General features: G+C 66.0%; 106 protein-coding genes and 1 tRNA gene (2 of these 107 only partly in view). 29 read left to right on the top strand and 78 right to left on the bottom strand.

Annotated elements, in window-relative coordinates:
- Positions 1-1,131 carry the 5' portion of an NADP-dependent phosphogluconate dehydrogenase gene (gene gndA, locus EAW56_RS03415; RefSeq protein ID WP_122085053.1) on the bottom strand. Its footprint begins 339 nt before the window's first position, so only the first 1,131 of its 1,470 coding nucleotides appear in the window; it begins with the start codon at positions 1,129-1,131; the stop codon falls past the left edge of the window.
- Positions 1,132-1,178: 47 nt separating this feature from the next.
- Between gndA and EAW56_RS03410 the strand changes: the two genes are divergently transcribed.
- A complete protein-coding gene (locus tag EAW56_RS03410; RefSeq protein ID WP_122085050.1) occupies positions 1,179-1,631 on the top strand; it encodes a PaaI family thioesterase in 453 nt (150 codons plus the stop codon).
- 3 nt (positions 1,632-1,634) lie between these two features.
- Here the strand turns inward: EAW56_RS03410 and EAW56_RS03405 are convergent, their stop codons facing one another.
- From EAW56_RS03405 to EAW56_RS03385, 5 genes are all read right to left on the bottom strand, one after another.
- Positions 1,635-2,708 carry a magnesium and cobalt transport protein CorA gene (locus EAW56_RS03405; RefSeq protein WP_095276664.1) on the bottom strand — a complete coding sequence of 358 codons (1,074 nt, stop codon included), beginning with the start codon at positions 2,706-2,708 and terminating at the stop codon, positions 1,635-1,637.
- A 160-nt stretch (positions 2,709-2,868) separates the two neighbouring features.
- Positions 2,869-3,744 (bottom strand): pyruvate formate-lyase-activating protein, encoded by an 876-nt coding sequence (gene pflA / locus EAW56_RS03400; protein ID WP_095536129.1) that lies wholly within the window; start codon positions 3,742-3,744, stop codon positions 2,869-2,871.
- Positions 3,745-3,838: 94 nt separating this feature from the next.
- Positions 3,839-4,090, bottom strand: a complete 252-nt coding sequence (grcA2, locus tag EAW56_RS03395; RefSeq protein ID WP_095276659.1) for an autonomous glycyl radical cofactor GrcA2 — start codon at positions 4,088-4,090, stop codon at positions 3,839-3,841.
- A gap of 92 nt (positions 4,091-4,182) precedes the next feature.
- The gene (pflB, locus tag EAW56_RS03390; protein ID WP_095536130.1) at positions 4,183-6,294 is read right to left on the bottom strand and encodes a formate C-acetyltransferase; all 2,112 of its coding nucleotides are present in this window, start codon (positions 6,292-6,294) and stop codon (positions 4,183-4,185) included.
- A 302-nt stretch (positions 6,295-6,596) separates the two neighbouring features.
- On the bottom strand, positions 6,597-7,997 hold the full coding sequence (locus tag EAW56_RS03385; protein ID WP_095536131.1) for an NAD(P)/FAD-dependent oxidoreductase: 1,401 nt from the start codon (positions 7,995-7,997) through the stop codon (positions 6,597-6,599).
- A gap of 141 nt (positions 7,998-8,138) precedes the next feature.
- Between EAW56_RS03385 and EAW56_RS03380 the strand changes: the two genes are divergently transcribed.
- Positions 8,139-9,437: an SAM-dependent methyltransferase gene (locus EAW56_RS03380; RefSeq protein WP_244213338.1), complete on the top strand. Its 1,299-nt coding sequence runs from the start codon at positions 8,139-8,141 to the stop codon at positions 9,435-9,437.
- 112 nt (positions 9,438-9,549) lie between these two features.
- On the opposite strand, the gene EAW56_RS03375 is transcribed toward EAW56_RS03380, so the two are convergent.
- Positions 9,550-10,284 (bottom strand): YceI family protein, encoded by a 735-nt coding sequence (locus EAW56_RS03375; protein WP_095548205.1) that lies wholly within the window; start codon positions 10,282-10,284, stop codon positions 9,550-9,552.
- 5 nt (positions 10,285-10,289) lie between these two features.
- Positions 10,290-10,625 carry a hypothetical protein gene (locus tag EAW56_RS03370; protein WP_165765468.1) on the bottom strand — a complete coding sequence of 112 codons (336 nt, stop codon included), beginning with the start codon at positions 10,623-10,625 and terminating at the stop codon, positions 10,290-10,292.
- A 134-nt stretch (positions 10,626-10,759) separates the two neighbouring features.
- Here EAW56_RS03370 and EAW56_RS03365 point away from each other — a divergent pair, with 134 nt between their 5' ends.
- Positions 10,760-11,131 (top strand): RNA polymerase-binding protein RbpA, encoded by a 372-nt coding sequence (locus tag EAW56_RS03365; protein WP_095276641.1) that lies wholly within the window; start codon positions 10,760-10,762, stop codon positions 11,129-11,131.
- A 67-nt stretch (positions 11,132-11,198) separates the two neighbouring features.
- Here the strand turns inward: EAW56_RS03365 and EAW56_RS03360 are convergent, their stop codons facing one another.
- The 4 genes from EAW56_RS03360 to EAW56_RS12980 form a co-directional block, all read right to left on the bottom strand.
- Entirely contained in the window at positions 11,199-12,185 is a 987-nt protein-coding gene (locus EAW56_RS03360) for a polyprenol monophosphomannose synthase (protein ID WP_122085048.1), read from the bottom strand.
- Positions 12,186-12,280: 95 nt separating this feature from the next.
- On the bottom strand, positions 12,281-13,813 hold the full coding sequence (gene lnt, locus EAW56_RS03355) for an apolipoprotein N-acyltransferase (protein ID WP_208636480.1): 1,533 nt from the start codon (positions 13,811-13,813) through the stop codon (positions 12,281-12,283).
- Positions 13,814-14,398, bottom strand: coding sequence for an FxsA family protein (locus EAW56_RS03350; RefSeq protein WP_122085045.1), 585 nt, complete (start codon positions 14,396-14,398; stop codon positions 13,814-13,816). It lies immediately after the preceding gene.
- 9 nt (positions 14,399-14,407) lie between these two features.
- The gene (locus EAW56_RS12980; RefSeq protein ID WP_244213337.1) at positions 14,408-15,163 is read right to left on the bottom strand and encodes a lipase family protein; all 756 of its coding nucleotides are present in this window, start codon (positions 15,161-15,163) and stop codon (positions 14,408-14,410) included.
- 55 nt (positions 15,164-15,218) lie between these two features.
- On the opposite strand from EAW56_RS12980, the gene EAW56_RS12975 reads away from it, so the two are divergent.
- On the top strand, positions 15,219-15,416 hold the full coding sequence (locus EAW56_RS12975; protein ID WP_244213336.1) for a hypothetical protein: 198 nt from the start codon (positions 15,219-15,221) through the stop codon (positions 15,414-15,416).
- 197 nt (positions 15,417-15,613) lie between these two features.
- On the opposite strand, the gene EAW56_RS03340 is transcribed toward EAW56_RS12975, so the two are convergent.
- Both EAW56_RS03340 and EAW56_RS03335 read right to left on the bottom strand, forming a co-directional pair.
- A complete protein-coding gene (locus EAW56_RS03340; protein ID WP_095536136.1) occupies positions 15,614-16,390 on the bottom strand; it encodes an SDR family oxidoreductase in 777 nt (258 codons plus the stop codon).
- Between the two features lie 4 nt (positions 16,391-16,394).
- The gene (locus EAW56_RS03335) at positions 16,395-17,495 is read right to left on the bottom strand and encodes a M24 family metallopeptidase (RefSeq protein ID WP_095536137.1); all 1,101 of its coding nucleotides are present in this window, start codon (positions 17,493-17,495) and stop codon (positions 16,395-16,397) included.
- Positions 17,496-17,528: 33 nt separating this feature from the next.
- Between EAW56_RS03335 and EAW56_RS03330 the strand changes: the two genes are divergently transcribed.
- Positions 17,529-18,152: a trypsin-like peptidase domain-containing protein gene (locus EAW56_RS03330; protein ID WP_095536138.1), complete on the top strand. Its 624-nt coding sequence runs from the start codon at positions 17,529-17,531 to the stop codon at positions 18,150-18,152.
- On the opposite strand, the gene EAW56_RS03325 is transcribed toward EAW56_RS03330, so the two are convergent.
- The 7 genes from EAW56_RS03325 to dop all read right to left on the bottom strand — a co-directional run bounded on the left by EAW56_RS03325 (position 18,149) and on the right by dop (position 27,550).
- Positions 18,149-21,028 carry a DEAD/DEAH box helicase gene (locus EAW56_RS03325; protein WP_122085043.1) on the bottom strand — a complete coding sequence of 960 codons (2,880 nt, stop codon included), beginning with the start codon at positions 21,026-21,028 and terminating at the stop codon, positions 18,149-18,151. The two genes, EAW56_RS03330 and EAW56_RS03325, sit on opposite strands and share 4 nt — an antisense overlap.
- Before the next feature lie 5 nt (positions 21,029-21,033).
- Positions 21,034-22,014, bottom strand: a complete 981-nt coding sequence (tatC, locus tag EAW56_RS03320) for a twin-arginine translocase subunit TatC (RefSeq protein WP_122085095.1) — start codon at positions 22,012-22,014, stop codon at positions 21,034-21,036.
- 78 nt (positions 22,015-22,092) lie between these two features.
- Entirely contained in the window at positions 22,093-22,380 is a 288-nt protein-coding gene (gene tatA, locus EAW56_RS03315; protein WP_095553698.1) for a Sec-independent protein translocase subunit TatA, read from the bottom strand.
- An 83-nt stretch (positions 22,381-22,463) separates the two neighbouring features.
- Positions 22,464-24,419: a helix-turn-helix transcriptional regulator gene (locus EAW56_RS03310; protein ID WP_122085040.1), complete on the bottom strand. Its 1,956-nt coding sequence runs from the start codon at positions 24,417-24,419 to the stop codon at positions 22,464-22,466.
- Positions 24,420-24,451: 32 nt separating this feature from the next.
- Positions 24,452-25,843, bottom strand: a complete 1,392-nt coding sequence (gene pafA, locus EAW56_RS03305; RefSeq protein ID WP_122085038.1) for a Pup--protein ligase — start codon at positions 25,841-25,843, stop codon at positions 24,452-24,454.
- Positions 25,844-25,848: 5 nt separating this feature from the next.
- On the bottom strand, positions 25,849-26,037 hold the full coding sequence (locus EAW56_RS03300; protein WP_208636481.1) for a ubiquitin-like protein Pup: 189 nt from the start codon (positions 26,035-26,037) through the stop codon (positions 25,849-25,851).
- A gap of 1 nt (position 26,038) precedes the next feature.
- Positions 26,039-27,550, bottom strand: coding sequence for a depupylase/deamidase Dop (gene dop / locus EAW56_RS03295; protein WP_122085033.1), 1,512 nt, complete (start codon positions 27,548-27,550; stop codon positions 26,039-26,041).
- Between the two features lie 67 nt (positions 27,551-27,617).
- Here dop and EAW56_RS03290 point away from each other — a divergent pair, with 67 nt between their 5' ends.
- Positions 27,618-29,105: a peptide MFS transporter gene (locus EAW56_RS03290; RefSeq protein WP_122085031.1), complete on the top strand. Its 1,488-nt coding sequence runs from the start codon at positions 27,618-27,620 to the stop codon at positions 29,103-29,105.
- Positions 29,106-29,211: 106 nt separating this feature from the next.
- Here EAW56_RS03290 and pdxS read toward each other — a convergent pair whose 3' ends face one another.
- Positions 29,212-30,096, bottom strand: coding sequence for a pyridoxal 5'-phosphate synthase lyase subunit PdxS (pdxS, locus tag EAW56_RS03285; protein WP_122085028.1), 885 nt, complete (start codon positions 30,094-30,096; stop codon positions 29,212-29,214).
- A 79-nt stretch (positions 30,097-30,175) separates the two neighbouring features.
- On the opposite strand from pdxS, the gene pdxR reads away from it, so the two are divergent.
- Positions 30,176-31,540 carry a MocR-like pyridoxine biosynthesis transcription factor PdxR gene (gene pdxR / locus EAW56_RS03280; protein ID WP_122085025.1) on the top strand — a complete coding sequence of 455 codons (1,365 nt, stop codon included), beginning with the start codon at positions 30,176-30,178 and terminating at the stop codon, positions 31,538-31,540.
- 1 nt (position 31,541) lies between these two features.
- Here pdxR and EAW56_RS03275 read toward each other — a convergent pair whose 3' ends face one another.
- The 4 genes from EAW56_RS03275 to EAW56_RS03260 form a co-directional block, all read right to left on the bottom strand.
- On the bottom strand, positions 31,542-32,522 hold the full coding sequence (locus tag EAW56_RS03275; protein WP_122085023.1) for a bile acid:sodium symporter family protein: 981 nt from the start codon (positions 32,520-32,522) through the stop codon (positions 31,542-31,544).
- A 99-nt stretch (positions 32,523-32,621) separates the two neighbouring features.
- Positions 32,622-34,172, bottom strand: coding sequence for a proteasome ATPase (arc, locus tag EAW56_RS03270; protein ID WP_095553706.1), 1,551 nt, complete (start codon positions 34,170-34,172; stop codon positions 32,622-32,624).
- Positions 34,173-34,202: 30 nt separating this feature from the next.
- Positions 34,203-35,036, bottom strand: a complete 834-nt coding sequence (locus EAW56_RS03265) for a tRNA (adenine-N1)-methyltransferase (protein WP_095276590.1) — start codon at positions 35,034-35,036, stop codon at positions 34,203-34,205.
- A gap of 15 nt (positions 35,037-35,051) precedes the next feature.
- A complete protein-coding gene (locus tag EAW56_RS03260; protein WP_122085021.1) occupies positions 35,052-36,275 on the bottom strand; it encodes a M18 family aminopeptidase in 1,224 nt (407 codons plus the stop codon).
- Between the two features lie 26 nt (positions 36,276-36,301).
- On the opposite strand from EAW56_RS03260, the gene EAW56_RS03255 reads away from it, so the two are divergent.
- Positions 36,302-37,147 carry a RecB family exonuclease gene (locus EAW56_RS03255; RefSeq protein ID WP_415528367.1) on the top strand — a complete coding sequence of 282 codons (846 nt, stop codon included), beginning with the start codon at positions 36,302-36,304 and terminating at the stop codon, positions 37,145-37,147.
- Here the strand turns inward: EAW56_RS03255 and EAW56_RS03250 are convergent.
- From EAW56_RS03250 to EAW56_RS03210, 9 genes are all read right to left on the bottom strand, one after another.
- Positions 37,144-38,844 carry a formate--tetrahydrofolate ligase gene (locus EAW56_RS03250; RefSeq protein ID WP_122085016.1) on the bottom strand — a complete coding sequence of 567 codons (1,701 nt, stop codon included), beginning with the start codon at positions 38,842-38,844 and terminating at the stop codon, positions 37,144-37,146. The two genes, EAW56_RS03255 and EAW56_RS03250, sit on opposite strands and share 4 nt — an antisense overlap.
- A 52-nt stretch (positions 38,845-38,896) precedes the next feature.
- A complete protein-coding gene (locus tag EAW56_RS03245) occupies positions 38,897-40,204 on the bottom strand; it encodes an anaerobic C4-dicarboxylate transporter (protein WP_095536831.1) in 1,308 nt (435 codons plus the stop codon).
- 187 nt (positions 40,205-40,391) lie between these two features.
- Complete coding sequence (gene aspA / locus EAW56_RS03240) at positions 40,392-41,816, bottom strand: aspartate ammonia-lyase (RefSeq protein WP_095536228.1); 1,425 nt, start codon at positions 41,814-41,816, stop codon at positions 40,392-40,394.
- Between the two features lie 61 nt (positions 41,817-41,877).
- Positions 41,878-42,726, bottom strand: a complete 849-nt coding sequence (gene hisG, locus EAW56_RS03235) for an ATP phosphoribosyltransferase (RefSeq protein ID WP_095536152.1) — start codon at positions 42,724-42,726, stop codon at positions 41,878-41,880.
- Between the two features lie 33 nt (positions 42,727-42,759).
- Complete coding sequence (locus tag EAW56_RS03230; RefSeq protein WP_095545742.1) at positions 42,760-43,023, bottom strand: phosphoribosyl-ATP diphosphatase; 264 nt, start codon at positions 43,021-43,023, stop codon at positions 42,760-42,762.
- An 11-nt stretch (positions 43,024-43,034) separates the two neighbouring features.
- Complete coding sequence (locus EAW56_RS03225) at positions 43,035-43,748, bottom strand: HAD family hydrolase (protein WP_276289732.1); 714 nt, start codon at positions 43,746-43,748, stop codon at positions 43,035-43,037.
- Complete coding sequence (locus EAW56_RS03220; RefSeq protein WP_095536154.1) at positions 43,714-44,118, bottom strand: hypothetical protein; 405 nt, start codon at positions 44,116-44,118, stop codon at positions 43,714-43,716. Before EAW56_RS03220 ends, EAW56_RS03225 begins: the two co-directional genes overlap by 35 nt.
- Before the next feature lie 9 nt (positions 44,119-44,127).
- Complete coding sequence (gene mshC, locus EAW56_RS03215) at positions 44,128-45,348, bottom strand: cysteine--1-D-myo-inosityl 2-amino-2-deoxy-alpha-D-glucopyranoside ligase (protein WP_095536593.1); 1,221 nt, start codon at positions 45,346-45,348, stop codon at positions 44,128-44,130.
- A gap of 67 nt (positions 45,349-45,415) precedes the next feature.
- Positions 45,416-46,273 carry an undecaprenyl-diphosphate phosphatase gene (locus EAW56_RS03210; protein ID WP_095536156.1) on the bottom strand — a complete coding sequence of 286 codons (858 nt, stop codon included), beginning with the start codon at positions 46,271-46,273 and terminating at the stop codon, positions 45,416-45,418.
- Between the two features lie 85 nt (positions 46,274-46,358).
- On the opposite strand from EAW56_RS03210, the gene EAW56_RS03205 reads away from it, so the two are divergent.
- Together EAW56_RS03205 and EAW56_RS03200 are read left to right on the top strand one after the other, a co-directional pair.
- Positions 46,359-47,450 carry a hypothetical protein gene (locus EAW56_RS03205; protein WP_233126964.1) on the top strand — a complete coding sequence of 364 codons (1,092 nt, stop codon included), beginning with the start codon at positions 46,359-46,361 and terminating at the stop codon, positions 47,448-47,450.
- A gap of 23 nt (positions 47,451-47,473) precedes the next feature.
- Positions 47,474-48,604 (top strand): quinone-dependent dihydroorotate dehydrogenase, encoded by a 1,131-nt coding sequence (locus EAW56_RS03200; RefSeq protein ID WP_095536832.1) that lies wholly within the window; start codon positions 47,474-47,476, stop codon positions 48,602-48,604.
- Between the two features lie 12 nt (positions 48,605-48,616).
- Here the strand turns inward: EAW56_RS03200 and EAW56_RS03195 are convergent, their stop codons facing one another.
- Both EAW56_RS03195 and EAW56_RS03190 read right to left on the bottom strand, forming a co-directional pair.
- The gene (locus EAW56_RS03195; protein WP_095276562.1) at positions 48,617-48,973 is read right to left on the bottom strand and encodes a hypothetical protein; all 357 of its coding nucleotides are present in this window, start codon (positions 48,971-48,973) and stop codon (positions 48,617-48,619) included.
- Between the two features lie 11 nt (positions 48,974-48,984).
- Positions 48,985-49,521: a YbhB/YbcL family Raf kinase inhibitor-like protein gene (locus EAW56_RS03190; RefSeq protein WP_095276558.1), complete on the bottom strand. Its 537-nt coding sequence runs from the start codon at positions 49,519-49,521 to the stop codon at positions 48,985-48,987.
- A gap of 232 nt (positions 49,522-49,753) precedes the next feature.
- Here EAW56_RS03190 and EAW56_RS03185 point away from each other — a divergent pair.
- From EAW56_RS03185 to EAW56_RS03175, 3 genes are all read left to right on the top strand, one after another.
- Positions 49,754-49,839: transfer RNA gene (locus tag EAW56_RS03185), tRNA-Leu, on the top strand.
- A 59-nt stretch (positions 49,840-49,898) separates the two neighbouring features.
- A complete protein-coding gene (locus EAW56_RS03180; protein WP_244213335.1) occupies positions 49,899-50,600 on the top strand; it encodes a TVP38/TMEM64 family protein in 702 nt (233 codons plus the stop codon).
- 10 nt (positions 50,601-50,610) lie between these two features.
- Entirely contained in the window at positions 50,611-51,165 is a 555-nt protein-coding gene (locus EAW56_RS03175) for a MarR family transcriptional regulator (RefSeq protein ID WP_095536158.1), read from the top strand.
- A gap of 4 nt (positions 51,166-51,169) precedes the next feature.
- Here the strand turns inward: EAW56_RS03175 and EAW56_RS03170 are convergent, their stop codons facing one another.
- From EAW56_RS03170 to EAW56_RS03160, 3 genes are read right to left on the bottom strand one after another with little or no spacing between them, the layout of a single operon-like run.
- Positions 51,170-52,381, bottom strand: coding sequence for an SPFH domain-containing protein (locus EAW56_RS03170; RefSeq protein ID WP_095536159.1), 1,212 nt, complete (start codon positions 52,379-52,381; stop codon positions 51,170-51,172).
- Complete coding sequence (locus tag EAW56_RS03165; protein WP_095276546.1) at positions 52,382-52,810, bottom strand: NfeD family protein; 429 nt, start codon at positions 52,808-52,810, stop codon at positions 52,382-52,384.
- Between the two features lie 20 nt (positions 52,811-52,830).
- Positions 52,831-53,676 carry a DUF3097 domain-containing protein gene (locus EAW56_RS03160; RefSeq protein WP_122085012.1) on the bottom strand — a complete coding sequence of 282 codons (846 nt, stop codon included), beginning with the start codon at positions 53,674-53,676 and terminating at the stop codon, positions 52,831-52,833.
- A 52-nt stretch (positions 53,677-53,728) separates the two neighbouring features.
- Here EAW56_RS03160 and EAW56_RS03155 point away from each other — a divergent pair, with 52 nt between their 5' ends.
- Positions 53,729-54,514 (top strand): hypothetical protein, encoded by a 786-nt coding sequence (locus EAW56_RS03155; protein WP_122085010.1) that lies wholly within the window; start codon positions 53,729-53,731, stop codon positions 54,512-54,514.
- 3 nt (positions 54,515-54,517) lie between these two features.
- On the opposite strand, the gene EAW56_RS03150 is transcribed toward EAW56_RS03155, so the two are convergent.
- From EAW56_RS03150 to EAW56_RS03140, 3 genes are all read right to left on the bottom strand, one after another.
- Complete coding sequence (locus tag EAW56_RS03150; RefSeq protein ID WP_122085008.1) at positions 54,518-55,564, bottom strand: ferrochelatase; 1,047 nt, start codon at positions 55,562-55,564, stop codon at positions 54,518-54,520.
- 51 nt (positions 55,565-55,615) lie between these two features.
- Positions 55,616-57,463, bottom strand: coding sequence for a DIP1281 family NlpC/P60 protein (locus EAW56_RS03145; RefSeq protein WP_095553712.1), 1,848 nt, complete (start codon positions 57,461-57,463; stop codon positions 55,616-55,618).
- 545 nt (positions 57,464-58,008) lie between these two features.
- Positions 58,009-58,461 (bottom strand): Rv1476 family membrane protein, encoded by a 453-nt coding sequence (locus EAW56_RS03140; RefSeq protein ID WP_147453244.1) that lies wholly within the window; start codon positions 58,459-58,461, stop codon positions 58,009-58,011.
- Between the two features lie 396 nt (positions 58,462-58,857).
- Here EAW56_RS03140 and acnA point away from each other — a divergent pair, with 396 nt between their 5' ends.
- From acnA to EAW56_RS03125, 3 genes are all read left to right on the top strand, one after another.
- Positions 58,858-61,638, top strand: coding sequence for an aconitate hydratase AcnA (gene acnA, locus EAW56_RS03135; protein WP_208636479.1), 2,781 nt, complete (start codon positions 58,858-58,860; stop codon positions 61,636-61,638).
- A gap of 115 nt (positions 61,639-61,753) precedes the next feature.
- The gene (locus EAW56_RS03130) at positions 61,754-62,320 is read left to right on the top strand and encodes a TetR/AcrR family transcriptional regulator (protein WP_095536166.1); all 567 of its coding nucleotides are present in this window, start codon (positions 61,754-61,756) and stop codon (positions 62,318-62,320) included.
- A gap of 24 nt (positions 62,321-62,344) precedes the next feature.
- Complete coding sequence (locus EAW56_RS03125) at positions 62,345-63,100, top strand: glutamine amidotransferase (protein WP_122085004.1); 756 nt, start codon at positions 62,345-62,347, stop codon at positions 63,098-63,100.
- Between the two features lie 30 nt (positions 63,101-63,130).
- On the opposite strand, the gene EAW56_RS03120 is transcribed toward EAW56_RS03125, so the two are convergent.
- Entirely contained in the window at positions 63,131-63,874 is a 744-nt protein-coding gene (locus EAW56_RS03120) for an NAD(P)H-binding protein (protein ID WP_122085001.1), read from the bottom strand.
- An 84-nt stretch (positions 63,875-63,958) separates the two neighbouring features.
- Here EAW56_RS03120 and EAW56_RS03115 point away from each other — a divergent pair, with 84 nt between their 5' ends.
- Both EAW56_RS03115 and EAW56_RS03110 read left to right on the top strand, forming a co-directional pair.
- Positions 63,959-64,228 carry an ACT domain-containing protein gene (locus EAW56_RS03115; protein ID WP_095545754.1) on the top strand — a complete coding sequence of 90 codons (270 nt, stop codon included), beginning with the start codon at positions 63,959-63,961 and terminating at the stop codon, positions 64,226-64,228.
- Between the two features lie 10 nt (positions 64,229-64,238).
- Complete coding sequence (locus EAW56_RS03110; RefSeq protein ID WP_122084998.1) at positions 64,239-65,609, top strand: PFL family protein; 1,371 nt, start codon at positions 64,239-64,241, stop codon at positions 65,607-65,609.
- Here EAW56_RS03110 and EAW56_RS03105 read toward each other — a convergent pair.
- The 9 genes from EAW56_RS03105 to EAW56_RS03065 form a co-directional block, all read right to left on the bottom strand.
- Entirely contained in the window at positions 65,606-65,854 is a 249-nt protein-coding gene (locus EAW56_RS03105; protein ID WP_240510573.1) for a PLDc N-terminal domain-containing protein, read from the bottom strand. The two genes, EAW56_RS03110 and EAW56_RS03105, sit on opposite strands and share 4 nt — an antisense overlap.
- A 32-nt stretch (positions 65,855-65,886) precedes the next feature.
- Positions 65,887-67,515, bottom strand: a complete 1,629-nt coding sequence (locus tag EAW56_RS03100) for an ABC-F family ATP-binding cassette domain-containing protein (RefSeq protein WP_095554897.1) — start codon at positions 67,513-67,515, stop codon at positions 65,887-65,889.
- A 108-nt stretch (positions 67,516-67,623) separates the two neighbouring features.
- Complete coding sequence (locus EAW56_RS03095) at positions 67,624-68,064, bottom strand: metal-sulfur cluster assembly factor (RefSeq protein ID WP_095536605.1); 441 nt, start codon at positions 68,062-68,064, stop codon at positions 67,624-67,626.
- 3 nt (positions 68,065-68,067) lie between these two features.
- Positions 68,068-68,520: a Fe-S cluster assembly sulfur transfer protein SufU gene (sufU, locus tag EAW56_RS03090; RefSeq protein WP_095536172.1), complete on the bottom strand. Its 453-nt coding sequence runs from the start codon at positions 68,518-68,520 to the stop codon at positions 68,068-68,070.
- A complete protein-coding gene (locus EAW56_RS03085; RefSeq protein WP_122084997.1) occupies positions 68,517-69,776 on the bottom strand; it encodes a cysteine desulfurase in 1,260 nt (419 codons plus the stop codon). The genes sufU and EAW56_RS03085 overlap by 4 nt, the downstream gene beginning before the upstream one ends.
- Positions 69,776-70,531 (bottom strand): Fe-S cluster assembly ATPase SufC, encoded by a 756-nt coding sequence (gene sufC / locus EAW56_RS03080; protein ID WP_095276490.1) that lies wholly within the window; start codon positions 70,529-70,531, stop codon positions 69,776-69,778. Before sufC ends, EAW56_RS03085 begins: the two co-directional genes overlap by 1 nt.
- Before the next feature lie 69 nt (positions 70,532-70,600).
- Positions 70,601-71,773 (bottom strand): Fe-S cluster assembly protein SufD, encoded by a 1,173-nt coding sequence (sufD, locus tag EAW56_RS03075; RefSeq protein WP_122084995.1) that lies wholly within the window; start codon positions 71,771-71,773, stop codon positions 70,601-70,603.
- Between the two features lie 5 nt (positions 71,774-71,778).
- On the bottom strand, positions 71,779-73,224 hold the full coding sequence (sufB, locus tag EAW56_RS03070; RefSeq protein ID WP_095276483.1) for a Fe-S cluster assembly protein SufB: 1,446 nt from the start codon (positions 73,222-73,224) through the stop codon (positions 71,779-71,781).
- Positions 73,211-73,951, bottom strand: coding sequence for a helix-turn-helix transcriptional regulator (locus tag EAW56_RS03065; RefSeq protein WP_122084993.1), 741 nt, complete (start codon positions 73,949-73,951; stop codon positions 73,211-73,213). The genes sufB and EAW56_RS03065 overlap by 14 nt, the downstream gene beginning before the upstream one ends.
- A 166-nt stretch (positions 73,952-74,117) precedes the next feature.
- Between EAW56_RS03065 and mptB the strand changes: the two genes are divergently transcribed.
- The 5 genes from mptB (at position 74,118) to EAW56_RS03040 (ending at position 79,740) form a co-directional block, all read left to right on the top strand.
- Positions 74,118-75,791: a polyprenol phosphomannose-dependent alpha 1,6 mannosyltransferase MptB gene (gene mptB / locus EAW56_RS03060; RefSeq protein WP_167457381.1), complete on the top strand. Its 1,674-nt coding sequence runs from the start codon at positions 74,118-74,120 to the stop codon at positions 75,789-75,791.
- 6 nt (positions 75,792-75,797) lie between these two features.
- Positions 75,798-76,742, top strand: coding sequence for an ABC transporter ATP-binding protein (locus EAW56_RS03055; RefSeq protein ID WP_240510571.1), 945 nt, complete (start codon positions 75,798-75,800; stop codon positions 76,740-76,742).
- A 151-nt stretch (positions 76,743-76,893) separates the two neighbouring features.
- Positions 76,894-77,595: an ABC transporter permease gene (locus tag EAW56_RS03050; protein WP_233126977.1), complete on the top strand. Its 702-nt coding sequence runs from the start codon at positions 76,894-76,896 to the stop codon at positions 77,593-77,595.
- Positions 77,596-77,741: 146 nt separating this feature from the next.
- Positions 77,742-78,740 (top strand): COX15/CtaA family protein, encoded by a 999-nt coding sequence (locus EAW56_RS03045; protein WP_415528350.1) that lies wholly within the window; start codon positions 77,742-77,744, stop codon positions 78,738-78,740.
- 40 nt (positions 78,741-78,780) lie between these two features.
- Complete coding sequence (locus EAW56_RS03040) at positions 78,781-79,740, top strand: zinc-binding dehydrogenase (protein WP_122084991.1); 960 nt, start codon at positions 78,781-78,783, stop codon at positions 79,738-79,740.
- On the opposite strand, the gene EAW56_RS03035 is transcribed toward EAW56_RS03040, so the two are convergent.
- A complete protein-coding gene (locus tag EAW56_RS03035) occupies positions 79,737-80,768 on the bottom strand; it encodes a heme o synthase (protein WP_369801164.1) in 1,032 nt (343 codons plus the stop codon). The genes EAW56_RS03040 and EAW56_RS03035 overlap by 4 nt on opposite strands.
- Positions 80,769-81,004: 236 nt before the next feature.
- On the opposite strand from EAW56_RS03035, the gene tkt reads away from it, so the two are divergent.
- The 5 genes from tkt to pgl all read left to right on the top strand — a co-directional run bounded on the left by tkt (position 81,005) and on the right by pgl (position 87,617).
- Positions 81,005-83,086 carry a transketolase gene (gene tkt / locus EAW56_RS03030; protein ID WP_122084989.1) on the top strand — a complete coding sequence of 694 codons (2,082 nt, stop codon included), beginning with the start codon at positions 81,005-81,007 and terminating at the stop codon, positions 83,084-83,086.
- 108 nt (positions 83,087-83,194) lie between these two features.
- Positions 83,195-84,286 (top strand): transaldolase, encoded by a 1,092-nt coding sequence (gene tal, locus EAW56_RS03025; RefSeq protein WP_122085090.1) that lies wholly within the window; start codon positions 83,195-83,197, stop codon positions 84,284-84,286.
- A 53-nt stretch (positions 84,287-84,339) separates the two neighbouring features.
- Complete coding sequence (gene zwf, locus EAW56_RS03020) at positions 84,340-85,887, top strand: glucose-6-phosphate dehydrogenase (protein ID WP_122084987.1); 1,548 nt, start codon at positions 84,340-84,342, stop codon at positions 85,885-85,887.
- 16 nt (positions 85,888-85,903) lie between these two features.
- The gene (locus EAW56_RS03015) at positions 85,904-86,860 is read left to right on the top strand and encodes a glucose-6-phosphate dehydrogenase assembly protein OpcA (RefSeq protein WP_122084985.1); all 957 of its coding nucleotides are present in this window, start codon (positions 85,904-85,906) and stop codon (positions 86,858-86,860) included.
- Between the two features lie 22 nt (positions 86,861-86,882).
- Entirely contained in the window at positions 86,883-87,617 is a 735-nt protein-coding gene (pgl, locus tag EAW56_RS03010; protein ID WP_239213893.1) for a 6-phosphogluconolactonase, read from the top strand.
- A 92-nt stretch (positions 87,618-87,709) separates the two neighbouring features.
- Here pgl and secG read toward each other — a convergent pair whose 3' ends face one another.
- From secG to EAW56_RS02890, 24 genes are all read right to left on the bottom strand, one after another.
- On the bottom strand, positions 87,710-87,946 hold the full coding sequence (secG, locus tag EAW56_RS03005; protein ID WP_095276455.1) for a preprotein translocase subunit SecG: 237 nt from the start codon (positions 87,944-87,946) through the stop codon (positions 87,710-87,712).
- A gap of 105 nt (positions 87,947-88,051) precedes the next feature.
- A complete protein-coding gene (gene tpiA / locus EAW56_RS03000) occupies positions 88,052-88,834 on the bottom strand; it encodes a triose-phosphate isomerase (RefSeq protein WP_095553725.1) in 783 nt (260 codons plus the stop codon).
- 26 nt (positions 88,835-88,860) lie between these two features.
- Positions 88,861-90,078: a phosphoglycerate kinase gene (locus EAW56_RS02995; protein ID WP_095276449.1), complete on the bottom strand. Its 1,218-nt coding sequence runs from the start codon at positions 90,076-90,078 to the stop codon at positions 88,861-88,863.
- Between the two features lie 106 nt (positions 90,079-90,184).
- On the bottom strand, positions 90,185-91,195 hold the full coding sequence (gene gap / locus EAW56_RS02990) for a type I glyceraldehyde-3-phosphate dehydrogenase (protein ID WP_095276446.1): 1,011 nt from the start codon (positions 91,193-91,195) through the stop codon (positions 90,185-90,187).
- A gap of 446 nt (positions 91,196-91,641) precedes the next feature.
- Positions 91,642-92,652 carry a DNA-binding protein WhiA gene (gene whiA / locus EAW56_RS02985; protein WP_095536616.1) on the bottom strand — a complete coding sequence of 337 codons (1,011 nt, stop codon included), beginning with the start codon at positions 92,650-92,652 and terminating at the stop codon, positions 91,642-91,644.
- 78 nt (positions 92,653-92,730) lie between these two features.
- A complete protein-coding gene (locus tag EAW56_RS02980; protein WP_095536186.1) occupies positions 92,731-93,705 on the bottom strand; it encodes a gluconeogenesis factor YvcK family protein in 975 nt (324 codons plus the stop codon).
- A gap of 93 nt (positions 93,706-93,798) precedes the next feature.
- Positions 93,799-94,680: an RNase adapter RapZ gene (rapZ, locus tag EAW56_RS02975; RefSeq protein WP_095276437.1), complete on the bottom strand. Its 882-nt coding sequence runs from the start codon at positions 94,678-94,680 to the stop codon at positions 93,799-93,801.
- Between the two features lie 65 nt (positions 94,681-94,745).
- The gene (gene uvrC / locus EAW56_RS02970; RefSeq protein ID WP_095536618.1) at positions 94,746-96,818 is read right to left on the bottom strand and encodes an excinuclease ABC subunit UvrC; all 2,073 of its coding nucleotides are present in this window, start codon (positions 96,816-96,818) and stop codon (positions 94,746-94,748) included.
- Between the two features lie 36 nt (positions 96,819-96,854).
- Positions 96,855-97,388, bottom strand: coding sequence for a PH domain-containing protein (locus EAW56_RS02965; protein WP_095276431.1), 534 nt, complete (start codon positions 97,386-97,388; stop codon positions 96,855-96,857).
- Positions 97,389-97,466: 78 nt separating this feature from the next.
- A complete protein-coding gene (ribH, locus tag EAW56_RS02960) occupies positions 97,467-97,952 on the bottom strand; it encodes a 6,7-dimethyl-8-ribityllumazine synthase (protein ID WP_095276428.1) in 486 nt (161 codons plus the stop codon).
- Between the two features lie 125 nt (positions 97,953-98,077).
- Positions 98,078-98,755 (bottom strand): ribulose-phosphate 3-epimerase, encoded by a 678-nt coding sequence (rpe, locus tag EAW56_RS02955; protein WP_095536190.1) that lies wholly within the window; start codon positions 98,753-98,755, stop codon positions 98,078-98,080.
- 10 nt (positions 98,756-98,765) lie between these two features.
- On the bottom strand, positions 98,766-100,271 hold the full coding sequence (locus EAW56_RS02950) for an RsmB/NOP family class I SAM-dependent RNA methyltransferase (protein ID WP_122084980.1): 1,506 nt from the start codon (positions 100,269-100,271) through the stop codon (positions 98,766-98,768).
- Positions 100,268-101,200: a methionyl-tRNA formyltransferase gene (gene fmt, locus EAW56_RS02945; RefSeq protein WP_095536623.1), complete on the bottom strand. Its 933-nt coding sequence runs from the start codon at positions 101,198-101,200 to the stop codon at positions 100,268-100,270. The genes EAW56_RS02950 and fmt overlap by 4 nt, the downstream gene beginning before the upstream one ends.
- Positions 101,201-101,309: 109 nt before the next feature.
- Positions 101,310-103,319 (bottom strand): primosomal protein N', encoded by a 2,010-nt coding sequence (locus tag EAW56_RS02940; protein ID WP_122084978.1) that lies wholly within the window; start codon positions 103,317-103,319, stop codon positions 101,310-101,312.
- Between the two features lie 19 nt (positions 103,320-103,338).
- Positions 103,339-104,553 carry a methionine adenosyltransferase gene (gene metK, locus EAW56_RS02935; RefSeq protein ID WP_415528340.1) on the bottom strand — a complete coding sequence of 405 codons (1,215 nt, stop codon included), beginning with the start codon at positions 104,551-104,553 and terminating at the stop codon, positions 103,339-103,341.
- Positions 104,554-104,694: 141 nt separating this feature from the next.
- Positions 104,695-105,921 (bottom strand): bifunctional phosphopantothenoylcysteine decarboxylase/phosphopantothenate--cysteine ligase CoaBC, encoded by a 1,227-nt coding sequence (gene coaBC, locus EAW56_RS02930; protein WP_122084976.1) that lies wholly within the window; start codon positions 105,919-105,921, stop codon positions 104,695-104,697.
- 100 nt (positions 105,922-106,021) lie between these two features.
- Positions 106,022-106,321, bottom strand: a complete 300-nt coding sequence (gene rpoZ, locus EAW56_RS02925; protein WP_144717015.1) for a DNA-directed RNA polymerase subunit omega — start codon at positions 106,319-106,321, stop codon at positions 106,022-106,024.
- Positions 106,322-106,337: 16 nt separating this feature from the next.
- The gene (gene gmk, locus EAW56_RS02920) at positions 106,338-106,931 is read right to left on the bottom strand and encodes a guanylate kinase (protein WP_095276404.1); all 594 of its coding nucleotides are present in this window, start codon (positions 106,929-106,931) and stop codon (positions 106,338-106,340) included.
- A 2-nt stretch (positions 106,932-106,933) separates the two neighbouring features.
- Positions 106,934-107,257 (bottom strand): integration host factor, actinobacterial type, encoded by a 324-nt coding sequence (gene mihF / locus EAW56_RS02915; RefSeq protein ID WP_095276401.1) that lies wholly within the window; start codon positions 107,255-107,257, stop codon positions 106,934-106,936.
- A 302-nt stretch (positions 107,258-107,559) separates the two neighbouring features.
- Entirely contained in the window at positions 107,560-108,402 is an 843-nt protein-coding gene (gene pyrF, locus EAW56_RS02910; protein ID WP_122084973.1) for an orotidine-5'-phosphate decarboxylase, read from the bottom strand.
- Positions 108,392-111,748 carry a carbamoyl-phosphate synthase large subunit gene (carB, locus tag EAW56_RS02905; protein WP_122084971.1) on the bottom strand — a complete coding sequence of 1,119 codons (3,357 nt, stop codon included), beginning with the start codon at positions 111,746-111,748 and terminating at the stop codon, positions 108,392-108,394. Before carB ends, pyrF begins: the two co-directional genes overlap by 11 nt.
- Before the next feature lie 33 nt (positions 111,749-111,781).
- A complete protein-coding gene (gene carA / locus EAW56_RS02900) occupies positions 111,782-112,975 on the bottom strand; it encodes a glutamine-hydrolyzing carbamoyl-phosphate synthase small subunit (protein WP_095536630.1) in 1,194 nt (397 codons plus the stop codon).
- Positions 112,976-112,984: 9 nt separating this feature from the next.
- Positions 112,985-114,301 (bottom strand): dihydroorotase, encoded by a 1,317-nt coding sequence (locus EAW56_RS02895; protein WP_095536631.1) that lies wholly within the window; start codon positions 114,299-114,301, stop codon positions 112,985-112,987.
- Positions 114,302-114,784: the 3' portion of an aspartate carbamoyltransferase catalytic subunit gene (locus EAW56_RS02890; protein ID WP_122084970.1), read on the bottom strand. Its footprint extends 438 nt past the window's final position; the window shows 483 of its 921 coding nt (coding positions 439-921); its start codon lies beyond the right edge, outside the window; the stop codon is at positions 114,302-114,304. It lies immediately after the preceding gene.

Genomic DNA, 114,784 nt, shown 5'->3' with positions numbered 1-114,784 from the left:
GCAGCCGCCGCGCCAGATGCGCGCGAGCGCGCCCGGCTCGAGATCCCAGCCGTACTCCTGCGAACCGGCGTTGATCTCGTCGAAACCCTGCGCGTACGCGACGAGCTTGGAGGCGTAGAGCGCGCGGCGCACGTCCTCGACGAAGGCGTCCTTGTCCACGCCGAGGTCATCGAGCGTGGTCACCTCGCCCGCGGGCAGCCCGATGCGCTGGGCAGCCTCGCGCTGGGCGATTGCCGACGACAACGCGCGCGCAAACACCGCCTCGCCGATCCCCGTGACCGGCACACCGAGGTCGAGCGCCTCCTTGACGGTCCAGCGGCCGGTGCCCTTTTGGCCGGCGGCGTCCAGGATGACGTCGATGAACGGCTTGCCCGTCTTCGCGTCGGTCTGACGCAGCACCTCGGCGGTGATCTCGATGAGGTAGGAGTCCAGGTCGCCCTCGTTCCAGGTGCTGAAGATGTCCGCGAGCTCGGCGGGCGTGAGGCCGGCGCCGTAGCGCAGGAGATGGTAGGCCTCGCCGATCACCTGCATGTCGGCGTACTCGATGCCGTTGTGGACCATCTTGACAAAGTGGCCGGCGCCGTCGGGGCCGATGTGGGTGACGCACGGGGTGCCGTCGACCTTCGCGGAAATGTCCTCGAGCAGGGGACCGAGCGTCTCCCAGGATTCCTTCGGGCCGCCGGGCATAATCGACGGGCCGCGCAGCGCTCCCTCTTCGCCACCGGAGATGCCGGCGCCGACGAAGTGGCGGCCGCGCGCGGCGACCTCCTTCTCGCGGCGGATCGTGTCGGTGAACAGAGAGTTGCCGCCGTCGATGATGATGTCGCCGTCGTCCATCGCGGATGCGAGCTGGTCGATCACCGCATCGGTCGCGGCGCCAGCCTGGACCATGATGATGGCCTTGCGCGGGCGCTCGAGGGAAGCCACGAAATCTTCGATGGTCTCCGAGGGGACGAAATTCCCTTCGGCGCCGTGCTCAGCCATGACGGCGCGCGTCTTTTCCGGCGAGCGGTTATAGATGGCCACCGTGTGGCCCTTGGAGGCGAAGTTGCGGGCGAGGTTGGAGCCCATGACGGCCATGCCAACGACGCCGATCTGGGCGAGTCCGGTAGCGGGGGATGCATCAGTCATGCGCTCGATTCTACGCGCCGCGTTCGGGCGGGCGGTAGAGTGTGCACATGGAGACGCACGATTACCGCAGCCGCTTTGCCAGAGAGCCGCTGGTCGAGCCGCTGAGCGCGGACGAGCTGCGCGACCTCAACGCGCACGACATCGGGTTCGGCCCGCACATCGGGATCGTCATCACCGCGTGTTCGGCGGAGCGCACCGAGGGCTACGTCGAAGTGGGGCCGCAGCACTTGCAGCTCACGGGTGTGGTGAATGGGGGCGTGTATGCGTCGATAGGCGAAACGATCGGCTCGATGGCGGCGATCGCGGCGGCGGGCCGCCCGGCGCTAGGGATGAGTAACTACACCGACCTGCTGGGCGGCGTTTCCGGCGGGCGGATCGAAGCGGTCGCGCGCCCGGTGCACACCGGCAAGCGCACGCACCTGTGGCGCGTGGAGCAGCGAAACGGCGACAAGCTGGTTGCGGTGACGAACCTTAAGCTCATGCTTGTCGACGCCACGTAACACCTACAGCCAGTTATTTCGCCTAAACCACCAGTACATGATGGCCATCGACGCAAACATGACGATGAGCACGACCGGATAGCCGTACGCCCAGCTCAGCTCGGGCATGTTCTCAAAGTTCATGCCGTAGATGCCGGCGATCATGGTCGGGGCGGCGGCCATACCGACGACGGCGGAGATGGTGCGCATGTCGCTGTTTTGCTGCATGCTGACTTTGGCCACGGAGGCGTCGAGAAGCGACGAGAGGCGCTCGTCGAAGCCGAAGAGGTGGTCGCTGGCGATGGTCGCGTTGTCGACGACGTCGCGGAAGTACGAGCGCAGCGTTTTGCGGAGCAAGTCCTTGTGGCTGACCAGGCTGTTTTTCAGCGCCGGCGCGAGCGGGTCAATAGCGTGCCGCATCTCCAAAACCTCACGCTTGTACATGTAGATCTTGTCGATGTTGATGTCGCGCCGCGGAGTGAACACCTCGTTTTCCAGGTCGTCGACGTCGATGCTCAGCGCCTGGGCGACGCGCAGGTGGTTGTCCACCGCGTAGTCGGAGACCTTCCACGCCACGGCCGCGGGGCCGAGGATGGCAAGCTCCTCGTCCTCCTCCAGCTGGCCGGTCAGGTCGGGGAGGGGCGCGTTGTGGCGGATCGTGATGGCGAAGTTGGGGCCGACCACGATCTGCACCTCGCCGGTGGAAATGATCTCGCGGGCGTCGGAGACCTCTTCGTCGTCGCGGTAGTAGACGGTGCGGATGACCAGGAAGAGCTGGTCGTCGTAGCGCTCCACTTTAGGGCGCTGGTGGGCGTCGATGACGTCGTCGACGATGAGGTCGTGCAGGTCGAAGAGCTCCGCGATGCGCTCCATCTGCGTCGTCGTGGGCTCCTTGAGCGACAGCCACACGAAGGCGTTGTCATGCTGGTTGACGCGCTCGAGCGCCTGCGCCACACGCGCGTTGCCGGGCTGGCGCTTGCCGTCGACGAAGATGCGGCAGAAATCAATCGAGCGTTCTATCGGCACCGGGACGTGTTGAGCAACTGGTGCGAAGTTCTTCTTCGGCCGTTGACGGGGAAGTGGAATCCGAGGCGGCATAGCAGCCTCCCTTCGTGTGACGAACCGGCCGGGCCGGTTGCAACGGGCAGATCGTGGCTTGGCCGAAGCGAAGCCCTTAAAAAATACTACGCCCTCCGCGCGAGCGCGAACTCGCGACGGAGGGGAAGACGTGGCGTCGATAAGCGACGAGCCCGGGGCGCTAGTGAACCTCGAGGCCGCGCGAGCGGAAGATGTCGCGGATGTGCTCGACGTGCTCGGGCGACGGCGGAGTGACGTCGTCGAGCTCGTACGGCATACCGATCTTCTTCCACTTGTCGGCGCCCATGTTGTGGAAGGGGAGGACCTCGACGCGCTCGACGTTGTTGGTCCAGCGGGCGACGATGTCGGCGACGTTGTTCACGTTCTCCTCGGAGTCCGTGTAGCCGGGCACGACGACGAAGCGGATCCAGACGCGCTTGCCCTTCTCACTGAGGCGGTCGCCGAAGTCGATGGTGGGCTGCAGCTGGCGCTTGGTCACGCGCTGGTACGTCTCTTCGTCGCCGGACTTCACGTCGAGGAGGAACAGGTCGATGTTATCCAGGTCCTCGTCGCGCAGACGCGCGCCCAGGTAGCCGGAGGTGTCGATCGTGGTGTGGATGCCCGCGGAGTGCACCATCTTCAGCAGGCGGCGCGTGAACGCGATCTGGAACAGCGGCTCGCCGCCGGAGAGGGTGAGGCCGCCTCCGGTGGCGTCGAAGATGCGCTTGTAGCGCTTCACGCGGTTCGCCACAGACTCGACGGATTCGAGGGTGCCTTCCTTCATCTCCATCGTGTCAGGGTTGTGGCAGTACAGGCAGCGCAGGGGGCAGCCGGACAGGAAGATGGTCATGCGGGTGCCGGGGCCGTCGACGGCGGTGACGAGCTCCCACGAGTGGACGAGCCCGATGCCGCCGGTGCGGCGCGCCTCGAGCAGCTCGGGTCGGGTGATTTCCATGTCGGCATCGGCGGTGCCGCCAAGGCCCGCGGCGACGCCTCTGATGCGTTCGCCCTGCTGGGGTTCGAGTGTGACTACGCCGGTTGTGCCATCTTGCGCCATGGCTGGCCTCCTGTGCTGTGTGCTTATCGACGCGCCCCACCGCCCACCCCGAAGGGCGAGTCAGTGGGGCGCTACGTCCTGGTTATGCCGCTGGTTATGCGCCGCGGTGGAAGGTGCGCGAGATCACGTCGCGCTGCTGCTCCTTGGTGAGCTTGACAAAGTTCACCGCGTAGCCGGAGACGCGAACCGTGAGGTTCGGGTAGTTCTCCGGGTGCTCCATTGCGTCCTCGAGGGTGTTCTGGTCCAGCACGTTGATGTTGGCGTGGTACAGACCGGAGTTCATGTTGTTGGCCTCGCGGGAGGACTTCATGGAAGCCATACGGTCTTCGAAGGTGTGGATAGACATTGTGGTGTGCTCCTTTTCGGGGAAGTGGTGATTAGTGGAGTATTGAGTTGTCCGCAACCGGCCGGCGGGTGGGCCGACCGGGCGGGCCCGGGTTATGCCGGGTGGATCTCTGCGTCCGCGTTGTCCATGATGAAGCCCGCGTCGAGGACGCCGACCAGGTTCTTGACCTGCTCGTCCTTGTTGCGACCGAGGCCGGACGGGGTGATCGTGTTGGTCAGCGAGATGCCGTCCAGCGCGTCGTTGTAGTCGAGCTTACCCACGGACAGCATGGAGGCGACCATGCCGTGGTTGTCGGCGCCGTTCTCCGGGTTTGCGCCCGGTGCGAACGGGGTGCCGGCCTTGTGCCCGGACGGGAACGAACCGGTGGCCTTGCCGTAGACCACGTTGGAAGTGATGGTCAGGACGGACTGGGTCGGGATCGCGTCGCGGTACATCGGGATCTCTTTGATCTTCTGCATCACGGTGTGGACCACGGTGGCAGCGATGTCGTCAGCGCGGTCGTCGTCGTTGCCGTAGAACGGGAACTCGCCCTCGGTCTTGTAGTCGACGACCAGGCCGGATTCGTCGCGAATCGGCGTGACCTTCGCGTACTTGATGGCGGACAGCGAGTCGGCGACGATGGACAGGCCGGCGATGCCGCAGCCCATGGTGCGAACGATGTCGGAGTCGTGCAGCGCCATCTCGACGGCCTCGTACGCGTACTTGTCGTGGCAGTAGTGGATGATGTTCAGGGCCTCGACGTAGGTGCCGACAACCCAATCCAGCATCTCCTCGTACTTCTGCCAGACCTCGTCGAAGTCCAGCGGGCCGTCGCCGGTGATCGGGGTGTGGCCCTCGGTGACCTGCTTGCCGGTGACCTCGTCGCGGCCGCCGTTGATGGCGTACAGGAGGGACTTCGCCGCGTTGACGCGGGCGCCGAAGAACTGCATCTGCTTGCCCACCGGCATCGGGGAGACGCAGCATGCGATGGCGGCGTCGTCGCCCCACTGGTCACGAATCTGCTTGTCAGACTCGTACTGGATGGAGGAGGTCTCGATGGAGATGGCGGAGCAGAACTCCTTGTAGCCCTCCGGAAGCGCCGGGTCCCAGAAGATGGTGATGTTCGGCTCCGGTGCCGGGCCCAGGTTGCGCAGAGTCTGCAGGAGGCGGAACGAGGTCTTGGTGACCTGGTGGCGGCCGTCGGAGGAGAAGCCAGCGTCGGACCAGGTTGCCCAGTACGGGTCGCCGGAGAAGATCTGGTCGTAGTCCTCGGTGCGCAGGAAGCGGACGATGCGGAGCTTGAGCACCAGGGCGTCAATAATCTCCTGTGCGTCTTCCTCGGTCAGCGTGCCGTTGGCCAGGTCGCGCTCGAAGTAGATGTCGAAGAAGGGGGAGAGGCGGCCGATGGACATTGCGGCACCGTCCTGGCTCTTCACGGAGGCGAGGTAGCCGAAGTAGGTCCACTGCACGGCCTCGTGAGCGTTGGTCGCCGGGCCGGAGATGTCGAAGCCGTAATCGGCTGCCATCATCTTCAGCTTCTTCAGCGCCTTGATCTGCTCAGCGTGCTCCTCGCGGTAGCGTGCCCAGTGCTCGGAGAAGCCCTTGTCCAGGGAAGCGTCCTTGGCGGCGAGCTTGTCCTCGATGAGCTTGTCCACGCCGTAGAGAGCGACGCGGCGGTAGTCACCGATGATGCGGCCGCGGCCGTATGCGTCGGGCAGACCGGTGACGATGTGGGAGGAGCGAGCTGCGCGGATGCGCGGGGTGTAGATGTCAAAGACAGCGTCGTTGTGGGTCTTGCGGTAGGAGGTGAAGATCTTCTTCACGTCCGGGTTGACCTCTTTGCCGGCCTCCTTGATGGCCTGCTCGACCATGCGCCAGCCACCGTTCGGCATCATCGCGCGCTTGGTCGGGACGTCGGTCTGCAGGCCGACGATCACGTTGTCGTCTTCAGAGATGTAGCCGGCGGGGAAGGCGTCGATGTCTGCCGGGGTCTCGGTGTCAACGTCGAAGACGCGACGCTCGCGCTCGACGGAGAGGTACTTCTTGTCCAGCGTGTCCCAAACGCGGAGGGTCTTTTCCGTCGGGCCGGCGAGGAACGATGCATCGCCGTCGAAGGGGGTGTAGTTGCGCTGGACGAAATCGCGAACATTGATCTCGTCGGTCCACGGGCCTTCGGCAAAGCCGTCCCATGCGGTGTTCTGCGATGCAGCAGTTGTAGCAGTCACTTTGAAAAACGATCCTTCTAGTCTCGAGGGTTTTCCACGATGGGGACGCGCTAGCACTTTCCCAGGTTCCCGTTCAACATCTGCCACCGGAAGTCGTTCCGGCCGATGATTTGAAGCGCTACCATCGTTGTGTCCCAATTATAAGGTGAGACCATTGCGAACCCGTTACTTTCAACCGTGTGACCTTGGCCACCGGGGGTGACTTACCCCCGCCGACACAGCAAAAGGCCCGGTCGTGTGGACCGGGCCTCGAATCGCGGGTGTAGGCGGGGGTACGCTACTGCACCCGACGGGGGGAGTGCTTAGTTTTCGCCGTTGGTATCGCGAACCTCTTCAAAGGTGTCCTCAGCGCCGTCAACGTTGGCGCGCAGCTTGTCCAGCGCGTTGCGGCCGTGCTGCTGCTGCAGCGTGGTGGCCAGATTGTAGCGGTTCGGGGTGAGCGCGTTGTTGGTCCAGGTGTACATGGACACCAGGCGGTTGCGCACGCCGACGAGGAAGGAGACGTGAACTGCCAGCCACATCATCCAGCCGAGGAAGCCTGCGACCTCGACCTTGCCCATCTTCACCACGGCGTTGTAGCGGGAGACGATCGCCATAGAGCCCTTGTCAAAGTACTCGAACTCGTCGCGGGCGGACGGCGCAACGTCGTGCTCGACCTGCTCCTTGATTATCCGACCGACGTACTCGCCGGACTGGATCGCCACCTGAGCAACGCCGGGGAGACGGTTGCGGTTCATCATGTCGCCGATGATGAACAGGTTGTCCTTGTCGCCCACGGTGAGGTCCGCGTTGACCGGAACCTTGCCGTTGCGCTCTGCCTCGACGCCGACCTGCTCGGCGATCTGCTTGCCCAGCGGGGACGCCTGCACGCCTGCGGACCAGATCTTGGTCGCCGCGCGCAGCGTCGTCTCCTCGCCGGAATTGGTGTCCTTGTAGGTGACGCTGCCGGCATCCACGTTGGAAACCAGGGCGTTGAGGACGACGGTGACGCCCTTGCGCTCCAGCTCACGCTGCGCCTTCTTGCCCAGGCGCTTCCCAAATGGCGGGAGGACCTGCGGCATGCCGTCGATAAGCACGATCTTTGCTTGCGACGGAACGAAGTTCTTGAACTGGCCCTTGAAGGAGCGGTGGGCCATCTCGGCTACCTGGCCAGCCAGCTCGACGCCGGTCGGGCCTGCGCCGACGATGACGAAGGTGAGCAGCTCGTTGCGCTCTTCCTCGGTCTCGGCGAGCTCTGCGCGCTCGAAGGCGGAGACGAGGCGGGCACGGATTTCGAGGGCGTTGTCCACGGTCTTCAGGCCGGGAGCGAACTCGGCGAACTGGTCGTTGCCAAAGTAGGACTGGCCGGCGCCCGCGGCGACGACGAGGGAGTCGTACGCGTAGGTGCGGGTAAACGCGCCCTCGTTGGCGGTAACGGTCTGGCCCTCAACGTTGACGTCGGTGACGTCGCCACGTACGACGCTCACGTTGTCCTGGCCCGCGAGGATCTGGCGGACCGAGGTGGCAATCTCACCGCTGGAAAGCAGGCCGGTTGCCACCTGGTAGAGCAGCGGGGCGAAGAGGTGGTAGTTCGTGCGGTTGATCAGCGTGATGTCCACGTCCGCATCCGCGAGCTCGCGGGCGGCGAACAGACCACCGAAACCAGCGCCAATAATGACGACGTGGTGGCGGTTGCCTGCGGGACGGTACGGCGCTTCTGTCATAGGTAAGACTCCTTGTGCCTAATTTAAAGACAAGTCTGGAAATTTCCCCTGCACATACTACGCCGAATTCCCTGAAGCTCCACAGGCGGGTGCCGACGTGGCATCGCCGGGATACGGCGCGCACCCGCTACCATCAGCCGAGTGACCTCCTCACACGACATGAACGCGTCCAGCGTCCCCGAGCATTTGGCAATTATCGACGCCACCGCGTGGCCAAGCGTGGCCGCAGTCCCCGGAGGGCGACTCGATAGGTGGCGGGCGGGCCGGGCAGAGGCGCGCTTTGCGGCGGCGTGCGCCAACGCCGGCATCCGCGTCGACGGGGCTGCCCCGGACGTCGTGGTGGATTACGCCGAGGTGTTCCAGCGCGTCGCCGCCAACGGGTGGGTCGGGCTGGCCGAGGGGTACTTGGCCGGGGAGTGGCGCACGCCGGACTCTGAGCGGCTCGTGCAGGTGCTGCGCAAGCTCGTCCAGTCCGGCTACGTGCCGTCTACGCTGCGCGTCGCGCCGGCGAGGTCGCACGAGAGCGGGGAAGTGCCGCCCAGCCTGATTCAGCACTACGCGGGCGACGGCGTGAGCCCGTTCCAGGGCCACTTCGCCACCGGCGTGCCGACGCGGGAGCGGGTGCGCGTGAAGTCGTACGCGCGTGGCGCGGGCCATGGCAACGAGCCTGCGCGACACTTCGTGGACGTGACCGAGATCGCCGCGCCCCAGGACGAGGGGACGACCCGCTCGGATTTGGCGGACGCGCAGGCGCGATCCGTAGCAATGCTCCTGCAGGCGGCTGGTGTGCGCGACCGGTCCCGCGTGCTGGAGTATCCGGCGTCCGGACCCGCGGTCACGCTGGCGGCCGGGGACAAGGTCGAGTGCGTGACCAATTCGCCGGAGTCCGCGGACGCGCTGCGCGAGCAGCTCACGTTCGCGGGCGTACCGGGTCAGGTCAGGGTCAAGCGGCTCGGGCGCGGGTACGACGCGGCGGTGTCGCTCGAGCACCTCGAGACGCTGAGCGACGACGACAAAGCCGAGTTTCTCACGCAGCTCGGGTCTGCGGTTGCGCCGGGTGGCAAGGTGGCGATCCAGACGATCGTGGCAGGGCCGGAGATGAATAAGGCGGCGCGGGCGGCGTTGGCGTCGTTGAGGGCGTACGTGTGGCCGGGCCTGAGCTACGTATCCACGGAGACGTTGGCGCGGATCGTGGACCGCAAGACCGGGCTGCGCATCATCGCGGAGACGCACGCGCCACAGCACCTGGCGACGTCGCTGGGGTTGCAGCGTGCGACCTTCGATTCGCACCTGCGCGACGCAGCTGCGGACGGGTTCGATCCGGTGTATCGGCGGCTGTGGGTGTGGCAGCTCGCGCTGCGCCAGGCGCTCGCGGAGCTGCGGATGATTGATCTCACGCAACTGACGCTCACGGCGCGGAACCGGCGGGGGCGGCGGTAGATGGAGGGGCGTGGTGGCGTCGAGAAGCGTGGGCCCGCGCGTTAGTTGACATAATGTACATTATCGGACAAATACGCATATATATTACGTCAAGTGACGTAATATAGGACGGCTACTGGTGCATGTTGAGGCGGATGTTGACCTCACCCTGCTCGTCAATCTTGGCCGCCACGAACTCCGGCGACTCGACGCCGTAATCCGCCCGGTTGATCGGGACATCGCCCGCGACGATCAGCGACGAGCCGGAGCGCGCGACGTCGAACTCGTGCGTCACCGTGTTTGTCTCGCCGTGGATGGTCATCTCGCCGGTGAGCTCCACCTTGGCCACGGAGCCGTCATCCGGCACCTGGGATACGTCCGCCGGCTCCGTGACGCGGAACGTCGCCTCCGGGAACTGGTCCGTGTGTAGGATCTTGCGGCGGACGTTGGAATCGCGGACGTCGCTATCGCTCGTCAGGTTGGTCATGTCGACGGTGATCTCGCCCGCAGTGAGCGTGCCGGCCTCAATGTCCGCCGAGCCGCTCACGCCCTCCGTCGAGCCCGAGGTGACCTTCTCTTGGCCCGGGAGGATCTCAAAGAACGTAAAGCCCGCCGACGAGCCGTTTGGGCCCGGGCGCGACGAGACTTCCCAGTGGCCGTCGAGAGGCGTATCGGCGGCCTTGAGGCGCGACTCATCAATGCCTTCGGTCTTCACGCCGTTTCCAAACAGCCCCCCGAGCGCGAGCGGGACGAACGCGACCGCAAGCAGAATGACCACGATGATCGACCCGGCGACGATGAGCAGCGTCCGCCTGCGCTTCAGTGCGGCCTCGTCGAAACTTTTGCCAGCTTCAGTGCCGTTGTGCATACCTGTTACCTTAACCTCTCGATGCTGTGGGACAGATTCACCATTTCGTCACATAAGTGACGTAATTCCTCCGGGGTTGCGCCCTCGCTTGCCGCGGTCTGGACGTCCTCCGCCGCGCACCGCAGCTGATATAGCTGATCGCGCAGGTCAGCAACCTTTTTCGGCGAGAGAATGACCGCGTCCGCCGGGATCTGGGTGCCGGAGAGCGAGTGCCGCTGCTCGTACGCGCGCTGCTTGCACGAGGCGCTGCAGAACTTCCTCCGGCGGCCCCTACCCTGCTGCTCGGGCATCTGCCCTCCGCACCAGGCGCACGTGGGCGCCTGCTTTCCTTCGCTAGCCACACGGCAAGCCTAATACACGCGCCGCGCCAAACCCCATCCGCGGGAACAATGCGGGCAGGTTGACCGTTATACTGTATCGACTGGGAATGCTTGCAATGGCTTGCAGTGACTCGCAATGAAGGGATTGATACAGCATGGCTGATCGTGTGCTCCGTGGAAGCCGCATGGGTGCAGTGAGCTACGAAACCGACAGGGACCACGACCTGGCCCCGCGCCAGATGGCAAAGTACCGTACCCCCGACGGGGAGGTTTTTGAGGTCCCCTTCGCTGATGATGCGGAGATCCCCGAGGAGTGGATGTGCAAGAACGGCCAGCTCGGCACCCTGATTGAGGGTGAGGGCGTGGAGTCCAAGCCGGCCAAGCCACCGCGCACCCACTGGGACATGCTGCGGGAGCGCCGCAGCATCGAGGAGCTTGACGTCCTGCTCGAGGAGCGCCTCGAGCACCTGCGCAAGCGCCGCCGCGCCGCCGCGCGACTGGCAAAGGAGCAGCAGGGCGAGAAGTAAGCCCCGAACATACGCAACGGCCCGGCACAGTGAGTCCACTGTGGTCCGGGCCGTTGGTCGTTGGTGCTTAGCGCTGCTTCTTGGTCGCCTCGTAGCGCACGAGACCGAGGCCCTCGCTGATCATCTCAGTCGCCTGGCTCACCATGTCGGTGACCTTGCCCGGCACCTTGCGCAGGGGGCTGTTGTTCAGCTCGTAGTTGCCCAGCTTCGCGCCCTCGGCGATCATGTTGACCACCTGCTCCGGCAGCTGGTCGGCCTTCGCGCCGAGGCGGGAGAGCTTCGAGTTATCAAACTCGTACTGAAGCAGCTTGCCGCCCTCCTTGGCCATCTCGCTGACCTTCCAGGACTTCTCCTTCACGCCCCACTTCGTCACCTCGACGAGGGACTGGCCGGCGAAGCTCGCGTCCAGCTTGGACTCGCCCAGCGTGCGGTCCTCAAAAGTGATGGGCACCTCGCGCACGTCGAAGCCGGCGTCGATGACCTTGTGCGCCAGGTCCACCTGGAAGATGTAGCCCTTGTTGGACAGCGCGTCCAGGTCGATGGCCTCGAGGACCTCGCGGCGGAACGCACGGTAGCCGGCGGTCATATCGGCGACGTCGTCACCGAGCGCCAGCGAGATGTACTGGTTGCCCAGCTTGGACAGCAGATAGCGCTGGCGGGGCCAGTTCTTCGCCTCGCCGCCCTCGACGTAGCGGGAGCCGATTACCAGGTCGCCGCCGCGCTCAATCGCGGCGAGCAGGCGCGGAAGCTCCTCCGGTTTGTGGGAGCCGTCCGCGTCCATCTGGCACAGCACGGCGTAGTCACGCTCCAAGCCCCAGCGGAAGCCGGCGCGGTAGGCGGCGAGCAGGCCCTCCTTGCCGGCGCGGTGCAGGACGTGGACCTCATCGTGCTTCGCCGCCAGCTCATCAGCCTTGTCGCCGGTGCCGTCCGGAGAGTTATCGTCCACGATCAGTAGGTCGACCTCCGGGTTCGCCGTCAGTACGCGCTCCGTAATCAGCGGGATGTTCTCCAGCTCGTTGTAGGTGGGGATGATCACCAGCGTTGCGTTCGCCATGGGCGATTGACTCCTTTTGCAGATACGTCTTGTTGGGTATTCGTTTCGGTTCGCGGAAGTGGGTGCGGGCCTGTGGTGGGGCCGCGTGGGCGTCGCTAAGCCATACGCTCCTTCTCCGCGGGACTCTTAGCAGCATACTCGCGCTTGGGGCGCGCCACGGCACCGAGCGCGACCGCGGCACCGCCGAGTACTAACAGCCACTCTAGCCACTGGCCGAACCGCACGGCTGGGGTGATGGAGTCCTTGAGCGGGAGCTCCTCCTGCAGGTGCGCGGCCTGGAAAATCTCGCTTTGTTGGGAGACGGAACCGTCTGGGTGCACGATCGCAGAGACCCCGGAGGTCGCGGCGACGACCACGGCGCGGTCGGTCTCGATCGCGCGCATGCGGCTCATGGCCAGCTGCTGGTAGGTCATGTCGGTGAAGCCGAAGGTCGCGTTGTTCGTCGGGGTGGCCAGCAGCTGCGCGCCGTTGCGCACCGCCATGCGGTAAGCCGGATCCTCCGCGACCTCGTAGCACGTGGCCACGCCGACGACCGTCGTTCCCATCCGGACCACGCCCGGGCCATCGCCGGGCTTGAAGTCCCCGGCCAGATCCACCATGTCGGAAAAGTTGCGGAAGAAGTCGCGCATGGGCATGTACTCGCCAAACGGCTGGAGGAAGCGCTTGTTGTGCCGCTCGCCCACCGAGCCGTCCGGGTTGATGACCACCATGGTGTTGCGCTCCCCCACCTGGTCGCGCGTGAGTGTGCCCACCAGGACGGGGACGCCGACGGCCGCAGCGGCCTCCTTGACCAGCGCGCCCGCCTCCGGGTCCGTAAACGGGTTGACGTCCGAGGCGTTCTCCGGCCAGATCACCAGGTCAAGCGGCTGTCCTTGATCCTTCGCGTCCTGCGCCAGCCGCTTGGTCTCCTCCACGTGATTGCTCAGCACCGCGCGGCGCTGCGCGTTGAAATCCAGCCCGAGCCGCGGGACGTTGCCCTGCACTGTCGCCGCGCGGGCCGTCCCAACCTCGTGGGCGGGCGTGTTGACCGCAGCCGACGCCGCCAGCCCCAAGACCAGCGGCGCCACGACCGCGACCCCGCCCGCAGCGCGTGCGCGCCCGTGGGCGACCACCAGCGCCGCCAGCCCTGCGCCGGCGAGCACCACCGCCAACGTCACGAGCGCGGGCCCGCCGAAATGCGCAAGGTTGCCAAGCGGACCGCCGATCTGCCCCCAAGCGAGCCGCACCCAGGCGAACCCACCGAACGGGAACGAGGAGCGACAGAACTCCACGGCCACGTAGACCAGTGCGAATGCGGCGAAGCCGTAGCGCCAGCGGGCAACGAGCGTGCCGAAGGCGCCGGTGGCCAGCGCGTACAGCGCCAGGAAGACGGAGAGCGCCACATACGGCATCGCGCCCACGAACTCACCGATCCACGGCAACAGCAGGAGGTAGCACACCAGCGCCTGGACGAGGCCGAGACCAGCGCCCGTCCACACCCCGGGCCGCGCGCTCCCCCACGGCGCGAGCGCGCCAAAGAGCAGCGCCATCGCGAGGACGCCCGCCCACCAGAGCCCGTGCGGTTCGTAGGACAGGTACGCCAGCGCGCCCGCCCCCGCAGCCAGCAGCAGTCGCAGCACTCCCTGCACCTACTTGTCCTTTCCGCCGTCGGGCTCTTTGCTTGTCGACGCCCCTCCGTCCCCGTCGCCACGATCACCCTCCGGACCTTCGGCGCGGAACATGGCCTCGAGCTCGTCGGCGTCAATGACGTCGTGCTCCGTGTCCTGCTCGTGCGCCTGGTGGCCGCCTGCCTGCCGGTCGGCGCCGAAGTTGCCGTAGCTGGTCTGGAACTGCGACAGCGGCGAGGTGTTGTACACGCGGACACCGAAGTTTTCCATGCTCCGGATTGTCCGCGCTCGGATGAAGCGGCGCAGGAACCCGCGGGTGGGGCCGAAGATGAGCAGGAACCCGAGCAGGGAGCTGACGAAGCCGGGAATGATGCACAGCAGCCATCCCGTCATCAACAGGGCGGAGTCCCCCGCTACCCTGCCGAGCGACGAGCGCCCCTCGGCGGCGTTGACTAGCGTGCCACGCAGCGCGAGGCTGGCGAGCGCACCACCGAGAAACATCAGCGCGAAGATGGCGAGCAGTGCCCAGCCGACGCCGATGAGCTTGGCAACGCCGAAGAACGCGAGTGCCTCAATGAGAAAGTAGGCGAAAATAAACAGCGGCATGCGGCCAGACTACCTGTCCAGCTGTCGCACGAGCCATTTGACGTCACCAGCCAGATGTTGGAAATACGGGCCATAGTGGTTGACGCCCGTCCTGCCCGGCACGCGCGGCATGCGGCGCGTCTGCAAGGGAATCTCCCACGCGTTCGCGAGCGCGGTGAGCTGCGGGTACGGGATGATGTCGTCGTGGAGCGAGCCCCAGAACCGGGTCGGGATGCGCAGCGGGCGCCTGCGTCCGAGCGCGATCGACTCGAGGTGCTCGGAGGTGCCAGGGAGGGAGTGGAGGAGCTCCGCCATGCTGAGGCCACTGCGAGTCCACCGGGTCGTGTGCGCCCAGGGGCGGCGAAGCGACGCCCCGACGGCACAGAGGTCCGAGTCCGCCAGGATCGTCGCGGCACCTTCGGGGCTGAGGTGCGGCAGGATCTCATCCGCCAGATCCGGGTGGTGCGCCATGAGTCCCGCGACGGCGTAAAGGATCACCACGGAGGGCATGGCGCCGTCGACGTGGTCGAGCATCGGCACGAGCGCGGCCGGGGGCGCGCCGACGACGGCGGCTTGCGGCTGGAGCTCCGGGGCGTACTCCGGGCGTTCGAGCCAGGCGCCCACTGCCCCGCCGCCCTGGGAGAAGCCCCACAGGCCGAGCACGGTGGTGTCGACGGAGAGGGATGAGGCGGCGCGGGTGGCGTCGATGAGCGACTGCGCGGCGGCGACATGGTCGCAGTACAGCTGCACGTTCTCCGCCGGGTTTCGGGGGTAGTCGGTGAGCACGACGTTGGCGCCCGCCGCGAGCAGCAGGTTGATCGCCGGCTGCTCGTAGGCGGCGATGAGGTCCCACGGCGCGCGGCGCGGGGCGAGGCCGACGGTGCAGGAGTACGAGGGATTGCAGCGCGGGGCGACGCCCTGCGTGGAGGGGGCGAACGCGATGGTGGGGCGCGGGCCGTGGCCCGGCCAGGGGGTGCGCGAGCGGAAGACCGCCCCGGTGGCGGTGAGGGCGCGGCCGTCCTCGTCCGCAGTAACGTAGTCGATCCCCCCAAACGTCGGCGGGGTTGAGACGCTTGGTCAGGCCTACGGCCTTGATTTCGCGGGCGTTGAGGAGGGATCCGGGAGTCATGCCCGTCACCCACGTCGGCGTGGTGTGCTCCGGCTCGGTGCGGCGGGGGTCGTGGAGGGCGTCGACAAGCAGCCCCGCGATTGTGCGGGTGAGAGGAAACATGCGTCCTACCTCGGCATATGACGCCAGATCGGGCGCGGGACGAGGCGCATGACCAGCGCGAGCGCGGCGAGGCGGCGCGGGATCCACACGGTTGTGCTGCGGCCCCGCTGGGCGGCGTCGACGACCGCATCGGCGACTTCGTCCGGAGTCACCGACATGATCGCGGGCGTCATCCCCTCCGTCATCGAGCCGATAACAAACCCGGGGCGCGCGGTGATCAAGTGCAGCGCCGAGCCGTGGAGCCGGTCCGCCAGGCCCTGGCAGAACGCGTCGAGCCCCGCCTTGGTGGAGCCGTAGACGTAGTTCGCGCGGCGGGCCCGCCAGCCGGCGATGGATGAGAACGCAAAGATGTTGCCGCGACCCATGACGTCCGCCAGCACGGTCAGCGCGCTGATTTGTGCGAGGTAGTCCACGCTGCCGATGCGGACGGCCTCGGACTCGTCGCGCTCGGCGCGCGACTGATCGCCGAGGACGCCAAACGCGACAACGGCGGTGGTGATCTCCTCCGCGGCGTGCACGGATTCCACTATCCGGCGGTGGGACTCGAGCTCCGTGGCCTCGAACCGGATGCACTCGATGCTGGCGGCGCCGGCTTCGCGCAGACGCTCCGCGATGGCGCGAGCGTCAGCGCGTTCGGGCTTGCGCATGGCCAGCACGACCCTCCGCCCGGAGCAGACGCGCAGGGCGATGGCGGTGCCAATGTCGCTGGTGCCGCCGAGCACGAGCACGGTGCCGGTGGTGGGCGGTTCGGCGGTCCTCCCGCCGCGGATGGGTCGAGACATGGGCTTAGCGGAGGTCGCGGGAGACGTTATCCAGCGAGACTGCGCCGTCCTCGTCCAGGTAAACGATGTCTTCCAGGCGCATGCCCCACTTGCCCGGCACGTAGATGCCCGGCTCGATGGAAAACGCCATGTTGGCCTGCAACGCGGTGTCGTTGCCGGCGATGATGAACGGGTCCTCGTGGCCCGCCAGGCCGATGCCGTGGCCCAGGCGGTGCGTGAAGTACTCGCCGTACCCGGCCTCCTCGATCACGCCGCGCGCCACCGCGTCCAGCTCGCCGGCGGTAATGCCGGGGCGTGCCGCGGTGACCGCCGCCTGGTGGGCGCGGAACAGTACCTCGTAGGCCTTGACCACCTCGGGATCCGCCTTCGCAGGGTCGCCGCCCACGATGTAGGTGCGGGTGCAGTCCGAGTGGTAGCCCGAATCCAGCGTGCCGCCCAGGTCCACGACAACCACGTCGCCGTCTTCCAGCACGCGCTCGGAGAAGTCGTGGTGCGGGTTGGCGCCGTTTTCGCCGGAGCCGACGATGACAAAGTCGACGGACTCGTGCTCGTCCATGATCAGGCGGTCCAGCTCGGCGGCCACCTGCGCCTCGGTGCGGCCCGCCACCAGGAACTCCGGCACGCGGGCATGGACGCGGTCGATTGCCTCGCCGGCGCGCTTGAGCTCTGCCAACTCGGCCGGTTCCTTAGCCATAAACAGCTCAGCAAGCGTGTCCGTCGCCAGACGGGTTTGCGGGAGCAGGGCCTGCAGCGCGAAGACGTGGTTTGCGGTCAGCGAGCTGCCCAGCGCCACGGGTGCGGACGCATCGAGCGCCTCAGTTGCCAGCTGGTACGGGTCCTGCCCGTCCTGCCAGCCGCGGATTTCCACATCGTCGCCGGCAACGCCCAGGCTGCCAATGTCCGTCACCGGAGCGACGAGCACGACCCGCCCGTCCGGCCCGATGGCCAGGGCGGTGAGCCGCTCGTGCGAGGAGGCCCAGGAGCCGGTGAGGTAGGCAAACTCCGGGCCGGTGCCAACAACCAGGCCCCCGAGCTTGTGCGCCGCAACGAGCTCGGCGGCACGGGATCGACGGTGTGCGAACGTGGACTGATCTATACGCGTCATGCTGGCAATGATAGGCCAGTTACACTCGAGCGCGTGACCGACCCTGTCCCCTGCTACCCCGACTTGATCGTCCGCTGCTCCGTGGGCGCGCGCTACTGCTCGGGCATCCTCGTTGCTCAGGACACGGTGCTCACCTGCGCCCATTTCCTGCTTCCAGAGCGCCCCGCCCCGTCCCGCATCACAGTGCGCCTGCGGGGCACCCGCCGTCGCGCCCGCGAGGTGCGCATCTTCGAAGGCACCGACGTGGCACTCATCACGCTCAATCGCGTCCGCACCGCCGACGACGCGCCGCCTGGCCCGTACCCGCCCCTCGCCCCGCCCGCGCGCTTGCTTGGAAGCGCGCTGAAACGCACGGTCACGTTCGGATTCGGCGGCGGCGCCACCTCCCCCGCGGCCCGCGACGGGCGATTCCTCATCACGCTTCCGCTCGCCTTTTCGCGCAGCATGCGCACCATCGTGCGCCCGGCGGGCATCGTCGCCAACGCCGCCCCCGCGATCAAGGGGGACTCCGGGGGCCCAGTGCTTATCGACGCCCACCTCGCCGGCATCCAGTCCCTCATCCTCGACCCGTGGCGCGTCAACCTGCACATCGCCACCGTCTCCCTGCTGAACAAGGAAGTGCGCGACGCCATCGAGGTGGCACGGGTCGCCTGCTAGTTGCCGATGGCGACGACGCCGCGTCGAATAGCGTCAATGGCCCGGTTGGCGCTGTCGCGGACCTCGTCGCTGTACCCGGTCTTCTTGACCTGCTCGAGCAGGTCGATGACCTGGCGGCACCAGCGCACAAAGTCGCCGGGGGTCAGCTCGGTGCCGGACTCCGCGGCGGCCGCCAGCGCGTACCCGAGCGGGGCGCCGGCGGTCCACTGGTGCATGGCGAGCGAGAACGCGGGATCCGGGAGTCGCGTCACCGGCAGCTGGTGGCGCTGCTCATCAAAGGAGAGCTCGCCGTAGACGCGCATGGTCTCCCCCATCGCCTCCGCCATTCGGTCCGTGGCAGCCTCCGGTTCGCCGTGCGTGGCCTTGCGGTTTTCAAACACCACCATGGACGCCACGCCGGCGAGCTCCGCGGGGTCCAGCTCGTCCCAAATACCGCGCTTGAGGCACTGCGCGACGAGCAGGTCGGAGACGTTGTGGATGCGCGCCAGGCGCTCGCCTTCGTCGGTCACGCGCGGCTCGCCGCCGATGAGCTCGACGTAGTCCATCTCCGTGAGCAGTCCGATGATGCGCTCGAAGGTGCGGCCCAACGAATCGGTCGAACGATCCACGCTGTTGGTCAGCCGGCGCAGCTTGCGCTCGTTGCGCACCAGCTCCTCCCCGACACGCGCGAGCACCTCGCGGTCATGCGGCGGCCACGCGTGCACCGGGTGGTTGTGCATGGCCTCGCGCAGCGCGGTCACCTTCTTGCTGGGCCGGACCCGCACCTTGTCCTTGAGCTTACGCGGCGCGTTGAAATTCCCGCTGTGCAGCATGTTCACCACTTTGCGGGTGTGCTTGCGCGGCTGGTCCTGCACGTGGCGGGGTACCTTGATCTGCCCAACGATGACTGGCGCGTTGCGGAACGAGCCGGCGTCGATGCGCCCGGACCAGCCGCGTTCCGTGGTCACCCACGGGCGGGGATCGCGCTTCTTTCCCGCCACCTGCACGACGGCGGCTAGCTCCGGCTTCTTCTTCCCCGGCAAGGCGATGACCTCGCCGACGCGCAGCCGCCCCAGGATCGTCTCCGTCTCCGCCTGGCGGTTTTCCAGCGCGTGGCGGCGCGCGTCCTTCTCAGCCTCGGAGAGGTCGCGGCGCAACTGCAGGTACTCCTCCAGGGCCGCCGCCGGGTCCGTGCCCGGCGGGTTAAAGCCGGCCACGTCTCGTTCCAGTTGCGCGCGCAGGCTGCGTACCTTGGAGCGCAGGCGGTCGATGTCACGCACTTCGCCCACCACGGAGCGGTTGGTCTGAAACTGGGCGAACGATTGCTCAATGAGACGGATGGAGTCGTCATAACCGTTCATGCCCAGCATGTTGATTGCCATGTTGTACCCGGGCTGGAACTGCGAGATGAGTGGGTAGGTGCGCGTGGACGCCAACCCAGCCACCTCGTGCGGGTCCATCGCCGGAGACCACTGCACCACCGCGTTGCCGATATGGTCGATGCCGCGGCGGCCCGCGCGGCCGGTGAGCTGCGTGTACTGCCCCGGCGTGAGGTCGACGTGCGCCTCGCCGTTAAACTTGACCAGCTTTTCCAACACGACGGTGCGCGCCGGCATGTTGATACCCAGCGCAAGCGTTTCGGTGGCGAAGACCACTTTGACCAGACCGCGGACGAACAGCTGCTCCACGATGTGTTTGAACGCGGGGAGCAGGCCGGCGTGGTGGGCGGCGAAGCCGCGCAGCCAGGCCGTGCGGAGTTGGCGGAAGTTGAGCACGTTGAGGTCTTCGTCGGGGATGCCTTCGACGCCGGCGTCGATAATAGCTCTTGCCTCCTCCTGCTCTTCCGGGGTAGTGAGCTCCTTGCGGGTGCGCAGGCACTGGAAAAGGGCGCCGTCGCAGCCCGCGCGGGAGAAGATGAAGACGATGGCCGGGAGCATGTCGCGGCTTCCCAGTGCTGCGACGACCTGCGGGCGGCCGACCGGCTTGATCTTGTCCTGGGCGCGCTGGGCGCCGCTGCGGCGGCCGGTGGAGCGGGCGCGGAAGCCGCGTCCCTCCTTGAAGTCGCTGCGGCCCTCGTCGCGGGAGCCGGACTCGATGCGCTCGATCGCGTGGACGAGGGCGCGGTTCACCTTCCCGCCTTCGGTGCTGTCGGTGCTGTATGTGCCGCCGCCAGTGCCGGGTTCGAACAGCGGGAAGACCTTGCGGCCCACCATCATGTACTGGCTCAGCGGGACCGGGCGGTGCTCGGAGACGATCACGCGGGTATCACCGCGCACCGCGTCGAGCCACTCGCCGAACTCCTCGGAATTGGACACGGTGGCGGATAGCCCGACGAGGCTGACGGACTCGTCCAGGTTGAGGATGATTTCCTCCCACACCGCGCCGCGGTCCCGGTCGGCGAGGTAATGGATTTCATCCATCACCACGTGCGAGAGCCGATCAAGCTGCCGGGAGTCCGCGTAGATCATGTTTCGCAGCACCTCGGTGGTCATCACGACGATCTCGGCGGACCCGTTGATTGAGGTGTCGCCGGTGAGGAGGCCGACGGCGTCCTCGCCGTGCTCGGCGACGAGGTCGTGGTACTTCTGGTTACTCAGCGCCTTGATGGGCGTGGTGTAGAAGCACTTCGTGCCTTGGTGCAGGGCCAGCGCAACGGCGAACTCGCCAACAACCGTCTTGCCGGAGCCGGTCGGTGCGCACACGAGGACGCCGTGGCCACGCTCGATGTCTGCGCAGGCCTCCACCTGGAAGTCATCGAGTGGGAAGGGCTTGGCGTCGCGGAACTCCGGCAGAAACGCTAAGGGTGCGGAGGCCTCAGTGGCCCCTGTGGTCTCGGCGGTATTGTCCTCCGAAAGACTTTGGTTGTCTGACTGTGAGGGGGAAACGCTGGAATCCATGCCCCTTACAGTACGTCGTTGAACGGATCTCCGTGACCGTAGGTGTGTGAGCCACCGCTGCCCGGGGCGGGCGGGGCGCTCGGTGCCGCCGGCGGTGCCGACGGGGAAACCCTCGACGGCGCGCTTGGCCGGGAGGTCGCGCCAACGGGCTGCGCGCGCCCGATGGAGCCGGAGGAGGTGACGGGGCCGGACGCTTGCTCGTCATCAAGGTCCATCCACTCCGGGCGCGACTGGTTCGTGCGCTTGTCATGAATGCGGCAGAACTGGAAGGCCATCTCCACTAACACGGTGATGGACAGCGCGAGCGCGACCATGGAGAACGGATCCTGGCCCGGGGTCATGATGGCGGCGAAGATGAAGATGAGCACGATGATCAGGCGGCGCTTGCCCGCGACGTGCTCGTAGCGCAGCACGCCGACGAGGTTGAGCATGACGATGATGAGCGGCAGCTCGAAGCTCACGCCAAAGATGACGATCAACGCGAGCAGGAAGCTGTAGTAATTGCCACCGGTGAGCGCGCCGACCTGCACTTCGGTGCCGATGGACATGAGCACGTACAGGCCCTTGTCCAGCACGAAGTACGCGAGCACAGCGCCAGCCACAAACAGCGCGACCGCCAGCGTGACAAAGGTAAAGGTGTAGCGGCGTTCGTTCTTGTGCAGCCCCGGGGTGATGAAGTTCCAGATCTGCGTCAGCCACACCGGGGAGGCCAGGACGAGGCCGGCGAGGGCGCCGACCTTCAGGCGCAGCATGAACATCTCGAACGGGCTGGTGGCAAGCAGGCGGCACTCGCCGTCGCCGGCCAGGTCTACGCGCAGTTCGCTGGGCAGGTTGCAGTAGGGGCCGCGGATGATCTCGCCCAACGGGAAGATGCCCGGCGGGGCGGTCTGATACCAAATGAAGCCGACAATGGTGCCCACCAAAATTGCGGCCATGGACACCATGACGCGCCGGCGTAGCTCCTGGAGGTGCTCCACCAGGCTCATCTCACCGGTCGGGTTTTTCGGCTTCCTCGCGCGCTTGAGCTTCAGCGCCAACGCTTTTCCCCTCTCTGTCGCGAGCGGTTACTGCTGCGCGGGCGGGGTCTGGTTGCGCTGGTGCTCCGGCTTGTCCCAGAAGCTCTCCGGTTGCGCAACGGACTGGGTTTCCGCGTTGCGGCCGGACTCGATCGCGTTCGGCTGAGCCTTGGGTGCCTCGCCCGCGTCGTCGTGCTTCATCTCATCGACCTCGGACTTGAAGATGCGCGCGGAGCGACCCATCGATCGCGCGAGGTCCGGCAGCTTGTTTGCGCCGAACAGCAGTAACACGATGACCAGGATGATGATGAGCTCGGTCCAACCAATGTTTGGCATGGTTTCTCTTTCCACGGGTATCGGCGATGCCCTGCAACGAAAACATCGACATCGAATGTTTGAATTTCTGAATATCTAACGCGTCATCTTAACGCGTCGAGCGCGCGAAGTGAACGCTCGCGCACCGTGTCCACCAAGCTTTCCGGTTCCACCAGGCGCAGTCGGTCCGCGTGGGCCAGGCAGAACCTCACCAGCCAGTCCTCACTGCCAAAGCGAAACGTCGCAGGCACCCACGCTCCGGTGCCGCCCACCTCGTCGATCTCCAGTTCCCAGTAGTCGGCCATCCACGTCGCGTCGCTGCGCACCAGCAGTTGCGCGAGTGGCGCATCGGCCAGTCCGAAAGGGTTGTCGGGGTCAAGGGGCGCGACGCTTATCGACGCCTCCGCGTCCCCCTCCCCCTGCCTGACCTCACGAATTCGGTCGAGCCGGAAGGACTTGACGCGGTCGCCGTCGAGCGCCTGCAGGTACGCCTGCTCATCGCGCTGAAACACGCCGACCGGGGAAACGGTTCGCTCGGTCACCCGGTCCGAGGAAGCGGAATAGTAGCGGAGCTCGAGCTGCTTGCCGGCGTCGATTGCCTGGCGGATCTCCTGCGCGACGGACCCCAGGCCGCCGACCTGGTCCACGTCCGCTACCCCGCGCTTCCGGTTGACACGGCGGATCTTGTCCGCGGCGGAGCGCACGGCGTCGACGTTGACCAGGCCGGGCAGAGTCTCGAGCGATTCGAGCAGGAGCAGCAGCGCGTGGGCCTCGGTGGGCTTGAGGTGGAGTGGTGCGGTGAGACCCTGGTCATCCAGGACGGTCACACCGCGCCAGGTGTGCTCGAGGTCGAACATCTCGCCCGGGCCGCGCCCGACCCCGGAAAGCAGGAGCCGGTTGAGGTCGTCGCGGACCTCGTCCACGCTGGACCCGAGGTCGCGAGCGATCTCCATGAGTGATTTCCCCTGGTGCCGCGTGATGTACGGCAGGAGGTTGAGGAGGCGGACGAGCCTGGTTGACCCGGTGGAGTTTGCGTGACCCGCGGGGTGCTTGCTCCCCGATTCCTCCGGCGACGGGGCCTTGTCGCTCGTTGCGCTGCGGAGCGGGGCGTCGTGGGGCGTGGCGGAATGTTTGAGTAGGGCGATGACCTGTTCGCGGACCGTCTCCGGCTGCACGGCGACCAGGTCGGCGGCGTGGGCCGCCGATGTGCGCACCACCCAGTCGAGCTCGGCGTCGTGCAGACGAATCTCGTCGCGGTCCGCACGGGAGTCGCCCCGGGCGCCCGGCGCGCGAGTGCCGGCGGCGGCGAGTTCCTCACAGGTGCCGCGGCGTACGGTGACGATGGCGTCGGTGACCGGTCCGCGCAGCACGTCGCGAACCAGCTCCCCGGTGTTCTCGGGCGACTGGTGGAAGTCCTCGGTCTCGCGCACGAGGGTCACGTTGGCGACGCGGACCAGCCGGAAGATGCGGTCGGCGTCGCGCTCGATGTCCCATCCTACGAGGTAGGCGCGGTTGTTCAGCGAGACGATGTCCCACGGGTCCAACGTCCGGCGCTGCGGGTGCCCTCCGCCGGCTGGGGTGAAGTCGAACGAGACTCGCTTCTGCAGCTCAATCGCGGCGAGGAGGTTGTGGAATGCCTGCGGGTCGATTCGGTTGGCGTCGCCGGCCGCAGAGGTCAACGGCGCGCTGTCAAACACGCGGGTCGCGCCGGATGCCGCGAGCTTGGTCCAGCCGGAGCGGGCAAACGCGCCGAGAGAGCCGCCAGTGCTGAGATCCACCGCCAAGCCCACGGCGCTTGCCTCTTCTTCGGTGAGGTCAACGGGTTCCAGCTCGTAGCGGTCCCGGTCCATGGTGAGGGTCCCGCCGGAATACGAAATAGGCACTCCTGCCCGGCGCAGCGCCTCAACATCGCGCCGGATCTTCACGCGTAGCGCTTCGGTCTCCAGGTCTTGGTAGCCGTCCACGTTGCGGGCAACCCACTCCGATTCGCGGTCGTGCGAGGACCCCAGCATGGCAAAGGCCAGGTTCGCCTGCCGGACTTCCGGTTCGAGCTCTGCCACGTAACTGCCTTTCTCCCTCGTCCCCGGTCCGGCTAGTCGGCGGCGCCCATCGCGCGGATCTGTGCGATGAACTCGTCGACACGCTGGTCCTCGGTAGCGAAGGGGTCGAGCAGCTCCAAGGTGCGGGGTTCCGGGCGGTTGGTTTTCAGGTGGACCCAGTCCACATTGTGGTCCATCCCCGCCGAGCGCGCAGCGCTGAGGAACCGGCCGCGCAACGACGCGCGCGTCGTCTCCGGCGGTGCCGTCGCGGCGTGGGAGATCGCTTCGTCGGTGGTCCACCGGCGCACGAGGCCCTTGCGCTCCAGGAGGTAGAACAGCCCGCGCTCGCGGTTGATGTCGTGGTAGGTCAGGTCGATCTGCGCGAGCTTTGGATGGTCCCACTCAGCCCCAAGCTTGTCTTTGACCTGGAGCAACAACTTTCGCTTGATTACCCAGTCAATCTCTTGGTCCACGCCGGAGAAGTCTTGCGACGCAATCGCGTCCAGGGTGCGCTGCCACAAGTCAATGACGCGTGCCATTTCCTCGTTCGGCGTGCCCTCGTCCGGCCGGGACTCCAACCAGCGCCGTGCGGCATCCAACGTGGCCTGCTGGACCTCGAGCGCGGTGACTGTGCCCCCGCTCTTGAGCGCGAGTGGCGTCTGGCCCGTGGGGTCCGCCGCGATGTCGCGGATGTGATCGATGGCGTTGTCGAGCGTGAAATCCGGGAGGTCGAAACCAGCCTCGAGCATCTCAATGACCAACAGTGTCGAGCCGACCTTGAGCGCGAACGTGGGCTCCGCCATGTTCGAGTCGCCCACGATGATGTGCATGCGCCGGAAGCGGTGGGAATCGCCGTGGGGTTCGTCGCGGGTGTTGATGATCGGCCGGGTGCGGGTGGTGGCCGAGGAGACGCCCTCCCACACCTGGTCCGCGCGCTGCGAGAGGACGAAGCGCCCCTTCTTGATCATCCCGGCCCCGCAGAGAAGTTGGCGGGTGATGAGAAACGGCAGCAGTTGCATGCCGAACGACTTCAGGGCGAGCTCGCGGCTGATCAGGTAGTTTTCGTGCGTGCCGTAGGAGTTGCCCTTCGAGTCCACGTTGTTTTTGAACAGGAAGACTTTGCCGCCCACACGGTCCCGCTCGAGCGCCTGCTCTGCTTGCGTGGCGAGGTCGCTGAAGATGACCTCGCCAGCCTTGTCGTAGTTGAGCAGCTGGGTGATCGAGTCACATTCGGCGGTGGCGTACTCGGGGTGCGAGCCAACGTCGAGGTAGAGGCGCGAGGCGTTGTCGGTGAAGATGTTGGAGCTGCGGTGCTCGGCGACGACCGGGCGAAAGAGGTAGCGGGAGATTTCCTCGGGCGTCAGCACGGCCTTGCCGCGCTCGAACGCGGTGACGCCGAACTCGGTCTCCACGCCCATGATGCGGCGGGGGTAGACGGTGGCCATGCGGGTTACTGCCCGCCCTTCTGCACGAACGAGCGCACGAATTCCTCGGCGTTGGTGTCCAGCAGGGCGTCAATCTCGTCGAGGATGTCGTCGGTGCCAGAGGTGTTCAGCTGGGCCTGCCCGGCATCAACGGCGCTCTCGTCCGCGCTGTTGTCGCCGTGGTTGCCACCTTGCACAAACTGCTGCTTAGACATGTCAGACATGGTGCGATTCTAATCCTTTCAGTAGTGATTCGACGGTCTCGGCGCGCTCGATAAGCTCGCCGACCTCCGCCCTGGTCAAGCCGTCGACCTCGTCCATGGGGAACCGGATCGGCTGGTCGCCCACCGCAAAGAGGACGGACTGCCAACTCGACGCGATGATGGCCTCGCCGAACTTTTCGCTCACCTTGCCGCGGAACCACGCTCGGGAGTCCTCCGGTGGCACGGTCACGGCGCGGCGGATTGCTTCCTCGTCCACGAGCGTGCGCATCTGTCCCTTGCACACGAGGGCGTGGTACAGCGACTTCGCGGGGTCAATGTCGGCGTATTGGATGTCAATCAGCTTGAGCTTCGGGTCCGAGATGGGTACGCCGCGCTCCAGGTACCGGCTGATGAGGGCCCACTTCGCCGTCCAATCGAGGCGGTCCGCGGTAGACAGCGGGTCGCGCTCGAGGTCGTCGAGCACCTCGCCCCACAGGCGCAGGACCTTTGCATCGACCTCGTCAAGGTCCGGGAGCGCTGCGGCACGCTCGCGGTACTCGCGGAGGAGCTCGATTGCGGTGAGCCGGCGTCCGTCGACAAGCAACAGGCGATGGGTGCACGTTGGGTCGTGGGAGACCTGCTTGATCTCGTCGACGGCGTTGGCGAGCCGCAGGTCGCTGAAGTCGACGTCAGCCTCGATGCAGTCGAGCACGAGCTTGGTCATCCCCAACTTGAGAAAGTTGGAGAACTGGCTCATGTTCGCATCGCCAACGATGACGTGCAGGCGGCGGAACTTCGTGGCCAGTGCGTGCGGTTCGTCGCGCGTGTTGACGATCCCGCGGTTGAGCGTGGTTTCCAGCGAGACTTCCTGCTCGAAGTAGTCCGCGCGCTGCGAGATCTGGAAGCCGTCGCGCTCTGACTCCTGACCAATGCCCACGCGGCCTGCGCCGATGATGACCTGGCGGGTGACAAAGAACGGGACGAGCGCCTGGGTGAGCCGCGAGAAGTCCGTCTGGCGGGAGTACTGATAGTTCTCGTGGCTGCCGTACGACTGGCCTTTGCCGTCAACGTTGTTTTTGTAGAACTTCAGCGGCGGGCACGGCGCGGTCTTGTCCAGCACGCTGACCTGCTGCTCCCACAGCTCGCGGATGTCCGACGCGGCCTTGTTGAGGACGTAGTCCCCGGCGGCGTCGTAAATCATTGCGTCCCATGCGTTGGATACCTCCGGCGAGGAGTACTCGGGGTGTCCGTGGTCGACGTAGTAGCGCGCGCCGTTGGTGGTCACCACGTTGGCCACGCCCATCGCGTTCGGGTCCACCACGGGAACCGTGCGGTAGCGCTGCAGATCGAACCCGCGGGTGTCTTTGAGCGGTGCTTCCTCCTCGTAGTCCCAGCGGGAGCGGGCGGCCGTATTCATTGCGGCATACGCCACCACCGCGTGCGTCGAGGTGAGCAGCGGGCTTATCGACGGGTCGTCCGGGGTCGTGATCCCGTACTCGGTCTCGGTCCCCATGTAACGTGTCATACTGAACTACCGTACTCGTTGGTATGCCTATTTGTGTGAAAAATGCATACTGGCGTATTTTATTTACATGAGTTCTGAGACCCTCGCAAGCGACCCAGGTGTAGTGCCGAAGGAACGTAAATTGTTCGGTCAGCCCTGGGGACTCGCTAACCTCTTCGGCATTGAGCTGTGGGAGCGCTTCAGCTTCTACGGCATGCAGGCCCTCCTGGCCTTCTACATGTACTACTCCACCACTGAAGGTGGTCTGGGCATTGACCAGACCACGGCGCTTAACCTCGTGGGCGCCTACGGTGGCTTCGTCTACATGATGGCGCTGGTCGCCTCGTTTGTGGGTGACCGGTTGCTTGGCGCGGAGCGCACACTGTTCTACTCCGCGATCCTGGTGATGGTCGGACACATCGTCCTCGCCCTTGTGCCTGGCGGTCTAGGCCTTGCCACTGGCTTGGTGTGCATCGGTATAGGCTCCGGTGGAGTCAAAACGTCCTCGCAGGTGGTGCTCGGTGATTTGTACTCGCGTGAGGATCCCCGCCGAGACGCTGGCTTCTCCATCTTCTACATGTCGGTCAATATTGGTTCCCTATTTGGCCCGGCGTTGACTGGCCTAGTGTGGGGCAAGGCCGGTTTCCACTGGGGCTTTGGGCTTGCCGCGATCGGAATGGCAATGGGACTGACGCAGTACATCATTATGCGGAAGTCTTCCATCGGCGCTGTCGGATCTGAAGTTCCAAATCCACTGCCGCGCGAGCGGCGTGGTATGTGGGCGATTGGTGCAATTGCTGTCGTTGTTGTCGTAGTCGCGCTGCTGGTCACCGGCATTGTTCCGCTCGGATCGCTGTCGTGGATCGTGTTTGCTATCGCTCTTATCGCCACGATTTACCTGTTGTGGGAAATGTTCCACTCTGATGAAGTTACCCCTGCTGAGAAGTCGCGTCTAACCGGCTACATTCCGCTCCTGTTTGGTTCTGTGGCGTTTTTCGCGATCTTTCAATCCCAATTCACTGTGGTCGCGGTCTACTCCGATCAGCGCGCTAACCTGAATTTCTTGATGTGGGAGCTCACGCCGGCCCAGGTACAGGCGTTTAACCCTTTCTTCATCGTGGTCTTCTCCCCCATCTTTGCAGCCATGTGGACTGCGCTGGGGCAGCGCCAGTGGTCATCTGCGGTGAAGTTTGGTGTGGCAAACTTGGTTACAGGTAGCGCGCTCTTCTTCTTCCTGCCGTACGCGGGTGGTGGTCCGAAGTCGACGCCGCTGCTGGTCTTGGTGCTTATCCTCTTTATGTTCACGATGGGCGAGCTGCTGTTGTCTCCTGTGGGCAACTCGCTGGCAACGAAGGTAGCACCTGAGGCGTTTAAATCTCGGCTGTTTGCTGCCTGGTTGATGTCGCTGTCTATGGGCACGGCGCTATCTGGCGTGCTCGGCTCGCTGTACAACCCTGATGATGCCTCCGCCGAGCGGACGTTCTTCATTACGCTGTCGGTGATCACCATTGTGCTTGGCGTAGGGTTGATCTCGATTCGCCGCTGGGTGCTGAAGAAGTTCGTCGACGTGCGCTAGCGCGCCTCGCTTCACGACGCCACCGCGTCCCCATCCCAACCACAAAGCCGGCCCCTCGGGGCCGGCTTTCCTCGTTACCTCAGTTCCGCGACGAGCGGGGCGTGCGCTACCAGCCGCGCTCTGCCAGGCGGTGCGGTGCGGGCAGGTCAGCAACGTTGATGCCCACCATCGCCTCGCCCAGGCCGCGGGACGCCTCGGTGACGACGGCGATGTCGTCCCAGTTGCGCACGGCCTTGACCACTGCCTTGGCGCGTGCCTCCGGGTTCCCGGACTTGAAGATGCCGGAGCCGACGAAGACGCCGTCGGCGCCGAGCTCCATCATCAGCGCGGCGTCGGCAGGCGTTGCGACGCCGCCGGCGGTAAACAGCGGTACCGGCAGCTTGCCGTGTTCCGCGACGTAGCACACCAGCTCGTAGGGTGCCTGGAGCTCCTTTGCGGCGACGTAGAGCTCGTCGCGGTTGGCGTTATAGGTGGCTTGCAGCGCTGCGATCTCGCTGCGGATGGCGCGCATGTGCTTCGTGGCTTCGGAGACGTCACCGGTGCCGGCCTCGCCTTTGGAGCGGATCATCGCGGCGCCCTCGTTGACGCGGCGCAGCGCCTCGCCGAGGTTGGTGGCGCCGCAGACGAAGGGGACGTCGAAGGCGCGCTTGTCCACGTGGTGGGCGTAATCGGCGGGGCTGAGCACCTCGGACTCGTCGATGTAGTGGATGCCCAGGTGCTCGAGGACGCGCGCCTCCATGGTGTGGCCGATGCGGGCCTTCGCCATCACCGGGATGTTCACGGCGTTCAGGACGCCCTCGATGAGGTCGGGGTCGGACATGCGGGCAACGCCGCCCTCGGCGCGGATGTCCGCGGGAACGCGCTCGAGTGCCATGACGGCCACGGCACCGGCCGCTTCGGCGATCTTCGCCTGCTCCGGCGTGACGACGTCCATGATCACGCCGCCTTTGAACGAGTTGGTGAGTTCTGCAAACTTGGTGAAATCTGTCATAGTGCTCCATTGTCTGGGCGCAACTGGTAGATTCCAAGGTCCAGTATCATTTTCATTCCTTGTACCAGTTGGTGATCATGTGCTCCTCAGCGTCTCCCCCGAGCTGCCTATCCCCTTGCCCACGCAGATCGCACAGCAGATTCGGCTCGCGGTTACCAACGGCACGCTGCAGCCCGGAGACACGGTCTCCAGCACACGCGCACTCGCCCGCCAGCTCGGAGTCTCCCGCGGCACGGTCGTTACCGCCTACGACCAACTCATCAGTGAGGGCTTCCTCCTCGCCGCGCAGGGCGCACCGACGCGGATCCACCCGGCGCTCACGCTTGCGCCACCGGCGCAGGGGCCGCAGCGCGACACGCGCCCAAGGACGACACCCCGGGCCCGGGTCTCATTGCGGCCGTCTGCGGGCAGCGCCGGAGCAGTTCGACCGGCCGCGTGGCGCAAGGCCTGGAGGGACGCCCTCAACGCGGACGGTGCCAGCCTGGATAAGACCGGAGAACCAGAACTCAGAGCCGCCATCGCCGAGCACCTGCGCCTCGCGCGCGGCATACAGGTCGACCCCGCACACGTGGTGGTCACCGGAGGATCGCGCGAAGGGCTGCAGCTCATCCTGTACACGCTGGGTTCGGGGCTGTGCGTGGGTGTTGAAGACCCGGGCCACCCCGGCCTGCGTCGCGTGATCCCCCTCGGCGGACACGAGGTGGTCCCCTGCGCCACCGATCCCGGTGGGGTGGTCGTCGGCGAGCTTTCAGACCGCCTCAACGCGCTCTTGGTCACTCCGTCCCACCTGTACCCCTTCGGCGGTGCGATGAGCGCCTCGCGCCGCTCCGCACTGCTCAACTGGGCGACGCGGACCGGCGCCGTGCTCATCGAGGACGACTTCAACACCGAGCTGCGCTACCTCATCTCGCCGCAGCCCCCGCTCGCGGCGCTGTCGCCGGGGGCCGACGTGCTCACGCTCGGCACGTTCTCCACGCTCCTCTCCCGCGAGCTCGCCGCGGGGTATGTCGTGGCCTCCCCCGCGCTCGCTCCCGCGCTGCGGGAGACCCGAGAGCTCCTGGGAATGCCGGTGGCCACGGTGACGCAGCGCGCCATTGCGCACCTCCTCGACCGCGGCTACGTGCGCCGGAACGCGCGTGCAGCGCACAACCGGCTCGCGCGACGGCGCAAAGCCGTTGCCGCCACGGTGGTCCCCGCCCTGGAAGCGCGCGGCGCGCGAGTGACCGTGCCGGAAGCAGGCGGCGCAGACGTCACCGCCGAGTTTCCCACCGTTGCACTGCGGCAACAGTTCGAGGACCAACTTGCCGCCAGCGGCGTGGAGTGCGGCCACGAGTCCAGCCTGTGGTCGGGCGGTGGGGATGGGCTTGTCCTGAGCTTTTCGCACCTGACGGATGAGGACTTCGAGTACGCGCTCGGGGCCATCCACCCGGAAAAGACGGCCTGACCTAGCCAGCTGCGGCCGCGACCTCAGCGCGACGCGGGGGCTCGCCGGCAGGTGTCCCCGCCTTCCGGCGTACTGCCCAGGCGTAGATCGCGCCGGTGATGTTGTGTAGCACCGCGGCGACCGCGCCGGGCAGCGCCGCCTCTGGGGAGAAGAACTTGCCGGCCATGCCACTTGCAAGACCCGCCGACTGCGTGCCCACCTCGATCGCCACCGTCCGGCGGTAGCTCTCTGGCTGCCCTGTCACCTTCGCCGTGAAGTAGCCCAGCAGGTAGCCGAGCGCGTTGTGCAGCAGCACCGCCGCGAACACGAGCAGCCCGACCTCGATGAGCGCCTCGTGGTTCTTCGCCACGGTTGGGAAGACCACGCCGCCAATGCCCAGGATGGAGATCCACGGCAGCACCGGAGCGATCTTGCCCATCCACGCATCGAGCGCGTAGCGCAGCGCGATCCCGCCGATCACCGGGATGAGCACGGTCTGCGCGAGCGACCAGGCCATCCCCGCGCCGTCCACCGCCATGTCAGCGCCGGCGAGTAGCAACATGATAACTGGGGTCACAATCGGGGCGAGCAGCGTGGAAACGCTCGTCATCGCCACGGACAGCGCCACATCGCCCTTGGCCAGGTACGCGATCACGTTCGAGGAGGTGCCGCCGGGAACCGAGCCCAGCATGAGCAGCCCCACCGCAAGCGCAGGGCTCAGGCCCAGGAGCTTGACCACCGCGACCGCGCCGAGCGGCATGATCACGAACTGCGCGACGACGCCAATGGCGATCGGGACGGGCCGCTTCGCCACCTCCTTGAAGTCCGGGATGGTCAGCGTGAGCCCCATACCGAACATGATGATCATCAGGAAGTACGTGATGAAGCTGGTCAGCGGGAGGAACGGCCCTGGCGCGACAAACGCGAGCACCGAACCGAGTAGAATAAAGGCCGGGAACGCGGCGACGGCGATGGCTGCCGAGCGATCTTCCTGTGTGCTCATGGCGAACTCCTACTCACTCTGTGGGATGAAATTCCGCATAACGAAATATGGGTGAGTATAAGTGATACCGCGCACACTTTTGGGCGTTTCGCCCGATTGCTACCCGACGACCTCCGCGGCCACCACTCGCTTGCCCTGCCGGCCCGAGATGCGTGCCCACTCATCGGGGTTCGCCGTGTTTGGCATATCCTCGCTCTCGTCCTGCTCAGCGCGCACGGCCGCCCGGAGATGCTCCGCGGTAATCCCCTTCTGCACCGCGCCGGGCTGCTTATCGACGCCCACCGCCCCGATCCAGTCCTTAATCGCCAGCTTCTTCGCGCGGTCCACCACGTTGGCGATCATCGCGCCGGAGATGAAGTCGGAATAGTGGAGGAGCTGCGACGTGCCGTCGACAAGCTCCAAGCGCACAAACGGACGCGGGGCGAACATGGCGTCGGCGGCCGCGGCGATGAGCTCCTCGGGTGCCGCAGCGAGCGGGATAGCCGGCGTGATGTAGCGGGCGAGAATGTCTTCGGCCTCCGCGCGGTTCGGGCGCGAGACGCGGACTTTGATGTCCAGGCGTCCGGGGCGCAGGATGGCGGGATCGATGAGCTCCTCGCGGTTGGTTGCGCCGATGACGATCACATTGGCGATACCCTCGACGCCGTCGATCTCGGTGAGCAGCTGCGGCACCACGGTGGTTTCCATGTCGGAGCTGACCCCGGAGCCGCGGGTGCGGAAGATGGACTCCATCTCGTCGAAAAACACGATGACGGGGCGGCCGCCCTCGGCCAGCTCGCGGGCGCGCTCGAAGATAAGGCGGATGCGTCGCTCGGTCTCACCGACGAACTTGTTCAGCAGCTCGGGGCCCTTGACGTTGATGAAGTGGGCCTGTCCCCCGTCGCCGATGCGCTGCGACAGCGAGTTGGCCACGGCCTTGGCAATAAGCGTCTTGCCGCACCCGGGCGGGCCGTAGAGCAATAGTCCCTTCGGCGGGGTGAGGTCGAACTCTCGGTAGAGGTCCGGGTGCGAGAACGGGAGCTCGACCGAGTCCTGGATCATCTCAATCTGCGAGCTCAGGCCACCGATGTCGGCGTAGGTGACGTCCGGAACCTCGTCGAGGGAAAGCTGGTTGACCTCGGTCTTAGGGACGCGCTCGAAGGCGTACCCGGCGCGGGTGTCCACCAGGACCGTATCGCCTGCGCGTGCGTGCTCCCGGAGTGGCTGCGCGAGGTAGACCAGGTGCTCGGCACCCTGTTGGTCCGCCACGATCGCGCGCTCGGTGTTGATCTTCTCGGACAGGGTGGCGAGCTGGCCGACGGCCTCGTACCCGCAGGACTCGACGACGATGGCGCCGTCGCCCAGGCGGACCAGCGTGCCCGGGCGCAGCGCGTCCGGCGACACGGTCGGCGCGACCTTGACGCGCATGCGGCGTCCGGAGGTAAACACCTCGGCCTCGTGGCCGCGCGGGGATCCCTCGAGGAACACCCCGTACGTCGACGCCGGCTCGCCGAGTGCTTCCACCTGCGCATACAGGTCGTTGAGCTTGTCGCGGCTCGCTTTAAGCAGCTCCGCCAACTTCTTGTTCCGCGAGCTCATCGCCTGATTCTCGCGTTTAAGCTCCCGCAGCTCCGGGCCGAATGCGTCGTCGTTGATTGTGTTGCCAGCCATACCCACCACACTAGTGGGTGCCGGTAACAGCTACTTGCGTGCCCGGCGTTGCGGGCGCGGCGGCGTGACGCCGTCGGCAAGCCTGCGGGTCCACACGAGAAATGCCGTGTGCGCGTTCATGCGGTGCTCCGGACGGGTGGCCAGGCCCTCCACCTTCCACTCACGCAGCAGCGTTTCCCAGGCGCGCGGCTCGGTGAAGCACTTCGCCTCGCGGATCGCTTCCATGATGTTCATCAGCTGCGGCACGGTGGCCACGTACGTCATGAACACGCCGCCGGGGATGAGTACGTTTTTCACCGTGTCGATGAAGTGCCAGGGCTCGACCATGTCCAGGATGACGCGGTCGACCGGGCCGTCGAGGTCCTCGGTGGTGATCTCGCCGAAGTCGCCTAAGCGCGGGGTCCACCACTCCGGGGTGCCGTTGAAGTAATCGGCCACGTTGTCCTTGGCAAAGGCGAGGTGGTCGTCTCGGATTTCGTAGGAGAACACCCGGCCCTCGGGCCCGACCGCGCGCAACAGCGACATGGTCAGCGCGCCGGAGCCCGCGCCCGCCTCCAGCACGCGCGCGCCCATGAAGATGTCGCCCTCCACCAGGATCTGCGCGGCGTCCTTGGGGTAGATCACCGCGGCGCCGCGCGGCATGGACAGCACGTGGTCGACCAGGAGGTGGCGGAAGCACAGGTAGTCACTGCCCAGCGTGGACTTGACCACCGAGCCTTCGTCCGCGCCGATGATGTCATCGTGCATGACGATGCCCTTGTGTGTGTGGAACTGGCCGCCCTCGACCAATTGGATCGTAAAGTGACGGCGTTTCGCGTCGGTGAGCTGGACTTTGTCACCTGCTTGGAACGGGCCTGAATACATGCGCCTAAGTATGCCCTACTCGGCTCGCGCACCGTAAAACGCGGTGAGCGCGCGGACGAAGTACTCCATGTCGCGCGCGCCGCACAGCTCGCGCGCCGAGTGCATCGACAGCAGCGGCACGCCCACGTCGACGGTGCGGATGCCCATGCGCGTCGATGAGATCGGCCCGATCGTGGATCCGCAGGGCACGCTGTTGTTGCCCACGAAGGTTTGCGAGGGCACCTCGGCCGCGCGGCAGGCGCGGAGCCACTCCGCCTCGGTGACCGCGTCCGAGGCGTAGCGCTGGTTCGCGTTGATCTTGAGCACCGGCCCCCCGTTGAGGCGCGGCCGGTGCGTTGGGTCGTGCTTCTCCGGGTAGTTCGGGTGGACGGCGTGCGCGGCATCCGCGGAGACCTGGAACGATTCAGCAAACACGTCGAAGGGCTCGCCGACCTCGCGGGCGATGCGGGTCAGCACGCGCTCGAGGAGCGGGCCGCCGGCACCGGTGGTCGACGCGGAGCCGACCTCCTCGTGGTTGAATGCGGCGAGCACCAGGATGTCCTGGGCGGCGTTCTTCGCGGCCAGCAGCGCCTCGAGCGACGCCCACACACTGGAAAGGTTGTCCAGGCGCCCGGCCGCGAGCAGGTCCCCGAGCAGCTCGCCGCGCTGCGCGTCGGCGGTGATGAGCTCGTGGGACACGATGCGCTGCGAGTCCACGCCGGCAGCCTCACCGACGAGCTCCATGAGCGGTCGATCCCCGCCGAGGACGGGCGGCGTGTGCGCCTGGCGCTCCACGGTGGGCGCGTCGGCGCGGTAGAGGTGGATTGCCAGGTTGGGCACGCGGGCGACGGCGCCGGTATCCACGAGGTGCTGCGCGCCATCATCGGTGACCACCCGTCCGGCAAATCGCAGGTCTCGGTCCAGCCACGTCTGCAGGATTGGTCCGCCGTACACCTCCACCGCCACCTGGCGCAGGCCCTCGCGCTGGAAGTCCGGCTGCGGTTTGGCCATCAGGCCCGGCGAGTCCGTGTGGGAGCCGACGATGCGGAAGCGCGGGCGCGGGTGCTCGGGGACCCACCACGCGATCACGGCGCCGCCGTCGACCAGGACGTGGCCGCCGGGTGCGGCCGGGTCGGCGGGGGCGGGCGACGTGGCGTCGATAAGCGAAAAGCCCTGCGCGGTGAGTGCCTGCGCGACGTTGTGCGCGGCGTGGAAGGCGCTGGGGTTGGTGTGGAGGAAGTCGATGAAGCGAGCGTGCATACCTCCACTCTAAGATGTGGGACACGATGACTCCACGACCGCTCGCACTTTCCCCGTCCCGCGCCTCCGACTACCAGCGCTGCCCGCTGCAATATCGGCTGCGCACCATTGACAAGATTCCGGAGCCGACCACGGAAGCGCAGGTCAAAGGCACATTGGTGCACGCGGTGCTCGAGGAAATGTTCGGCTGGCCGCGCGAGGCACGCACGTTCCCGGCCGCCGTCAAGCGCATCAAACCGGCGTGGGAGGAAATGCGCGAGAAGGACCCGAGCTGCGCGGAGCCGATTGACAACGAACTGGCGCTCTTCCAAGCCGCACGCGAGCTGCTTCGCGGGTACTTCCACATGGAAAACCCGCTCGGTTTCGACGCGCACGAGCAGGAAATGTACGTGAACACCGTCCTGCCCAACGGGGTGCCCGTGCGCGGATTCATCGACCGTGTGGACATCGCGCCCACGGGCGAGGTTCGCGTGGTGGACTATAAGACCGGGAAGAAGCCACTGCCCCGCTACTCGCAGGACGCGCAGTTCCAGATGCGGTTTTACGCGCTCGTGTACTGGCGGCTGTTCCAGACCATCCCCACCCAGCTACGGCTGATGTACCTCAAGGTTATGGACTCGATGATCCTCACCCCGTCGCGCGAGGAGCTTGAGTACTTCGAGCGCGACCTCGCGGACCTGTGGGCGAAGATCGAGGCGGACGGGAAGGACGGTCACTTCCGGCCGAAGAAGTCCAAGCTGTGCGGCTGGTGCGCATTCCAGGACCTGTGCCCCGAGTTCGGCGGGATGCCGCCGGAGTACCCGGGCTGGCCGGGCTCCGCGGCGGACGGCCGCGCGGTAGACGGCCCCGCGGCGGAGGCGTCGCAGGATTAGAACAGCCCGGAGACGCGACCCTCGCTGTCGACGTCGATGTTGTTCGCCGCCGGCTTCTTGGGCAGGCCGGGCATAGTCATGACGTCGCCGGTCAGCGCGACGACGAACCCGGCACCGGTGCGCGGGACGAGGTTGCGCACGTGCAGCGTGTGTCCCTCCGGGGCACCGAGCTGCTGCGGGTCGTCCGAGAACGAGTACTGCGTCTTGGACACGCACACCGGCAGCGTGTCAAAGCCGTTGTCCTTGAGCATCTTGAGGTCGCGCAGGGCGGCCGCCGAGTACTGGACGTCGTCTGCACGGTAGATCTCGCGCGCGATGGTCTCGATAGAGGCCTCTATACCGTTGGCCGGGTCGTAGAGCTGCGTGGACGTGCCCTCGGTCAAGTTGTCCAGCAGCGTGGTCGCCAGCTCCGTGGCCCCCTCACCGCCCTTGGCCCACACGTCGGCCTCCGCGATGGCCACGCCGGTGCGCTCCGCCCAGTCGCGGACCCACTTAAGCTCCGCCGGCGTGTCCGTGTCGAAGCGGTTGAGGGCGACCACCGGGGTTACGCCGAACTTGCGGATGTTGTCCACGTGGCGCTCCAGGTTGGCAATCCCCTGCTCCAGCGCATCGACGTTTTCCTGCTTGAGCTCCTCGCGCGCGATGCCGGCGTTGTACTTGATCGAGCGCACGGTGGCGACGACGACTGCACCGGCGACGTCCAGGTCGCCGTAGCGTGCCTTGATGTTAAAGAACTTCTCCGCGCCAAGGTCGGAGCCGAAGCCGGCCTCCGTGAGCACGATGTCCGCGTACTGCATCGCGGTGCGGGTGGCCAGCAGCGTGTTGCAGCCGTGCGCGATGTTGGCAAAGGGGCCGCCGTGGATAAACGCGGGCGTGCCGCCGAGGGTCTGTACCAGGTTCGGGTGAATCGCCTGCTTGAGCAGTGCCGCCATCGCCCCCTCCGCGCCGAGGTCGCCCGCGGTGACCGGCTTCTGGTCGTAGGTGAGGCCGATGGTGATGTTGGCCAGGCGCCGCTTGAGGTCCTGCAGGTCCGTGGCCAGGCCGAGGATGGCCATGATCTCCGAGGCGGCGGTGATGGTGAACCCCGTCTGTGCCGGAACACCGCTGGTCGGCCCGCCGAGGCCGGTGACCACGTTGCGCAGGGAGCGGTCGTTCACGTCCAGGCAGCGCTGCCAAGTGACGCGACGTGGGTCGATGCCCAGCTCGTTGCCCTGGTGGATGTGGTTATCAATCAGCGCCGCGAGCGTGTTGTTGGCTGAGGTGATGGCGTGGAAGTCACCGGTGAAGTGGAGGTTGATGTCCTCCATCGGCACGACCTGCGCGTAGCCGCCACCGGCCGCGCCGCCCTTGATCCCCATGACGGGGCCGAGGGAGGGCTCACGCAGCGCGACCATGGCGTTGTGGTCGAGGAGCGAGAGGGCGTCGGTAAGCCCGATGAGCACCGTGGACTTGCCCTCCCCGGCGGGGGTTGGGGACACGCCGGTGACCAGGACAAGCTTCGCCTTCGGCTGACCCGGGTGCTTGGTCACGTCGACCTTGGCCATGTGCGTGCCGTACGGGACGAGCGCGTCGGCCGAAACGCCGGCCTTCGCCGCAATGTCCGCGATGGGCGCGAGCTGGTGCGCCTGCGCGATCTCAACGTCGGATTTCGGGGTGTGGTTTTGGGACGCAGATTGCGTTGCTGTGGTGTCTGACATACCACCACAGTACCCGGTGCCAGGGACGCCACCCCCCCCGTGCGATGTGTCGTTAGAGCACGAGGGCGCCGATGCCGTACCCCAGCAGGATCGCCGTGGAGATGCAGACGACGCCGGGGGCGATAAACGGGTGGTCAAAAACGTATTTGCCGATGCGGGTACTGCCGGTGTCATCCATCTCCACCGCCGCGAGCAGCGTCGGGTAGGTCGGCAGCACGAACAGCGCCGAGACCGCCGGGAAGGCGGCGACGGCGGTGAGCGGGCTCACTCCGATGGCGAGCGCTGCCGGCATGAGCGCCTTCGCCGTTGCCGCCTGCGAGTACAGCAGGCACGCGGCGAAGAAGAGGACCACGGCCAGCAGCCACGGCTGCGCCTGCAAAACGGTGCCGGCGACCGCCTGGATGTCGTCGATGTAGTAGTTGATAAACGTCGTGCCGAGCCACGCCACGCCCAGGACGCACACGCAGGCGGACATCCCGGAGCGGAACACCTGGGTGGTGAGCACCTCGGCCGCTGCGTGCTTGGTCACCCAGAGGATGATGGCGGCGGCTGACAGCATGATCGCCATGATGGCCTCGTTGCGCGGCACCGTCGGGTTCGGAATGAGCCCGATCTGGTCCGAGATCAACGTGGCGTAGGCCATCACGATGAGGATCGCGGCGACGAAGATGCCCACCGAGGTTTTCGCGCCCGCCTTCGGTGCGAACTCCGCGGACGCCTGCGGCTGCGCGACGAGCCCGTCAGCCACACGCTGCTGGTACACGGGGTCGTCCTCGAGATCCTTGCCCAGGCGGTTGGCCAGCCACGCCGTGGGGAAGATGGCCAGCAGCGTCGCCGGGAGCATCACCGCGAGTAGTTGCAGATAGCCCACCCCGTGATCCTCCAGGAGAGAGGCCATGAACACGACGGCCGCGGAGATCGGCGAGGCCACAATAGCCATCTGCGAGGCAATGACCGCGACAGAAAGCGGCCGCGACGGACGCACCTTGCCCTCCTTCGCCACCTCAACGATCACGGGGAGCGTAGAGAAGGCGGTGTGGCCGGTGCCCGCCAGCACCGTCATCAGCCAGGTGACCACCGGCGCGTACACGGTCACCCGCTTCGGGTTGCTGCGCAGGAACCTCTCCGCCAGGTACACCAGATAGTCCATTCCGCCGGCGAGCTGCATGGCGGAGATCGCCGCGATCACGCACATGATGATGCCGATGACGTCGAACGGGATCGCTTCCGCGCTCACCGGGATGCCGGTCGCGCCGAGGAGCAGCACCCCGAGCCCGCCGGCGAAACCGATAGCGATGGACCCCATCCGCGCGCCCAGCACAATGGCGCCGAACAGGATGATGATGTGCACGACGAGCAGCAGCGACACAGACCATTCCCCTCACGAGTTCAACGAATATAAATCGCGTACCATTATCGCCCGGATGGTACGACCATTCCAACTCGCGGTGCGTGCTCCTCCCCTGCAACGCGGGTGCCTGCGCCTACCGACGCCACGCCACCGGCACCCGCGCACCCCCGATCAATGTGGCGTGCTTGATGTCGGCCTAGTCTTCGTCGACGTAGAGCTTCCCGCGGTACTCCGGGTGCATGAGGTTTTCCTTGCTTAGCACCGCGTCGAGCTCCTCCTCGCTGAGCAGCCCCTTCTCCAGGACGAGCTCGCGGACGCCGCGGCCGGTCGCCGCGGCCTCTTTGCCAATCAGGTCGCCGTTGTGGTGGCCAATCACCGGGTTGAGGTAGGTGATGATGCCGATCGAGTTGGCAACGTAGGCCTCGCACACCTCCTTGTTGGCGGTGATCCCGGTGACGCACTTCTCGCGCAGCGTGCGCGCCGCGTTGGAGAGGAGCGAAATCGAGCTGAACAGTGACTGAGCGATCACCGGCTCCATCACATTGAGCTGCAGCTGGCCGGCCTCCGCCGCCATGGAGACGGTGAGGTCGTTGCCAAACACCTTGAAGCAGGCCTGGTTGACTACCTCGGGGATGACCGGGTTCACCTTCGCCGGCATGATCGACGAGCCGGCCTGGCGCTCCGGCAGGTTGATCTCATTGAGGCCGGCGCGCGGCCCGGAGGACAGCAGGCGCAGGTCGTTGCTGATCTTGGACATCTTCATCGCAGCGCGCTTGATCGCGCCGTGCATCATGACGTAGCCGCCGGTATCCGAGGTCGCCTCGATCAGGTTCGGGGACGCCTGGATCTCCAGCTCGGTGACCTCGCGCAGCGCCGCAACAACCTGGTCGCGGTAGCCCTTCGGCGTGTTGATGCCGGTGCCGATGGCGGTCGCACCCAGGTTGATCTCCAGGAGCACGTTCGCCGCGTTGACCAGCGTGCGGTTCTCCTCGCCCAGGTTCTCGCCGAAGGCGGTGAACTCCTCGCCCAGCGTCATCGGGACGGCGTCCTGGAGCTGCGTACGTCCCATCTTGATGATGTCCGCAAACTCATCGCCCTTGGCGCGGAACGCCTTCTGCAAGAGGTCGAATTCCTCGATGAGGCCCTGGACGGCGTAGTACAAGCCGAGGCGGAAGCCGGTCGGGTACGCGTCGTTCGTCGACTGCGACATGTTCACGTCGTCGTTCGGGTTGATCTCGCTGTACTCGCCTTTGTCCTTGCCAATGTGCTCCAGCGCAAGGTTCGCCACGACCTCGTTGGTGTTCATGTTCACCGAGGTGCCGGCGCCGCCTTGGAACGCGTCGATCGGGAACTGATCCATGCAGCGCCCCTCTTCCAGGATCTGGTCGCAGGCCCACACGATCGCCTCCGCTTTCGCCTTGGGCAGCGCGTGCAGGCGGCGGTTGGCCAGCGCCGCAGCCTTTTTCACCTGCACCATGCCGCGAATAAAATCGGGCACATCATTGATCGTTTCGCCGGAGATTTGGAAATTCTCCATGGCGCGCAGGGTGTGGATGCCGTAGTAGACGTCCGCCGGGACGTCCATCGTGCCGAGCAGGTCTTCTTCTTTGCGAGTCGTCATGCGGACCATCGTACGGAACGGACTTTTACCGCTCATCATTTGCCCGCTTCGGGGGTGAAAACTAGAGGCGCGCGATGCGCAGCTCAGTGGCGATCGTGCCCTCTGTGCCCAGCTCAGCCAGCTGATCCATCACCTGGTTAGCCGTCGCGCGCGGGACCATCGCGCGGACCGCAACCCAGTTCTCGCGCGACAGCGGCGAGACCGTCGGCCCCGTGATGCCCGGGGTCAGCGCCAGTACCGCGTCGAGGTTATCGCGGCAGACGTTGTAGTCGATCATCAGGTAGTTGTGCGCGTTGAGGATGCCCTCGATGCGGTTGAGGACCTTCACGTGGGCGTCGTCAAGCTGCATGCCCTGGCGCTTCACGACGACCGCCGCGCTGGAAATAATCGGCTCGCCGAACGGAGCGAGCCCCTGCTGGCGGAGGGTGGCGCCCGTGGAGACGACGTCCGCGATCACGTCGGCGACGCCGAGCTTGATTGAGATCTCCACTGCCCCGTCGAGGCGGATGACCTGGCTGGGGGTGATCCCGCGCTGGGCGAGGTAGTCCTCCACGAGGTGTGGGTAGGAGGTGGCGATGCGCTTGCCTGCGAGGTCCTCGACCGCCCACTGCTCACCCTGCTTCGCGGCAAAGCGGAAGGTGGAGGAGCCGAACCCGAGGTCCAGGACTTCCTCGACCTGCGCGCGGGAGTCTGCGGCGAGGTCGCGGCCGGTAATTCCCAGGTCGAGGTGGCCCTGGGCAACGTAGATGGCGATGTCCTTCGGGCGGAGGAAGAAGAACTCGACGCCGTTGGGCTCGTCAACAATATTGAGCGCCTTGTTCGCGCCGCGGCCCTTGTACCCGGCCTCCTTGAGCACCTGCAGCGCGTGCTCCGAGAGCGAACCCTTATTTGGAACGGCGAGCTTGATCAACGATTTCTCCATGGGTGGTTCTCCGCTGGGGATCTAGAGGTACTTGTACAGGTCGTCCGGGGTGAGGCCGCGCTTGAGCATCATCACCTGCGTCCAATAGAGCAGCTGGCTCATCTCCTCGGCCAGCTCCTCGTCCGACTGGTATTCGGCGGCGATCCAGACCTCGCCGGCTTCCTCGATGATCTTCTTCCCAATGAAATGCGCGCCCATGTCCAAGGCGTCAACCGTGCCGGACCCAGCCGGGCGGTCTGCGGTCCTTTGGGTCAGTTCTGCGAAAAGGTCATCGAAGGATTTCACGCCTTCAAACCTTAGCGGACCTCGCGCGCCGCCGTGGCAAACCAGGAAAAGAGATCCTCCGCGGTGGCGCCGACAAAGCGAGCCGGGTCGAATTGGTAGACCCCGCTCGGGACCGGGTCGCCGAGCCCGAGGACGCGGCACCCGGACTCCGCGGCGGCGGACATGCCAGTCCAGGAATCCTCCACGACGAGACACTCCGCGGTGGGAGCACCAACCCGGCGCGCTGCCTCTTCGTACATGTCGGGCGCCGGCTTGGGGTGGGTGACCTCGTCGCCCGTGATGGAGTCCGTGAACAGTGCCGCGCCGATGGCCGCGATACAGCGGTCCGCCAGAGTGCGCTCCGTGTTCGTTGTGACAAACATGGGCACCCCGGCAGCGCGCAGCTGTTCGAGCAGGGGGCGGATGCCCGGGTTGAGTTCGATACCGCCGGCCAACTTCTCGGCCATGCGCTGGTACATCCAGGCGCGGAGCTCGTCCTGCTCGCCGTTGGCAAGCTCGTAGCCCGCCCACCGCGCGCAGATGCCCAGGGATTCCGCGAAGCTCGCGCCCTCAGTCTTCTTGCGCTCTTCAGGGGACAGCCTGCGTCCGAGCTTCTCCGAGAGTTCGAACGTGGCCTCCGCCCAGAGGGGTTCGGTGTTGATGAGAGTACCGTCCATGTCCCAGAAGATGGCTGCTGGAGCGGCGATCGCGCTACTCAAAGTCGGGCAGCTCCCCGAGGGCCTCATCGTCCGCACCGGACGCGATTGCGGCGCGACGGACCACGTCCGCAAGCTCCGACTTCTCCTCCGGTTCGAGCACCGCGTACTCATGCTTGGCGTTGAACTGCTCCAGGTTGTCGTAGAACGGCTGCACGAGGGCCTTCAACCGCTCTCCGTCCGGCGATGACTCAATGAGGTCGAATGCGTCAAGGAACATCTCGATGATCTGCTTGAGCTCCGGCAGCGCCTCCGGGTCGAACGGCTGCTCCCACAGCTCCTTGTCGCTTTCTTGCAGGTAGGAGCCGGTGGCAAAGGTGCGGAGGTCATCGATGAACTGGTCAACGTCCGGCTGCAGTCGGGCGCGAATCGAGGTCTCTGGTTGCGTCATGCTTCCCATTGTGATCGACTACGCGAAAACGCGCACCCCGAGCAGGCCGTCGATCGCGTTCACCAGGATGTTGTCGTGGTCGCCGCGGGCCATGTCCAACACCCGCAGGGCGCGCGGGGTGTCCAGGTCGTCCGCCAGCGCGGTGCGCAGCTCGTTGACGTTGGCCAGTGCTTCCGCCTCCGTGACGGGTTGCGCGAGTCGCTCCTGCCAGCGGGCCAGGCGCTGCTCTGCGGCCTCGAGGCCGCGGTAGGAAAAGTCACGGTCCTCGCGGTAGTGCCCGGCAAACACGGCGAGTCGGATCGCGGCGGCGCTGTGTCCCTGCGCGGTCAGCTTGTGCACGAACACGAGGTTGCCCAGCGACTTGGACATCTTCACGCCGTTGAGGGCGATCATGCCCGAGTGCACGTAGTGGCCCGCCATGCGCGGTTCCGCGTAGGCCGCCTCCGCGTGCGCGGCGGAGAACTCGTGGTGCGGGAAGGCGAGGTCCGAACCGCCGCCCTGGATGGCAAACGTGTGACCCAGCCGGTTGGTCGCAATTGCGGAGCACTCGACGTGCCATCCGGGGCGCCCCGGGCCGATCTTGGTCTGCCACGCGGGCTCGCCCTTACGGGGGCCGCGCCACACCAGTGCGTCGAGCGTATCCTGCTTGCCTTCGCGATCGGGGTCGCCGCCGCGCTCTGCGAAGAACTTCTCCATCGTGGCGCGGTCGTAGTTGGACTCGTAGCCAAATTGCTTGGTGGCGTGAATCGACGCGTACACGTCGCCCTGGTCGAGGCGGTAGGCGGAACCGTTGTCCAGCAGCGTTTGCACCATGGCGGCAACTTCGTCGACAGCTTCCATCGCGCCGATGAAGTCGCGCGGCGGTATCACGGAGAGCTCCTCCATGTCACTGCGGAACAGGGCAATCTGGCTGCGGCCGAGCTCGCGCCAGTCCACGCCGTCACGATCCGCGCGCTCGAAGAGGGGGTCGTCCACGTCGGTGACGTTCTGGACGTAGTGCACTTTGTGGCCGTTGGCCAGCAGCTGTCGGTGCACCAGGTCAAAGGTCAGATAGGTCGCGGCGTGCCCGAGGTGCGTGGAATCGTACGGGGTAATGCCGCAGACGTACATGCCCACCTCCCCGTTGGCGTTCGGCGTGACGTCGACGGCGTGAACGTGTTGATCCGCGGTGTCGTACAGCTGCAGGGGGCGAGGGATGCCAGCAACAGCAGCGACATGAGGAGTAGGCCAGGATTGCATGGCCACTACCCTACCCACTGCTGCCGGGGGCGCCGCTAATCGACGCTGTGCGCTGGCCCCATGGCTCTTAGCCTGCCGCCATCACGCCGGTTCCCAGCAGCAGCATGACCACGAGGCCGAGCGGGATGCGGTACGCGGCGAACCAGGCGAAGGAGTGGTTGGACACGAACTTCAGCAGCCAGGCGATGGAGACGTAGCCAAGGACGAACGCGATGGCGGAACCAATGAGGAGTTGGCTGCCGCTGGCGGCTTGTCCGCTTTCGGGGTTGAAGGCGTCGGGAAGCGAAAAGAGGCCCGACGCGAGCACTGCGGGAATGGCGAGCAGGAAGCTAAAGCGGGTGGCCACCTCGCGTTCGAGGTTGAGGAACAGGCCGCCGGAGATGGTGCCGCCAGAGCGGGAGACGCCCGGAATCAGCGCGAGGCACTGCCAGAAGCCCATGAGCACGGCGTCCTTCATGGTCAGGTCCTCGAAGCCGCGGGTCTTGGTGCCGCGGCGCTCCGCAAGAATGAAGACGAGCGAGAAAATGATGAGCACCGTCGCGGTAATCCAGAGGTTGCGGAAGTTGTCTCGGATGAGGTCCTTGAGCAGGACGCCCAACACAGCGACGGGGATGGTGCCGGCGATGACCATCCAGCCCATGCGGTAGTCAAAACCGCGCTTGTCCTTGTTTGCAAGGCCGACGAACCAGCCGGAGAGGTAGCGCCAGATGTCCTTGGCAAAGTAGACCAGGACCGCGAGCTCGGTCCCCAGCTGAATGACGGCGGTGAAGCTCGCGCCGGCGTCTTCGCCCCAGAAGAGCTGCGAGACGATGCGGAGGTGCCCGGACGAAGAGACCGGGAGGAACTCGGTGAGCCCCTGCACGATAGAGAGGACGATGACCTGAACCCAGGACATGGATTCGGCCAACTGTGTCGGATCAGTCATGGCAGAACACACTACCCGCGAGTGGCTGCAGGGACCGAACACACACGGCCGGAGCGAAGCTGGCAGGTTGCTAGGGTTAGGGGTTGTGAAATACGGAAAGAGATTTGCCGTTGCGCTCGCGGCCGCGACGTCCTTGGCGCTCGTCGCCTGCGGTTCGGATGTGACGGGTGACCAGCTGGAAGAAAGCATGGGCAACGCGACGCCCGATCCGTCGCCGCAGGCCGCGGACCCCGCCGGGACGGTCTTCCCCTTCGACGCCATCGAAGACCTCGACACCACCGACGGCGTGATCGCCGTCCGCACCGCCAATGCACTCACGGTGGGCACCCTCGACCAGCTGCGGGACGGCAGCGCCGCCGCGCATCCGCTTTCCGGCGAGTGCGGCGATGTCTCTGCAAACGCGGGCACGTTCGCGCTGGGCTGCGGCACCTCGATCATGCTGGTGCGCGCCGATGACCCCGGGCAGGCGGACACGCTCGATGTGGATGAGCGCGTAACGTCCGCGACGGTGACTTCCAGTGGTGACGTGCTCGCCGGCAGCAACAGCGAGCGCGATGTCTGGCTCTACCGCGACGGTGAGCTCGCGGACACCTTCTCGGTGGCGCGCGAGACCGACCAGCTCCAGGCCGTACCCGTCGACGGCCAGGCGGACAGCGTCGTGCGTACCAACCGCTTCGACACCACCGTCCAGGACATCGATTGGGGCAACGGGCGCCAGGGCGGCACACTGCGCGCAGGTCTCGGTGTGGGCAAGATCGCCGCCGGGGCGAATGGTCTGCTGCTTGCCGCCGACGCCACGGGCGACCAGCTCCTCGTCTACACCACCGACGACATCATCCGTCTGCACCAGATGGCCCCGGTCCCGGAGAGCCCGTGGGACGCCGCCTGGGACAACAGCAACCAGGTCGCGTGGGTCACCTCGACGGCGACGAACACCGCCACCGGCTACGACATCTCGCGCGGCGTTCCGCTTCAGCGGGGTGAGCTGGCCACGGTGGGCGATGCGCAGAGCATTGCCACGCTTGACGACGCCACGCTGCTCATCGCCTCCGCCTCCGGCGGCGGCCTCCAGGTCGTTGAGCCGGACGAGCTCCACCTCGACGAACTGCCGGCGGCGACCGCAGCGGCCGACGCCCCGACCCAACAGTCTCCTTCCTCCCAGCACAACGAGGGTTAATCATGACGTTTCTCCAAAAAGCAATGCACTCCCTGCCCGACGGTACGCAACTGACGAAGGCTTCCGAAGCGGCCTACGACGCGGCGTACGCCGCCGCGCTGAAGGCGATGTTCCTCCTTCCGCCCGAGCGCATCCACGGGATCATCAACGCAGGCTTGCGCGCGCTGCACGTGGCGAGCCCGGTGAACCGACTCGCGGAGCGCGTCGTGCGCGTGCACGACTCCGCGCTCGAGCAGGAGTGCTTTGGCGTTCGTTTCCCCGCGCCGCTGGGCCTTGCCGCCGGCTTTGACAAGAACGCGTCGTCCCTCGACGCGTGGGGCGCGCTCGGCTTTGGCTACGCGGAGGTCGGGACGGTCACGCCGAAGGCGCAGCCCGGTAACCCGGCTCCGCGCCTGTTCCGCCTCCCCGCGGACAAAGCGATCCTCAACCGCATGGGGTTCAACAACGACGGCGCCCTGCCCGCCGCGCTGAACCTGGACGCCCGGAAGTCGGACGACATTGTGGGCATCAACATCGGCAAGAACAAGACGGCGACCGACGCGGTGGCGGACTACCGGGCCGGCGCCACCGTGCTGGGGCCACACGCCGACTACCTGGTGGTAAACGTGTCCTCGCCAAACACGCCCGGCCTGCGCGACCTCCAGGCGGTTGAGGAGTTGCGCCCGATCCTCTCCGTCGTTGCAGAGTCCACCGCCACTCCGGTGCTGGTCAAGATCGCCCCGGACCTCTCCGACGAGGACATCGACGCGGTCGCCGACCTGGCCGTGGAGCTGGGGCTCGCCGGCATCGTGGCCACCAACACGACCATTTCGCGCGAGGGCCTGCGCACCCCCGCGGATGAGGTGGAAGCGATGGGCGCCGGTGGCATCTCAGGCGCGCCGCTGAACGATCGCGCCCTTGAGGTCCTGCGCCGGCTGCACGCGCGCGTGGGCGACCAGCTGACGCTCATGAGCGTTGGGGGTATTTCCACGCCGGAGCAGGCGTGGGAGCGCATCGCCGCAGGCTCCAGCCTTCTCCAGGGCTACACCGGGTTCATCTACGGCGGTCCGGCCTGGATCAGCCGTATTCACCGCGGGATCGCGGCGCAGGTGCGCGCCCACGGGCTGGAAAACATCGCGCAGGCGGTGGGCAGCGAGCTGCCCTACCTGCGGTAGTCGCTCCCCCGCTTACGCCCGTGGGCGCGTAGTGCGTCGCAGCACGATGGCGCAGAGTAACGCTGCGACGCCCCACAGGGCGGGCCAGTACGTCTGCGTGTAGAAGAGCGTGTGCGTAGGCAACGCGACGCCCAAGCCGATGAGCACGAGCGCGATAATAAGCGCGGCGACCTGCGTGCGCGAACCCTCGTGCGAGGTGCTCACCGTAGCGAACGCGCCGATGATCACCGCAGCGATGAGGACGGTCAGGGTTTGGAGTGTGAGGGCAAAGAGCTCCTCACCACGCAAGACCGAGAGAATAGTAAAGAGGAAGAGCGCGGCGGCGAGCGTGATAAACGCTCCGCCGACGCGAAGTTGAAGCGGGGCCATGACGGATCGGTCTACTTGGTCTCGGTCCAGCCCCACGCGATCGCGCGGCCCACGCTGTGGAAGTACAGGTTAAAGCCGAGCTGCGTCGGGTTCGCGATCTGGTCCGCCGGCAGCTCCTCCACGTCGACCGCGTGCACCGCGAACAGGTAGCGGTGCGGGCCGTGCCCCGCGGGCGGGTTCGCGCCGTAGAAGCCAGGCGCGCCCGAATCACCAACCAGCTGGATCGCACCGACGCCCAAGTCCTCCTTGGACGCATCGCCGGTCGCAATGGACTGCGTGCTCACCGGAATGTTGAACGCGGCCCAGTGCCAGAAGCCAGAGGTCGTCGGCGCGTCTGGGTCGTAGCACGTAATGGCCAGGGACTTGGTCCCCTCCGGAAGGTCGGACCAGGCCAGCTGAGGCGACGTGGCATCGTCGCCGACCAGGGAGTCGGGCAGCTCGGCGCCGTCCTCGAAGTCGGTGGAGCTAAGCGGGAACGACGGCAGGTCCTTCAACGCTGCGTACGGGTCCGGGCCGGGAAAACGGTCTGAAACGTAGGAAGCAGTCATACAGATATTCCTACCCCAGCGCTGTGACTTTCGCCATGATTTTCACTAAAAGTTCTGTGGGATCACGGCGTGATGCGTGATGGGAGGGGGCAGCAGAATGCCAAGGGTGTGGTTTGGAAGCGCAATTGTGTCCATTGCACCCTAAAAAGCGGTGTTGTGCAGGCGATTTGTGTGTTTTACGCCGTGCACCTTATAGTGTTTCAAGTGCCCAGCCGAGAGGCTGAAACACCCGGCCCGGGTGGCGGAATGGCAGACGCGCTAGCTTGAGGTGCTAGTGTCCTATTAACGGACGTGGGGGTTCAAGTCCCCCCTCGGGCACAACCCACCGGCCTCCTACGATGGAGGCCGGTTTTCTTTTTGTACAAGGAGGTTTGGCGGTGGCGCAGCGTCAACCTACAGCGCGCCCCTCAACCGGTCGGATCGCGCTGCTCGCGCTCGCTGCGGTGGGGTTCGTAGCCGCGTGGTGGCTCCTGGACGTCCCCTCCCTCGCCACGCTCCGCACGTGGGCGGAATCGACCGGCCCCTGGTTCCCGCTCGTTTTCTGGCTGCTCTACGTACTCATCACGCAGTTCCCCATCCCGCGGACGGTCATGACGCTGTCTGCGGGCATCCTCTTCGGCACCGGGCTCGGCATCGTGCTCTCGCTCACGGCCACGACGGTCGCCGCGGTCATCTCGCTCCTCATCGTGCGCTTCCTGCTGCGCGATTGGGTCGAGCCCCGCCTCACCCACCCCGCCGTGCAAAAGATCAACGCGCGCCTGGAGCAGCGCGGCTGGCTGGCCGTGACCAGCCTGCGCATGATCGCTGGAGTCCCCTTCTCCATCATGAACTATGCCGCAGCACTCACCCGCGTACGCGTCCTTCCCTTCGCCATCGCCACGCTCCTCGGCTCAGCGCCCAACACCGTGCTCGTCGCAGTCTTCGGAGACACGCTCACGGGCCACGCCAACCCGTGGGTCATCGTCGCCGTTGTCGTGTTAGCAGTGCTGGGTGTCGGGGGCTTGCTTATCGACGCCACCATGCCCACCCGCGACACGCCCACCCCGAAGAGTAAAGGCCTGAACGTAGACCAGGCGTAACATCTCGGTCATGATTGCAGTCCACGCGAGGTACCGGGGAAGGGATAAGGCGCGCGCCGAGGTCGTGCGGCGCTCGGCTGAGGCGCTCGCGACGCTGCCTGGCGTCGGCGAGTTTGAACTGTGCAGCGTGGAGGACATCCGCGCCGATGTCGTCGGGCCCGAGCACGCGCTCAACGTGATCATGGCGCTACTCTCCGACGGCGACTGGGCCATCGGCCTGGGGATCACGGGACACGGACGCGCCGTCTTCGCGGCGACGGACGCGGTGGGCACGCGACCCGCGCAGGTGAAGGTCGTAGTGGACACGCCGGACCCGGGCACCTCCGCAAACGACATCGAGGCGACGTTCGCGCTTCTGGGCTACGTGCTGCACAAGCGCACCCTGGAAGGCCGAGAGGCCACCTCGCTGGTGCGAGGTGGCCTCAATCAGAACGAAGCGGCTGCGGAGCTAGGCATCTCCAAGCAGGCGATAAGCCAGCGGCTGCAGGCCGCCGGCTGGCAGGCGGAGCAGTCGGGGTGGAAGCTGGCGCTGAACCTGCTCACGCAGGCGTCGCAAAGCGCTTAATGCGCTACCCCTGGTACGGGCGATTCGGTTCGTCGGCCGGCAGCGGATCCTGCGGGCCCGCACCGAGTTCACGGCGACTGCTTCCCGGGGCAACCTGCGGGGCGTCTTGCGTCGGATCCGGGTCGTCGACATGCTTGTTGGCCACCGCGCGGGCCTCGGCGAGCGCCTTAGCCAGCTCCGGGTCGGTCGAGGTGTCGAACCAGGAGTCCGTGTTTTCCGCCTCCGCCATCTCCTTGGTTTCCTCGTCCACGTTTGCAGGTTCGTAGCGAAACACGCCGTCCTCGCCCTTGCCCGCGAACGCCTGCGCAAACTGCTGCAGCGAGTCGCCGAACTGGGACGGGATCATCCACATCGTGGCCGCTTCGTTTTCCGCGATCTTGGGCAGCTTCTCCAGGTACTGGTACGCCAGGAGCTCCGGTGTGACGCCTGAGGACTTCACGGCCGCGTTGACCTTCTGGATCGCGCGTGCCTCGCCCTGTGCGGCCAAGTACTTCGCGGCGCGCTCGCCCTCTGCGCGCAGGATCATAGCCTGACGCTCCGCCTCCGCGTTCAGAATGGCGGCGTGCTTCTCGCCCTCGGCGGAGAGGATGCGTGCTTGCTTCTCGCCCTCGGCAGTTTTGATGTCGGATTCGCGCCTGCCCTCTGCGGTGAGGATCATTGCGCGCTTTTCTCGGTCCGCCTTCATCTGCATCTCCATGGACTGCTGGATCGACGGCGGCGGTTCAATGGCCTTAAGCTCAACTCGGCTGATACGAAGGCCCCACTTGCCGGTGGCCGCGTCAAGTTCGCCGCGCAGGCGGCGGTTGATGGTTTCGCGGGAGGTCAACGTCTCTTCAAGCGTCATGCCGCCAACCACGTCGCGCAGTGTGGCGGTAGAAATCTGCTCCACGCCGACAAGGTAGTTGTCCACGCCGTAGATGGCCTTGGCGGGATCGTTGATCTGAAACGTGACCACCGTGTCGATGGCGACGGTGAGGTTGTCCTGCGTGATCACGGCCTGCGGCGGGAAGGACACGACGCGCTCGCGGGTGTCCACGCGTGCGCGGACGGAGTCAATGAACGGGATGAGGAGGGTCAAGCCACCGGAGACCGTGCGGGTGTAGCGGCCAAGCCGCTCGATCACCGCGGCTTCACCCTGTGGAATCAGTTTCACCGATGCGAAGAGGAGCGCCGCCACCAGCGCAATGATGACGACGAGGACAATAGTTGGGCCCATCTAACGTTCCTTCCAGACGACCGCGACAGGGCCGTCAATGTCTGCCACTGTGACAATATCGCCGGCGACGATCGTGTCCGCCGGATCCAGCGACCTCGCGGACCAGATGGAACCGTCCATCCGGACCTGGCCGCCCGTGGGGCCGAAGGCCTCGAGCACCTCCGCGCGCTGCCCCACCAGGGCTCGCGGGGAATCGTCGTACACCTTCGGCTGGTGGTAGCGCTTGTGCAGGTAAGGCCGCAAGAAAAACCAGAACGCCGCCGAGGAGGCGACGAACGTGAGGACTTCCGCCCACAGCGGAACCCCGGCCAGTGCCACGCCGGCGGTAGTGAGTGCGCCGGCCCCGAGCATGAGTAGCGTGAACTCACCCACCGCCAATTCAAGGCCGGCGAGGACAGCTGCTGCGACAAACCAAACGAGTGCTCCCACGTGCTCAAGGTTACAGGAACTTACAGATCCTCTTTGGATAACTCTGGGTTGGTGACAAAGTCGACGAGCCGTTCTACCGCGCCGATCAGGGTGGAGTCGAGATCGCGGAACGTCTCCACCGCCGAGTACACGCGGCGCCACCCATCCTTCGGGTCCGACCAGCCGAGGCGTTTGCACACGCCCGTCTTCCAGTCCTCCCCGTACGGCACGTCTGGCCAGGCGGGGATCCGCAGCTTCTCCGGCTTTACCGCGGCCCAAATGTCGATGTATGGGTGCCCCGTCACGAGCACGTGTTCGCCGACGTTGCGGACCAGGCGCGACTCCTTCGTGCCCTCGATGAGGTGGTCTGCGAGCACACCGATTCGGCGCCCAGGCCCCGGCTGAAACTCGTCGAGGCGCGCCTGGAGGTTGTCCAACCCTTCGAGGTACTCCACGACGACGCCTTCGACGCGGAGGTCGTGGCCCCAGACCTTTTCCACAATCGCGGCGTCGTGAATGCCCTCGACCCAGATCCGGCTCGGCATGGCCACCTTCGCGCGGACATTTTCAACCTTCCGGGAGCCCGAGTTGGAGCGCTTCGGCCCGGAGTCCTGCTTGGGTACGTAGCGGGTCAGCGTGACGCGCTGTCCCTCCACCATGAACGCGCCGGGGAGCATCTTAAACAGTCGCTCGGTGCCGTAGCGGTCATCGAGGCGGACGAAGTCGCCGTCGTAGGTGCGCTCGAAGCCGATGACCGCCCCGACGAAGTCGTTGCCCACGATCTCGACGATGATCCCGGGCTTTGCCGGCATCTCCGGGTAGGTCGGGCGCTTGCGTCGCGCATGACCCTGAAAAATGTCTGCTCCGTAGCGGTCGTCATAGCTCATAGTGACCAGAGTGTATCTTCCCCAACCCCCGGTTCCTGTTAGGATACCCCGGATGCAAACTCGTGCCGAGGTTTATTCACCGCTCCAGAACACTGCCGTGTGGCTCGCCGCATGGCTGTACAACGTCGAATCCAGCGACGAAACCATGGACGCCTTGCGCGACCTCGGCGGCACCCACGAATACCTCGGCGGCCCGTTGTTGCCGCTGCTTCGCGACGTCCGCGCCGCAGCCGACCTGGACACCCCGGGTCCAGCGGTCCGCCTCATCCTCTGGGGACCGGGCCAGGCCGCCGGACTCATCGCAGGCAGCCCCGCTATGGAAGCTCTCACCCCGGCCGGCGCGATCGTCGTCCGTGGCGCGGACCAATCGCACATCCTCGTCCCCGACTACACGGGCGCGTCCGTGCACTGGCGGTGGTTCGAGGAGTCCCGCCGGCTCCCGGAGCCCGCGTGGCTCAGCCCCGGCGAGGCCGATGCGCTCCTGTCCCAGGCAACCAACGAGGCAGCAGTGCTTATCGACGCCACCCGCTCCGCCAACCCCGCAAACCAAGTACTTCGCGAACTCCCCCACCCGCGCCTGACTGTGGGGACGCTCGCGGACTTCTACGACACACCCGGCTTGCCTGCGGGCGTCACGCCGCGCGCGGCGAAGCTGTTCGCCCGCGCTGACCGGGTGGCGGCGATCATTGAGACGGTGACCGACCGGTTAGACGATCACTCCTTCGACCCCCAGCTCTTCGCGCTGTGGCGCCATATCCGCACCGCCCGCATGGCAGGCGTCGCCGACGCGGTGGTGGATTACCAGCGCGAGTACGCGGCGTCCACCGGCGGCGCTTAGTTGCTAGTGCGCGCGGGCGGGCCGCTTCCGCGGCTCGCAGCACCCTTCGCAGCACGGGGCGCCGTTGCGGGTGCAACCCTGGACGGTGAGCGTCGACAGGCTCGCTGGCTGCTCGCCCCGGGCGACCGCCTCCGCGATGTCGACGACCATGGACGCAAACTCCTGGGTCAGCCCCACGGTCGCGACGCGGTCCATCGTGACCCCGTGCTCCTCGCAGGCCTGCCGGAGCTCGGTGTCTAAGTCCCACACAACCTCCATGTGGTCCGTAATAAACCCGATGGGGACGCAGATGAGGTGCTGCACGTTGGCGTCGGCAAGCGCCTCCGCCCGGTCCACCACATCCGGCTCGAGCCACGGCGTGGCCGGGTTCCCCGACCTGGATTGCCAGACCACCTCGTAGTCGGGCGCGCCAGCGCGCTCCGCGACGAGCCGCGCGGCCTCCGCAACCTGCCGGGAGTAGAGGTTGGCGTTAACGGGGCCACCCGAGGCAACATCGGCCGCCGTGGGCACGCTGTGGGCGGTAAACAGCACCCGGTAGTCCTTCCCCTGCGCCTGCGCGAGCGCCTCCTTGAGGCCTGCCGCCACCTGGTCGATGAACGCCTCGTTGCCGTAAAACTGCCACAGCTTGGTGAACTCGACCTCGGGTGCCACCTCGCGCATGCGCTGTATGTCCTCGTCGTACTGCCTGCAGGCGGAATAGCCGCCCCACGCGCTCGTGGCGAAGACGAGGACGCGGCGCGCGCCGTCTGCGGCGAGCTGCTTCGCGGTGTCCTCGGCAAACGGGTGCCAATTGCGGTTGCCAAAATAGACGGGCAACTTGATCCCGCGGCGCTCCAGCTCGGCGTTGATGTTGGTGATCAGCGTGCGGTTCTGCTGGTTAATGGGGCTCACACCGCCAAAGTGGAAGTAGTGCTCGCCGACGGTAGCCAGCCGTTCCTTGGGAATGCCCCGGCCGCGCGTGACGTTCTCCAAAAACGGAATAACCTCGTCCTTTCCTTCGGGGCCGCCGAAGGAAAGGACGAGGAGTGCATCGTAGTCAGATAGCTTCATGCCACTGATGGTAGTGCGGTGGCGATCCGCGGCGTCACACCGCTTCGCCGCCTAGAGCAAACGCACCGCGTTCGGGGCCATTCCGGAGTAGCGCACCGGGGAAATCTGCACGTTCTGCCCGGCCTGCGGGGCCTCGATCATGGTGCCGTCGCCAAGATAGATGGCCACGTGCTGGTTGCCGCCCGGACCCCAGAACAGGAGGTCGCCGCGCTGCGCCTCGCTCGCCGGCACCTGGGTGCCGCGCTGGTACTGGTACCCGGTGTAGTGGGGCAGCGAAATGCCCACCGCAGCGAAGGCGTAGAGCACGAGGCCCGAGCAATCGAAGCCCGCCTGGCTGCCGCCGTCCACGCCCGTGGTCGGACCGTTGGCGTCACCGCCGCCCCACACGTACGGGGTGCCGATGGCGGATTGGGCGCGGGCGATCACGGTCTCGATGGAGCCGGAGCTAGAGGCGCTCTGCGAGCCGCTGGCCTTGCTCACGGCGCTCTGAATCGTGTCCGAGACCGTTGCTGCGGAGTCGACCTCCGGGAGCACGGAGTTGAGATCCTCAGTGGTGCCAGTGGATGCGGATTCTTCGTCCGAGGTCTGGTTCACCTGCGCGGCCCCACCGGCACCGAGCGCGTCGCTCAGCCCGCCGGCGAACGCCGCGATGACCTCGCTGTCGCTCGAGGAGCCGTACGGGCTTTCCAGGCTTGTGTGGTTGGCTTGGGTCGCGCCAACCATCGCGGCGGCGGCGATGATGCCTGCCGCCGCGGCGATGGTGTCTTCGGAGATGTTCAGGTCACTGGACATGCCGCTGAAGGACGGCGCTGCCGCGTCGGGTGCGCCGACTGCGCCTGCCTCCGGCTCGGATTGCAGGCTCTCCCCGTTCGCTGCGGCGGCGTTGGTGAGGGCTTGCGCGACCGTCTCCGAGCTGAGCTGTGCGACCGAGGGATCGATGTTCGCCGCGTGCTGCTCGACGCGAAGCACCACGTCCTCGGGGACCTCATCAGCAGTGACCTGCTGCTCGGGGGCGGCAGCGGACGCCTCGATGCTCGGTTGCGCAGCTTGGCTCTGCGCGGACTGCTGCTGCGCCCCCTCCGACTCGGCCGTCTGGGAGGTCGCAGCAGGTGCCGCCGTCTCGCCTGACTCCGCCGCCTCAGTCACGCCGGAGGACCCGCTCGCATCGGTCTGGGGGGCCGATCCCGACGCCTGGCGCTGCTCGGCTAACGACGCCTGAGCGCTGTCCAACTCGGACTGCGCCCGATCACGCTCCCGACGCTGCTCGGCCAGGGCCTCGCTGGTGGAGTCGAGCAGCTCGCGGGCCTCGGCCTCCGCGGCCTCCGCTTCGCTAGCGGTCGACTCGGCGAGCTGGCTCGCTTTGCGCTGGATCGACGCCTCGTTGGCTGCCTCGGTGCGTGCGCGCTCGACCTCGTCGAGCTTCGCCCGGCGTTCGTCGCTGCGCTGACGCAGGTACAGCGAACGGTCGAGCACGTCCTTCTGGGCGTCACCGCTGGTGGCCATGTCGAGCCCGCCGCTCTGGCCGGCGCCGCGGTACTGCGACCGCGTGACCTCGTCGAGCGCTGCTCGCGCCTCCTCGACGGCGTGTTCCGAGGCTTCCAGGCGCTTCTTCGCTTCCTCTGCACCCTGGCGAGCCTGCTCGGCGCGGCCTTGGGCATCCTTGAGGTCCACGAGCGCCTGATTGACCTTTTCCTGCAGGTCGCCGATGTTCAAGTTCAGGTCATCGATGTTGGACTGCGCCTGCGAAATGCTGGTGACCAGCTCCGTCATGGACGCAGGTTGCGCGGTTGCCACTGGGGTGACCAGCGTCGCCGCGAGAGACAGAGTTGTGGAACACGCGATCGTGCCGAGCGCAATGCGCGCGCGACCCGACCGGGTGAACCTCGATGGTTCTACCACGGAATGGGGCTCCTCACGCCGCGCGCCCAGGCATGACAAATCAAGCGAGGAGCAAAGTGCTTCTCGACGATTCACCGCCACAGGTGACTAGCCTGCAGCCTTGACGCGCAGCCCTAATGGGTTGACTACTGATGCAGGCACGCGAGCCTTCAGCCCCACCTTCGTTACTGGCCTGGTTCTTGGCGTGCTTCCCCACATGCCCGAACCGGGGCCTTGACCGAATGACGAGTTCAGTCAAGGAGTAAGGCCTGAAACGATTGGTGTTGCATTCAGCTCACGAGCCGACAGCAAGACCATACGACACGTAATCAACTTGTTGCACAATCTTTACCAAAAACCACAACAGTCAAGGCTTTTCACATGACCTGATAGCGCCAGGTACAGCAGATATAGCCGATACGAACAAGTAGTGTGAAGTTCGACACATTTCCCGGCAGGGGGAACAAGTCGCCATGGCCGTTGCGCTGGGATCGCGATGTGGCTGCGTATCCCTTGATGCAAGACAAAACCGTCAAGGCGAACGACTTGACTTATTGAGGGGGTGGCTAACGGCGTGCGTGCCAGGCGGACAACGCCGCGATGCACGCAAGCGCGAGCACCACCGATCCAACGGCAATCCCCCACGCCACGGAGTGTCCCTGCGCCGCCTCCGCGAACGCGACGACCCCTTGCGGGTAGTCAGGCTGGGCCACCATTGCGGTTTGCCCGCGCTCGATCGCCGCCCGGCTGAGCGAATCGCTCACCGCGATAGCGGCGTTCGGCGTCCGGACCACGACCGTGTCGTAACCGGTGCCATTGAGGAGGTCCTGTGCGACGTCGCGAAGGTCTGCAATCTGCGGTGGGGTCTGCTCAAGCACAACGAGCCCGGCCGCCCCCATGTCGTCGGACGGTGCTTGCGTCAGCGCGTCGCGTATTGCGGCTTCGAGCGGTACGTTGACGGGGTTTTCCGTCCCAAAGGCGATCCCATCCTCCTGGAGCTGGGCTTCCAGACTCGCCATGTCAACGTCTACTGGAATCACGTCGTCCCTTTCCGCTCTCATTCGCCGTCGTTTCGAAGTGTAATCGGCTCGCCGTCGCGCTTGGCGCTCCGGTCTTCCAATACGCGACCGGAGACCTACCACGCGTTTGGGGGTAGGCAGTGTGGCCAGAGTGAGCGCGCTCCGCCCTCGCCGTCGCTGCGTTTGCCCAGGTGCTGTGGTTATCCGGGCGTGTTTGCCCCCGCGGATGAGGGGATTTGGGTACTCGGGGGCGTCGATAAGTGCGCCCTAGCGCAAAACATAACGACCGTACTGTTATTATGGCGACGGAACCGTGAGAGGTCGCATATCATTATTGGTTGACCATCACGTGTCATAGTTCCCAGATTTGCATTACGACGAGAAATGGAGCTCACTGTGGCTGAAAGCAAGAACTCCTTCAACGCTAAGCAGACCCTCGAGGTCGGCGGTAAGTCCTACGACTACTTTGCCCTCGATGCGGTTGACGGCATGAAGAAGCTGCCCTACTCCCTGAAGGTGCTCGGCGAGAACCTGCTGCGCACCGAGGACGGCAAGAACGTCACCGAAGACCACATCAAGGCAATCGCCAACTGGGATCCGTCGGCAGAACCGTCGATTGAGATCCAGTTCACCCCGGCCCGCGTCCTCATGCAGGACTTCACCGGCGTGCCCTGCGTCGTCGACCTTGCAACCATGCGCGAGGCGGTCAGCGATCTCGGCGGCAGCCCGGACCAGGTCAACCCGCTGAACCCGGCCGAGATGGTCATTGACCACTCCGTCATCATCGAGGCATTCGGCTCCGACGCTGCACTGGATAAGAACGTCGAGATCGAGTACCAGCGCAACGAGGAGCGCTACCAGTTCCTGCGTTGGGGTGCTGAGAACTTCTCCAACTTCCGCGTCGTTCCGCCGGGAACCGGCATCGTCCACCAGGTCAACATTGAGTACCTCTCCCGCGTCGTCTTTGACAACGAGGGCCTTGCCTACCCGGATACCTGCATTGGTACCGACTCCCACACCACCATGGAGAACGGCCTGGGCATCCTGGGCTGGGGCGTCGGCGGCATCGAGGCAGAGGCGGCCATGCTGGGCCAGCCGGTGTCCATGCTCATCCCCCGCGTTGTCGGCTTCAAGCTCACCGGTGAGATCCCGGTCGGCGTGACCGCTACCGACGTCGTGCTGACCATCACCGAGATGCTCCGCGAGCATGGCGTGGTGCAGAAGTTCGTCGAGTTCTACGGCAACGGCGTCAAGCAGATCCCGCTGGCAAACCGCGCCACCATCGGCAACATGAGCCCGGAGTTCGGCTCCACCTGCGCGATCTTCCCGATCGACGAGGAGACCATCAACTACCTCGAGCTGACCGGCCGCGACCAGGAGGACATCGACCGCGTCGAGGCATACGCCAAGGCACAGGGCATGTGGCTGGAGCAGGACGCCGAGGAGGCCGAGTACTCCGAGTACCTCGAGCTGGACCTCTCCACCGTCGTGCCGTCCATCGCCGGCCCGAAGCGCCCGCAGGACCGCATCCTGCTCTCCGAGGCCAAGAGCACCTTCCGCACCCAGCTGCCGGACTACAACACCGCTGGCAACGACGTCACCGAGCCGGTGCGCGCCGAGAAGTCCGAGACCGTGGACTACAACCAGTCCTGGCCGGGTCACGGCGAGTCCGCCGCTGACGGCGCCGAGGGCCGCGCTTCCAAGCCGGTCATCGTCGAGTCCCCGCAGGGCGGCGAGTACACCCTCGACCACGGCATGGTTGCCATCGCTGCAATCACCTCTTGCACCAACACTTCCAACCCGTCCGTCATGGTCGGCGCCGCACTGCTCGCGCGCAAGGCTGCTGAAAAGGGCCTGCACGCCAAGCCGTGGGTCAAGACCATCATGGCTCCCGGTTCCCAGGTTGTCGACGGCTACTACGAGCGCGGCGACCTGTGGAAGGACCTCGAGGCAGTCGGCTTCTACCTCACCGGCTTTGGCTGCGCATCCTGCATCGGTAACTCCGGCCCGCTGCCGACCGAGGTTTCCGACGCCATCAACGAGTACGACCTGACCGCCACCGCGGTCCTGTCCGGTAACCGTAACTTCGAGGGCCGCATCTCCCCCGACGTGAAGATGAACTACCTGGCCTCCCCGCTGCTGGTTATCGCGTACTCCATTGCCGGCACCATGGACTTCGACTTCGACGCCCAGCCGCTCGGCCAGGACGCCGACGGCAACGACGTCTTCCTCAAGGACGTTTGGCCGTCCACCGAAGAGATCGAGAGCACCATCTCCGGCATCATCTCCCGCGAGATGTACGAGGCTGACTACGCCGACGTGTTCAAGGGCGACGAGCAGTGGCAGAACCTGGACATCCCGCAGGGCAAGACCTTCGACTGGAACGAGGACTCCACCTACATCCGCAAGGCTCCGTACTTCGACGGTATGCCGGAGCAGCCGGAGGCAGTCGAGGACATCGCCGGCGCACGCGTGCTGGCCAAGCTCGGCGACTCAGTGACCACCGACCACATCTCCCCTGCTTCCTCCATCAAGCCGGGCACCCCGGCGGCGAACTACCTGGACGAGCACGGTGTGGCACGCCACGACTACAACTCCTTCGGTTCCCGTCGTGGTAACCACGAGGTCATGGTACGCGGTACCTTCGCCAACATCCGCCTGCGCAACGAGCTGGTGGACGAGCAGGGCGGCTACACCCGCGACTTCACCCAGGAGGGCGCACCGCAGGCGTACATCTACGACGCCGCGATGAACTACGCAGAGAAGAACATCCCGCTCGTGGTCATCGCCGGCAAGGAGTACGGCACCGGTTCCTCCCGCGACTGGGCCGCAAAGGGCACCAACCTGCTCGGTGTGAAGGCCGTCATCGCGGAGTCCTTCGAGCGCATCCACCGCTCGAACCTCATCGGCATGGGCGTGCTGCCGCTGCAGTTCCCCGAGGGCCAGTCGCACGGCTCCCTGGGCCTCGACGGCACCGAGACCTTCGAGGTCACGGGCATCACCGCCTTTAACGACGGCGACACGATCCCAGAGACCGTCCACGTTGCAGCAACGAAGGACGGCGGCGAGAAGGTCGAGTTCGACGCAGTTGTCCGCGTCGACACGCCTGGTGAGGCAGAGTACTTCCGCCACGGCGGCATCCTGCAGTACGTGCTGCGCCAGATGGTCAAGAACTAACTCCTTGACCCTGTAGAGGGGTAACCCGGGCTTCCCGCCCGGGTGCCCCTCTTCGCTTTCTCACCACCGAATTATTCAATACACACCCCCTATTACAGGAAGGATTGCACCGCGCATGCCCATCGTCAGCGAAGGCGAACTCGCACGTCGGCGCCAAGAAATCATTGATGCCGCTCGGCTCTGCTTCGCCCACTACGGCTTCGAAGGCGCTACCGTGGCCAAGCTCGAACAGGCTACGGGCAAGACGCGCGGGGCAATCTTCCACCACTTTGCGGATAAGGAAGCGCTGTTTCTCGCCATCGCGAGCGAGGACGCAGAGCGGCAGGCGGCGGTGGTGAGCAACCAGGGCCTGGTCGAGGTGATGCGCGACATGCTCCACCACCGCGAAAAGAACGACTGGTTTGTCACCCGCGCGGAGATCGTCCGCAAGCTCCGCACCGACCCGGAGTTTGAGCAACGGTGGCGCGCTCACCAAGAGGTTCTGGACCAAGCTGTCCATGATCGCATCGTGTCCAACCGAGCCATGCGCGAGGACGTCGCCATCGACGTTGTCCAGACTTACCTGGAGACGGTGTTCGAAGGATTCGTGGTCAAGCTCGCTGCGGGCGAGCCCGTCGAGCGCCTAGAGGCCATGCTCTCGCTCGTCGAGCAGTCGGTCCGTAAGCCGGTTAGTGAAAAATAGACCAAGCGGTATAGAATTACCGCTATGTCCAAGCTGCTTTTCCTCTCCCTGCGACAAGGCGAGCTCGCACCCGAGATCGCGCGCGCCGAATACCACGACGTCCTCAACGCCGCCGGCCTGAGCGAGGTTGACGTCGAGCTCAAGATCCTGGACCGGGTCGACGAGGAAGTTGGCTCGCTGGAGGCCATTAGCGGGATCATCATCGGCGGCAGCTCGCTCAACGTCAGCAACGCCGAGTACTCACCGTGGCAGCGCCACATTAGCGAGGTGCTCGCGGGCGTCGTCGAATCGGGCCTGCCAGTATTTTTCGTCTGCTTTGGCATCTCGTGGCTGGTTGATCACCTCGGTGGCACCGTCGGCCACACGCATCCGGAGAACTCAGGCCCGACGAGCGTTGCGCTGACGGCTGCCGGCCGCCACGACAGGCTGCTGCGCGGCGCCACGGAGCGGTTCACAGCACTCACCGGGCACACCGAGAACCCGGACGTAGACAGCCTCCCGGAGGCGCTTACCGTCCTCGCCACCGGACCTACTTGCCCCGTTCAGATGGTCCGCTACGGCGACCACGTGTGGGCCACCCAGTTCCACGCTGAAATGGACGCCGCCGCGATGCACACCCGGATGGACTTCTTCTACAACTACGGGTACTTCCCCGCCGAGGACTACGCCCGGATCGTCGCCGATTTGCCCAACCACGACGTTGCCTGGGCCAACGCGATCCTGCGGAACTTCGCGCAATACTGCTTCGACCGCAGCCCGGCCCACGCGCCGAAGGTGTAGCAGGAGCCCTGGAGGGAGTCCCGCGGCGGATTAGCGCCCGATCTCGCGCACCGGGGTCTGCCCGTTCTGGAACTCAAATGGGTTCGCAATCCCCGCGACGCTGTCGCGACCAGCCAGCTCGGCGATCACCTCAGCGACGAGCTCGCGCGAGGTCTGCGGGTGGCCCTGGCCGTCGTCCCCCTCGAGATCGATGGTGGCGTAGCCGGGCACGGGGCCGTCGACAAGCATGCCCGGGCCAAGAATGACCTGCTCGAGGTCGCTGTCCATGATGCGCACATCGACCGTCTTTTTGGACTCGACGTAGGCGTACCACGCGCCGTCATCATCCGTGGTGGCGAAGCGCGCGCCCGCGTAGGACACCATGAGAAGTCGGGGGGTGTGCTCGGTGAGCTGCTCAAGCGCTTCCACGACGCGCAGCGCCGCGTCTCGGTCCACAGCGTAGGTCGCCTCGGCGGAGCTTCCGCCCGCTCCCGCGGACCACACCACCACATCGAACTTGGACAGCAGCGCCGCCCACTGCTCTACGGTGAGCTCCGTGATGTCGCGCACCGTTGCCTGCGCTCCCGCCTGCTCGATGCGGGCGACGTGATCGGGGTTGCGCACAAGGCCGGTGACCTCGTGGCCCTGCTGGACCAGCAGCGGCACCGAGTGGCGGCTCACGTGACCGCCCGCGCCGATGACGAGCACACGCGCGGTGCGCTCAGGCGTTTCCGACGCCGTGGTGGCAAAAGGTTGGGGTGCAGAAGCATTGGGGGTGTTCGCTGAATCAGTCATGCGGCCCACCGTAACCAACTCGGCGCGGACTCGCTGTGGCGCAACTCTCACCCGTGTCCGTACGTGCCACTATGATGGTCCCTTATGCACGCAATTATTACGACTACCGGCCCGGACCGCGTTGGCATCATCGCCGCAGTCGCTGGCGCCGCGGCAGAACGCAACCTGAACATTCTCGACGTCTCGCAGACGCTCATGGACAACTACTTCACCATGGTCATGCGCGTCGCATTGCCGGACGACACCCCGGATATGGGCGAGCTCCAGGACCACCTGGCCCAAGTGGGCGACGCACTCGGGGTGGTCGTGCGCATTCAGTCCGAGGACCTGTTCACCGCGATGAACGAAGTCTAGGGGCGGCGCGATGGCTACAGACTTCGACTTCAAATCCGGCCACATCCTCGACGTCATCAAAATGATCGAGGACTACCGCCTAGACATCCGCACCGTGACCATGGGCATTTCGCTCATCGGCTGCACCCGCTCCACCATGGACGCCACCTGCCAGGCGGTGTACGACCGCGTCACCGCACGCGCCGCCCGCCTCGTCGAGGTATGCGAGGGCATCGAGCGCGAGCTGGGCATCCCGATCGTGAACAAGCGCGTCTCCGTCTCCCCCGTCTCGCTCGTCGCCGCCGGCGTGGATGGCAACCCGGTCGACATCGCACGAGCCCTGGACAAGGCGGCGTCGGAGCTCGGCGTGAACTTCGTCGGTGGTTACTCCGCGCTCGTGGAAAAGGGTGCGACGTCCTCGGACCGCCGGCTCATCGACTCGATCCCCGAGGCGCTGAGCGTGACCCAGGCGGTCTGTGGCTCCGTGAACGTGGGTACCTCGCGTGCCGGCATCAACATGGACGCCGTGGCGCGAATGGGCGAGGTAGTCAAGGAGGCCGCCGAGCTGACCAAGGACGAGTCCTCCATCGCCTGCGCGAAGCTCGTCGTGTTTGCCAACGCCGTGGGTGACAACCCGTTCATGGCTGGCGCATTCCACGGCATTGAGGAGCCGGACACCGTCGTCTCTGTCGGCGTATCCGGCCCGGGCGTGGTGGACAATGCGATCACCCCGCTCAAGGGTGCGTCGCTCAACGAGATCGCCGAGGAGATCAAGAAGGCCGCGTTTAAGATCACGCGCGCCGGCCAGCTCGTGGGCAACATGGCCGCCGAACGACTCGGCGTGCCGTTTGGCATCGTCGACCTCTCGCTCGCCCCGACAGCGGAGGTCGGCGACTCCGTGGCGCACATCCTCGAACACATCGGGCTCGAGCAGGTGGGCACCCACGGCACTACGGCGGCGCTCGCCCTGCTCAACGACGCGGTGAAAAAGGGCGGCATGATGGCCTGCTCCCGCGTCGGTGGCCTGTCCGGCTCCTTCATCCCGGTTTCCGAGGACCAGGGCATGATCGACGCGGTCCGCTCCGGCTCGATTTCCATGGACAAGCTCGAGGCGATGACCTCGATCTGCTCCGTCGGCTTCGACATGATCGCCATCCCCGGCGACACCCCGGCCGAAACCATCGCGGGCATGATTGCCGACGAAGCCGCGATCGGCATCATGAACCATAAGACCACCGCCGCACGCCTCATCCCAGTCCCGGGCACGAAGCCGGGCGACGAGGTGAACTTCGGCGGACTGCTCGGCTACGCGCCAGTCATTCCGGTGAACACGAAGGGCAGCGCCGAGATGATCCGGCGCGGCGGCTTCATCCCGGCGCCGGTGCACGGTTTTAGGAACTAGTGGCGCTTCCTCCCGATGAGGAAGTAGGCAGCCCAGCCAAGCGTGTTCACCGCGCCAATGATGGGCGCCCACAGCCACTTCGGGCCGCGCACCCTGCCGTCTTTCGCACGCGCCAGGTCGCGCAGCGCAAGCGCCTTGCCGAGCGCGTCAATGGCGGCCAGAACGCCGACGATGGTCTTCTGGTCGCTCGACATGGCGTTCCACGCGTCGCGGAACATGGTGATGAGGTCGTTGTTCTTCGTCATACCAGCGAGTCTAGCCGGGCGAACTCAACCCGCTACGCCAGCTCCACGATCTCCATGTACTCGTCGCTCCACAGGTCCTCGTCGCCCTCGGGCATGATGATCACGCGCTCCGGCTCGAGCGCGCGCACTGCACCCGGGTCGTGGGTGACCAGGACGACGGCCCCGGTGTAGGTCTTGAGCGCGTCAAGCACCTGCTCGCGAGATTGCGGATCCAGGTTGTTCGTGGGCTCGTCGAGAAGCAGCACATTGGCGCGGGAGGAAACGAGCGTGGCGAGCGCGAGGCGCGTCTTCTCACCGCCAGAGAGCGTGCCAGCGGGCTGTTCGAGCTTGTCGCCCGAGAACATGAAGGCGCCAAGCAGGCCTCGCAGGTCCTGCTGGCCGGCATCGGGACAGGCCTCGATGGTGTTCTCCCAGACGCTCTTGTCGCCGTCGATCGTGTCGTGCTCCTGCGCGAAGTACCCGATCTTCAGCCCGTGACCCGACACGAGACCGCCCTCGCCGTCAGTGCGCTCCACACCTGCCAAAAGCTTCAGCAGCGTCGTCTTACCCGCGCCGTTGGTGCCGAGCACGACAACGCGCGAGCCCTTGTCAATCGCCAGGTCAACCCCAGCAAAGACCTCGAGCGAGCCGTACATCTTGGTCAGCCCCTTGCCATGCAGCGGAGTCTTGCCACACGGCGCGGGCTCAGGGAAGCTAATCGACGCAAACTTGTCCGCCACCCGGACCTCATCGAGTTGCTCCATCATGCGATCGGCGCGCGCGAGCATCTGCTTCGCCGCAGCTGCCTTCGTGGCCTTCGCACCGAGCTTCGCCGCCTGCTTCTGCAGCGCAGACGCCTTCTTCTCCGCGTTGGCGCGCTCGCGGCGGCGGCGCGCCTCGTCGAGCGCGCGTGCGTCCTTGTACTTGGCAAAACCCATGTTGTACACGTCCGCCTCCGCGCGGACGGCGTCGAGGAACCAGACCTTGTTGCACACGGCGTCGAGGAGTTCGACGTCGTGCGAGATCATGATGAGCCCACCCTCGTGCTTGGATAGGAAGTTGCGCAGCCAGCTAATCGAGTCGGCGTCGAGGTGGTTCGTGGGCTCGTCGAGAAGCAGCGTGGTCTGCGACTTGCCCGACCCCTGGCGCGAGGCGAAGAGAATCTGCGCGAGCTCCACGCGGCGGCGCTGGCCACCCGACAGGGTCTTCAGCTGCTGGTCCAAGATTCGGCTGGGCAGGCCGAGGTTGTCGCAAATCTGCGCCGCCTCCGCGTTCGCCTCGTAGCCGCCGAGCGCCTGGTACCGCTCCTCCAGGCGGGAGAACTTGGCAATCGCCTTGTCGCGCTCCGCCCCGTCGGTGGTCTCCATGATCTCCTGCTGCTTGGCCATCGAGCGCTGGATCTGGTCGAGGCCGCGAGCGGAAAGCACTCGCGCGCGTGCGGTCTGCTCGATGTCACCCTCTTTGGAGTCCTGCGGCAGGTAGCCGATCTCGCCCGAACGCGTCACCGAACCGCCATACGGTTCCGTTTCCCCCGAGAGGATGCGCATGGTCGTCGTCTTGCCCGCGCCGTTTCGCCCCACCAGCCCGATACGGTCGCCCGGCTGCACGCGCAGGTGCTGACCGGGCGCAGACAGGAGCGTGCGTGCGCCGACGCGGACTTCGAGATCATTGGTGACAATCACGGGATCACTGTAGCAAGCACCCCCAAATCGACACCGCAGGGTCAGCAGGGTCAGCAATGCAAAAGGTCCCCCTCACGGCGCGAACCGTGAGGGGGACACCGAGGGGTGCTACACCGCGAACCCGAGAGCGCGGAGCTGCTCGCGGCCCTCTTCAGTAATCATCTGCGGGCCCCACGGCGGCATCCATACCCAGTTGAGCACGATGTCGTCCGCCTCGGTGTTGCCCACCACGGCCTGCTGCGCCTGCTCTTCGAGCACATCTGTCAGCGGGCATGCCGGCGAGGTGAGCGTCATGTTGATGCACGCGATCGTCTTGCCGTCGCGCTCCTCAATCCACAGGTCGTAGACCAGGCCGAGGTCGACGACGTTGATCCCCAGCTCCGGGTCGATCACGTCGCGGAGGAACTCCTCCACCTCTCCGGCCAGCTTGAGCTGTGCATCGGTCTGGGGCGGACGCTCGCCCGCGCCGCCGAAGTTCGACGCGGAGCCGCCTTTGGCAGCATCAACGTCGGCAGCAGTGGTCTGTTCGTTGACGTTGTCTTCAGCCATGTCCTAGCTCTCCTTTTTCTCCAGGGCCTCGTGCGTTGCCGCCTCGAAGGCCTTCCACCCGAGCAGCGCGCACTTCACACGCGCCGGGAACTTCGCCACGCCACCGAACGCAACGCCGTCGCCAATCAGCTCCGGGTCGCCCTCGATGGTGCCGCGCGAGGTGATCATCTCCTCGAACGACCCCAGCTTCTCCATCGCCTGCTCGACGGGGAGCCCCTTCAGCTCCTCCGCCATCACGCTTGTCGACGCCTGCGAGATCGAGCAACCGGCCGCATCGTAGGAAACATCCTCCACCGTTTTCCCATCCTCGGAAAGGTGAACGCGCAGCGTCAGCTCGTCGCCGCAGGACGGGTTCACGTGGTGCACCTCCGCCTCGTACGGCTCGCGCAGCCCGGCGTACTGGGGGTTCTTGTAGTGGTCCAGGATCACTTCCTGGTACATCGATTCAAGGTTCATCGTGCGAAAAACTCCTTCGCCTTGCCAATCGCTGCCACCAGCGTATCCACTTCTTCCTTCGTGTTGTACAGGTAGAAGCTTGCGCGCGAGGTGGATTGCAGGTTCCGGCCGCGGTGGGCAGGCCACGCGCAGTGGTGCCCGGTGCGGATTGCCACGCCTTCGGAGTCCAGCACCTGACCGAGGTCGTGCGGGTGCACGCCGTCGACGGTGAACGAGATCGCCCCGCCGCGCCGCTCTGCGGTGAGCGGCCCCGCGATCTGCAGCCCCTCGATGCCCTGCATCTGCTCGAGCGCGTACGTGGTGAGCTCTTGCTCGTGGACGTGGATGGCGTCCATGCCGACCTCGTTGAGGAACTCGACTGCGGCACCTAGCCCCACGACCTGGCTGGTCATCTGGGTGCCCGCCTCAAATCGCTGCGGTGCCGGCGCGAAGGTGGTCTTTTCCATCTTCACAATCTCAATCATCGAGCCGCCCGTGAGGAACGGCGGCAGCTGATTGAGAATGTCGCCCTTGCCGTACACGGCGCCGACGCCCGATGGCCCGCACATCTTGTGGCCGGAGAAGGCAGCAAAGTCGACGTCGAGCGCGTGCAGGTCGACCGGCATGTGCGGCACCGATTGACACGCATCGAGCACCGTCAAGGCGCCGACGGCCTTCGCGCGGCGCACCAGCTCGTCAACGTCAGCGACAGCACCGGTGACGTTCGACTGGTGCGTAAACGCCACGACCTTGACGGTCTCGTCCAGCTCGAGCGAGTCCAGATCGATCCGCCCGTCCGGCGTCATCGTGTACCACTTCAGGGTCGCACCAGTGCGCTCGGCGAGTTCCTGCCACGGCACGAGGTTGGCGTGGTGCTCAAGCTCGGTGATGACGATGGTGTCGCCTTCACGCACCGCGAGATCGCCCGCGCGCTCGTCGCCAAGCACATAGGCGACGAGGTTGAGTCCCTCAGTCGCGTTCTTTGTAAACGCGATTTCGTGCCCGTCCGCGCCGACGAACGCCGCGATGGCGTCGCGTGCCGTCTCATAGGCATCCGTGGCTTCTTCAGCAAGCTGGTAGGAGCCGCGGTGCACCGGCGCGAAGGTGTTGAGGACGAAGTCTCGCTCGACATTCCACACGCGTTCCGGTCGCTGCGACGTCGCACCGGAGTCGAGATAGACGAGCTTCTTGCCGTCCCTCACGGTGCGCGACAGGATCGGAAACTCCGCGCGGATCGCCTCCACGTTGAGTGTTCCGTTGTCGTTGACGTATCCCATTAGATGAACTTCTCGTAGCCTTCTGCCTCGAGCTGGTCTGCCAGCGATGCGTCGCCGGTCTGCACGATCTTGCCGTCAGCAAACACGTGCACGAACTGCGGCTGGACGTAGTTGAGGATGCGCTTGTAGTGGGTGATCATGAGGACGCCGCCGTTGGTCTCCTCCTGGTACTTGTTGATGCCCTCGGAGACGATGCGCAGCGCGTCAACGTCAAGACCGGAGTCGGTTTCGTCCATGACGGCGAACTTCGGCTTCATCAGCGCGAGCTGCATGACCTCGTGGCGCTTCTTCTCGCCGCCGGAGAAGCCCTCGTTGACCGAGCGCTCGGAGAAGGAGGCGTCCATCTGCAGGGACTCGCGGGCGGCGTTGAGCTCAGCAACCCACTCGCGCAGCTTCGGGGACTCGCCACGTACCGCGGTGACGGCGGAGCGCATGAAGTTGGACGAAGACACGCCCGGGACCTCAACCGGGTACTGCATTGCCAGGAAGAGGCCGGCGCGAGCGCGCTCGTCGATCTCCATCTCCAGGATGTTCTCGCCGTCGAGCAGCACCTCGCCCTCGGTGACCTCGTACTTCGGGTGGCCCGCAAGGGTGTAGGCAAGGGTGGACTTGCCGGAGCCGTTCGGGCCCATGATTGCGTGGGTCTCGCCCGCCTTGATGGTCAGGTTCACGCCCTTGAGGATCGGCTTCGGCTCCTGTCCTTCCTCCGTGGGCAAGACGTTGGCGTGCAGGTTCTTAATTTCAAGCGTAGACATTCGGTGTTTTCAGCTTTCTTAATTCGGTGACGCGGGTGTTACAGGTGTTCAGCGACGTGGCTGGGGCGCTTAGGAGTTGCTCCGCTCGAGCTCGCCGGCAACGCGGGCGATGAGCTCGTCCCGGACGGACTCGACTGGGATCTGGTTGAGGACCTCGTTGAAGAATCCGCGGATGATCAGGCGGGTCGCCTCGTCCTCCGGGATGCCGCGGGAGCGCAGGTAGAACAGCTGCTCGTCGTCGAAGCGTCCCACGGTCGCTGCGTGGCCGGCGCCGGCGATCTCGCCAGTCTCGATCTCCAGGTTGGGGATCGCGTCGGCTCGGGCGCCGTCAGTGAGCACCAGGTTGCGGTTCGTCTCGTAGGTGTCGGTGCCCTTCGCGTCGGAGCGAATCAGCACGTCGCCAACCCAGCAGGTACGTGCCTCCGGCAGCGAGGACTGCTTGTCGCCCTGCAGTGCGCCCTTGTACAGGACGTTGGAGCGGCAGTTCGGGACGGAGTGGTCAACGAGCATGCGGTTCTCGATGTACTGGCCCGCATCCGCGAAGTAGACGCCGGTCAGCTCCGCGTCGCCGCCCGGCGCTGCGAACTTCACGCGCGGGGTGATGCGGACGACCTCGCCGCCGAACGTTGCAACGTGGTGGCGCAGCGTGGCGTCGCGCTCGACCAGCACGGACTGCTGTCCGATGTGGACAGCATCGGAGTTCCACTCCGCATCCACAATCGCGTGGACGCGGGAGCCCTCGCCGATGTGCCAGTTCACGTTGTCGGCGTGGGTACCGGTGCCCTCGTAGCGCAGGATGACGTTCGCCTTGGAGTGCGTGCCCGATTCAACCAGGATGTTGCCGAACGTGGTGACATCCTCACCTGCACCGCTAACGGTGATGGTGATGTCCTCCTCCAGCTCTGTATCTGCCGGAATGGACACGATGTAGCCGGACTTCGCAGAGGACCAGGCCTGCGCTGCGACGCGATCGACGGCGCCGCCAACGACCTTGAGGCGATCGTCGTCAATTGCGACCTCTTCGACGCTGACCGCTTCGGGGGCGTCGATCTTTATTTGCGCCTTTGCAGCGTCGGCGAACTTGCCGTTGTGCAGACCACGAAGGCGACGCAGGGAGATGAAGCGCCAGACCTCGTCGCGACCGCCCGGGACCGGGAAGTCGTCGACGGTAAAGGACTGGAAGAGGTCACCCTTGTTGTTGTGCGGGGTGGCGTTTTGTACGGGATCAACAGAGACGGTCATTGGGGTTAGCCCACCGATCCTTCCATTTGCAGCTCGATGAGACGGTTCAGTTCAAGGGCGTACTCCATCGGGAGCTCCTTGGCGATCGGCTCGACGAAGCCGCGCACGATCATGGCCATTGCTTCTTCCTCCGGAATGCCGCGGCTCATGAGGTAGAACAGCTGCTCCTCAGAGACCTTGGAAACCTTCGCCTCGTGGCCGAGGGTGACTCGGTCATTACGAATGTCGTTGTAGGGGTACGTGTCGGAACGGGAGATGTCGTCCACCAGCAGGGCGTCACACTCGACGTTGGAGGTGGAGTGGTGCGCGTTCGCGTTCACCTGAATCAGGCCGCGGTACGCGGAACGTCCGCCGCCGCGAGCCACGGACTTGGATACCACGGACGAGGAGGTGTGCGGTGCCATGTGGGTCATCTTCGCGCCGGTGTCCTGGAACTGGCCCTCGCCCGCAAACGCGACGGAAAGGACCTCGCCACGCGCGTGCTCGCCAGTCATCCACACGGCCGGGTACTTCATGGTCACCTTCGAGCCGATGTTGCCGTCGACCCATTCCATGGTGGCGCCCTCTTCGGCCTTCGCGCGCTTGGTCACCAGGTTGTACACGTTGCCGGACCAGTTCTGGATCGTGGTGTAGCGGCAGCGGCCGCCCTTCTTCACGATGATCTCCACGACCGCGGAGTGCAGGGAGTCCGACTTGTAGATCGGGGCTGTGCAGCCCTCGACGTAGTGGACGTACGCGTCCTCATCGACGATGATCAGGGTGCGCTCGAACTGGCCCATGTTTTCCGTGTTGATGCGGAAGTAGGCCTGCAGCGGAATGTCCACGTGGACCCCCGGCGGAACGTAGATAAAGGAGCCACCAGACCAGACAGCGGAGTTCAGCGCGGAGAACTTGTTATCGCCGGCCGGAATCACCGTGCCGAAGTGCTCCTTGAACAGCTCCTCGTGCTCGCGCAGCGCGGTATCGGTGTCGACGAAGATAACGCCCTTTTCCTCCAGGTCCTCGCGGATCTGGTGGTAGACCACCTCGGACTCGTACTGAGCCGCGACGCCGGCGACGAGGCGCTGCTTCTCCGCCTCAGGAATACCGAGCTTGTCGTAGGTGTGCTTAATGTCCTCCGGAAGATCGTCCCAAGAGGCCGCCTGCTCCTCCGTGGAGCGCACGTAATACTTAATGTTGTCGAAGTCGATGTCGGAGAGGTCTGCGCCCCAGGTCGGCATCGGCTTCTTGTCAAAGATGTCGAGCGCCTTGAGACGCTGGTTAAGCATCCACTCCGGCTCGTTCTTGATCCCGGAGATGTCCTTGACAACGTCCTTGTTCAGACCGCGCCGTGCGGAGGCGCCGGCCACATCGGAGTCGTGCCAGCCGTAGCTGTAGGCGCCGATGGAGTCGATGATCTCATCATCATTCATCGGCTTGTCCAGGCCGGGTGCGGGGTTAGCTTTCGTCATAGTCTCCGCTCCTTTCGTTTATGGTTCCCGCCGCCGTAGCGGTAGCGGCGAGTGGAATGTTGGTTGTGCAGATGCCGTTGCCGTCTGCGATCAGCGCGAGCGGCTGCACGTGTTTGCCCACCAGAGCCGAGATCGCCTCGTGCTCTGCCTCGCAGATCTCCGGGTGCGCGGACGCAACCTCGGAGACTGGGCAGTGGTGCTGGCACAACTGGATTCCGTTGCCAACGGCGCTCACCGTTGCCGCGTACCCATGTTGATCAAGCACCTCGGCGACAGCTTCAACGGTAGCCTGCGTGCGCGCCGCCTCGCTGTCTCCTTCCGGCGATGTGTCGGCCCCGTGGGCCCCGTCGACACCCTGGAGGATCTTGTCAATCCGGGCGCGGGCAAAATCGCGCACGGCCGCCTCACCCCCGAGTGTCTTAATCATTTCGACGGCCTCGACCGCGAGGTCGTCATATTGCGTGCCAAATGAGCGCCGCCCGCTGTCAGTGAGCCGGAAATGCTTGGCGGGTCTCCCCCGCGTCGCTTCTTCTCCGGCGATGGCGCGCGGACCGCACGTCTCCGCCAGTTCCGACTCAATGAGTTTGTCAAGGTGGCGGCGCACACCGGCGGCAGAAAGGCCTAATTGCGCGGCTATGTCGGTGGCGGTCACCGGGCCAAGCGTGAGAAGCGCGCGCATGACTTCGCCGCGGGTATCGCTCCCCGCAGCGTGGTGCTGCTCGGCCATTGCTTCACCTTAGCTTCCGTGTCGCTCGACGTCTCCGCGAATTCCGGTGACAAAAGGACGATCCTTTCGCCTTTACACAACACTAGTGTTTCCAAAATATTTCCGCTGCGGCGGGTCCCCAGCGTGTCGCAAAGCATTGCCGCTCTTCGAGCACCCGGGCCTTAGAATGCGTGATGTGACCCCTGCACGCCACACCCCCGAGACCACGCGGCCGTCCACGCTTGTCGACGCCCTGCCCCGATTCGGTGCGCCCGGCTCCCGCTCAGCCGCGCTGCACCGCGCTGGGATTTCGGACGAGGGGGTTCGCGCGTCCGTCGTTGAGCTCAACCGATTCGCGCTTTTGCGCTGGTTGGGTGCGGTCGGCACGCTCCTGATCGGCCTCGGTGGGCTGGGCGGCGGCGCGCTGCCCGTGGTGGACAACCCCTGGTTCGACCTCCCCGGCGGCGCGTTTATGGGGAGGATGCTGCAAGCCTCGTCCTCCCTCGTGTTCATCGGAGTCGGTTGCCTCGTAGTCGCCTGGCTGCTCATGGGGCCGTTCGTCGGTGCCGGGTCCAATCACGCGCGGATCAGCGCCCGGGTGGTGTTTCGGACCTTCCTGGTGTGGGCGGCGCCCCTGCTGCTCACCGCGCCCCTGTTCACCCAGGACATCTACTCCTACCTCGCGCAGGGATCCATCGTTCGGCAGGGGCTGGACCCCTACGCCGCAGGCCCCGTCGAGCTGCTGGGCACCGAGGACCGGCTCGCCCGATCCGTCCCGTTCATCTGGGCACACTCCCCCAGCCCGTACGGCCCCGTTGCGCTCGGGATCGCCTCCGCGGTGTCATGGATCACCCAGGATTCGATCTACTTCGGGGTTCTGTGCCACCGCGTCTTGTCGCTCGCGGGCGTGGTAGCCGCGGCGTGGGGCATCCGCGCGCTGGCCCGGCGGTGCGGCGTCCACGGCGCGACCGCACTCTGGCTAGGGATCTTGAACCCTCTGGCAATCCTGCACCTCATTGCCGGCATCCACAACGAGTCGATCATGCTCGGGTTCCTCCTCGTCGGTATGGAGGTAGGGCTACGGGGCATCGACGCGCTTGCGGCCGGCGAGCAGCGGCGTCGGGGGTGGGCGCTGTTCCTCCTCTCGGGGGCGCTCCTGTCCTGCGGCGGGCTGGTCAAGGTCACCGGGTTTATTGCCCTCGGGTTTACGGGCATGGCGCTGGCGCGGGTGTGGGCGCGAAGTGGGGGCAAGCGGGCGTCGATAAGCGCAATTTGCACCGCGGCCCTCGTCCAGGCGGGGTGCCTTGCGGTGACGGCTGGGCTGATCTCCTGGTTCACCGGGATCGGGCTTGGGTGGGTCACCGGGCAGGGCGGCGCGGCGACGATCCGCAGCTGGCTGTCGCTGACCACGGACATCGGCGTGATCAGCGGTGTTACGGGGATGCTGCTGCAGCTGGGCGATCACACGGAGGCGATCCTGAGCATCACGCGCGGAGTGGGACTCCTCGTGGCCGGCGCGTTCCTCGTGCGCATGCTCTGGGCGACATTCCGCGGCTCCATCCACCCTGTCGGCGGGCTGGGTGTGGCAACGCTCGTCCTCGTCCTGCTCTTCCCAGTGGTTCACCCCTGGTATCCGCTCTGGGGGATCCTGCCGCTCGCGGCGTGGGCGAATCGCTTCTTCTTCCGGGCTGCCGTCGCGATCTACTCTGCGCTTTTTAGCTTCTTGGTGCTGCCGCGCGGGCTCGCGCTGCCACCGGGGACCGTCACGACGATTTATCTCGCTGCCGCGGTGTGGTTTGCGGTCATGTGCGCCGCAGCGTGGTTCTGGTACCGCCATACGGCCGGGAGAGGTCTACACTAACCAACCATGCCAAGCATGGAACCTGAAGCCCTCGTGCTCAACGAGGTAGTCAAGCAATTCGGGCCCAAGCGCGCAGTCGACGGGGTCTCATTCACCGCTCGACGCGGCGAGCTTCTCGCGCTGCTGGGACCAAACGGGGCGGGCAAGACCACCACCATCGAGATGTGCGAGGGGTTTACGCAGCCGACCTCCGGGTCCATCCGAGTCTTAGGGTACGACCCCGCGACCGAGCCACAGCGGGTTCGAGACCGCATCGGCATCATGCTCCAGGGCGGCGGATCATACTCCGGGGTCAAGGTGCGGGAGATGCTGCACCTCGCGGCGTCCTACAACGAGGACCCGCACGACCCCGACTGGCTCATCGAGCTGCTCGGGCTCGAGGGGGTGGCGTCGACGACGTACCGCAGACTTTCCGGCGGGCAGCAGCAGCGACTCTCCCTCGCCCTGGCCATTATCGGCAGGCCCGAGCTCCTCTTCCTCGACGAACCCACCGCAGGCATGGACGCGCAGTCCCGGCTCGCGGTGTGGGAGCTGGTCAATGCGATGAAGCGCGATGGCACCACGATCGTGCTGACCACCCACCTGATGGACGAGGCCGAATCGCTGGCGGACCGCGTGGTCATTGTGGATCGGGGGCGCGTCGTTGCCACCGGCGAGCCGGCGGAGCTCACCTCCCACGAGGACTACCCGCTCGTATCGTTCGGGACCGCGCAAGCGCTGGACTTGGAAACGTTCAACGACTCGCTGCGCGCGTTCGGCGCTGCGGACCGGGAAGCGGAAAACGTCAGGCCGCTCTCCTACCGCGTGCGCGGCGACGGCAGCCCCCAGCTGGTTGAGGCCATCGCGCACGCCGCGGCCCAGCAGGATGTCCTGCTGCGCGAACTCAGCGTGTCGCACCGAAACCTTGAGGACGTCTTCCTCGACATCACCGGCCGAGAGCTGCGCAGCTAGCGCAGACCGTTGCTTGAATACTTGAAGGAGGTACACCATGACGACAGCCCATGATGCACAGTTGCACCGATCCCAGGACGGTGCAGCCCCCAATCCCAAGCTCGCGCCGGGCACGTTTGCTCCCCGCCCGCAGCGCGCCTCCGTGGCCGCAATGGCGCTCGCCCAGGGGCGGATCGAGGCGAAGCTCATGCTGCGCCACGGCGAGCAGCTGCTGCTCAACCTGGTCATCCCCGCGGCGCTGCTCGTGGCGGCAGCGATCGTTCCAGTCTTCGGCGATACCGACTTCCACCAGCTTGTGCCGATGGTCTTCGCCGTCGCCACCACAAGCGCGGGCTTTACCGGCCAGGCTATCGCGCTAGCGTTTGACCGTCGCTACGGTGCGCTGAAGCGAACCGGCGCTTCCGGGGTGCCACCGTGGACCATCATCGCTGGAAAGATCATCGGCGTCCTGGCCACCGTTGCGGTACAGATCGTCGTCTTGGGCGCGCTCGCCGTTGCGCTGGGATGGCGCGTCAGTGCGCTCGGCGCCCTGTGCGGCCTGATCACCCTGCTGGTCGGCGTCGCCGCGTTCACAGCAATGGGACTGTTCATGGGAGGCACGCTCAGCTCCGAGCTGGTCCTTGCTCTGGCAAACCTCATTTGGCTCGTCCTCATGGGAGTGCTCGGGTGGGTGCAGTACAGCGGTGACGTCGGGGACGCCGGCTGGTGGAACGCGGTCCCCACGGTGGCGCTGGCTGGCGCCCTGACCAAGGCGCTCGAGCTGTCTTTCCACTGGCAGGCGTGGCTGTCGCTCGTGTGTTGGGCTGGGGCGGCCATGGCGGCCGCGGCCCGTTGGTTCCGCTTCGAGGGGTAGCTCCTGTGGCGCACCCCTGCGGAGCTCAACTTGCTCCACGCCCAATCGGATCTCGGAGTTTGGGGCGTCATGCGTTAAGCTGAAGCAGTCATTTCTCAAACTAAAGTTGCACTGCAAAACTGCACACGTGAAAGGGAGCGCGTCTCGTGTCTTCTCCGCAGTTGGGGTCTCCCCAGACTGAGCACAACTCCAGCCACAATGCCGGCCACAATGCCACCGATGCGGCACAGGCCAAGGATGCACCAAAGGGGGCGTCGCTCAAGGTACAGCGCGTTCTGGCCATGATCCTGTTGCTGTGCCAGGGCGGCATCACCGTTACTGGTTCGCTCGTCCGCGTCACCGGCTCAGGCCTGGGTTGCGATACCTGGCCGATGTGCCACGAGGGCTCGCTCGTCCCCGTCGCGGGTTCGGCGCCGTGGATCCACCAGCTCATCGAGTTTGGCAACCGCACGCTCACCTTCGTCGTCGCCGCAGCATCCATCGCCGTCCTCGTCGCGGTCGTCCGCGCGGGACGTCGCTCCGGTATCAAGTCGCTCGCAGCCGTCTCACTCGGCGGCGTGGTCCTGCAGGCCGTCATCGGCGGCATCTCCGTCCTCCTGGACCTGAAGTGGTGGGCCGTCGCCGTGCACTTCCTGCCCTCGATGGTGCTGGTCGCCGTCGCCGCCGTGCTCTACATGCGCATTGCGGAGCCGGATGATGTCGCCCCGACGAGGCGCGTCCCCAAGGCCGCCGTGACCTGGGCGATCATCGCCGCCATCGCGCTAGTATTCGTCCTGGTGACGGGCACCATGGTCACCGGCTCCGGTCCGCACGCCGGCGACGCCACCGCCGGTTTGGAGGGCCGCCTCGAGATGGACACCAGGGTCCTTGCGTACGTCCACGCAATCTGCCTGTACCTCTACCTCATTGCCACGCTGGTCACCGTGTACAAGCTGCGCCGCCACAAGGCGCCGAGCGACGCGATGCGCACCGCCCTCGTCCTCATCGTGCTCATCCTGATCCAGTGGGCGATCGGCGTCATCCAGTTCAGGCTCGGCGTCCCGCGCTGGACCATCCCGGCGCACATCGCAATGTCGTCCACCGTCGTCGCGTTTACCGCCTTCCTGTGGGCGCACAGTTCGCGCCGTCTCCCCACACTCGTCTAACCTCCCACGCACACCGCGCCCGCCGGGGTACGCTTTGGCTATGCACGCCATTATCAGCGATTCCCCCGGCGGGCCGTTCCGTTTCACTCGCGTCGATCCCCCAGTTCCCACACCCGAGCAAGTGCTTATCGACGTCACCTACGCCCACGTCCAACGCGACCCCACTCCCGCCCCCGGCACCGGCATCCCCGGCGCCGCAGGATGCGGGCGCGTGGCCCACGACCCTGTCGGTGAGATCGCCGCTGGCACGCTCGTCGCCTTCTGCGACGCGCAGGGCGCGTACGCGGAGCAGGCTGTCGTCCTCCGGGACCGGATCGCCGCCGTCCCGGAATCCATCAACGATGAGGTCGCCGCGTGCATGCTCGCTCCCGGCATACTGGCGCACGCACTCCTTCACGGCGTCCGCGACACCGCGGACGGCGACACCATGGTGGTCACCGGCGGAGGCGGCGAGCTCGGCCTCGCCGTGACCCAGCTGGCAGCGGGATTGGGCGGCACGGTGTTTTCAGTGGTCTCAACGGCCCACGAGGAGGAAATCGCGTACGACGCCGGCGCGACCGGCGTCTTCCGCTACTTCCCTGACGCGGCGCAACGTATTTGCGAGGCCAACAGCGGCAGCGGCGTCGACGTCGTTATCGAGGCGTCACAACCGCCTCTGCCCGAGGCGCTCCACCCCTTCGACCTGGCGCTGCAGGCCTGCCGACCGCTTGGCCTGATCTGCGCCGTCGGCGGCTCGGAGCTCGCGGCGGGGAGGAGCGCAGACGCGCTCCTGAACGAACTCGACGAGCATGGGGGGCTGTTCCTTACCGCCCCTTCGTTGGACTGGTACACGCGCACTGCGGACGAGTTTCGCTTGCGGTCCCAAGCGGTCACGCGTGCCGTCGAGGATGCGACGCTGCGCTTCCCTATCGGCGGGGTGTTCTCGCTCGCCGAGGCGGACGCCGCGCACGAGGCGCTCGCGGATGCCCAGCGCGTTGGGAGTGTGCTGCTGCGCGCTTAGAAGAGGCCGCCGATCGTCGGCAGGCCGAGCACGGCGTCCACAGAGAGGCCGAGGAAGAGCGCGGCGAGGTAATTGTTGGACAGGATGAACAGCTTGAGCGGCTTGACGTTCTCGCCGCGGCGCACGCCGTTGTGCAGGCGCGTGGCCATGACGAGGAACGCGGCGCCGGACGCCACCGCCACGACGAGGTAGATCCAGGACGTCGCCGGGACGAGCGCGAGGGAGACGATGACCGTCCACCAGGAGTAGATGACGATCTGGCGCGTCGTCTCCTGCGGGGACGCGATGACCGGCAGCATCGGGACTTCTGCGCGGGCGTAGTCGTCCTTGTACTTCATGGCCAGCGCCCAGGTGTGCGGCGGGGTCCAGAAGAAGATGATGAGGAACATGACGATCGCCTGCCACCAGCGGTCCGGTGAACCGTCGTGCACGTTGTCCCGAATCGCGGCCCAGCCGACGAGGACCGGCATGCAGCCCGCAGCGCCACCCCAGATGACGTTCTGCCAGGTCTTACGCTTCAGCCATTTCGTGTAGACGAAGATATAGAAGAAGTTGGTGAAGATGATGAACAGCGCTGCCAACCACGACCCGCACACGAGCCCGAGCCAGAGCACGCTGACGATGAGCAAGACCCAGGCGAATACCGCAGCGCGGTGTTTGGTCACCTTGGCGCGCACGAGCGGGCGCGCGCGTGTACGACCCATCTTCTGGTCAATGTCGTAGTCAGCGACCATATTGAAGGCGTTGGCAGCGCCCGCGCCCATCCATCCACCGAGCAGGGTCGCCAGGATCAGCCACACGTGGACGGTGCCGCGATCTGCCTGCAGCATCGCGGGGATGGCGGCTACCAAGAGAAGTTCAATGACCCTCGGCTTCGTCAACGCGAAATACGCCTTCACGGTCTCCAAAAACTTCTCCTTATAGCGTGTTGTTCGCGCCGCCGTCGGCGCAACTGCTTCGTGGGTGGCCGTGTTGGGATACGCTCGCAAGCGTCCTGCGGTTTTGCCACCCGTATCATTCCTTTGGATGATGTTAGCCCTAACCTTGCACTGCGCCCAATCGGACACGCTCTCCTTGCGGCCGGTGTGGGCGGATTGGTCGACGCTCACCGCGGTGACTCAAAATACACTGCCCGCACACGGCGCACCGCCTGGCGACTACACTAAGGCGGGTGCCCGGCCCATCGCCGGAGCCGAGACGTAATGCCAATCCAATGAATGAGGAAACTGTGACACAGTCGACGCTGCCCCCGGAACTTCAAGCTATGACCGTCCGGAACTACCCGGACGACTGGACGCAGACTGATACGCGCGCGGTGGACACCGCCAGAATCCTCGCTGCGGATGCTGTTGAGCGCTGCGGATCGGGCCACCCCGGCACCGCTATGTCGCTTGCTCCGTTGGCCTACACGCTCTTCCAGCGCGTCATGCGCCTGGATCCCACCGACCCGCACTGGGTCGGTCGCGACCGCTTTGTCCTGTCAAACGGCCACTCCTCACTGACCCAGTACGTGCAGCTCTATCTCGGCGGCTTCGGCCTGGAGCTGGACGATCTGAAGCAGCTACGCACCTGGGGCTCCAAGACTCCCGGCCACCCGGAGTACAACCACACCAAGCACGTCGAGATCACCACTGGCCCGCTGGGCCAGGGCCTCGCTTCCGCTGTGGGTATGGCGATGGCCGCGCGCCGCGAGCGCGGGCTGTTCGATCCCGAGGCCCCGGCCGGCCAGAGCCCGTTCGACCACTTCATCTACGTCGTGGCCGGCGACGGCTGCCTGCAGGAGGGCGTGACCTCCGAGGCGTCTTCGCTCGCGGGCACGCAACAGCTGGGCAACCTCATCCTTTTCTGGGATGACAACCGCATCTCCATCGAGGACGACACCCAGATCGCGTTCACCGAGGATGTGCTCGCCCGCTACGAGGCCTACGGTTGGCAAACCCTCACCGTAGGGTCCGGAGAGGACGTCGCAGCAATTGAGCGCGCCGTCGAAGAGGCTAAGGCGGAAACCGCGAAGCCGACCATCATCCGCCTCAAGACGGTGATCGGCTTCCCGGCCCCGAATCTGCAAAACACCGGCGCCGCTCACGGTGCCGCGCTCGGGTCCGAGGAGATCAAGCTGGTCAAGGAAGAGCTCGGCTTTGACACCGACGTCGACTTCCCCGAGGAAGAGGACGTGATCGCCCACACCCGCGCGCTCGCTGAGCGCTCCGCCGCAGTGCGCAAGGAGTGGCAGCAGGGCTTTGATGACTGGGCTGCTCGCAACCCTGAGCACAAGGCACTGTTTGACCGTCTCTCCTCGCGCGAGCTGCCGGAGAACTGGAAGGCCGAGTTCCCCACCTGGGAGCCCGACGCCAAGGGCCTGGCTACCCGCAAGGCGTCCGAGGCGGCGATCCAGGCCGCTGCGGCCGCGCTCCCGGAGCTGTGGGGCGGCTCCGCTGACCTGGCCGGTTCCAACAACACGCTGATCAAGGGCGCGCCGTCCTTCGGCCCTGAGGCGATCACCACGAACAAGTTCACTGCCGAGCCGTACGGCCGCAACCTCCACTTTGGCATCCGCGAGCACGCGATGGGCGCCATCATGAACGGAATCGCCCTGCACGGCGGCACCCGTGTCTACGGCGGTACCTTCCTGATCTTCTCCGAGTACCTCTACCCCGCCATCCGCGTGGCCGCCCTGTCCGGCATCGACGGCTACTACGTGTTCACCCACGACTCCATCGGCCTCGGCGAGGACGGCCCGACCCACCAGCCGGTAGAGACGCTCACCGCGCTGCGCGCTATCCCGGACCTCGCCGTCATCCGCCCGGCGGACGCCAACGAGACCTCGGCTGCGTGGATCGCCGCGCTGGAAGGCCGCGAGCAACCGAAGGCACTCGCCTTGTCGCGCCAGAACCTCCCGGTGCTCGAGGGCACGAAGGAGAAGGCGTTCGAAGGCGTGGCCAAGGGCGGCTATGTGCTTGTCGACGCCACCGCGCCGACCCCCGACGTCATCCTCATCGCCTCCGGCTCGGAGGTGCAGTACGCCGTCGAGGCAGCCGCGCTGCTGGCCGAGGATGGCGTCGCCGCCCGCGTGGTGTCCATGCCGTCCATCGACTGGTTCCTCGAGCAGACCGAGGAGTACCAGCAGCAGGTCCTGCCCAAGGAGGTCAAGGCACGCGTGTCCGTCGAGGCCGGTACCGCGATGCCGTGGCACCGCTTCACGGGCGACCACGGCAGCAACGTCTCCCTCGAGCACTTTGGCGCCTCCGCACCGGGCGCGGAACTCTTCGAGCGCTTCGGCTTCACCACCGAGCACGTGCTGCGCGCGGCCCGCGAGTCGATCGAGTCCGCGAAGTCTGCACAGTAGCTCTACCCCTTTACCCACCCACATCGCACACATCCGTTACGCCAGGTCGCAGTCATATCTTTCGACCTGGCGCCCTGGAGAAAGGACCGCACCGTGGCACACGACAACATGGTTGCAACCAACCGCATTTATGACATCGGTACTTCCGTCTGGCTGGACGATCTCTCCCGCGACCTTCTCAACGGTCAGGGGAACTTCGAGACGTTCCTCCTTGAGCGAAACATCCTCGGGATCACTACGAACCCGGCGATCTTCTCCGCGGCAATCTCCGCCGGCGGCGACTATGACCGCCAGCTCGAGGAGCTGCGCAAGGAGGGTGTCTCCGCCGAGGAGGCCGTGTACCGTATGAGCATCGCGGACGTCCAGCAGGCCTGCGACGTTATTGACCCCATCTACCAGGACACCAACGGCCGAGACGGCCGCGTGTCCATCGAGGTCGACCCTCGCTACGCCCACGACGAGGCGAAGACCATTGCGCAAGCGCGCGAGCTGTGGAAGCAGGTCGGCCGCCGCAACGCCATGATCAAGATCCCGGCCACCGACGAGTCGCTGCCGGCAATCACGACGGCCCTGTCCGAGGGCATCAGCGTCAACGTCACGCTGATTTTCTCCGTCGACCGCTACAAGCAGGTCATCGACGCCTACAAGGAGGGCATCAAGCTGGCCGCTAAGAACGGGCACGACGTGGAGCACATCCACTCCGTCGCGTCCTTCTTCGTCTCCCGCATGGACGTCGAGGTGGATAAGCGCCTGGAGACCATCGGTACCGACGAGGCCCTCGCGCTGCGCGGTAAGGCGGGCATCGCCAACGCCCGCCTGGCCTACCGCCTCTTCCTCGACTCCTTCAACGACCTGGACGAGCTCCCGCCGCGGGCAAACAAGCAGCGCCCGCTGTGGGCGTCGACCGGTGTGAAGAACCCCGAGTACCCCAAGAACATGTACGTAGTCGAGCTCGCCGGCCCGGACACGGTCAACACCATGCCGATGGGCACGATTGAAGCCGTCAACGATATGGACGAGCTCAAGGGCGACACCCTGACGCACGGAGACGAGGCGGCGAAGCAGGTCTTCGACGGCCTGGAGAAGGTCGGCATCGACATGGACGATGTCATCGCGGTGCTGGAGCGCGAGGGTGTGGAGAAGTTCGTCACCGCGTGGCAGGACCTGCTCGACTCCACTGAAACGAAGCTCAACAGCTAACCTCTAAGGGTTCATTGTTCCGGAAGCGGTAGGCAAAAGGAGACGCGACAAAGGTGATCGAAGAGAGAGACGCGCAGGTACAGCGGGGGAATCCGCTGCGGTCGGCCGTCGATAAGCGGCTGCCCCGTATTGCCGGACCATCTGGTCTGGTGATTTTCGGGGTCACCGGTGACCTGGCCAGGAAGAAGCTCCTTCCCGCCGTCTACGATCTTGCAAGCCGCGGCCTCCTGCCGGCCGGATTCGCCCTCGTCGGGTTCGGTCGGCGCGACTGGAGCAAGCAGGACTTCGAGCACTACGTCCGCGAGGCGGTCGAGGCGCGCTCGCGAACCAAGTTCAACACCAACGTCTGGAACCGCCTGGCGGAAGGGATCCACTTCGTCTCCGGGGCATTTGACGACGACACCGCGTTCGATCGGCTCGCCACCGTCCTCGCGGAGATGGACCGGAGCCAGGGCACTGCCGGAAACTGGGCGTACTACCTGTCCGTGCCGCCGGAGTTCTTTGCCAACGTGGTCCACCAGCTGGACCGCTGCGGCATGGCCCACCCCGGAGACGGGCAGTGGCGCCGCGTGATCATTGAGAAGCCGTTCGGTCACGACCTCGCCTCGGCGAAGGAACTGAACAAGGTGGTCAACACCGTCTTCCCCGAGCACGCCGTGTTCCGCATCGACCACTACCTGGGCAAGGAAACGGTGCAGAACATCATGGCGCTGCGCTTTTCCAACCAGATGTTTGAGCCGATCTGGAATTCGCACTACATCGACCACGTCCAGATCACCATGGCCGAGGACATCGGGCTGGGCGGCCGCGCCGGGTACTACGACGGCATCGGCGCGGCGCGCGACGTGATCCAAAACCACCTCATCCAGCTCCTCGCGCTCGTGGCGATGGAGGAGCCGACGTCTTTCTCCCCGCACCAGCTGCGCTCGGAGAAGCTCAAGGTGCTGCGCGCGACCTCGCCCACCGGACCGTTCGAAGAGACGACCGCCCGCGGCCAGTACACCGCCGGGCTGCAGGGCTCCGTACCGGTCGTGGGACTGCGCGACGAGGAGGGCTTCGACCCGGACTCCGAGACCGAGACCTTCGCGGCCTGCACCCTGGAGATCAATTCGCGCCGCTGGGCCGGCGTGCCGTTCTACCTGCGCACCGGCAAGCGTCTCGGCCGACGCGTGACCGAGATTGCGTTGGTGTTCAAGCGTCCGCCGTACCAGCCCTTCTACCCTGACCAGACGAACTTGCTCACCAACAACGCCGTGGTGATCCGCATCCAGCCGGACGAGGGCGTGCTCATGCGCTTCGGCTCGAAGGTGCCGGGCGTGGGCCTGGAAGTCCGTGACGTCAACATGGACTTCGCGTACTCGGAGGCGTTCACCGAGCAGTCGCCCGAAGCCTACGAGCGACTCATCCTGGACGCGCTGCTGGATGAATCGAGCCTCTTCCCCACCAACGCCGAGGTGGAGCGGAGCTGGGAGATCCTCGACCCGATCCTCAACTTTTGGGCCCAGCAAGGCCGCCCCGACGAATACGAGGCCGGCACCTGGGGTCCGGCGTCGGCGAACCACATGTTGGAAAAGGACGGCCGCGTCTGGCGGCGCCCCTAAGAAAGGATTTGCGGCTGTGATCATCTCACTCCCGGACACCACCACCAGCCAGATCGCGAACGCGCTGATCCAAGCGCAAGAAAACTTCTCGCTGTCCTCGGGCCGCGTGCTCACCCTCCTCGTCGCCGCGCGCGACACCGAGGATTCCGACAAGATCCTTGAGACGGTGCGCGCCGCGACCCGCGAGCACCCCGCCCGCGTGCTCGTGCTATTGCTTGGCGACGAAACCGCGCCCACCAGCATGAACGCCGATCTCATCGTGGCTGCGCATTCGGGCGCGTCCGAAATGGTCGTCATGCGCCTCTTCGGTGACCTCACGCATCACCTCGGCGCCGTGGTCACCCCGCTGCTGCTGCCGGACACGCCGATTGTGGCCTGGTGGCCAAACGAGGCACCCTCCTGCCCGAAGGAGGCGGAGCTGGGCAGCATCGCGCAGCGCCGCATAACCAACGCCCACTCCGATGCCTCCGGGGACCAACTCCGCGCCCGCACGGACGGCTACCAGCCCGGCGACTCCGACCTCGCGTGGTCCCGCATCACCCCGTGGCGCGGGGCCGTCGCCTCCGCGCTGGACCGCTACCACGACGACCCGGTGCAATCCGTCCACATTGACGGTCCTACTGACGATCCTTCCGTGGACATCGCCGCTGGCTGGCTCGCCGCGTGCCTCAACGTCGACGTGACGCGCGGTATCAGCGACTCCACAAACGACTCCACAAACGACTCCGCAGTGCACGGCGCACCCATCACGCGGCTCGCGCTGCATTGTGTCGGGGGCGACGTAACGATCGAGGTCGTCGACGACAACACAGCCCGCATCACCGTGCCGGGAAGCCCCGACTCCTACGTGGCGCTGAGTGCGCGGACCGACGCGGAGTGCCTCGCTGAGGAGCTGCGCCACCTGGACAACGATGTCACCTACGCGCGCGCTCTCCGGGGGCTGTCCGGAGTGACTCGCGCGACAGAGCAGTAACCACATCAGAAGGAGGTCGATTGTGCCAGCACACGTGACCGTTTCCCAGTTTCCCGACCGTCCTGCCCTCGTTGCCGCGGCCGCGGAGCAGTTCGCCGCTCTGCTGCGGGGTATTCAGGCTGACCCCGCCGGCGGGATCCACGGCGACGGTGTGGCGCGCGTCGTCCTGACCGGCGGTACCGCAGGCATCGAGCTGCTCAGCGCCATGGCAACGCTGAAGGGCATCGACTTCAACCGCGTCGAGTTCTTCTTCGGCGACGAACGCAACGTCCCCGCCACGCACCCCGACTCCAACGAGGGACAGGCCCGCGCCGCGCTGCTGAGCAAGGTGAACGTCTCCGCCGAGCGTATCCACGGCTGGGGCCTGGACGGCGGGGACATGTCGGACCAGGTGCGCGAGTACGCGTCAACGGTGGCCCAGCACGCCCCGCGGGGGTTCGATCTCCACCTCCTCGGCATGGGCGGCGAGGGCCACATCAATTCGCTCTTCCCCCACACCGACGCAGTGCGCGAGGACACGCGCACCACGCTCGCCGTCACCGATTCGCCCAAGCCGCCGGCCGAGCGCGCGACACTCACATTGCCGGCAGTGCGCAGCGCCGAGCGGGTGTGGTTGCTCGTTGCTGGAGCGGAGAAGGCGGAGGCCGCGTCCCAAGTTGCGCACGGTGCGCCGGCCGAGGAGTGGCCGGCCGCCGGCGCGCAGGGCCGCGCGGAGACGGTGCTCTTTGTCTCCGACGACGCCGCCTCGATGCTTTAAGCAGAGCGCTTACCGACGCCACGGGCCCCTCCCAGCATTGTTTGCCGGAAGGGGCCCGAGGTCTGTGCCGTATTGCTACGTGCTTGTGCGCGCTACGCCGAGTAGGTCTGGATCAGGTTGAGCGCGATGATGCACGCCACCCAGATCAGCGAGATGATGATGGTGTAGCGGTCCAGGTTCTTCTCCACGATGGTGGAACCGGACAGGTTGGACTGCACGCCACCACCGAAGAGGCTGGACAGGCCGCCGCCCTTGCCCTTGTGGAGCAGGACGAACACGGTCGCAAGCACCGACGCGATTACGAGCACGATCTCCAAAGCCAACGTCATGCGGGACGATCCTCCACTTTCAAATGGGATGTTGGTGAACTTGCTAAATCGTACACCATGGGGAACGTGCCCCGTGCAGCGACCTTGCGGTCTGCTGCACGGCGCCTACTGGACCGAGTTTGCTGCCGCAGCGGCCAGCTTGGCAAAGTCCTCGCCGTTGAGCGAAGCACCGCCGACCAGACCGCCGTCGACGTCAGCCTGGCCGACGATCTCGGCGACGGTGTTGGCCTTGACGGAACCGCCGTAGAGGATGCGGATGCCGTCGGCGGTGGCGTCGTCCGCAAGCTCGCGCACGAGCTCGCGGATGGCGTGGCACACTTCCTGTGCGTCCTCGGCGGACGCGACCTTGCCGGTGCCGATGGCCCACACCGGCTCGTAGGCGATGACGGTGCGCGATAGTTCCTCGGTGGTCAGGCCGGCCAGGGACGCGCGGGTCTGGTCCTCGACGAAGCTGACGTGCTTGCCTTCCTCGCGGACCTCGAGGGGCTCGCCGACGCAGACGATCGGCGACATGCCGTGGTCGAGGGCCTTCTTCGCCTTCGCGGCAACGAGCTCGTCCGACTCGTTGTGGTACTGGCGGCGCTCGGAGTGTCCGACGACAACCCAGGTGCAGCCGAGCTTCTCCAGCATGGTGGCGGAGATCTCTCCGGTGTAGGCGCCGTTGTCGTTGGCGGAGACGTCCTGCGCACCGTAGGTGATCTGCAGCTTATCGCCCTCAACGAGGGTCTGGATGGAGCGCAAGTCAGTAAACGGAACGGTCAGTGCGACGTCGACAAGCTCGTAGCCGTCCTTGGGGAACGCGAAGGCGAGTTTCTGAGCGCTGGAGATTGCCTCGAGGTGATCGAGGTTCATCTTCCAGTTGCCTGCGATGAGTGGTTTACGTGCCATGGATTTCTCCTATCGTTTCGGCTTGGTTACTTGGACAGGACTGCGACGCCCGGCAGTTCCTTCCCCTCAATGAGCTCGAGGGAAGCGCCGCCGCCGGTGGAGATGTGGGAGAAGCCCGCCTCATCCAGGCCGAGGGTGCGCACGGACGCTGCGGAGTCGCCGCCGCCGACCACGGTGAAGGAGTCGTTGTTCTTGGTCGCAGCAATCATCGCCTCTGCGACGGCCTTGGTGCCGGCGGAGAACTTCGGGAACTCGAAGACGCCCATCGGGCCGTTCCAGAACACGGTCTTGGAGTCCTCAATGGCGGCGGCGTACTTCTTCGCGGTCTCCGGGCCGATGTCCAGGGACATCCAGCCCTCCGGGATGCCGTCCAGGTCCACGATCTTCGTCTCTGCGTCCTTGTCAAACTTCTCAGCGGCGGAGAGGTCGACCGGCAGGAGGAGCTTGTCGCCGTAGCGCTCGATGAGCTCCTTGCAGGTGTCGATCATGTCTTCCTGCAGCAGCGACTCCTGGACGTTGTGGCCCTGCGCTGCGAGGAAGGTGTAGCACATGCCGCCACCGATAACGACCTTGTCTGCCTTCGCTGCGAGCGCTTCGATGACGCCGAGCTTGTCGGAGACCTTGGAACCGCCGAGGACAACCACGTACGGGTGGGCCGGGTCATCCTTGACGGAGGACAGCGTGGACACTTCCTTCTCCACCAGGTAGCCGGCGTATGCGGGGAGCTTCTGTGCGACGTCGTAGACCGACGCCTGGGCGCGGTGGACGACACCGAAGCCGTCGGACACGAAGGCGCCGTTGTCGGCGGCCAGCGCTGCGAGCTCGGCCGCGAACTCGCCGCGCTCGTTCTCGTCCTTGGAGGTTTCGCGCGGGTCGAAGCGTACGTTCTCCAGCAGGAGGATCTCGCCGTCGGTCAGGCCGTTGGCGCGCTCGTGCGCATCTTCGCCGGAGACGTCGCCGGCGAGAGCAACGAACTGACCGAGGCGCTCGGACAGCGCTTCAGCGACGGGCTTCAGCGAGAACTTCGGGTTGACCTCGCCCTTCGGGCGGCCGAGGTGGGCCATGGCGATCACCTTGGCGCCGCCGTCAAGCAGCGCCTTCAGGGTGGGAAGGGACGCGTCGATGCGGCCCGGGTCAGTAATGTTGCCGTCCTCGTCGAGCGGGACGTTGAAGTCGGAGCGGACCAGAACGTGGCGGCCTTCCACGCCTTCGTCGAGAAGCTGCTTGAGCGTCTGCGTTGCCATTGTTGTCTCCTTGAGTATGTCGTGTTTGTGAAGGGGTCTCTCGGATGCTGAAAAAGCCCGGTGCATGCGCATGCGCACACACCGGGCTCATCCGCTGTACCTAGTTTTACAGGTTGTCAGCGACGTGCTTGGTCATGCGCACGAACTGAGAGGTGTAGGACCACTCGTTGTCGTACCAAGAGATGACCTTCACCAGGTTGCCGTCGATGACGCGGGTCATACCAGCGTCGAAAATAGCGCCGTGGGTGTTGCCGATAATGTCGGAGGAAACCAGCGGCTCCTCGGAGTACTGCATTGCGGTGCCGAGAACCTCGTCCTCGGTGGCCTTCTTCACTGCAGCGTTGACCTCCTCAGCGGTGACGTCCTTGTTCAGCTGGACGGTCAGGTCGGTTGCGGAGCCGGTGATGGTGGGCACGCGCATTGCGAAGCCGTCGAGCTTGCCCTCGAGGTTCGGGAGCACCAGGGCGACTGCCTTTGCAGCGCCGGTGGTGGTCGGAACGATGTTCTGAGCTGCAGCGCGGGCGCGACGCAGGTCCTTGTGCGGTGCGTCCTGCAGGCGCTGGTCGCCGGTGTAGGAGTGAACGGTGGTCATCAGGCCAGACTTGATGCCGAACTCCTCGTCCAGCACCTTGGCCAGCGGAGCCAGGGAGTTGGTGGTGCAGGAAGCGGCGGAGATGACGGTCTGGTCGTTGGTGTAGGAGTCGCTGTTCACGCCCCACACGTAGGTGCCGTCGACGTTCTTGCCCGGAGCGGAGATGATGACCTTTTTCGCGCCAGCGTCGATGTGAGCCTTTGCGGTGTCGCCGGAGCGGAAGACGCCGGTGCACTCGAGCACGATGTCGACGCCAGCCTCGCCCCAAGCCAGGTTGGCCGGGTCCTTCTCAGCAGAGACCTCGATGCGACGACCGTCGACGGTGATGGAGTTCTCATCGAACTCAACATCGTGGCCGAACTGGCCGTAAGCGGTGTCGTACTTCATCAGGTGAGCGAGGGTCTCATTGTCAGTCAGATCGTTGATCTTGACAACCTCGAGCTCGCCCTGGAACTTGTCCTGGATGATGCGGAATGCAGAGCGGCCGATGCGACCGAAGCCATTGATGCCAATACGAGTAGTCACTGTAAAATTACTCCTCTTGTTGAGTCGTGTCGGTTGAGATGCAGCGCACCTCATACGGTCAGGTCTGAGAAGCGGAACCTCGTTCGGCGGGGCGCTTCACCTGCGCCGATGCCGTCCACTGGCTCACTTCCTGGCCTGTCGAAATCCAGTGTAGCGACGGACCAACAACCGTGCATCGGCCTTTCCGCATCTCGTCAACCCCACAACAACCGGACACAATCGGACGAAAATCCGGGGGTAACTTCCCCAATACCGGTGTGGGTTTTGCGCCCGGTTGACATTCTGACCGCCCCCTCCCCCTGCCAGCTACACGCCTTCAGCACGGCAAACGCGACCGCTCCCCCTCCACCCATCGAACTCTAGAAAGGTGATACTGAAACAACTTTCGGGTATGGCATATCTCACACCCCCCGGAAATAGACGAGTGCGCGAGTTGTGATGTCGTTTTACTTCGCGTTCGAGACGTCGTCGTCCGCCGCGCCGCGCTCGGCCTGCTCAACCGCGGCCTGCGTGTTCGGGATTCCCAGCTCTTTCGCTTCCTTGTCAGCGAGGGAGAGCAGGCGGCGGATGCGACCTGCGACGGCGTCCTTGGTCATCTGCGGATCCGCGAGCTTGCCCAGCTCCTCGAGCGAGGCGTGGCGGTGCTCCACACGAAGATACCCCGCCTCCGCGAGGTGCTCGGGCACGTTGTCGCCCAGGATCTCCATCGCGCGCTCCACGCGGCGCGCGGCCGCGGCCGCCGCCTGTGCGGACCTGCGCGTGTTCGCGTCGTCGAACGTTGCCAGCCGCTGCCCCGATCGCGCGCGCAGCTGCTTCCGCTTGCGCTTTTCGTCCCACTCCAGGCGCGCGAGCGGTGCGCCCATCCTGCTCAGCAGGATGGCGATCGTCTCCCCGTCGCGGACGAAGACTCGCTCGATGCCACGCGTTTCTTTCGTCCGCGTCGCCACGTCAAGCCGGTGCCCCAACCCGACGAGTGCCAAGGCGGCAGTTTCCTCAGGGCACGCCACCTCGAGCGCCGCGGTGCGCCCTGGCTCAGTGAGCGAGCCGCGGGCAAGGAACGCCCCGCGCCAAGCAGCCTCCACATCCGCGATCGGGCCGGAAATGATGGTGTGCGGCATCCCTTCCACGGGATGCCCGGAGGCCGTGATCAAGCGGAGCTTCCGTACGACCTCGCGCAACCCCTCGGAAACGGTCACAACGCACTTGCGTTCCTTGCTCGCGGAGCCGGGGGCGATGACCTCGAGCGTGGTCGCGACACCGGTAGTCGCGTCAAGCAACTGCTGCAGTCGCTCGGCGACGGGGTGCTCGGCAAGTTCAACGCGCAGGACCGTACCGTGTGGCGTCTGCTCGTACGTTCCGGCGTACCGGATCATCGCCGTTGCTTCCGCAATCTGCGCGCTTGCCTGGGTGGCGCGTACGCTCAGCAGCTCATCTTTGACTTTCGCGGTCAGCGCCACCGTGGTCCTTTCCCTTCGCAGTTGATGTCTCGCAGGCCTCTCGCTTCGCACCGGGGCCAGGTGTACCGACGCCTGATTCTAGCGTGCCCGGTACAACTCCAAAATTGCCGTTGCCAACTTGTCCGGGTCGTGCTTCTCGGCCTGCTTGCCCTCCGGCACGGGCTGGTGGACATCACGGAACGCGATTTTTGCACCGAGCCGTTCCGCGGCGCGCTGGAGATGCGTGCGCTCCCCCTCGGATGGGCTGATGTGGTTGTCCGCGAGGAGGTAGTCGACCTGCAGCTCCGGCGCGTGTTGGCTCAGGACGTGGATGTGGCGCTCCGTGCTAAAGCCCGGGGTCTCCCCGGCCTGTGGCAGGAGGTTGAGCATCACCACGACCATGGCGTCCGTCTGGTTCAGCGCAGCGACGATCTCCGGAACCAGGAGGTGCGGGAGCACGGACGAAAACCAGGAGCCTGGCCCGATGGTGACGATGTCCGCATCCCGAATCGCCGCCACGGCTTCCGCGGAAGCAGCGGGCTGCTCGGGCAGCAAGCGAACCCGCCGGACAGCACCAGAGGTGGACGCCACCGCCGCCTGACCACGCACGGAGCGGAGAACGCGGGGGTCATCATCAAGCCCGGAGACATCCGCCTCGATGTCCAACGGCTGTGAGCACATCGGGATCACTCGGCCCGCGGACCGCGTCCACTTCGCCACAATGTCCAGCGCGGTCTGCATGTCGCCGAAGCGCTCCACGAGGCTCACCAGCATGAGGTTTCCTAGCGGGTGTCCCGCCATCACACCGTTTCCCCCGAAGCGGTGCTGCAGCGCCTCGCGCCACAGCTCCCCGTCCTCGTCATCCGCAGTGAGCGCGGCCGTGGCCATGCGCAGGTCCCCGGGCGGGATGATGGGGAATTCACGGCGCAAGCGACCGGAGGAGCCACCGTCATCGGCGACGGTCACGACGGCGTTAATGTCCGTCGCTTGCGCACGCCGCGCAGCCAGCAGTGTTTGGTACAGACCATGACCGCCACCCAGGCAGGTGAACGCAAGGCGTTCGCTCGAGCTCATCGCGGTCTCCTTTCAACGGGAGCTATGAAGAATTGGATACGGCAAGGTGGCGGGCCCTCTGACCCGCTCACCCAGTGTGATTGCGCTGCAGCGCTAGTTTCTGCAGAGGTCGCGGTGTAAGACGTTGACTTCCAGGCGTGGCTTCTGCTGCAGCCGCCGGCCGATTTCCTCTGCGACCGCGACGGACCGGTGGTGCCCGCCCGTGCACCCCACCCCGACGGTGATGAAGTCCTTGCCCTCGTGCTGGTAGCCCTCGAGCGTGCTACTGAGCAATCGCACAAAGTTGTCGATGAACGGTTCCGCGTCCTCCCGGCTCAGCACGTAGTCCGACACCGGCTTGTCCACGCCACGGAACTCGCGTAGCTCCGGCACCCAGTAAGGGTTCGGGAGGAAGCGCACGTCGAGCACGATGTCCGCGTCACGCGGCGAGCCGTGTTTGAACCCAAAGGATTCCAGCGTGACGTGCTGCTTCCCAGTCGCAAGCTCGCCTATCGACGCCTCAATCGAACGCCGCAGGTCGTGCACCGATTGATTGGTCGTGTCAATGATCACGTCGGCGATGTCGCGCACCGGCTCGAGCGCCTCGCGCTCACGCTCGATGCCGTGCTGCAACGTGTCCCCGTCCTGGAGCGGGTGGGTGCGCCGCACCGAGTCGAACCTGCGGATCAGCACGTCATCACGCGCCTCGAGGTACAGGATGAACGGGGCGAACCCGAGCTTCTTGATCTCCGAGATCGTATTCATCAACGACCCGTTGAACTTCCTCGCGCGCACGTCCGTCACCACGGCGAGACGCGACACCGGGGAATCCTTCGCGGTCGACATGCCCACCAGCTCCAGAATCAGCTGCGGGGGCAGGTTCTGAGACACGAAGTAGCCCTTGTCCTCAAAAATCTTCGCAGCGGTGGAAAGCCCGCCGCCGGACAAGCCGGTAATGATGACCGGGTGGAGCGGTTGGTCCTGGTGCTGAGTCATACGGCCATCCTAACGGAACTCGGACCGCGCCTGTCCCAGTCTGCGGAGGAATTTGCAGCGAGGGCTCATTCTCCCTTGTGTAGGTGCTCGTAAATCGTCGCGGCCAGCTTCGGCCCAACGCCGTTGACCTCTTCGATCTGCTCGACGGACGCCGCTTTCATCTTCTTCACGCTGCCAAAGTGCTTGACCAGCTCCGACCGTCGGGAGGGCCCGAGGCCAGGGATCGCGTCCAGGGCGGAGGAGCGCATGCGCTTGGAGCGCTGCTGGCGGTGGTACGTGATGGCAAAGCGGTGGGCCTCGTCGCGGATCTGCTGGAGGAGATACATGCCCTCCGAGTTGCGCGGCAGGATCACCGGCTCGTCATCGTCCGGGACCCAGATTTCCTCGAGGCGCTTGGCCAGGCCGATGAGTTGGACATCGACCACGCCCAGCTCGTCGAAAATTGCCTGCGCGGCATCGACCTGGGGCTTGCCGCCATCAACGATGAACAGCTGTGGCGGATACGCGAACCGCTTGTTATTGGTCGTTTCCACCTCGGAGGCTTCCTCCGCGAACATCACTGCGGCAGACTCCTCGTCCGGGTTGGCCAGCTTGTCCTCGTTGTAGCGCTTGAAGCGGCGGCTGGTCACCTCGGCGATCGAGCCGACGTCGTTGGAGTGACCGTCGCCGGCGGCTTCCTTGATGCGGTAGCGTCGATAATCTTGCTTCTTGGGCAGGCCATCCTCAAACACGACGAGCGAAGCCACCACGTCGGTGCCCTGGATGTGCGAAATATCCGTGCACTCCATCCGAAGCGGCGCCTCCTCCATGCCAAGCGCGTCCTGGATGTCCTGGAGCGCCTGGGAACGGGCGGTGAGGTCGCCGACCCGCTTCAGCTTGTGCTGGTGCAGCGCATCGGCGGCGTTCTTGCGCACGGTCTCCATCAGGGCCGCCTTGTCACCGCGCTGCGGGACGCGGATGTTCACCTGTGCGCCGCGCAGGCCCTCGAGCAGCTTCGTGACTTCCTCTTCCTCGTCCGGCATCGCGCACACGAGGATCTCCTTGGGCACCGGAACTGGCGAGCGCACCTCCGCGTGCGATTCCTGGTCCACGCCGCGGCGTTTGATGGTCTCCGCGGCCCGACGGGCGTCCTCCGCCTGTTCCTGCTTTTGGCGCTCCACCGCGTCGGAGTAGTACTGCACGAGGAAGTTCTGCACGAGCACGGGCAGCGCAGGATCTGGCCCATCCCCGTCGAGGCGCTCCGCGGAGCCGGGCTCGTCGCCAGACTTCTCCACCACCCAGCCGCGCTGCGAGCGGATGCGGCCGCCGCGGACATTGAAGATCTGCACCGCGGCTTCCAATTCGTCCGTATCGAAGGCGATGATGTCCGCATCCGTATCGGGGCTGAGCACGACCGTTTGGCGCTCCATGACCTTTTTGACGGCGCCGAGGTCATCGCGAAGCCGCGCGGCCTTCTCAAACTCGAGGTGCTCCGCGGCGGACTCCATCTGCGCAGTCATATCGCGCACGACTTTGTCCGTATTGCCGGACATAAACCCCATAAATCCAGCAACGATGTCTTCGTATTCCGACTCGTCGACCCTGCCCACGCACGGCGCGGCGCACTTGTCGATGTACCCAAGCAGGCAGGGGCGCCCCAACGTCTCGTGGCGGTTATACACGCCGTTGGAACAGGTGCGGATGGGAAACACCCGGGTGAGCAGGTCAAGCGTTTCGCGCACTGCCCACGCGTGGGAATACGGGCCGAAATAACGCACCCCTTTCCGCTTGGGCCCGCGATAGAAGAAGGCTCGCGGGTACCGCTCGCGCACGCTCACGGCGAGCATCGGGTACGTCTTATCATCCCGATACATCACGTTGAACCAAGGATCGAACCTCTTAATCCACGTGTACTCGAGCTGGAGCGCCTCCACCTCGCTGGCCACCACGGTCCACTCCACCGAGGCCGCGGTGAACACCATCTGCCTGGTGCGCGGGTGCAGGTGCTCGGGCGGCTGGAAGTAGTTGTTCAGCCTTGCGCGAAGGCTTTTAGCCTTGCCCACGTACACGACACGACCATTCGCGTCGCGGAACTTATACACTCCCGGCTCCGTCGGAATGGTCCCTGGGGCCGGGCGGTAGTCCTTCGGGTTCGCCACGTGGGCGCTCCTCCTTCACACATCGGCGACAGGAGGTTAATCCTGCGGCATGTACTTCGCTTCAAGCTCTCGGAATTGGCCAACGGTGCGCAACGCGCTCTCCTTGTCTCCGGATTGGATGGCCCACAGCGGGACGTACTCAAAGTCCGGGAGTTCAAGGCGCGCCATGCGGGCACCCTTGGGGAACGAGAGTCCGTAGACCACGAGCCAGGGGTAGAACCTCGTCCCGATGATGTTGGAGACCTCCACGCCGTCTTCATTAGCGCGAACGCGAGGGCGGGTCAGGAAGTACCAGGACAAGGCGGAGATGATGAGTCCGACGCCGATGAACGCGAACTTGTCCACGCCGGTGATGGCAACCCCGGTGAACTTCACGTCCACGACGGCCGACATAAAGATGTGTACAGCCATCACCACAATGATCCAGACGATGGCCACACGCCTGAGAAACGGCGACTTCGCCGTGAATTCCCACGGCTTGGACGACGTCACCGCGTGGGGGTCGAGAGCGTTAAGGTACGCGAGTTCTTCGTCGCTGAGCTTCCTCGATTGGGTTGTATCCTCCGACACTCGCTTCTCCCTTTCCTGCCTCGTCTATAGGTGTGCTGCGTTGGGGTACCAGGAACCTGCTACGGGTCCCTTCGGATACTAGTCCCGCTCGTGCAGCGCCCGTACTTTGCCCAGCTCGACTGCGGCGCTGAGCGCGGCTCGTACGGCCAACGCTCCCCTGTCTTCCTTCGCGTCCTCGCCGCCAGAGCGCTCGTAGGCCTGGTCCTCGTCCTCGACGGTGAGCACACCGTTGCCCACCGGAGTGCCCTCGTCCAGCGACACCCTGGTCAGGCCACTGGTTACGGAGTCGCACACGACCTCGAAGTGGGCCGTCTTGCCGCGGATCACGCACCCGAGGGCGACCACCGCGTCGTAGCGGCGCGCGCACGCCTGGGTCACCACGGGGAGCTCCATCGCCCCATCCACGAGGTACTCATCTGCCTTCGCCCCAAGCTCGCGCGCGGTATCCCGAGCGCGCTCGCGCATCATGTCCACAATGCGTGCGTTCCAGCGAGTCGCCACAATGGCGAGGGTGTACCCCTCAGCGTTCGGGGAATAGTCCTCCGGCGCACCGGAAGCGGTCATGCGTACAACACTCCTTCAACGCGCGCACTGCGCGAGGCTTAGGTCCCGGGCTGGCGCCCGTCGCAACACGCGCGCCCTGGGATGAGATGGGTTTTGCGACAGACTGACAGGGTTCAGGATACGTGTCAACTCGCGGAACTGGGACCGCTGGTTGCCTCCTGTGCCAATTCGCGCAGTCGCTCCACCGCCTGCGCAGGATCGTCGGCGCCGAACACGGCCGAGCCCGCGACGAACGCGTCGACGCCAGCCTCCGCGGCTTGGGCGATGGTCGCGTTGCCGATCCCGCCGTCGATGCCGATGATGGTGTCCAAGCCCTCCGCGGCAATGTGGTCGCGCAACGTCATCACCTTGCGCAACACCTCGGGCATAAACTTCTGCCCGCCGAAGCCGGGCTCCACGCTCATCACCATGACCTGATCAAACTCCGACACCGAGTCGAGGTACGGCTCGATCGGGGTGCCAGGCTTGACGGCAAAGCCAGCCTGGACGCCGAGCTCACGGCACTGGCGCGCCGCGGCAACGTGGTCCCTGGTCGCCTCCACGTGAAAAACCAGCCGGTCGCCGCCCGCCTCGACGTAGGTGGCGAACCACCGCTCCGGCTCCTCGATCATCAGGTGCATGTCCAGGAACTGGTCGGTGACACCGTTGACGGCTTTGGTCACGTCCGGACCGAACGAGAGGTTGGGCACGAAATGACCGTCCATGATGTCCACGTGGAGCAGGTCTGCCGAGAGGACTTTCCGCACGTCGGCGCCAAGATTAGCGTAGTCGGCGGCCAGGATGGAGGGAGCGATGTAGATCATGCCGCCAAGCCTACTTCTTGCGTAGGACCGCGAAGAACATCGCGTCGGTGCCGTGCCGGTGTGGCCACATCTGCACGCTCGGAAATTCGCCTGTGTGCTCCATGCCGCAGGCGAACTCGGCGGCGCCGAGTTCCTCAACCCCGCCTTCACCCAGCGCCGCGTCGACGACACCGCGCGTCTCCCGCAGGTCCGGCGAGCAGGTGGAGTACACGATGACGCCGCCGCGGCGCGCGAGGCGAATCGCGGAGGCAAGAAGCTCGGACTGCAGGGTGGTCAGCTCGGCGATGTCTCGCTCGGATTTGGTCCAGCGCGCCTCCGGGCGACGGCGCAGCGCGCCAAGGCCGGAGCAGGGGGCGTCGACAAGCACTCGATCGTAGCCCGGTGCGAGACCAGGATCTCGGCCGTCCGCGGTGTGGACGCGGACCGGGAGACCGTCGGTTGCCTTGCGGACGAGCTCGGCGCGGTGCGCGCTGCTCTCCACGGCGTCGACCGACGCGCCGTCAATGCGCGCGAGCGCGCCCATCAGCGCCGCCTTGCCGCCGGGCCCCGCGCACAAGTCAAGCCATTTGCCTTGATCTCCCTCAACGGGCACTTCAGCGACGGCGCGGGCGATGAGCTGCGAGCCCTCGTCCTGCACGGCGGCGAGCCGCTCACGAACTGGCTCGAGCTGACCGGGATCGCCCTCATCGAGGTACACCGCGTACGGGGAGTAAGTCCCTTCCTCCCCACCGATGCTCAGTGCCAGCTCCTCGGCGGAGAGCTCGCCGGGCCGGGCGACCAGGTGCACAGTGGGGCGAGCCGAATCCGACTCGAGGGCGCGCTCCAGCTCGGCCAGCTGGTCGGGCGAGGACTCGCTGTCGAGACCGAGCGCGGCGAAGAAGGAGCGTGCGATCCAGGCCGGGTGCGCGTGGCGGAACGCCGCCGCCTCCAGCGCGCCGGAGGGCGTGAGCCGGTCAAACCACTGCTGTGGCGTGGAGCGGTCGATCGTGCGCAGGATGCCATTGGCAAAGCCCTTCGCTTTGCCTTGGCCGGCGGCCTCGACCAGCCGCACCGACGTGTCCACCGCCGCGTGCGAGGACACACGGGTGTAGAGCAGCTGGTAGGTGCCCAGGCGAAGCGCCGCCAGCACCCGCGGGTCGATCCGGTCCAACTCACGCGAGGAGTTCTCCGCGATCACCGCGTCCAGCACGCCCTGCGTGCGCAGCGCACCGTACGTCAGCTCGGTGGCAAACGCCGCGTCGCGCCCGGAGATCTTGCGCTCCCGCAGCAGCGCCGGCAGCGCCAGGTTCGCGTACGCGCCTTCCTCGCTCACACGGAGCAGCACGTCAAAGGCCGCCTCTCGCGCCGCGTCTCCGGTGCGCGTAGCAGGACCCCGCTTGTTGGCGCCACCACGCCGGCTCGCCTGGCCGCGGCGGTCACCGCGGCCGTTTTTCTGCCCCTTGCGCTCGGGCTCCTGGTTGCGCGCTGTCTCCTGGCTGCGCCGCCCTGCCGAGCGGGATCGGAATCCTCCGCTCATGCGAACACCACTCCCTGCTCAATCTGCGCCGGCTGCAGGCCGCGGCCCCAGTCGGCGGCGTTCATCCGCTTCTTTCCCGGCGGCTGGATCATGCCCAGCACCACGTCCTGCGTCGCAGTGCCCACGACAACCCGGTTTTTTTCCACCCGCACCGCGCCGGGCGCGAGCGTGTCTTCGCCGGTAAGCGCGACGGGGCCCAGCTTGTAACGGTCGTCGCCCACTGTCGTCCACGCACCGGGTCCCGGGGTGTGTGCGCGCACGGCGCGGTCGATGTCGGCGGCGGGTGCGGACCAGTCCACGCGGGCGTCTGCGGGCACGATCTTGGGCGCGTAGGTGGCCTCCCCCGATTGCGGCGTGGGTGTGACCGTGCCATTTTCGAGCCCCGTCATGGTGTCCACGAGGAGGTCCGCGCCGGCGTAGGCCAGGCGCGTGAGCAGATCGTCAGCGGTGTCCTCCGCGCTGATGGTCTCGGAGATGGTGCCGAGGACCTCGCCGGTGTCCAGACCTTTGTCAATGCGGAAGGTGCTCGCACCCGTCTCCGTATCACCCGCGAGGATCGCGGACTGGACCGGCGCCGCGCCGCGCCACCGTGGCAGGAGCGAAAAGTGCAGGTTGACCCACCCGTGCCTCGGTATGCCCAGCATGTCCTCGGGGATGAGATTGCCGTACGCCACCACCGGGATTGCGTCCGGTGCCAGCGCCGTGAGTCGGTCCCGAATCTCCTCGTTTTCGCGCAAGCTCTCCGGTGCCAGGACCTCGATGCCGTGCTCGACCGCGAGCGCCTTGACCGGCGAGGGGTGCAGCGTACGGCCGCGCCCGCGCCGCGCGTCGGGCCGAGTGAGCACCGCCACGACCTCGTGCTGTGAATCAATGAGTCGCTGCAACGCCACCACCGCTGGTTCCGGGGTGCCGGCGAACACTAGCCGCATATCTTTCTCCTCCCCCCGGTCGCCCGGGCTTATCGACGTCACCGCCCCCGCACCACTCGTGCGCCGCAGGCAGCGTTTGCCCGCCCAGTCTACTGCTCCACCGCGGCGCCTAACCCACGTCTATCGGGTTGACCTGAACGCGCAGGGGAAGGGTCTGCCGCCGCGCCGCCCGGTTGATCAGTCCGGTGCGGAGCGCCGAACCCAGCGCGGCGCGGCCATGGAGCGGTGAGCGCACGAGCATCCGCTGGGCCGGGCCGTACTCGCCCCGGTCCCATTCACCCGGGACGTCGATTCCCGGCGGGAGGTCGACCGGACCGAGCACCTCCGCGTGGTCCGGCAACTCCACGTTGCCAAAGAAGTCGTCCAACGCCTTGCGCGGCGCGTCCACCACAGCGATGTGCACCGCGGGCGGGAAGCGGGCGTCCCGCCGCTGCGCCAGCTCGAGTGCCGCGTGCCCGCGGGCGTCCCACCGGATGAGATGCTGCACGACCGGGAGCGACGGCTCCGCGACCACGACAACCTCGCCGCCGTCGGCGTGCGGCTGCACGAGCGCGGCAGCGGCCGCCCACTTGGCGTACGTGTCCTCCCCCGCCCGCAGGTCCGGCCGCTGCAGCAGCGCCCACACGTCCAGCAGCACGGCCGCGCCGTAGCCTCCTTCCGCAACCGGCTCAGCCCCCGGGGTGGCCACAATGATCGCCGGCTCCGCAGGCACGGCATCCAGGACCTTGTCGCCCCACGATGTGCGCACCCGGAACTGCACGAACGCCCTGCCAAGCTCCTCTGCCGTGCGCTCGGTGCCCAGCACCATCGCGCGCACCCGTTTCGACCCGCACTCCGGACACACGTGCGCCGGGTCCATGCGGCCGCACCACCGACACGTCGGCGCCGACGCCTCGCCGCCGGCGGGCAGGCCGAGCGGGCCGTTGCACCACCTGCAGCGCGCCGGCGCGCGGCACTGCCCGCAGGCCAGGGACTGGATGTAGCCGGTGCGCGGGACCTGGAAGAGCACCGGCGTCCCGCGGCGCAGCGCAGCGCGCGCGGCCATGAAGGCCGCCGACGGCATCCTTGCCTGCCGCGCCCGGGGGTCCCGCTCCATAGCGGCGTCCGAGTCCCCCGCCGCGTGGATGCGTGGGCTGACCTGCCGGAGCACCGCCCGCGGGGCGAGCAGCTCGTGCATCCAACCGCGCTCCACAAACAGCTGCGTTTCCGCGGTCCGCGCATGCCCGCCGATGATCAGCGGCACCTGCTCCTGCGCCGAGCGGGTGGTGAGTACTTCGCGTGCGTGAGCGTAGGGCGCGCGGGGGTCAACCAGGCTCTCGTCCCCATCGTGCATGAGCACTATCAACCGCAAGTTGCGCACGGGGGCAAACGCCGCCGAGCGGGTCCCCACCACGATCCGGCCCTGGCCGTGCAAGATCGAGAGGTAGCGCGAGTACCGTGCCTGCGGCCCCTGCTTCGCGGTGAGCGTGGTCACCTGGCGCGCCGAAACGTGCTCGCGCAGCGCTGCTTCGCACCGGTCCACGTCGCGTTGGTCGGGCACGACGACGAGCGCGCCGCCCCCGCTGAGCGCGACCTTCGCGGCGAGCGCCCCCACTGTCGCGGCCCAGTCCTCGCCAGGCACGACCTGCCAGGCGGCGCGTGCGAGTTTCCCGTCCAGGACTGCGTCGACAAAGCTCTCCCCGTATTGATAGGAGCTCCACGCAGAGAGGTCTGGCTCGGTCGCCTCCCCCAGCTCGTCCCAGGGCGTCGACGTATCGGTCTCCTCGGCTTTGGCGTGGCGCGCCGGGATGGCGGAGCGGTAGATGTCGGAGCGGACGCCGGCGTAGCGCTGCGCGAGGGCGTCGATAAGCAAGCGCAACTGCTCTGGCGCGACGACCTCCGGCGAGATGACGCGCTCGATGAAGCGAAGGTTCCCCTCGTGCGAGGAGACCGCAGTGCGGTCGAGCACAATCGCGTCCACCAGCCGGCCCGCAAAGCGGATCCGCACCCGCACCCCGGGCTGCGCGGCCTCGGAGTCGCCCTCCGTGACCAGGTAGTCGAAGGGGCGGTCCAGCTGCGCCAGGCCCAACATCGGCAGCACCCGCGCGACGGGGTACTGGGTTGCGGGCGACGACGACATGGTGCCCGAGTTTAGCGCACTAGCTGGCGGCGGCCTTGAGCTCCTCCGCCTTGTTCAACTGCTCCCACGGCAGCTCCACATCGGTGCGGCCGAAGTGCCCGTACGCTGCGGTTTGGGCGTAGATCGGGCGCAGCAGGTCAAGCTCGCGGATGATCGCGGCAGGTCGGAGATCAAAGACCTTCTCCACGGCCTGCTGGATCGTGGCATCCGTCTGGCCCTCGGCGGCGGTGCCGAAGGTCTCCACGTACAGGCCCACCGGGGTGGCGCGACCAATGGCGTACGCCACCTGGACCTCGACGCGCTCTGCCAGGCCCGCGGCGACGATGTTCTTGGCCACCCAGCGCATTGCGTACGCGGCCGAGCGGTCCACCTTTGAGGGGTCCTTGCCCGAGAACGCGCCGCCGCCGTGGCGGGCCATGCCGCCGTAGGTGTCCACGATGATCTTGCGGCCGGTCAGCCCGGCGTCCCCCATCGGGCCGCCGAGCACAAACGAGCCGGACGGGTTCACCAGCAGCTTCGTGTCCGGCGTGTAGTACTGCTCCAAACCGGCGTCCTTGACTACCCACTCGAGCACCTCGGTACGCAGAGCGTTGCGCAGCGCATCGCCGGTGAAGTCCGGGTCGTGCTGCGTGGAAATCACCACGGTGTCCAGCGCGACGGGGGTGTTGCCGTCGTAGGCGAAGGTGACCTGGGTCTTGCCGTCGGGGCGCAGGCCCACCACTTTGCCCAGCTTGCGCACCTCCGTGAGCCTGCGCGACAGGCGGTGCGCGGTGGAAATGGGAAGCGGCATGTACTCCGGCGTTTCATTCGTGGCGTACCCAAACATGAGGCCCTGGTCGCCGGCACCGGCCTGATCGTCCGCCTCCGCGGAGGACTGCTCGCGGACCTCCTGCGAGGTCGACACGCCCTCCGAAATCTCCAGCGACTGGTCACCGATCGCGATATTGACGCCGCACGTACGCCCGTCGAACCCCACCTCGGACGACGTAAAGCCGATGCCGACCAGCTTGTCGCGCACGATCTTCGCAATGTTGGAGTACGCCGTCGTGTTGACCTCGCCGACCACGTGCACCTGTCCGGTGGTGACCAGGGTCTCTACAGCCACGCGCGCTGCCGGATCCTGCGCGAGCATGTCATCCAGGATGGCATCCGAGATGGCATCGCAGATCTTATCGGGGTGGCCCTCGGTCACCGACTCGCTGGTGAACAAACGGTAGTAAGGATCAGTAGACAAAATGGTCTCGCTTTCGGTGCAGCACTGTTTCGTATCTCATCGCCGTGCGGGCGAAGCGCGAGCGGGGCGAACGCTTATCGACGCCACCTCGCCCCACGCGAACGAACACCACGATAGACCAAGCTGTCTAAATTGGCAACGTTATGCTTCCGTGTCGTGCCCCGCGGCCTCAATCGCGCTCCAGATCTGCGCCGCGACCTCGTGCTTGGTGCCGTCCTCAATCGTGGCGACCCCGCCGTCGCGCGACAGCAACCACCCCGAGTTCCGGGCTTGCCCAAACACCTTGCCGCCCGAGACGTCGTTGACCATCAGGAGGTCCGCACCCTTGCGTGCCAGCTTTGCCTTGCCATACTCCAGCGCGTTATCTGTCTCAGCCGCGAACCCCATAATCGCCGCCGTCGTCTCCCCGTTGTCACGCATGTCAACGAGCCCACGCAGAATGTCCGGGTTTTCCATCAGCTCGATGCGCTCTAGCGACGCATCCGCCTGTCCCTTCTTCAGCTTCGAGGTCGCCTCGTGCGCCGGGCGATAGTCCGCCACGGCGGCGGCCATGATCACCACATCCGCCTCGGGAGCACGCGAGCGCATCTCGCGCTCCATGTCGCGGGTCGAGGTCACCCGTACCACGTCTGCACCAGCCGGGGTCTCCAGCGCCTCCGTGTTTCCCGCAACCACAGTGACCTGCGCCCCCTTGTGCGCGGCAATATCGGCCAGCGCAAAGCCCTGGCGCCCGGAGGACCGATTGCCCACGTACCGGACCGGGTCGATGTTTTCCTGCGTGCCCCCGGCGCTGACCAGCACGCGCTTGCCCTCCAGCGGGCGGCCCAGCGGCCCGATCGTGGCGACCGTGCGCGCGAGCTCCGCAATCGCCTGCGGCTCGAGCAACCGGCCGGGGCCAGAGTCCTTCCCGGTCAGCCGCCCGTACGCGGGCTCCAGGACCGTCACCCCGCGGCTGCGTAGCGTGGCCACGTTCGCTTGCGTGGCAGCGTTGTGCCACATCTCCGTGTGCATCGCCGGTGCCACGACGACGGGGCACGTGGCCACGAGCACCGTCGCGGTCAGGAAGTCGTCTGCGCGCCCCCCTGCAATGCGCGCGATCACGTCCGCCGTCGCCGGGGCCACCACAATCAGGTCAGCCTCCTGACCAATGCGAACGTGCTGCACCTCATCGACCCGCTCGAAAACACCGGTGTCCACCGGGTGTCCGGACAGCGCCTCGAACGTGGCGGCGCCGACGAATTTGAGCGCGTTGGCGGTCGGGACCACGCGGACGTCATCCCCCGCCTCTTTGAAGTCTCTAATCAGGTGGCAGGCTTTGTATGCGGCGATACCGCCGGCGACGCCGACGACTACGTTGCGTTGACTCATGGTGGCCTAGTCTACGCAAACGGCACCACCCGCAAGCCCAATGCAGGCTTACTCGGTGGTGCCGATTCGATGTCTCAGGCGACGCGGTGCCGCCGAGGCGTTACTGGCCCTCTTCGTGCTCGAGGAGACCAGCCTGGATCTCACGCAGCGCGATGGACAGCGGCTTCTCCCCCGCTTCCGGGGTGACCAGCGGGCCGACGAACTCAAATACGCCGTCCTCGGAATCCTGGTAGAAGCTGTTGATCTGGCGTGCGCGCTTCGCGGCGAAGATAACCAGTGCGTACTTGGACGACACCTTGGTCAGCAGCTCATCAATCGGAGGCGCAGTAATGCCTTCGGGTGCGTCGTAGGACTTGTCCTCGGTAGCTTCCGGGGCTGCCTGCGACGGTTCCTCAGTAATGTTGCTCACTAAAAACCTACTCGCTTGTGTTGTTGTTCGATGTGTTCATCAGGATGCTGGCAATTGCCGCGACGGCCGAATCCACGTCATCGTTGACCACAACGCTATCAAACTCATCCTGAGCGTTGAGCTCTTCACGAGCCGTGGTGAGACGACGCTGAATCACGTCCTCGGTCTCGGTGCCACGCCCGGACAGGCGCTGCACCAGAATCTCCCACGACGGCGGGGCAAGGAACACCGTTCTTGCCTCCGGCATCAACTGCTTGATGTTGCGAGCCCCGGCGAGGTCAACCTCCACGAGCACGGGGCGACCGGCCGAGAGGGCCTCACGGACCGGACCGGACGGGGTGCCGGAACGCTGCAGACCGCCGTGAATGTCGGCCCACTCCAGCATCTCCCCCGCGTCAATCCGGCGCTGGAATTCATCAGCGCTGACGAAGAAGTAGTCCTCCCCGTCGACCTCGCCCGGGCGGGGTGCCCTGGTGGTCATGGAGACGGAGAAGTAAAGATCCGGGACGTCGCTGACAAGCCGCCGCACCACTGTCGATTTCCCTACAGCGGAGGGCCCGGCCAGGACGACCAGGCTCCCACGCGGCGCTGTCTCAGCCATCTCTAGTCCTCGGAGAAGCCGAAGCGCTCCAGCAGGGCGCGACGCTGACGCTCGCCCAGGCCGCGCAGACGGCGGGTCTGTGCGATTTCCAGCTCTTCCATGATCTCGCGGGCCTTGACCTTGCCCACCTTCGGCATCGCCTCGAGCAGTGCGGAGACCTTGGTCTTACCAATGATCTCGTCGGACTCAGCCTTGTCCAGCACGTCCTTGAGGTCGGTGTCGCCGCGCTTCAGCGAAGCCTTCAGCTCTGCGCGCTGCTTACGTGCCTCTGCCGCCTTTGCAAGTGCTGCCTTACGCTGCTCATCAGTCAACTGTGGAAGTGCCACTGGTTCCTCCATGTGTGTAGTAGTACGTATCGGTCCAGTTCTACCGAAGCCGTCAAGCCGAGACCACCACACGAATCCACAGGGCCGTTCAACAGCCCGAATGCCATCCGTGCAACTCTCAGTTCTGGCTAAGTGTAGCACTGGGTCAGATCCTCCGCGCCGACGCGCGCCGGGGAGCGTGCCCCGGCCACCGCACCGCAACCGCGGCCCGATGCGTCAAAGGATTTAACCACGTCAACGCGTTGACGGAACTAAACTACCAGGGTTTTTGCCCAAAAGCGCAAACGACCCCGGCGAAGCTCCTATTTTGCCAGCTCACCGGCACGGCCGCGAAGTTTCCCCACTTCAGGGCCAGCGCTGAGCACGGACCGCGAGACGTTCGGAAACACCAGCCGCGCCTGTGCGCCGGCGATGCGCGCCACGTCATCCATAGTGGCGCCCTGCGCGCCCACCCCGGGCATGAGCACCGGCGCGTTGAGGCGCTCGAGCAGGGGCGGCTTGCCGACGGTCGCGCCCACCACGACCCCAACGTGACCGACGTGACCGACGCGCCCGCTGCCGGATTCGGCATCGCCGTTGTACGCCGCGCACCCGTCGACCATGTACTGGGAGATCGTGCGGTCGTCGATAAGCGAGCTCTGGAACGCCTCCGCCTCCGGGTTTGAGTTCGCGGCCATGATGAACACGCCCTTGCCGTGCTCGCCGGCCAACTCGATGGCGGGCTCCAGCGAGCCGACGCCGAGGTACGGCGTCAGCGTGACCGCGTCGGCCTCCAGCGGAGCGCCCGGCTCCAGCCAGGCGGCCGCGTAGCCGGCCATGGTCGAGCCGATGTCGCCGCGCTTCGCATCCGCCACCGAGAGGGTGCCGCGCTCGCGCAGCGACGCCAGCGTCTCCTCCAGGACCGCAAAGCCGCGCGCGCCGAAGCGCTCAAAGAACGCGACCTGCGGCTTCACCAGGGCGACGTGTCCGGCGAACGCCTCGACGCAGATCTCCGCGAAGCGGCGCAAGCCGTCGACGGAATCTGGGAGGCCCCACTGCTTAAGCAGCGCGGCGTGCGGGTCGATGCCGACGCACAGCCGACCGTGGCGCTCGCCCGCGGCGACGAGACGTCCGCCGAACCCGGGCTGCGGGGCGCTATTCGGCATCGGCGCTCGCCTCTTCCTTGGCCGCGTGCTCGAGCTCCTGCAGGCTCATTACGGTGATCTCGTTGTCCCGGATCGCCTCGATGCCCTGCACGGCCGCGGTCACACCCTGCACCGTGGTCATGATCGGCACGCCAGCGACGACGGCCGCTGCGCGGATGTCGTAACCGTCGTGGCGGGCGCCGGAGGAACCGGCCGGGGTGTTGAGGATCAGGTCGATCTCGCCGTCATTAATGCGGTCCACAATCGAGGTCCCCTCGCCGCCCTCGCGCACCTCGGAGGCCTTCTGGGCGACCTCGCACTCGATGCCGTTGCGGCGCAGCATCTGGGCGGTGCCGGCCGTAGCCAACACCTTGAAGCCCATGGTGTACAGGCGCTGGATCGGGAAGATGAGGGTGCGCTTGTCGCGGTTGGCCACCGAGACGAAGACAGTGCCCTCCGTGGGCAAGGCGCCAAACGCTGCGGTCTCCGCCTTCGCGTACGCCACGCCGAAGGACGGGGCAAGGCCCATCACTTCGCCCGTGGACTTCATCTCCGGGCCAAGGATGGTATCCAGCAGCGAGCCGTCTGGGCGACGGAAGCGCGTGAACGGGAGGACCGCCTCCTTCACCGCGATCGGGTGCTCCAGCGGGAGGGAGCCGCCGTCGTAGTCCGACGGGATCAGGCCCTCCTCGCGCAGCTGCGCGATGGAGGCGCCCATCATGATGCGCGACGCGGCCTTGGCCAGGTGCACGCCCGTCGCCTTCGACACGAACGGGACGGTGCGCGAGGCGCGCGGGTTTGCCTCGATGACGTAGAGGATGTCGTCCTTGAGCGCGAACTGCACGTTCATCAGGCCCTTGACGCCAATCCCGTGCGCCAGCGCCTCCGCGGAGCGGCGCACCTTGGCAATGTCGTCCGGGCCGAGTGTCATCGGCGGCAGCGCGCAACCGGAGTCGCCGGAGTGGATGCCCGCCTCCTCGATGTGCTCCATGACGCCGCCGAGGTAGACCTCGTCGCCGTCGCACAGCACGTCCACGTCGATCTCGATCGCGGAGTCCAGGAAGCGGTCCACCAGCACCGGGTGGTCCGGCGACAGCTCGGTGGCGCGCTCAATGTAGTCGTGCAGGCTCGTCTCGTCGTAGACGATCTCCATGCCGCGGCCGCCCAGCACGTAGGAGGGGCGTACGAGCACCGGGTAGCCGATACCGTTGGCCACCTCGCGGGCCTCATCGAAGGACGTTGCGGTGCCGTAGGCCGGTGCCGGCAGGTTCGCTGCGGTAAGCACGTCGCCGAACTCGCCGCGGTCCTCCGCCAGGTCGATGGCTTCCGGGCTGGTGCCCACGACGGGCACACCGGCGTCGGCAAGCCTCTGCGCCAGGCCCAGCGGGGTCTGGCCGCCGAGCTGGACAATCACGCCAGCCACCGTGCCGGACGCCTGCTCGGCGCGGTAGATCTCCATGACGTCCTCGAACGTCAGCGGCTCGAAGTAGAGGCGGTCTGCGGTGTCGTAGTCGGTGGAGACGGTCTCCGGGTTGCAGTTGACCATCACCGTCTCGTAGCCAATGCGCGACAGCTCAAGGGCCGCGTGCACGCACGAGTAGTCGAACTCAATGCCCTGGCCGATGCGGTTGGGGCCAGAACCGAGGATGATGACCTTCTCGCGGCCGGTCTCGGCGACCTCGGACTCCGCGTTCGGGTCCATCTCGTAGGCCGAGTAGTGATACGGCGTCTGCGCCTCGAACTCACCCGCGCAGGTGTCCACCGTCTTGAACACGGGGTGGATGTCCAGCGACCAGCGCAGGGAGCGCACGCCGTCCTCGCCGGCCAGCTCCGGGCGCAGCGCGGCGATCTGGGCGTCGGACAGCCCGTACGTCTTGGCCTCGCGGAGGAGGTCGGCGTCGAGCACGGGGGCGTCGGCAAGCGTGCTTCTGAAGTCCACGAGCGCCTGCAGCTCGGCGAGGAACCAGGGGTCGATACCGCTGGCCTCGTGCACGAGCTCGATCGATGCACCTCGGCGCAGGGCCAGCTCGACGTCGTACATGCGCTTGTCCGTCGGCGTCTTCAGGTCATCCAGCACGGCGTTGAGGTCCTGCTCGCGGCCTTCCGCGAAGTACTCGTCGGGCCTGGTCCAGAAACCGTTCGGCTTGTCCTCCATCGAGCGCATGACCTTGTTCAGGCTCTGGATGTAGTTGCGGCCAATGCCCATGGCCTCGCCAACCGCCTTCATGGAGGTACCGAGGGTGTCGTCGCTGCCCGGGAACTTCTCAAAGGCAAAGCGCGGCATCTTGGCAATAACGTAGTCCAGGGTCGGCTCGAACGCCGCCGGGGTCTCGCCGGTGATGTCGTTGGTGATCTCGTCGAGGGTGTAGCCGATGGCCAGCAGCGAGGCGATCTTTGCAATCGGGAAGCCAGTGGCTTTCGACGCCAGCGCGGACGAGCGCGAGACGCGCGGGTTCATCTCGATGGTGATGATGCGGCCATCGTCCGGGTTGACCGCGAACTGAATGTTGCAGCCGCCGGTGTCCACGCCGACCTCGCGGATGATCGCGATACCCTGGTCGCGCATGGTCTGGTACTCGCGATCGGTGAGCGTCAGCGCGGGCGCCACGGTGACGGAGTCGCCGGTGTGCACGCCGAGCGCGTCAACGTTTTCGATGGACGCGATGACCACGACGTTGTCGTCGCCGTCGCGCATAAGCTCGAGCTCGTACTCCTTCCAGCCGAGGATGGATTCCTCGATGAGCACGTTGGCCTCCGGGCTGGCCTCCAGGCCGCCACCGGCGATGCGGTCCAGGTCCTCCATGGAAAACGCCAGGCCGGAGCCGAGTCCACCCATGGTGAAGGACGGGCGCACGACGACGGGCAGTCCCAGCTCGGCGACGGTCTCGTGGACCTCGTCCATGTTGAAGCAGACTCGGGAGCGCGCAGACTCGCCGCCGATTTTGGCAACGATGTCCTTGAACTTCTGGCGGTCCTCGCCGCGCTCGATGGCGTCAATATTCGCGCCGATGAGCTCCACGCCGTGCTTGGCCAGGATGCCCTGACGGTCCAGCTGGATCGCAGCGTTGAGGGCGGTCTGGCCGCCGAGGGTTGCCAGGATGGCGTCCACCGGGTTGCCCTGTTCGGCCTCGCGGGCGAGGATCTTGTCAATGTATTCGGGCTCGATCGGCTCGACGTAGGTGTGGTCGGCGAACTCCGGGTCGGTCATGATGGTGGCCGGGTTGGAGTTGATGAGGGTCACGCGCAGACCCTCCTCCTTGAGCACGCGGCACGCCTGGGTACCCGAGTAGTCAAACTCGCAGGCTTGACCGATGACGATTGGCCCGGAACCGATAACCAGGACGTGGTTGATGTCGTTGCGTTTCATCGTGAATTCTCCCTTGTGTTTCCTGGTTCCTGGTTACTGTGCGTTCGGGCTGTGCTGCTGCATGAGCTCGATGAACTGATCAAACAGCGGGTTCGCGTCGTGCGGTCCGGCGGCAGACTCCGGGTGGAACTGCACCGAGTACGCCATGCCGTTTTCCAGCGCGACGCCTTCCACGGTGTCGTCGTTCAGGCAGGTGTGCGACACCACGGCCGGGCCGAAGTCGGTGTCGAACTTCTCGCCCACGCCAACGCCGTCCGGCGCCTTCAGCGCGAAGCCGTGGTTCTGCGAGGTGATGTCGATCTTGCCGGTCAGGTGGTTCTTCACCGGCACGTTGATGCCGCGGTGGCCGAACTTCATCTTGAAGGTCTCCAGCCCCAGCGCGCGGCCGAGGATCTGGTTGCCAAAGCAGATGCCAAACAGCGGCAGCTTCTGTTCGAGGACCTTGCGGGTGATGTCCACCATCTCATCGGCGGTCGCCGGGTCGCCCGGACCGTTGGAGATGAATACGCCGTCCGGGTTGTACTGAGTGATCTCCTCAAAGGGAGTGTTCGCAGGCACGACGATTGTCTCCACCCCGCGCTTGGCCAGGTGGTTCGGGGTCGCCGTCTTCACGCCCATGTCGTACGCCACGACGGTGAAGCGTTTCTCCCCTTGCGCCTTGACCGTATACGGCTCGTCCGCGCTGACCTCGGCGGACAGGTCGGCTCCAGCCATGCTCGGCTGCTCGTTCACCAGCGCCACAAGCTTATCGACGCTCTGTGCGGCGTCCTCCCCCACAAAAATGCCAGCCGGAATGGAACCGAAATTGCGCAGGTGGCGCACCACGGAGCGGGTGTCAATGCCGCTGATGCCCACGATGCCCTGGTTGCGCATCTCCTCTTCCAGCGAACGCTCCGCGCGCCAGCTGGAGACCCGCTTGGACAGGTCGCGGATGATCAGACCTGCAACCCAGATGCGGTTGCCGCGGGACTCATTGTCCTCGTCGTTCCAACCGGTATTGCCAATCTGCGGTGCCGTCATCACGACGATCTGGCGGTGGTAGGACGGGTCCGTCATCGTCTCCTGGTAGCCGCTCATGCCAGTGGTGAAGACGGCTTCGCCGTACACCGGCTCGCTCGTCGCGGAGTCCTGCGAGTCGCAATCAGCCGAGACGGCGCCAAAGGCGGTTCCGCGGTAGACGTTGCCGTCTCCGAGCACGAGTGCCGCAGGGATTCGAGATTCAGTCATGGTGGTTCCTTACTTCGTGCTGGTTGTGGTGTCGCTTGGGGTGGCGCGGTAGGTCACCTCGCCGCGCAGCAGCGTCAGTGCCACGCTAGTGGAAAACTCGGTGCCCTCGTAGGGTGTGTTCGAGGCCTTCGAGCGGAGCTCCTCGCCGTGTACGGTCCACGCGGCTCCCGGATCAACGAGCACCAGGTTCGCGGGCTCGCCCTCCGCAATCGGCCGGCCCTGGTCGGCCAGGCGGAGGATCTCCGCGGGGCGCTCGCTCATTACCTTGGCCACAAAGCGCCAATCTGCCAGCCCGGATTCGACGAAGACCTTGGCAATGATGGCTAGCGAGGTCTCCAGCCCGAGCATGCCCGGCTTCGCGTGTTCGAACTCCACGCACTTGTCTTCGGAGCCGTGCGGCGCGTGGTCAGTGGCTACGACGTCCACGGTGCCGTCGAGCAGCGCGTCGCGCAGCGCGACCGTGTCGCGGGACTCGCGAAGCGGCGGGTTGACGCGGAAGACGCCGTCGTAGGTTTCCAGCTTCTCGTCCGTGAGGAGCAGGTGGTGCGGGGTAACCTCGGCGCTTACCGCGATGCCCTGGGACTTCGCCCACCGCAGCAGTTCCACGGTGCCCTCGGTCGAGGCGTGGCAGATGTGCAGGCGCCCGCCGTAGTCGCGCGTCATGATCACGTCGCGTGCCACCACCGATTCCTCGGCGACGCGCGGCCAGCCGCCCAAACCGAGTCGTGCGGCCACCTCGCCCTCGTGCGCGACCGAGTCCGCGGTCATGCGGTGGTCCTCGGCGTGCTGAGCCAACAGGACGTCGTACGCCTTCGCGTACTCCACCGCGCGGCGCATCACCTGCGGGTTGTTGACGCACTTTCCGTCGTCGGAAAACATCCGCACGTGGCCGCGGCTCATCAGGCCGATCTCGCTGAGCTGCTCACCTTGAAGCCCCTGCGTGATCGCGCCAACAGGGTACACGTCGCACTTCCCGTAGGCCTGGCCCTTTTCCCACACGGCGTCAGCCAAAAACGGCTGATCAATCACCGGGCTAGTGTTCGCCATGGTGAACACGGCGGTGAACCCACCCTTCGCGGCGGCGTCAGAGCCGGTGGCGATGGTCTCGGTGTCCTCGCGGCCCGGCTCGCGCAAGTGGACGTGCATGTCCACCAGGCCCGGCAGCAGCACCTTCCCCTGCGCGTCGATGACCTCGGCGTCCTTGACGCTCTCGGCGTCGTTGACGTCGAGTTCGGTGCCGATGGCGGTGATCACGCCGCCGTCGATAAGCACCTGCACCTCGTCCTCGCCGTACGGGCGCACGTTCTTCAGCAGAATCTTTGCCATTTACTTTTCCTCTCCCGCAAGCAGCGTAAACAGCAGGGCCATGCGCGTGTAGACACCGTTGGTTACCTGCTGCAACACCGCCGTGTTCTGGCGCTCCGCAACAGCAAAATTGATTTCCATTCCGCGCAACATCGGGCCCGGGTGCATGATGATCGCGCCGTCCTTCATGCGGTCCGCGCGAGCCGCGCTCAGCCCGTACAGCGAGGCGTACTCGCGGTGCGAGGGGAAGAAGCCGCCGTGCATGCGCTCGGCCTGCACGCGGAGCATCATCACCACGTCCGCGTCCGCAATCTCCGCGTCCAAGTCGTAAGCCACGCGCGCTGGCCAGTGCTCGACCCCGGTGGGCAGCAGGGTTGGCGGCGCGACCAGCACGACTTCCGCGCCGAGCAGCGTGAGCAGGTCAACGTTGGAGCGGACCACGCGCGAGTGCACGATGTCGCCCACGATGACCACCTTGCGCCCGGCGATCTCGCCGATGCGCTG

It is taken from the genome of Corynebacterium gottingense (genome assembly GCF_003693265.1).
GTDB lineage: Bacteria > Actinomycetota > Actinomycetes > Mycobacteriales > Mycobacteriaceae > Corynebacterium > Corynebacterium gottingense.
The sequence above is the reverse complement of the archived record's forward strand: the minus strand, read 5'-3'. Positions and strand labels throughout refer to the sequence as shown.

Bases quoted from the DNA above. Each gene is read 5' to 3' on its own strand.
- EAW56_RS03410 (WP_122085050.1), top strand. From the start codon at position 1,179: ATGGAGACGCACGATTACCGCAGCCGCTTTGCCAGAGAGCCGCTGGTC.
- EAW56_RS03405 (WP_095276664.1), bottom strand. From the start codon at position 2,708: ATGCCGCCTCGGATTCCACTTCCCCGTCAACGGCCGAAGAAGAACTTC.
- pflA (WP_095536129.1), bottom strand. From the start codon at position 3,744: ATGGCGCAAGATGGCACAACCGGCGTAGTCACACTCGAACCCCAGCAG.
- grcA2 (WP_095276659.1), bottom strand. From the start codon at position 4,090: ATGTCTATCCACACCTTCGAAGACCGTATGGCTTCCATGAAGTCCTCC.
- EAW56_RS03385 (WP_095536131.1), bottom strand. From the start codon at position 7,997: ATGACAGAAGCGCCGTACCGTCCCGCAGGCAACCGCCACCACGTCGTC.
- EAW56_RS03375 (WP_095548205.1), bottom strand. From the start codon at position 10,284: ATGCACAACGGCACTGAAGCTGGCAAAAGTTTCGACGAGGCCGCACTG.
- EAW56_RS03365 (WP_095276641.1), top strand. From the start codon at position 10,760: ATGGCTGATCGTGTGCTCCGTGGAAGCCGCATGGGTGCAGTGAGCTAC.
- EAW56_RS03360 (WP_122085048.1), bottom strand. From the start codon at position 12,185: ATGGCGAACGCAACGCTGGTGATCATCCCCACCTACAACGAGCTGGAG.
- EAW56_RS03350 (WP_122085045.1), bottom strand. From the start codon at position 14,398: ATGCCGCTGTTTATTTTCGCCTACTTTCTCATTGAGGCACTCGCGTTC.
- EAW56_RS12975 (WP_244213336.1), top strand. From the start codon at position 15,219: ATGAGGTCCCACGGCGCGCGGCGCGGGGCGAGGCCGACGGTGCAGGAG.
- EAW56_RS03340 (WP_095536136.1), bottom strand. From the start codon at position 16,390: ATGTCTCGACCCATCCGCGGCGGGAGGACCGCCGAACCGCCCACCACC.
- EAW56_RS03335 (WP_095536137.1), bottom strand. From the start codon at position 17,495: ATGACGCGTATAGATCAGTCCACGTTCGCACACCGTCGATCCCGTGCC.
- EAW56_RS03325 (WP_122085043.1), bottom strand. From the start codon at position 21,028: ATGGATTCCAGCGTTTCCCCCTCACAGTCAGACAACCAAAGTCTTTCG.
- tatC (WP_122085095.1), bottom strand. From the start codon at position 22,014: ATGAGCCTGGTGGAGCACCTCCAGGAGCTACGCCGGCGCGTCATGGTG.
- tatA (WP_095553698.1), bottom strand. From the start codon at position 22,380: ATGCCAAACATTGGTTGGACCGAGCTCATCATCATCCTGGTCATCGTG.
- pafA (WP_122085038.1), bottom strand. From the start codon at position 25,843: ATGGCCACCGTCTACCCCCGCCGCATCATGGGCGTGGAGACCGAGTTC.
- EAW56_RS03300 (WP_208636481.1), bottom strand. From the start codon at position 26,037: ATGTCTAAGCAGCAGTTTGTGCAAGGTGGCAACCACGGCGACAACAGC.
- dop (WP_122085033.1), bottom strand. From the start codon at position 27,550: ATGACACGTTACATGGGGACCGAGACCGAGTACGGGATCACGACCCCG.
- EAW56_RS03290 (WP_122085031.1), top strand. From the start codon at position 27,618: ATGAGTTCTGAGACCCTCGCAAGCGACCCAGGTGTAGTGCCGAAGGAA.
- pdxS (WP_122085028.1), bottom strand. From the start codon at position 30,096: ATGACAGATTTCACCAAGTTTGCAGAACTCACCAACTCGTTCAAAGGC.
- EAW56_RS03275 (WP_122085023.1), bottom strand. From the start codon at position 32,522: ATGAGCACACAGGAAGATCGCTCGGCAGCCATCGCCGTCGCCGCGTTC.
- arc (WP_095553706.1), bottom strand. From the start codon at position 34,172: ATGGCTGGCAACACAATCAACGACGACGCATTCGGCCCGGAGCTGCGG.
- EAW56_RS03265 (WP_095276590.1), bottom strand. From the start codon at position 35,036: ATGTATTCAGGCCCGTTCCAAGCAGGTGACAAAGTCCAGCTCACCGAC.
- EAW56_RS03260 (WP_122085021.1), bottom strand. From the start codon at position 36,275: ATGCACGCTCGCTTCATCGACTTCCTCCACACCAACCCCAGCGCCTTC.
- EAW56_RS03255 (WP_415528367.1), top strand. From the start codon at position 36,302: ATGACTCCACGACCGCTCGCACTTTCCCCGTCCCGCGCCTCCGACTAC.
- EAW56_RS03250 (WP_122085016.1), bottom strand. From the start codon at position 38,844: ATGTCAGACACCACAGCAACGCAATCTGCGTCCCAAAACCACACCCCG.
- aspA (WP_095536228.1), bottom strand. From the start codon at position 41,816: ATGACGACTCGCAAAGAAGAAGACCTGCTCGGCACGATGGACGTCCCG.
- EAW56_RS03225 (WP_276289732.1), bottom strand. From the start codon at position 43,748: ATGAGGCCCTCGGGGAGCTGCCCGACTTTGAGTAGCGCGATCGCCGCT.
- EAW56_RS03220 (WP_095536154.1), bottom strand. From the start codon at position 44,118: ATGGGAAGCATGACGCAACCAGAGACCTCGATTCGCGCCCGACTGCAG.
- mshC (WP_095536593.1), bottom strand. From the start codon at position 45,348: ATGCAATCCTGGCCTACTCCTCATGTCGCTGCTGTTGCTGGCATCCCT.
- EAW56_RS03210 (WP_095536156.1), bottom strand. From the start codon at position 46,273: ATGACTGATCCGACACAGTTGGCCGAATCCATGTCCTGGGTTCAGGTC.
- EAW56_RS03200 (WP_095536832.1), top strand. From the start codon at position 47,474: ATGCACTCCCTGCCCGACGGTACGCAACTGACGAAGGCTTCCGAAGCG.
- EAW56_RS03195 (WP_095276562.1), bottom strand. From the start codon at position 48,973: ATGGCCCCGCTTCAACTTCGCGTCGGCGGAGCGTTTATCACGCTCGCC.
- EAW56_RS03190 (WP_095276558.1), bottom strand. From the start codon at position 49,521: ATGACTGCTTCCTACGTTTCAGACCGTTTTCCCGGCCCGGACCCGTAC.
- EAW56_RS03175 (WP_095536158.1), top strand. From the start codon at position 50,611: ATGATTGCAGTCCACGCGAGGTACCGGGGAAGGGATAAGGCGCGCGCC.
- EAW56_RS03170 (WP_095536159.1), bottom strand. From the start codon at position 52,381: ATGGGCCCAACTATTGTCCTCGTCGTCATCATTGCGCTGGTGGCGGCG.
- EAW56_RS03160 (WP_122085012.1), bottom strand. From the start codon at position 53,676: ATGAGCTATGACGACCGCTACGGAGCAGACATTTTTCAGGGTCATGCG.
- EAW56_RS03155 (WP_122085010.1), top strand. From the start codon at position 53,729: ATGCAAACTCGTGCCGAGGTTTATTCACCGCTCCAGAACACTGCCGTG.
- EAW56_RS03150 (WP_122085008.1), bottom strand. From the start codon at position 55,564: ATGAAGCTATCTGACTACGATGCACTCCTCGTCCTTTCCTTCGGCGGC.
- EAW56_RS03140 (WP_147453244.1), bottom strand. From the start codon at position 58,461: ATGGCGAGTCTGGAAGCCCAGCTCCAGGAGGATGGGATCGCCTTTGGG.
- EAW56_RS03130 (WP_095536166.1), top strand. From the start codon at position 61,754: ATGCCCATCGTCAGCGAAGGCGAACTCGCACGTCGGCGCCAAGAAATC.
- EAW56_RS03125 (WP_122085004.1), top strand. From the start codon at position 62,345: ATGTCCAAGCTGCTTTTCCTCTCCCTGCGACAAGGCGAGCTCGCACCC.
- EAW56_RS03120 (WP_122085001.1), bottom strand. From the start codon at position 63,874: ATGACTGATTCAGCGAACACCCCCAATGCTTCTGCACCCCAACCTTTT.
- EAW56_RS03115 (WP_095545754.1), top strand. From the start codon at position 63,959: ATGCACGCAATTATTACGACTACCGGCCCGGACCGCGTTGGCATCATC.
- EAW56_RS03110 (WP_122084998.1), top strand. From the start codon at position 64,239: ATGGCTACAGACTTCGACTTCAAATCCGGCCACATCCTCGACGTCATC.
- EAW56_RS03105 (WP_240510573.1), bottom strand. From the start codon at position 65,854: ATGACGAAGAACAACGACCTCATCACCATGTTCCGCGACGCGTGGAAC.
- EAW56_RS03095 (WP_095536605.1), bottom strand. From the start codon at position 68,064: ATGGCTGAAGACAACGTCAACGAACAGACCACTGCTGCCGACGTTGAT.
- sufU (WP_095536172.1), bottom strand. From the start codon at position 68,520: ATGAACCTTGAATCGATGTACCAGGAAGTGATCCTGGACCACTACAAG.
- EAW56_RS03085 (WP_122084997.1), bottom strand. From the start codon at position 69,776: ATGGGATACGTCAACGACAACGGAACACTCAACGTGGAGGCGATCCGC.
- sufC (WP_095276490.1), bottom strand. From the start codon at position 70,531: ATGTCTACGCTTGAAATTAAGAACCTGCACGCCAACGTCTTGCCCACG.
- sufD (WP_122084995.1), bottom strand. From the start codon at position 71,773: ATGACCGTCTCTGTTGATCCCGTACAAAACGCCACCCCGCACAACAAC.
- sufB (WP_095276483.1), bottom strand. From the start codon at position 73,224: ATGACGAAAGCTAACCCCGCACCCGGCCTGGACAAGCCGATGAATGAT.
- EAW56_RS03065 (WP_122084993.1), bottom strand. From the start codon at position 73,951: ATGGCCGAGCAGCACCACGCTGCGGGGAGCGATACCCGCGGCGAAGTC.
- mptB (WP_167457381.1), top strand. From the start codon at position 74,118: ATGCGTGATGTGACCCCTGCACGCCACACCCCCGAGACCACGCGGCCG.
- EAW56_RS03055 (WP_240510571.1), top strand. From the start codon at position 75,798: ATGCCAAGCATGGAACCTGAAGCCCTCGTGCTCAACGAGGTAGTCAAG.
- EAW56_RS03050 (WP_233126977.1), top strand. From the start codon at position 76,894: ATGGCGCTCGCCCAGGGGCGGATCGAGGCGAAGCTCATGCTGCGCCAC.
- EAW56_RS03040 (WP_122084991.1), top strand. From the start codon at position 78,781: ATGCACGCCATTATCAGCGATTCCCCCGGCGGGCCGTTCCGTTTCACT.
- tkt (WP_122084989.1), top strand. From the start codon at position 81,005: ATGACCGTCCGGAACTACCCGGACGACTGGACGCAGACTGATACGCGC.
- tal (WP_122085090.1), top strand. From the start codon at position 83,195: ATGGTTGCAACCAACCGCATTTATGACATCGGTACTTCCGTCTGGCTG.
- secG (WP_095276455.1), bottom strand. From the start codon at position 87,946: ATGACGTTGGCTTTGGAGATCGTGCTCGTAATCGCGTCGGTGCTTGCG.
- tpiA (WP_095553725.1), bottom strand. From the start codon at position 88,834: ATGGCACGTAAACCACTCATCGCAGGCAACTGGAAGATGAACCTCGAT.
- EAW56_RS02995 (WP_095276449.1), bottom strand. From the start codon at position 90,078: ATGGCAACGCAGACGCTCAAGCAGCTTCTCGACGAAGGCGTGGAAGGC.
- EAW56_RS02980 (WP_095536186.1), bottom strand. From the start codon at position 93,705: ATGAGCTCGAGCGAACGCCTTGCGTTCACCTGCCTGGGTGGCGGTCAT.
- rapZ (WP_095276437.1), bottom strand. From the start codon at position 94,680: ATGACTCAGCACCAGGACCAACCGCTCCACCCGGTCATCATTACCGGC.
- ribH (WP_095276428.1), bottom strand. From the start codon at position 97,952: ATGACCGCTTCCGGTGCGCCGGAGGACTATTCCCCGAACGCTGAGGGG.
- rpe (WP_095536190.1), bottom strand. From the start codon at position 98,755: ATGATCTACATCGCTCCCTCCATCCTGGCCGCCGACTACGCTAATCTT.
- EAW56_RS02950 (WP_122084980.1), bottom strand. From the start codon at position 100,271: ATGAGCGGAGGATTCCGATCCCGCTCGGCAGGGCGGCGCAGCCAGGAG.
- fmt (WP_095536623.1), bottom strand. From the start codon at position 101,200: ATGCGGCTAGTGTTCGCCGGCACCCCGGAACCAGCGGTGGTGGCGTTG.
- EAW56_RS02940 (WP_122084978.1), bottom strand. From the start codon at position 103,319: ATGTCGTCGTCGCCCGCAACCCAGTACCCCGTCGCGCGGGTGCTGCCG.
- coaBC (WP_122084976.1), bottom strand. From the start codon at position 105,921: ATGAGTCAACGCAACGTAGTCGTCGGCGTCGCCGGCGGTATCGCCGCA.
- gmk (WP_095276404.1), bottom strand. From the start codon at position 106,931: ATGGCTGAGACAGCGCCGCGTGGGAGCCTGGTCGTCCTGGCCGGGCCC.
- pyrF (WP_122084973.1), bottom strand. From the start codon at position 108,402: ATGCCGAATAGCGCCCCGCAGCCCGGGTTCGGCGGACGTCTCGTCGCC.
- carB (WP_122084971.1), bottom strand. From the start codon at position 111,748: ATGAAACGCAACGACATCAACCACGTCCTGGTTATCGGTTCCGGGCCA.
- carA (WP_095536630.1), bottom strand. From the start codon at position 112,975: ATGACTGAATCTCGAATCCCTGCGGCACTCGTGCTCGGAGACGGCAAC.
- EAW56_RS02895 (WP_095536631.1), bottom strand. From the start codon at position 114,301: ATGGCAAAGATTCTGCTGAAGAACGTGCGCCCGTACGGCGAGGACGAG.